Source organism: Allosphingosinicella deserti (assembly GCF_003012735.1).
In the GTDB taxonomy this organism is placed as follows: Bacteria; Pseudomonadota; Alphaproteobacteria; order Sphingomonadales; family Sphingomonadaceae; genus Allosphingosinicella; species Allosphingosinicella deserti.
Genome location: NZ_PXYI01000002.1, coordinates 163921 through 279263 on the forward strand (window position 1 = coordinate 163921; position 115343 = coordinate 279263).

Annotated in this window: 104 protein-coding genes, 1 tRNA gene and 1 pseudogene (2 of these 106 only partly in view); 46 read left to right on the forward strand and 60 right to left on the reverse strand. The window is 64.1% G+C overall.

All coding sequences use genetic code 11. The features are described 5' to 3' along the window. The 5 genes in view from cysT to C7I55_RS05120 are tightly spaced (at most 27 nt apart) and all read left to right on the forward strand, a layout consistent with a single transcriptional unit that may run on beyond the window. On the forward strand, window positions 1-94 hold the end of the coding sequence (cysT, locus tag C7I55_RS05100) for a sulfate ABC transporter permease subunit CysT (protein ID WP_106511840.1). 755 nt of this gene lie to the left of the window's left edge; the window shows 94 of its 849 coding nt (coding positions 756-849); the start codon falls outside the window, past its left edge; the stop codon is at window positions 92-94. Then, on the forward strand, window positions 91-933 hold the full coding sequence (gene cysW, locus C7I55_RS05105; protein WP_106511841.1) for a sulfate ABC transporter permease subunit CysW: 843 nt from the start codon (window positions 91-93) through the stop codon (window positions 931-933). The genes cysT and cysW overlap by 4 nt, the downstream gene beginning before the upstream one ends. Before the next feature lies 1 nt (window position 934). After that, entirely contained in the window at window positions 935-1651 is a 717-nt protein-coding gene (locus C7I55_RS05110) for a sulfate/molybdate ABC transporter ATP-binding protein (protein WP_106511842.1), read from the forward strand. 23 nt (window positions 1652-1674) lie between these two features. Then, entirely contained in the window at window positions 1675-2721 is a 1047-nt protein-coding gene (locus tag C7I55_RS05115; RefSeq protein WP_106511843.1) for a sulfate ABC transporter substrate-binding protein, read from the forward strand. A 27-nt stretch (window positions 2722-2748) separates the two neighbouring features. Next, window positions 2749-3300 carry a sugar O-acetyltransferase gene (locus tag C7I55_RS05120; RefSeq protein WP_106511844.1) on the forward strand — a complete coding sequence of 184 codons (552 nt, stop codon included), beginning with the start codon at window positions 2749-2751 and terminating at the stop codon, window positions 3298-3300. A 10-nt stretch (window positions 3301-3310) separates the two neighbouring features. On the opposite strand, the gene C7I55_RS05125 is transcribed toward C7I55_RS05120, so the two are convergent. Then, window positions 3311-4312, reverse strand: coding sequence for a class I SAM-dependent methyltransferase (locus C7I55_RS05125; RefSeq protein ID WP_233222059.1), 1002 nt, complete (start codon window positions 4310-4312; stop codon window positions 3311-3313). Here C7I55_RS05125 and C7I55_RS05130 point away from each other — a divergent pair. Further along, window positions 4218-4667 carry an Rrf2 family transcriptional regulator gene (locus tag C7I55_RS05130; protein ID WP_106511845.1) on the forward strand — a complete coding sequence of 150 codons (450 nt, stop codon included), beginning with the start codon at window positions 4218-4220 and terminating at the stop codon, window positions 4665-4667. The genes C7I55_RS05125 and C7I55_RS05130 overlap by 95 nt on opposite strands. A 22-nt stretch (window positions 4668-4689) precedes the next feature. Here the strand turns inward: C7I55_RS05130 and C7I55_RS05135 are convergent, their stop codons facing one another. The 7 genes from C7I55_RS05135 to C7I55_RS05160 form a co-directional block, all read right to left on the reverse strand. Then, on the reverse strand, window positions 4690-4938 hold the full coding sequence (locus tag C7I55_RS05135; protein WP_146150927.1) for a DUF6894 family protein: 249 nt from the start codon (window positions 4936-4938) through the stop codon (window positions 4690-4692). A gap of 122 nt (window positions 4939-5060) precedes the next feature. Next, window positions 5061-5801, reverse strand: coding sequence for an acylneuraminate cytidylyltransferase family protein (locus C7I55_RS05140; RefSeq protein WP_106511847.1), 741 nt, complete (start codon window positions 5799-5801; stop codon window positions 5061-5063). Further along, window positions 5798-6829, reverse strand: coding sequence for a methyltransferase domain-containing protein (locus C7I55_RS05145; protein ID WP_158266290.1), 1032 nt, complete (start codon window positions 6827-6829; stop codon window positions 5798-5800). The genes C7I55_RS05140 and C7I55_RS05145 overlap by 4 nt, the downstream gene beginning before the upstream one ends. Beyond that, on the reverse strand, window positions 6798-8324 hold the full coding sequence (locus C7I55_RS05150; protein WP_106511849.1) for an N-acetylneuraminate synthase family protein: 1527 nt from the start codon (window positions 8322-8324) through the stop codon (window positions 6798-6800). The genes C7I55_RS05145 and C7I55_RS05150 overlap by 32 nt, the downstream gene beginning before the upstream one ends. After that, window positions 8251-8967, reverse strand: coding sequence for an inositol monophosphatase family protein (locus C7I55_RS05155; protein ID WP_158266291.1), 717 nt, complete (start codon window positions 8965-8967; stop codon window positions 8251-8253). The genes C7I55_RS05150 and C7I55_RS05155 overlap by 74 nt, the downstream gene beginning before the upstream one ends. Next, on the reverse strand, window positions 8964-10148 hold the full coding sequence (locus C7I55_RS28025) for a hypothetical protein (RefSeq protein ID WP_158266292.1): 1185 nt from the start codon (window positions 10146-10148) through the stop codon (window positions 8964-8966). Before C7I55_RS28025 ends, C7I55_RS05155 begins: the two co-directional genes overlap by 4 nt. Window positions 10149-10262: 114 nt before the next feature. Further along, on the reverse strand, window positions 10263-11453 hold the full coding sequence (locus tag C7I55_RS05160; protein ID WP_146150928.1) for a hypothetical protein: 1191 nt from the start codon (window positions 11451-11453) through the stop codon (window positions 10263-10265). 88 nt (window positions 11454-11541) lie between these two features. On the opposite strand from C7I55_RS05160, the gene C7I55_RS28030 reads away from it, so the two are divergent. After that, window positions 11542-11724 carry a hypothetical protein gene (locus tag C7I55_RS28030; RefSeq protein WP_106511852.1) on the forward strand — a complete coding sequence of 61 codons (183 nt, stop codon included), beginning with the start codon at window positions 11542-11544 and terminating at the stop codon, window positions 11722-11724. A 36-nt stretch (window positions 11725-11760) separates the two neighbouring features. Next, window positions 11761-12009, forward strand: coding sequence for a lysozyme inhibitor LprI family protein (locus C7I55_RS05170; RefSeq protein WP_106511853.1), 249 nt, complete (start codon window positions 11761-11763; stop codon window positions 12007-12009). A gap of 19 nt (window positions 12010-12028) precedes the next feature. On the opposite strand, the gene C7I55_RS05175 is transcribed toward C7I55_RS05170, so the two are convergent. Both C7I55_RS05175 and C7I55_RS05180 read right to left on the reverse strand, forming a co-directional pair. Beyond that, window positions 12029-12820, reverse strand: a complete 792-nt coding sequence (locus C7I55_RS05175; RefSeq protein ID WP_199192731.1) for a tetratricopeptide repeat protein — start codon at window positions 12818-12820, stop codon at window positions 12029-12031. Continuing rightward, complete coding sequence (locus C7I55_RS05180; protein WP_106511854.1) at window positions 12817-13554, reverse strand: alpha/beta fold hydrolase; 738 nt, start codon at window positions 13552-13554, stop codon at window positions 12817-12819. Before C7I55_RS05180 ends, C7I55_RS05175 begins: the two co-directional genes overlap by 4 nt. A 106-nt stretch (window positions 13555-13660) precedes the next feature. Here C7I55_RS05180 and thrS point away from each other — a divergent pair, with 106 nt between their 5' ends. The 3 genes from thrS (at window position 13661) to C7I55_RS05195 (ending at window position 19520) form a co-directional block, all read left to right on the forward strand. Next, complete coding sequence (gene thrS, locus C7I55_RS05185) at window positions 13661-15667, forward strand: threonine--tRNA ligase (protein ID WP_106511855.1); 2007 nt, start codon at window positions 13661-13663, stop codon at window positions 15665-15667. Between the two features lie 163 nt (window positions 15668-15830). Continuing rightward, window positions 15831-16361 (forward strand): translation initiation factor IF-3, encoded by a 531-nt coding sequence (gene infC / locus C7I55_RS05190; protein ID WP_106511856.1) that lies wholly within the window; start codon window positions 15831-15833, stop codon window positions 16359-16361. A 333-nt stretch (window positions 16362-16694) separates the two neighbouring features. Then, the gene (locus tag C7I55_RS05195) at window positions 16695-19520 is read left to right on the forward strand and encodes a TonB-dependent receptor (RefSeq protein WP_106511857.1); all 2826 of its coding nucleotides are present in this window, start codon (window positions 16695-16697) and stop codon (window positions 19518-19520) included. Window positions 19521-19612: 92 nt separating this feature from the next. Here C7I55_RS05195 and C7I55_RS05200 read toward each other — a convergent pair whose 3' ends face one another. Together C7I55_RS05200 and mutS are read right to left on the reverse strand one after the other, a co-directional pair. After that, window positions 19613-22372 (reverse strand): [protein-PII] uridylyltransferase, encoded by a 2760-nt coding sequence (locus C7I55_RS05200; RefSeq protein ID WP_106511858.1) that lies wholly within the window; start codon window positions 22370-22372, stop codon window positions 19613-19615. Then, on the reverse strand, window positions 22372-24942 hold the full coding sequence (gene mutS, locus C7I55_RS05205; protein ID WP_106512423.1) for a DNA mismatch repair protein MutS: 2571 nt from the start codon (window positions 24940-24942) through the stop codon (window positions 22372-22374). The genes C7I55_RS05200 and mutS overlap by 1 nt, the downstream gene beginning before the upstream one ends. A 276-nt stretch (window positions 24943-25218) precedes the next feature. Between mutS and C7I55_RS05210 the strand changes: the two genes are divergently transcribed. Next, entirely contained in the window at window positions 25219-27477 is a 2259-nt protein-coding gene (locus C7I55_RS05210; RefSeq protein ID WP_106511859.1) for an NADP-dependent malic enzyme, read from the forward strand. Between the two features lie 79 nt (window positions 27478-27556). Here C7I55_RS05210 and C7I55_RS05215 read toward each other — a convergent pair whose 3' ends face one another. Next, window positions 27557-28048: an outer membrane protein assembly factor BamE gene (locus C7I55_RS05215; protein WP_106511860.1), complete on the reverse strand. Its 492-nt coding sequence runs from the start codon at window positions 28046-28048 to the stop codon at window positions 27557-27559. Between the two features lie 135 nt (window positions 28049-28183). On the opposite strand from C7I55_RS05215, the gene C7I55_RS05220 reads away from it, so the two are divergent. Both C7I55_RS05220 and C7I55_RS05225 read left to right on the forward strand, forming a co-directional pair. Then, window positions 28184-28708 carry a ubiquinol-cytochrome C chaperone family protein gene (locus C7I55_RS05220; RefSeq protein ID WP_233222060.1) on the forward strand — a complete coding sequence of 175 codons (525 nt, stop codon included), beginning with the start codon at window positions 28184-28186 and terminating at the stop codon, window positions 28706-28708. After that, entirely contained in the window at window positions 28705-29241 is a 537-nt protein-coding gene (locus C7I55_RS05225; protein ID WP_106511861.1) for a YceD family protein, read from the forward strand. Before C7I55_RS05220 ends, C7I55_RS05225 begins: the two co-directional genes overlap by 4 nt. 7 nt (window positions 29242-29248) lie before the next feature. Here the strand turns inward: C7I55_RS05225 and C7I55_RS05230 are convergent, their stop codons facing one another. The 6 genes from C7I55_RS05230 to C7I55_RS05255 all read right to left on the reverse strand — a co-directional run bounded on the left by C7I55_RS05230 (window position 29249) and on the right by C7I55_RS05255 (window position 34361). Then, window positions 29249-30478 carry a threonine synthase gene (locus tag C7I55_RS05230; RefSeq protein ID WP_199192732.1) on the reverse strand — a complete coding sequence of 410 codons (1230 nt, stop codon included), beginning with the start codon at window positions 30476-30478 and terminating at the stop codon, window positions 29249-29251. An 85-nt stretch (window positions 30479-30563) separates the two neighbouring features. Beyond that, on the reverse strand, window positions 30564-31112 hold the full coding sequence (gene ssb / locus C7I55_RS05235; RefSeq protein WP_106511862.1) for a single-stranded DNA-binding protein: 549 nt from the start codon (window positions 31110-31112) through the stop codon (window positions 30564-30566). A gap of 15 nt (window positions 31113-31127) precedes the next feature. Then, complete coding sequence (gene feoB / locus C7I55_RS05240) at window positions 31128-32978, reverse strand: ferrous iron transporter B (RefSeq protein WP_106511863.1); 1851 nt, start codon at window positions 32976-32978, stop codon at window positions 31128-31130. Continuing rightward, the gene (locus tag C7I55_RS05245) at window positions 32975-33223 is read right to left on the reverse strand and encodes a FeoA family protein (protein WP_106511864.1); all 249 of its coding nucleotides are present in this window, start codon (window positions 33221-33223) and stop codon (window positions 32975-32977) included. The genes feoB and C7I55_RS05245 overlap by 4 nt, the downstream gene beginning before the upstream one ends. A 57-nt stretch (window positions 33224-33280) precedes the next feature. Further along, window positions 33281-33694 (reverse strand): DOPA 4,5-dioxygenase family protein, encoded by a 414-nt coding sequence (locus C7I55_RS05250; protein ID WP_106511865.1) that lies wholly within the window; start codon window positions 33692-33694, stop codon window positions 33281-33283. Window position 33695: 1 nt separating this feature from the next. Then, on the reverse strand, window positions 33696-34361 hold the full coding sequence (locus C7I55_RS05255; RefSeq protein WP_233222061.1) for a COQ9 family protein: 666 nt from the start codon (window positions 34359-34361) through the stop codon (window positions 33696-33698). A gap of 101 nt (window positions 34362-34462) precedes the next feature. Between C7I55_RS05255 and C7I55_RS05260 the strand changes: the two genes are divergently transcribed. Next, window positions 34463-35413, forward strand: coding sequence for a peptidylprolyl isomerase (locus tag C7I55_RS05260; protein WP_106511866.1), 951 nt, complete (start codon window positions 34463-34465; stop codon window positions 35411-35413). Window positions 35414-35444: 31 nt separating this feature from the next. On the opposite strand, the gene C7I55_RS05265 is transcribed toward C7I55_RS05260, so the two are convergent. The 4 genes from C7I55_RS05265 to mgtE all read right to left on the reverse strand — a co-directional run bounded on the left by C7I55_RS05265 (window position 35445) and on the right by mgtE (window position 38119). Then, complete coding sequence (locus C7I55_RS05265; RefSeq protein WP_199192733.1) at window positions 35445-35711, reverse strand: hypothetical protein; 267 nt, start codon at window positions 35709-35711, stop codon at window positions 35445-35447. Between the two features lie 235 nt (window positions 35712-35946). Next, window positions 35947-36078: a hypothetical protein gene (locus C7I55_RS29175; RefSeq protein ID WP_269845196.1), complete on the reverse strand. Its 132-nt coding sequence runs from the start codon at window positions 36076-36078 to the stop codon at window positions 35947-35949. 70 nt (window positions 36079-36148) lie between these two features. Beyond that, window positions 36149-36592 carry a DUF1489 family protein gene (locus tag C7I55_RS05270; RefSeq protein ID WP_106511867.1) on the reverse strand — a complete coding sequence of 148 codons (444 nt, stop codon included), beginning with the start codon at window positions 36590-36592 and terminating at the stop codon, window positions 36149-36151. A 111-nt stretch (window positions 36593-36703) separates the two neighbouring features. Further along, the gene (gene mgtE, locus C7I55_RS05275; protein ID WP_106511868.1) at window positions 36704-38119 is read right to left on the reverse strand and encodes a magnesium transporter; all 1416 of its coding nucleotides are present in this window, start codon (window positions 38117-38119) and stop codon (window positions 36704-36706) included. 197 nt (window positions 38120-38316) lie between these two features. On the opposite strand from mgtE, the gene C7I55_RS05280 reads away from it, so the two are divergent. Together C7I55_RS05280 and C7I55_RS28710 are read left to right on the forward strand one after the other, a co-directional pair. Then, window positions 38317-38778, forward strand: coding sequence for a peptidylprolyl isomerase (locus C7I55_RS05280; RefSeq protein WP_106511869.1), 462 nt, complete (start codon window positions 38317-38319; stop codon window positions 38776-38778). Further along, window positions 38705-39537 (forward strand): annotated as a pseudogene (locus C7I55_RS28710) (SDR family NAD(P)-dependent oxidoreductase). The gene C7I55_RS05280 and the pseudogene C7I55_RS28710 overlap by 74 nt, the downstream one beginning before the upstream one ends. Here C7I55_RS28710 and C7I55_RS05290 read toward each other — a convergent pair. Then, window positions 39534-40418, reverse strand: a complete 885-nt coding sequence (locus tag C7I55_RS05290; RefSeq protein ID WP_199192735.1) for a LysR substrate-binding domain-containing protein — start codon at window positions 40416-40418, stop codon at window positions 39534-39536. The pseudogene C7I55_RS28710 and the gene C7I55_RS05290 sit on opposite strands and share 4 nt — an antisense overlap. A 373-nt stretch (window positions 40419-40791) precedes the next feature. On the opposite strand from C7I55_RS05290, the gene C7I55_RS05295 reads away from it, so the two are divergent. Beyond that, the gene (locus tag C7I55_RS05295; protein ID WP_106511870.1) at window positions 40792-43089 is read left to right on the forward strand and encodes a CDC48 family AAA ATPase; all 2298 of its coding nucleotides are present in this window, start codon (window positions 40792-40794) and stop codon (window positions 43087-43089) included. Here C7I55_RS05295 and C7I55_RS05300 read toward each other — a convergent pair. Then, window positions 43064-44332: an MFS transporter gene (locus C7I55_RS05300; protein ID WP_106512428.1), complete on the reverse strand. Its 1269-nt coding sequence runs from the start codon at window positions 44330-44332 to the stop codon at window positions 43064-43066. The two genes, C7I55_RS05295 and C7I55_RS05300, sit on opposite strands and share 26 nt — an antisense overlap. 133 nt (window positions 44333-44465) lie before the next feature. Here C7I55_RS05300 and C7I55_RS05305 point away from each other — a divergent pair, with 133 nt between their 5' ends. Beyond that, the gene (locus C7I55_RS05305; RefSeq protein ID WP_106511871.1) at window positions 44466-45089 is read left to right on the forward strand and encodes a class I SAM-dependent methyltransferase; all 624 of its coding nucleotides are present in this window, start codon (window positions 44466-44468) and stop codon (window positions 45087-45089) included. Window positions 45090-45101: 12 nt separating this feature from the next. On the opposite strand, the gene C7I55_RS05310 is transcribed toward C7I55_RS05305, so the two are convergent. Continuing rightward, on the reverse strand, window positions 45102-46259 hold the full coding sequence (locus C7I55_RS05310) for a phospholipase D-like domain-containing protein (RefSeq protein WP_233222062.1): 1158 nt from the start codon (window positions 46257-46259) through the stop codon (window positions 45102-45104). 120 nt (window positions 46260-46379) lie between these two features. Between C7I55_RS05310 and rpoZ the strand changes: the two genes are divergently transcribed. Next, complete coding sequence (rpoZ, locus tag C7I55_RS05315) at window positions 46380-46721, forward strand: DNA-directed RNA polymerase subunit omega (protein WP_106511872.1); 342 nt, start codon at window positions 46380-46382, stop codon at window positions 46719-46721. 138 nt (window positions 46722-46859) lie between these two features. Here the strand turns inward: rpoZ and C7I55_RS05320 are convergent, their stop codons facing one another. Beyond that, entirely contained in the window at window positions 46860-47342 is a 483-nt protein-coding gene (locus C7I55_RS05320) for a winged helix-turn-helix transcriptional regulator (RefSeq protein ID WP_106511873.1), read from the reverse strand. Window positions 47343-47495: 153 nt separating this feature from the next. Between C7I55_RS05320 and C7I55_RS05325 the strand changes: the two genes are divergently transcribed. From C7I55_RS05325 to C7I55_RS05335, 3 genes are read left to right on the forward strand one after another with little or no spacing between them, the layout of a single operon-like run. Then, window positions 47496-49583, forward strand: coding sequence for a RelA/SpoT family protein (locus C7I55_RS05325; RefSeq protein WP_106512430.1), 2088 nt, complete (start codon window positions 47496-47498; stop codon window positions 49581-49583). An 11-nt stretch (window positions 49584-49594) separates the two neighbouring features. Beyond that, on the forward strand, window positions 49595-50068 hold the full coding sequence (locus tag C7I55_RS05330) for a DUF411 domain-containing protein (RefSeq protein ID WP_233222063.1): 474 nt from the start codon (window positions 49595-49597) through the stop codon (window positions 50066-50068). Window positions 50069-50072: 4 nt separating this feature from the next. Next, window positions 50073-50873, forward strand: a complete 801-nt coding sequence (locus C7I55_RS05335; RefSeq protein ID WP_199192736.1) for a tryptophan 2,3-dioxygenase — start codon at window positions 50073-50075, stop codon at window positions 50871-50873. Window positions 50874-50939: 66 nt separating this feature from the next. On the opposite strand, the gene C7I55_RS05340 is transcribed toward C7I55_RS05335, so the two are convergent. Both C7I55_RS05340 and C7I55_RS05345 read right to left on the reverse strand, forming a co-directional pair. Then, window positions 50940-51878, reverse strand: a complete 939-nt coding sequence (locus C7I55_RS05340) for a M48 family metallopeptidase (RefSeq protein WP_158266293.1) — start codon at window positions 51876-51878, stop codon at window positions 50940-50942. A gap of 197 nt (window positions 51879-52075) precedes the next feature. Further along, window positions 52076-52306: a hypothetical protein gene (locus C7I55_RS05345; RefSeq protein WP_129384703.1), complete on the reverse strand. Its 231-nt coding sequence runs from the start codon at window positions 52304-52306 to the stop codon at window positions 52076-52078. A 311-nt stretch (window positions 52307-52617) separates the two neighbouring features. Here C7I55_RS05345 and C7I55_RS05350 point away from each other — a divergent pair, with 311 nt between their 5' ends. Both C7I55_RS05350 and C7I55_RS05355 read left to right on the forward strand, forming a co-directional pair. Beyond that, the gene (locus C7I55_RS05350) at window positions 52618-53196 is read left to right on the forward strand and encodes a hypothetical protein (protein ID WP_106511876.1); all 579 of its coding nucleotides are present in this window, start codon (window positions 52618-52620) and stop codon (window positions 53194-53196) included. 86 nt (window positions 53197-53282) lie between these two features. Then, window positions 53283-54557, forward strand: coding sequence for a nucleotide sugar dehydrogenase (locus tag C7I55_RS05355; RefSeq protein ID WP_106511877.1), 1275 nt, complete (start codon window positions 53283-53285; stop codon window positions 54555-54557). 53 nt (window positions 54558-54610) lie between these two features. Here the strand turns inward: C7I55_RS05355 and C7I55_RS05360 are convergent, their stop codons facing one another. Continuing rightward, complete coding sequence (locus tag C7I55_RS05360) at window positions 54611-55606, reverse strand: GDP-mannose 4,6-dehydratase (protein WP_106511878.1); 996 nt, start codon at window positions 55604-55606, stop codon at window positions 54611-54613. A 225-nt stretch (window positions 55607-55831) separates the two neighbouring features. Between C7I55_RS05360 and C7I55_RS05365 the strand changes: the two genes are divergently transcribed. Beyond that, window positions 55832-57109 carry a sugar transferase gene (locus tag C7I55_RS05365; RefSeq protein ID WP_199192737.1) on the forward strand — a complete coding sequence of 426 codons (1278 nt, stop codon included), beginning with the start codon at window positions 55832-55834 and terminating at the stop codon, window positions 57107-57109. A 60-nt stretch (window positions 57110-57169) separates the two neighbouring features. Here the strand turns inward: C7I55_RS05365 and C7I55_RS05370 are convergent, their stop codons facing one another. Then, complete coding sequence (locus C7I55_RS05370) at window positions 57170-58255, reverse strand: mannose-1-phosphate guanylyltransferase/mannose-6-phosphate isomerase (protein WP_199192738.1); 1086 nt, start codon at window positions 58253-58255, stop codon at window positions 57170-57172. A gap of 274 nt (window positions 58256-58529) precedes the next feature. Here C7I55_RS05370 and C7I55_RS05375 point away from each other — a divergent pair, with 274 nt between their 5' ends. The 5 genes from C7I55_RS05375 to C7I55_RS05395 are packed head-to-tail and all read left to right on the forward strand — an operon-like array spanning window position 58530 to window position 63659. Continuing rightward, window positions 58530-59645, forward strand: coding sequence for a glycosyltransferase (locus C7I55_RS05375; RefSeq protein WP_106511879.1), 1116 nt, complete (start codon window positions 58530-58532; stop codon window positions 59643-59645). Between the two features lie 20 nt (window positions 59646-59665). Continuing rightward, the gene (locus C7I55_RS05380) at window positions 59666-60448 is read left to right on the forward strand and encodes an FkbM family methyltransferase (protein WP_158266294.1); all 783 of its coding nucleotides are present in this window, start codon (window positions 59666-59668) and stop codon (window positions 60446-60448) included. Then, complete coding sequence (locus tag C7I55_RS05385) at window positions 60445-61545, forward strand: glycosyltransferase (protein WP_106511881.1); 1101 nt, start codon at window positions 60445-60447, stop codon at window positions 61543-61545. Before C7I55_RS05380 ends, C7I55_RS05385 begins: the two co-directional genes overlap by 4 nt. Window positions 61546-61549: 4 nt before the next feature. After that, window positions 61550-62662: a glycosyltransferase family 4 protein gene (locus C7I55_RS05390; RefSeq protein WP_158266295.1), complete on the forward strand. Its 1113-nt coding sequence runs from the start codon at window positions 61550-61552 to the stop codon at window positions 62660-62662. Window positions 62663-62714: 52 nt separating this feature from the next. Beyond that, window positions 62715-63659: a glycosyltransferase family 2 protein gene (locus C7I55_RS05395; protein WP_158266296.1), complete on the forward strand. Its 945-nt coding sequence runs from the start codon at window positions 62715-62717 to the stop codon at window positions 63657-63659. A 207-nt stretch (window positions 63660-63866) separates the two neighbouring features. Here C7I55_RS05395 and C7I55_RS05400 read toward each other — a convergent pair whose 3' ends face one another. The 6 genes from C7I55_RS05400 to rfbH form a co-directional block, all read right to left on the reverse strand. Then, window positions 63867-65870, reverse strand: a complete 2004-nt coding sequence (locus tag C7I55_RS05400; RefSeq protein WP_106511884.1) for an acyltransferase family protein — start codon at window positions 65868-65870, stop codon at window positions 63867-63869. Between the two features lie 251 nt (window positions 65871-66121). Then, a complete protein-coding gene (locus C7I55_RS05405) occupies window positions 66122-66985 on the reverse strand; it encodes a glycosyltransferase family 32 protein (RefSeq protein WP_106511885.1) in 864 nt (287 codons plus the stop codon). A gap of 35 nt (window positions 66986-67020) precedes the next feature. Next, window positions 67021-68829: an ABC transporter ATP-binding protein gene (locus C7I55_RS05410; protein ID WP_158266297.1), complete on the reverse strand. Its 1809-nt coding sequence runs from the start codon at window positions 68827-68829 to the stop codon at window positions 67021-67023. A 98-nt stretch (window positions 68830-68927) separates the two neighbouring features. Next, window positions 68928-70121, reverse strand: coding sequence for a glycosyltransferase family 4 protein (locus C7I55_RS05415; protein WP_106511887.1), 1194 nt, complete (start codon window positions 70119-70121; stop codon window positions 68928-68930). 69 nt (window positions 70122-70190) lie between these two features. Continuing rightward, window positions 70191-71846 (reverse strand): hypothetical protein, encoded by a 1656-nt coding sequence (locus tag C7I55_RS05420; RefSeq protein ID WP_106511888.1) that lies wholly within the window; start codon window positions 71844-71846, stop codon window positions 70191-70193. Further along, the gene (rfbH, locus tag C7I55_RS05425) at window positions 71846-73162 is read right to left on the reverse strand and encodes a lipopolysaccharide biosynthesis protein RfbH (protein ID WP_106511889.1); all 1317 of its coding nucleotides are present in this window, start codon (window positions 73160-73162) and stop codon (window positions 71846-71848) included. The genes C7I55_RS05420 and rfbH overlap by 1 nt, the downstream gene beginning before the upstream one ends. A 182-nt stretch (window positions 73163-73344) precedes the next feature. Here rfbH and C7I55_RS05430 point away from each other — a divergent pair, with 182 nt between their 5' ends. The 3 genes from C7I55_RS05430 to C7I55_RS05440 all read left to right on the forward strand — a co-directional run bounded on the left by C7I55_RS05430 (window position 73345) and on the right by C7I55_RS05440 (window position 76218). Continuing rightward, window positions 73345-74280 carry a glycosyltransferase family 2 protein gene (locus C7I55_RS05430; RefSeq protein ID WP_199192739.1) on the forward strand — a complete coding sequence of 312 codons (936 nt, stop codon included), beginning with the start codon at window positions 73345-73347 and terminating at the stop codon, window positions 74278-74280. Between the two features lie 163 nt (window positions 74281-74443). Continuing rightward, window positions 74444-75232, forward strand: a complete 789-nt coding sequence (locus tag C7I55_RS05435; RefSeq protein ID WP_106511891.1) for an aldolase/citrate lyase family protein — start codon at window positions 74444-74446, stop codon at window positions 75230-75232. A 212-nt stretch (window positions 75233-75444) separates the two neighbouring features. Further along, on the forward strand, window positions 75445-76218 hold the full coding sequence (locus C7I55_RS05440; protein ID WP_199192740.1) for a TylF/MycF/NovP-related O-methyltransferase: 774 nt from the start codon (window positions 75445-75447) through the stop codon (window positions 76216-76218). Between the two features lie 6 nt (window positions 76219-76224). Here C7I55_RS05440 and C7I55_RS05445 read toward each other — a convergent pair whose 3' ends face one another. Then, window positions 76225-76656 carry a GtrA family protein gene (locus C7I55_RS05445; protein WP_158266298.1) on the reverse strand — a complete coding sequence of 144 codons (432 nt, stop codon included), beginning with the start codon at window positions 76654-76656 and terminating at the stop codon, window positions 76225-76227. A 234-nt stretch (window positions 76657-76890) separates the two neighbouring features. On the opposite strand from C7I55_RS05445, the gene rfbG reads away from it, so the two are divergent. The 4 genes from rfbG (at window position 76891) to C7I55_RS05465 (ending at window position 81583) form a co-directional block, all read left to right on the forward strand. After that, window positions 76891-78003: a CDP-glucose 4,6-dehydratase gene (gene rfbG, locus C7I55_RS05450; protein WP_106511893.1), complete on the forward strand. Its 1113-nt coding sequence runs from the start codon at window positions 76891-76893 to the stop codon at window positions 78001-78003. Between the two features lie 162 nt (window positions 78004-78165). Further along, window positions 78166-78870 (forward strand): hypothetical protein, encoded by a 705-nt coding sequence (locus tag C7I55_RS05455; RefSeq protein WP_106511894.1) that lies wholly within the window; start codon window positions 78166-78168, stop codon window positions 78868-78870. After that, window positions 78870-80603: a thiamine pyrophosphate-binding protein gene (locus C7I55_RS05460; RefSeq protein WP_106511895.1), complete on the forward strand. Its 1734-nt coding sequence runs from the start codon at window positions 78870-78872 to the stop codon at window positions 80601-80603. The genes C7I55_RS05455 and C7I55_RS05460 overlap by 1 nt, the downstream gene beginning before the upstream one ends. An 11-nt stretch (window positions 80604-80614) precedes the next feature. Continuing rightward, window positions 80615-81583: an NAD-dependent epimerase/dehydratase family protein gene (locus C7I55_RS05465; RefSeq protein WP_106511896.1), complete on the forward strand. Its 969-nt coding sequence runs from the start codon at window positions 80615-80617 to the stop codon at window positions 81581-81583. Window positions 81584-81614: 31 nt separating this feature from the next. Here C7I55_RS05465 and rfbF read toward each other — a convergent pair whose 3' ends face one another. Continuing rightward, the gene (rfbF, locus tag C7I55_RS05470; RefSeq protein ID WP_106511897.1) at window positions 81615-82385 is read right to left on the reverse strand and encodes a glucose-1-phosphate cytidylyltransferase; all 771 of its coding nucleotides are present in this window, start codon (window positions 82383-82385) and stop codon (window positions 81615-81617) included. A gap of 211 nt (window positions 82386-82596) precedes the next feature. On the opposite strand from rfbF, the gene asnB reads away from it, so the two are divergent. After that, a complete protein-coding gene (asnB, locus tag C7I55_RS05475) occupies window positions 82597-84615 on the forward strand; it encodes an asparagine synthase (glutamine-hydrolyzing) (RefSeq protein ID WP_106511898.1) in 2019 nt (672 codons plus the stop codon). A 169-nt stretch (window positions 84616-84784) separates the two neighbouring features. Here asnB and C7I55_RS05480 read toward each other — a convergent pair whose 3' ends face one another. Continuing rightward, the gene (locus C7I55_RS05480) at window positions 84785-85861 is read right to left on the reverse strand and encodes an EpsG family protein (RefSeq protein ID WP_106511899.1); all 1077 of its coding nucleotides are present in this window, start codon (window positions 85859-85861) and stop codon (window positions 84785-84787) included. A gap of 142 nt (window positions 85862-86003) precedes the next feature. Here C7I55_RS05480 and C7I55_RS05485 point away from each other — a divergent pair, with 142 nt between their 5' ends. After that, window positions 86004-87143: a glycosyltransferase family 4 protein gene (locus C7I55_RS05485; protein WP_106511900.1), complete on the forward strand. Its 1140-nt coding sequence runs from the start codon at window positions 86004-86006 to the stop codon at window positions 87141-87143. A 197-nt stretch (window positions 87144-87340) separates the two neighbouring features. Here C7I55_RS05485 and C7I55_RS05490 read toward each other — a convergent pair whose 3' ends face one another. From C7I55_RS05490 to C7I55_RS05515, 6 genes are all read right to left on the reverse strand, one after another. Continuing rightward, a complete protein-coding gene (locus tag C7I55_RS05490) occupies window positions 87341-88717 on the reverse strand; it encodes an O-antigen ligase family protein (RefSeq protein WP_106511901.1) in 1377 nt (458 codons plus the stop codon). Further along, entirely contained in the window at window positions 88714-89916 is a 1203-nt protein-coding gene (locus tag C7I55_RS05495; protein WP_146150932.1) for a hypothetical protein, read from the reverse strand. Before C7I55_RS05495 ends, C7I55_RS05490 begins: the two co-directional genes overlap by 4 nt. Before the next feature lie 16 nt (window positions 89917-89932). Then, entirely contained in the window at window positions 89933-92158 is a 2226-nt protein-coding gene (locus C7I55_RS05500) for a GumC family protein (RefSeq protein ID WP_106511903.1), read from the reverse strand. A gap of 63 nt (window positions 92159-92221) precedes the next feature. Further along, a complete protein-coding gene (locus C7I55_RS05505; RefSeq protein WP_146150933.1) occupies window positions 92222-92986 on the reverse strand; it encodes a polysaccharide biosynthesis/export family protein in 765 nt (254 codons plus the stop codon). 151 nt (window positions 92987-93137) lie between these two features. After that, the gene (locus tag C7I55_RS05510; protein WP_106511905.1) at window positions 93138-93950 is read right to left on the reverse strand and encodes a metallophosphoesterase family protein; all 813 of its coding nucleotides are present in this window, start codon (window positions 93948-93950) and stop codon (window positions 93138-93140) included. Window positions 93951-94162: 212 nt separating this feature from the next. Continuing rightward, window positions 94163-95599, reverse strand: coding sequence for an FAD-binding oxidoreductase (locus C7I55_RS05515; RefSeq protein ID WP_106511906.1), 1437 nt, complete (start codon window positions 95597-95599; stop codon window positions 94163-94165). A gap of 104 nt (window positions 95600-95703) precedes the next feature. On the opposite strand from C7I55_RS05515, the gene C7I55_RS05520 reads away from it, so the two are divergent. From C7I55_RS05520 to C7I55_RS05535, 4 genes are all read left to right on the forward strand, one after another. After that, window positions 95704-96105, forward strand: coding sequence for a hypothetical protein (locus C7I55_RS05520; RefSeq protein ID WP_146150934.1), 402 nt, complete (start codon window positions 95704-95706; stop codon window positions 96103-96105). Window positions 96106-96303: 198 nt separating this feature from the next. Continuing rightward, window positions 96304-98463 carry an autotransporter assembly complex protein TamA gene (locus C7I55_RS05525; RefSeq protein ID WP_233222065.1) on the forward strand — a complete coding sequence of 720 codons (2160 nt, stop codon included), beginning with the start codon at window positions 96304-96306 and terminating at the stop codon, window positions 98461-98463. Continuing rightward, window positions 98463-102710: a translocation/assembly module TamB domain-containing protein gene (locus C7I55_RS05530; protein WP_106511909.1), complete on the forward strand. Its 4248-nt coding sequence runs from the start codon at window positions 98463-98465 to the stop codon at window positions 102708-102710. The genes C7I55_RS05525 and C7I55_RS05530 overlap by 1 nt, the downstream gene beginning before the upstream one ends. Before the next feature lie 6 nt (window positions 102711-102716). Next, window positions 102717-103118 carry a hypothetical protein gene (locus C7I55_RS05535; protein ID WP_106511910.1) on the forward strand — a complete coding sequence of 134 codons (402 nt, stop codon included), beginning with the start codon at window positions 102717-102719 and terminating at the stop codon, window positions 103116-103118. Here the strand turns inward: C7I55_RS05535 and C7I55_RS05540 are convergent. The 14 genes from C7I55_RS05540 to C7I55_RS05605 form a co-directional block, all read right to left on the reverse strand. Continuing rightward, window positions 103047-104126, reverse strand: coding sequence for an NAD(P)/FAD-dependent oxidoreductase (locus C7I55_RS05540; RefSeq protein WP_106511911.1), 1080 nt, complete (start codon window positions 104124-104126; stop codon window positions 103047-103049). The two genes, C7I55_RS05535 and C7I55_RS05540, sit on opposite strands and share 72 nt — an antisense overlap. Next, the gene (locus C7I55_RS05545; protein ID WP_106511912.1) at window positions 104105-104791 is read right to left on the reverse strand and encodes a methyltransferase domain-containing protein; all 687 of its coding nucleotides are present in this window, start codon (window positions 104789-104791) and stop codon (window positions 104105-104107) included. Before C7I55_RS05545 ends, C7I55_RS05540 begins: the two co-directional genes overlap by 22 nt. Then, a complete protein-coding gene (locus C7I55_RS05550; RefSeq protein ID WP_106512436.1) occupies window positions 104788-105831 on the reverse strand; it encodes a type III polyketide synthase in 1044 nt (347 codons plus the stop codon). The genes C7I55_RS05545 and C7I55_RS05550 overlap by 4 nt, the downstream gene beginning before the upstream one ends. A 278-nt stretch (window positions 105832-106109) precedes the next feature. Continuing rightward, window positions 106110-106185, reverse strand: a tRNA-Phe gene (locus C7I55_RS05555). 39 nt (window positions 106186-106224) lie between these two features. Further along, window positions 106225-106419 (reverse strand): DNA gyrase inhibitor YacG, encoded by a 195-nt coding sequence (gene yacG, locus C7I55_RS05560; RefSeq protein WP_106511913.1) that lies wholly within the window; start codon window positions 106417-106419, stop codon window positions 106225-106227. Next, entirely contained in the window at window positions 106397-107374 is a 978-nt protein-coding gene (locus C7I55_RS05565) for a ribonuclease (protein WP_106511914.1), read from the reverse strand. Before C7I55_RS05565 ends, yacG begins: the two co-directional genes overlap by 23 nt. Next, the gene (locus C7I55_RS05570; protein ID WP_106511915.1) at window positions 107367-107933 is read right to left on the reverse strand and encodes a Maf family protein; all 567 of its coding nucleotides are present in this window, start codon (window positions 107931-107933) and stop codon (window positions 107367-107369) included. Before C7I55_RS05570 ends, C7I55_RS05565 begins: the two co-directional genes overlap by 8 nt. Window positions 107934-107943: 10 nt before the next feature. After that, window positions 107944-108162: a translation initiation factor IF-1 gene (infA, locus tag C7I55_RS05575; protein ID WP_106511916.1), complete on the reverse strand. Its 219-nt coding sequence runs from the start codon at window positions 108160-108162 to the stop codon at window positions 107944-107946. Window positions 108163-108391: 229 nt separating this feature from the next. Next, window positions 108392-110569: a sodium-translocating pyrophosphatase gene (locus C7I55_RS05580; protein ID WP_106511917.1), complete on the reverse strand. Its 2178-nt coding sequence runs from the start codon at window positions 110567-110569 to the stop codon at window positions 108392-108394. A 145-nt stretch (window positions 110570-110714) separates the two neighbouring features. After that, a complete protein-coding gene (gene thiL / locus C7I55_RS05585) occupies window positions 110715-111665 on the reverse strand; it encodes a thiamine-phosphate kinase (RefSeq protein WP_106511918.1) in 951 nt (316 codons plus the stop codon). 145 nt (window positions 111666-111810) lie between these two features. Next, window positions 111811-112266: a transcription antitermination factor NusB gene (nusB, locus tag C7I55_RS05590; RefSeq protein WP_106511919.1), complete on the reverse strand. Its 456-nt coding sequence runs from the start codon at window positions 112264-112266 to the stop codon at window positions 111811-111813. 76 nt (window positions 112267-112342) lie between these two features. Then, window positions 112343-113245, reverse strand: coding sequence for an alpha/beta fold hydrolase (locus tag C7I55_RS05595; protein ID WP_106511920.1), 903 nt, complete (start codon window positions 113243-113245; stop codon window positions 112343-112345). After that, window positions 113245-114141 carry a pirin family protein gene (locus C7I55_RS05600; protein ID WP_233222066.1) on the reverse strand — a complete coding sequence of 299 codons (897 nt, stop codon included), beginning with the start codon at window positions 114139-114141 and terminating at the stop codon, window positions 113245-113247. The genes C7I55_RS05595 and C7I55_RS05600 overlap by 1 nt, the downstream gene beginning before the upstream one ends. A 25-nt stretch (window positions 114142-114166) precedes the next feature. Continuing rightward, a complete protein-coding gene (locus tag C7I55_RS05605) occupies window positions 114167-114451 on the reverse strand; it encodes a BolA family protein (protein ID WP_106511922.1) in 285 nt (94 codons plus the stop codon). A 38-nt stretch (window positions 114452-114489) separates the two neighbouring features. Between C7I55_RS05605 and C7I55_RS05610 the strand changes: the two genes are divergently transcribed. Both C7I55_RS05610 and cobS read left to right on the forward strand, forming a co-directional pair. Next, window positions 114490-115083 (forward strand): J domain-containing protein, encoded by a 594-nt coding sequence (locus tag C7I55_RS05610; protein WP_106511923.1) that lies wholly within the window; start codon window positions 114490-114492, stop codon window positions 115081-115083. Between the two features lie 18 nt (window positions 115084-115101). Beyond that, window positions 115102-115343 carry the 5' portion of a cobaltochelatase subunit CobS gene (gene cobS, locus C7I55_RS05615; RefSeq protein ID WP_106511924.1) on the forward strand. The gene runs 763 nt beyond the window's last position, so only the first 242 of its 1005 coding nucleotides appear in the window; the start codon lies at window positions 115102-115104; its stop codon lies off the right edge, out of view.

Genomic DNA, 115343 nt, shown 5'->3' on the forward strand with positions numbered 1-115343 from the left:
GGCAGCGATCGCGGTCGTCATGCTGATGATCTCGTTCACGATGCTGCTGGTGCTGAACGCGCTTCAGGTCTGGCAGAGGCGGCGATCGGCATGAGCCGCCGTTCGCCCCTTCAGGAGAGCAAGGCGGTCAAATGGCTGCTGATCGGCGTCGCCTTTCTCTATATCGCGCTGATACTGCTGCTGCCGCTCGGCACCGTGTTCTACGAAGCGCTCCGCGGCGGCGTTGCCACCTGGATGGAGGCGGTGACCGAATCCAACGCGCGCTCGGCTATCACCCTCACTCTGCTGGTCGCCGCGATCGCGGTGCCGCTCAACGTCGCGTTCGGGTTGGCGGCGGCCTGGGCGATCACCAAGCATGATTTCCGGTTCAAGCCGCTCCTGCTGACCCTCATCGACCTGCCATTCTCGGTGTCACCGGTCGTGTCGGGGTTGATCTACGTGCTGCTGTTCGGGGCGCAGGGCTGGTTCGGGTCCACCCTCCAGGATCGCGGCATCGAGATCATCTTCGCGGTGCCCGGGATCGTCCTGGCAACCATCTTCGTCACCTTCCCGTTCGTCGCCCGCGAGCTCATTCCTCTGATGACGGAGCAGGGCAAATCCGACGAGGAGGCCGCTTTGTCGCTCGGCGCGAGCGGCTGGCAGACCTTCTGGCACGTTACACTCCCCAATATCCGCTGGGGCCTGCTCTACGGCGTGCTTCTCGCCAACGCTCGCGCGATGGGCGAGTTCGGCGCCGTCTCCGTCGTTTCCGGTCACATCAGGGGCGAAACCAACACCATGCCCCTGCACATCGAGGTGCTCTACAATGAGTACAATTTCGCCGCCGCGTTCGCCGTCGCCTCTCTCCTCGCCGTCCTCGCCCTCGTCACTCTTGTTCTCAAATCCATCCTCGAATGGCGCCACCGTGGCGCCATCGCGGCGCGAGGCCATTGAGATGTCGATCCGCGTCGAAGAGGTCAGCAAGCGCTTCTCCACCTATCCTGCGCTCGCCGGTGTCTCGCTTGAAATCGTCGACGGCGAGTTCGTTGCCCTGCTCGGCCCCTCGGGCTCGGGCAAGACGACCCTGCTCCGCATCATCGCCGGGCTCGACTTTCCCGATTCGGGCGTGATCCGGTTCGGCGATCGCGACGTCACCGATGATCCTGCCGCCAAGCGCGGGATCGGTTTCGTGTTCCAGCATTATGCCTTGTTCGGCCACATGAGCGTGGCGCGGAACATAGCGTTCGGCCTCGACATCCTGCCGCGCCGCGCGCGTCCGGCCCGGGCCGAGATCGAGGCACGGGTGGACGAGCTTCTGAAGCTGGTTCAGCTCGAAGGCTATGGCGAACGCTACCCGGCGCAGCTTTCCGGCGGTCAGCGCCAGCGTGTCGCCCTTGCCCGCGCGCTTGCCCGCAATCCCCGCTTCCTGCTGCTCGACGAGCCGTTCGGCGCACTCGATACCAAGGTCCGGCGGGAGCTGCGCGACGCGCTGCGGATCATCCATGACGAGATCGGCCTGACCTCGATCTTCGTCACCCATGACCATGAAGAAGCGTTCGCGCTCGCCGATCGGGTGGCCATTCTCAACGCCGGCCGGATCGAGCAGTTCGCCGCCCCGGCCGAGATACTCGAGCGGCCGGCGAGTCCGTTCGTCACCAGCTTCGTCGCCTGACCGCCCCGCATTCCGGAGGGAATATGAACCGTCGCGTCCTGCTCCTCGCTCTGTCCGGCCTCGTTCTTGCGCCGCTCGCTTCCTGCTCCGGCGGTGATTCCGGCAAGAGCGGCGGCTCGGCGCAATTGCTCAACGTTTCCTACGATCCGACCCGGGAGCTCTACCGCGACGTCAACGACGCCTTTGCCCGCAAGTGGCAGGCCGAGAAGGGACAGAAGGTCAGCTTCCGGATGAGCCATGGCGGTTCGGGCAAGCAGTCGCGCGCCGTGATCGACGGGCTGGAGGCGGACGTCGTCACCTTAGGGCTCGGCTACGACATCGACGTCATCGCCGAGAAAACCAAGCGTCTCCCCGCAAATTGGCAGGCCCGTCTGCCCAGCAACAGCGCGCCGTATACGTCGACGATCGTCTTCCTCGTCCGCAAGGGCAATCCCAAGAACATCCGCGACTGGGCCGATCTCGTCCGTCCGGGCGTCCAGGTGATCACCCCCAATCCCAAGACCAGCGGCGGCGCCCGCTGGAACTTCCTTGCGGCGTGGGGCTATGGGCGCAAGGCGGGCGGTTCCGATGCGGCGGCACAGCGCTACGTCACCCAATTGTTCGCCAATGTGCCGGTGCTCGACAGCGGCGCGCGCGGCGCGACGACGACCTTTGCCGAGCGCGGCATCGGTGACGTCCTGCTTGCGTGGGAGAACGAAGCCTTCCTCGCCCAGAACGAGCTCGGCGCCGGCAAGTTCGAGATCGTCGCGCCGTCTTTGTCCATCCTCGCCGAGCCGCCGGTCGCGGTGGTCGATGAGAATGCAAAGAAGCACGGCACCAGCGAGGTCGCCGAGGCTTATCTGCGCTTCCTCTACACGCCTGAGGGACAGGAGATCATCGCCAAGCATTTCTATCGCCCGCGCGATGCGCAGGTGGCGGCGAAGCATGCCGGCCGCTTCCCGCAGATCGAGCTCCTCACCATCGACAAGGATTTCGGCGGCTGGGGCGCGGCCCAGACCCGCTTCTTCTCCGACGGCGGCGTGTTCGATTCGATCTCCGGCGGCAAGAGCCGCTCCGGCGGCGCTCGGTAATCGGCAGGCGGCTGACACGGAGCGACCATGGACGCGCGTACCGAGAAGCAGAAGATGCTCGCCGGCGAACCCTACCATGCCGGCGATCCTGAGATCGTTGCCGATCAGGCCCGGGCCGCGGACTGGATGGCACGGTTCAATCCTTCGCGAATCCTGTCGCGGCCGGAGCGGCGAGCGTTGCTCCAGGAGGGCCTGGGCGAGGTCGGTGAAGGATCGGTGATCCGGCCGCCATTCCATTGCGATTACGGCACCAACATCCGCCTGGGCCGCAACGTTTTCCTCAACTACAATTGCGTGATCCTCGATGTCGTCGCGGTGACCGTTGGTGACGACACCCAGATCGGACCCGGCGTCCAGATCCTCACCGCCGACCACCCCCGCGACCCCGCCGAGCGCGCGACCGGGATCGAATGGGGCCACCCGGTCACGATCGGACGCAACGTCTGGATCGGCGGCGGCGCGATCATCCTGCCGGGAGTCACGATCGGCGACGATGCGATCATCGGCGCCGGCAGCGTGGTCACCCGGGATGTCGCGCCGGGTGCGACAGTAGTCGGCAATCCGGCGAGACCTCGCTGAGCGACGCCAGTCACGTGCACCTACGGCGGGCAATGGCGATCAAGGCGGTGGACGGAATCGGCAAGACATCGACGGTTCCGGCCTCGTCGGCGCGACGTCGTATTTCCGCGGCGGCCGTCATCTTCTGCTCGGCGCTCAACATGGTCCAGTGCGGCATCAGACCGAGGATCCGGTCGGCATCGTCGAGTATGTCGAGGCGCAGCATGAAGTCGTGCGTCACCTCTGCGATGGCCGGCGCTTCGAAGCCCGCCGCCACCATTTCGTCGCGCAGCCGCGCTGGATCGCGCAAGGTCGTCATTCCCTCCGGCATGGTGGGCAGCGCGAGCTCGGGGAAGCGCGTGCAGAGGATCTCGGTGAGCAGCAGGTTGGTCGCCGCGCCGGCTTCGTTCTTCCAGGTTCCAAGCACGGCAATCCCACCCGGCCTGGTGACTCGCGCCATTTCCCGGAGGCCCTTGCGCCAGTCGGGAAACAGCATGATCCCGAACATCGAGATGGTGACGTCGAAGCGCCCGTCCTCGATTGCCAGCGCCTGCCCGTCCATCACCTCGGCCCGCAAATTGGCAGGTCCGATTGCGGCAACGCGCGCGACCATCCCGGGCGAGAAATCGGTTGCGAGCACCCGTGCGCCGCGGCGGGCGGCCACCAGGGCTGCGGCGCCGATGCCCGTCGCAATGTCCAGCACCTCGGTCTCCGGACCGATGGGCACGCTCGCCAGTGCCGCGCTGGAGAACAGCTCCGTAAACGGGTGCGCTTGCTCCTCGTAGTTCGCGATCATCCTGTCCCAGCGCTCGGGATCGTTCATGTCGGCATGGCTCATCGGGATCTTCCTTTCAGCCACGCCCTTATCATGTAACTTATCAAGTGTCGAATCTTTCGAGGCCTTGCTCCGTCTTAAGTTTCGGATGATTGCACGACAGATGAGACCTGACAGCCGCCTCTCCCGGATGTTGCACGTGCTGCTGCACATGGTGCGCCGGCCCGAACCGATGACATCCGACGCGATCGCCGCCATGCTGCGGACCAATCCGGTGGTTGTGCGCCGGACGATGGCGGGGCTGCGAGAGGCGGGCTACGTGCGCTCGGAGCGCGGCCACGGCGGCGGCTGGACCCTGGCCAGCGATCCCGCGGCGATCACCTTGCTGGATGTGCATCGCGCCGTCGGAGGCCCGACCCTGTTCGCAATCGGCAACGAGAGCGACAACCCGCAGTGCCTGGTCGAACAGACCGTCAACGGCGCCCTTGCCGAAACGCTTAGGGAAGCCGAGGCACTATTGCTCGGCAGGCTGGGCGCGGTCACTCTCGCCGCCCTGGCCCACGATTTCGACGCGCGATGGTCAGCCTGTTTTCCAGCTGATGGAAGCGATTAGCGCCCGGCGCGTTCGGCCCGGCTCACCGTTCCGAGATCGTCGGCCGCACCGGAACAATGAAGATCGGCTGCGCCTCTTCATCCTCGACGTCGACACGGGCACAAACCGGATAAGCAAGGCGGGCAGTCTCGTCCCGCCGAAGATCCTCGACCACCTGGAGCGCAAAGCTGCGCGCCTCCTCAACGTCGCGGCACTCGGTGCCGATCTCGTCCTTGAGCGACAAACCTCCGCCGCGAAGGTGGAAGAAGAAGCGCGACACTCGCCACCTCATCGTTACGCCATGCCAAGGCCGGTCAGAACGTGCTGATACAGGTTAAGTTTCAATACTTGGCGCGGATCTGCACCACATTTGGAACATCGCCCGATGAAAGCGACTTCGGGCCAGCGAAGCAATCAGTCGCACGACGGGTCGAAGGCCCCCCCGAAGGTCGGAGCTTCGATTCCATTTGCAGTGATCCAGACTGCTGTCGTCTCGAGGTCTGCGGGATCGTGGACATCCTTGCACCCTTCCGTCTCGAACGGGAGGATGCGAGACCCCATGCAAGGCCACGGCGCTTGCCCTTCAGGATCGAATATCGCCTGCCGTCCCCGGAGCACCCAGAAGGAATGATCGAAGAAAAAGGCGGTGGGCAGGTCCTGGCGATTGGCCGAGACGTCGCCCGGCACGAACGGTTCGAGCGACCCGTCGCTCCGCAGGCGCTTCGCACGCATCGGATGATATTCCGGCTGCTGATGCGCCGGCACAACGGCAGTCGCCTCTGGATGGGCGAGCAACAGAGCAATGCAGGCGTCGATCTGCTGCTCCGTGATCGTACCGACATTGGCATGCTGGACGACCAGGATGTCGACCGGACCATCACGTTCCATGATCGGAAAGGCGTGGCGCACCGCGTCGGTGCTCTGGGCCGTCGCGGTGGCAAGCTCCGGCGGCCTGGAGATCGGCACGTAGCCCGCAGCAGCCGCCGTCTCGAGGATTCGATCGCAGTCGCTGCTGACATAGAAACGAGTGATGTGGCGACTGCGGCGGGCGGCGCCTGCGGCCCAGTGAAGCAACGGCACGCCGAGAACCGGAAGGATGTTCTTGTCCTTGAGCGAACTCCCACCCCGGCCGATCATCAAGGCTGCGATGTTCATTCCCCAGCTCCTGCAGCGCCGCCGAGCCGCACGATCAGAAGCAGGGCATCGCTGGTACGAGCCGCCTCGCGCACGGTGCGCCAGTTCGCCTCCAGCCACCAGCGATCCCGCTCGAACATGTCAGGGCTCGCGCCTTGCGGCGCGTTGGCATGGATCCAGTGCATATAGTTGAAGATGCCGTAGCGCTGATAGCCGACGACCTCGGTCGAGGCGGCGGTAAAGGCTCGGCGGGCGAGCCGCTCCAGAACTGCCGGCGAGAAATAGGAGACGTGCTCGCGCATGAAGTTTCGCCGCCGGTAGGCCGGCGAGAGGGTGCTGAGCTCGTCGTCCAAATTCGGCACTTCGATCCACAAAGTGCCGCCGTTCGGGTTCAGCAACGCTCCGGCGCGCTCCAGCAGACCCGCCGGATCTTCGACATGTTCGAGCACGTGCCAGAGAGTCACTGCGTCGAAGCTGGCGCGATGTTGTTCGACGAACGCATCATCAAGCAAGCCGACTTCGAACGTCGGGGGCGAGAACGCCGGATCCGAGCGCTGTTCAAAATGGGATCGGCCCATCTCCGCGCGCTTGGCGCTTGGTTCCAGAACCAGCGTATCGACGTCCGGGCGGACCGCGGCCATAGCCGCTCCGAAGAATCCATATCCGCCACCGACATCAAGCAGGCGCGCCCGCTCGCCGCCGCGGCCCTGCAATGCTTCGCCATGCTCAGCAAAGCGCGCAACCCGTCGCCGCGCCTCGATCGCGCTGTGCTCGAACAGCTTTTCGATCGGCGTCCCATAATGGCCGACGACGAACGCGACCTGTCCGTCCTCGTCATAGAGATCGAGACAGTAAGCAGGTGGCGATAATTGCACATGCGAGCACGCCAGGCATTGCACCGCGCGCAGTCCGCCGGCCGAATCGCCGGTGACTTCTGCCTGAACCAAGTGCGGGGTCTCCGCGGTCCCGCAGAGCAGGCAGCGGAACGGATCATGAGGAACGGCGGCGTTCATCGTCTTAGGCCGCTCGAAGATATTTGTGATGCTCACTGGCATTAACCTGCTTGATTCCGGATCCGACCATTTCCTCGGCCTCCCGCAGCTTGACGACATAATCACGAAAATCCGGCGTCGTCAGATCGACCGCCACTGCATCGAAATGCGCCCATTCGGTGTTGCCGAGCTTCACGTGCTTTTCGACCATTCTGGCACCGGCGGCAATCGCCAGCGCGGAGGCAAGCCAACCGAAATCATGGCTGGAATAACCGGGGATGATGCGCGGATCGGCCTGAGCGAGCGAATGGTAATGGCGCACGACGGCAACGTTGCAGTCGGCTGTTGGCGTCGGATAGGCCGAATTGCACTGCAGCAGGTACAGGTTTTTGCAGCTCACGAAATTCGCGAGCAGCCAATTTTCGTAATCCGGGCCAGTCATGCCTGTCGAGAGGATCACGGAGCCCCGATAATTGCGCGCGACATAGCCGAGATAGTCCCGATGCTCCGAGATCGTGCTGGGCAGCTTGACCACCGCAGGGTCGAACTGGAGCATGAATTCGAAAGAGGGTTTGTCCAGAACCGAAGCGAACCAGCCGATGTCGAGCTCACGGCAGAGGTCATCGATGAATGCGAAATCGTCGCGATCCAGCTCGAGCTGATGACGATAATCGGCGAAGGTGTTGCCGAACGGAGAGACGTACGGGGAGGCAAGTTGCTCCGCTGTGTAGAAGGTGTCGACGTCGCGTTTCTGAACCTTGATGTAGTCCGCGCCGGCGGCACGAGCGGCGCGTATCATCCGTTCCAGCCGGTGACGGTCGCCGAAATGGTTGGTGGTGAGTTCGGCGGTAACCTCGACCGACGAAGCCAAGGTACGCTTGCGGCGCGTCGGCGACACGTCGAACAGCTGATTGAGGCCCCCCGGGGTGAGCTGGGAAAAGTTCCGGTCGCCGACATGGACGACGTCGATCTCGGATTCCTTGAGTACGTACAGGGAATTGAGAAAGAAGAATTCCTGCATGCTGATGCGGAAGAACCGGTCGGCGCTGTTCCCCGGCGCATAATCGTGACCGATGGCTTCCGACGCGCCCGACGCCGGAAGGAAATCGAAGCCGACCATGTAGACCGTCTGCCGGCGCCCACGCGCTTTTGCGACCTGACGGGCAAGGTTGAGGGCCGAAAGGAAAAGCACTTCCTCGATGACGAAGCGGCCCGACAGGAAGCGCTGCATCAGCAGGTCGCTCTCGTCGTTTTTGAGCGGAACGAAATCCGCCTGAAGCACCTCCCGGCCGGCCGGCGCGAAGTCCGTCGATGTGACATACAGACGTGACCGGAGTCCATTGGCGATCAGCGCTTCTTTCACCCAATCCGAATGGAACAGGGTGATGTCGGCGGGAGCGATGCGCTCCGCATCGTTGACCGCGATGACCAGCGAGCCGGCGAATGCGTCCGGAGAGATGGCGTCGACCGACGGTCCCTTACCCAGGATGAAAATCGTATCTGTGCCGTATGTCGATGCGATATCGCCTATCCGGCTCGAGAAATGATCCATCGAATTCGTTCCCGTCGATCAGAATGTCGCAGCCATTCTCGCGGGCCAGCATCAGGCCTGCGAGCAGGTCCCACGCACGGGCTCCCTTCGGATTGACGAACCTCGAGAGCGCCCCGCGTGTGACGTTAAACATATTATAGACGGCGCAACCGAAGATGCGGGCTTCCCCGGCATCGGCGATGCCGGAAATAATTGCCGGGTGGATCGATGAGGAGAAGCCGGTGATGCGGGAGCGCACCCGCCGGATCGGGCGTCCGGTGATCATATGGTCGCCGAGCTCCGGGAGCATCAGCAGGCTTCCAGCATGATCGGCACCGTTCCAGATGCTCAGCGATACGCCCCATTCTTTAAGACCCGAGCAAAAATTCTCGGTTCCGTCGATCGGATCAAGCACGGCGACCCAACCTTGGCGCGGTCCACAGGATGCGCTCTCGACGAAGGTCTCCTCCCCGATCAGGGTAAGCTGGGGTAGCCGTTCAGAAAGCCACTCCGTGATCCGCCGCTCGAGGAACACATCCGCTTCGGTTACCGGGCTGCCGTCGGCTTTCCAGCGGATATCGAACCGCCGCTGCTCGACCGCCGGCATGCAGCCCTCGACGACGGACCTGACGCCATCCAGAAGGGAGGAAATATCCGGGATCATGCGGCGCCCGCCAATTCGAGTTCGCGATCGTAGGCAGCGAGCCGTTCGAGCCCGCCTCTGAGACGGTCGACCGAGAAGCGCCTCTGGAGACGGTCGAGAAGCTCCGCAGCCGAAATCTCCAGCGGGTCGAAAACCTCGTGAAGGAGATGGAAGCCGAACCATTCAGCCGCGCAATCGGGTGCCGCTCGTGCAACTCCGCTGTCGAGTTCGGCAAGAAAGGGTGCGATATCCTCATAAACCCCCAACGACGCGGCCGTATGCCGATGGGACAGGCGCAGAACCGGCTTACCGAAGAACGCTCCTGCGTAGATCGACTTGGTGTTTTGAACCACCAGGCCGTCGCAATGCTTCACCAGCAAGTCTGTCGCGGCCCCCGTCATCTCGGGATTCCGGATGATGACCGCGCGATCTCCCATTGCCGCAATGGCTTCGTAAAGCTCGGCATTGTCCACATATTTGTAGTTGAGCGGGTGGTCGGTGATGGCGAGCACGAACTTCTCGTCGATCTGTTCGGTAAGGTATCGGAGCAAATCGATGTTGCGGGTGAACCGGTTGTGATGCGCTGTGAACGCCTCTTCGTGTTCGTACTCGAGCGGTACCGCGAGAACCTTCCGGTCTGCGGGCAGGCCCATCTGCTCCAGCGCTTTGGCGCGCGGCATGCGGAAGGATGGTTGCCGTTGGAAGCCATAGCGTGCGCGCCGCCAAGTGTCCGCGAAAGCCTTGCGGATCGCGTGCCGGTCTGCCTCCCCGAGCGGCGGCATGGCGCCGTGATGCCAAAAATCCGATTGCAAGATGATCGAATCGACCGGGGTTGAGAAGGGCGGCGCACCGGCTTCCATCAGGTGGTAAACGGCTCCAGGAAAACGGGCCGGCGTTACCGTATCCGCACTACGGCAGAGAACGACATCCGGCCCAATCGACCGCACGAACTCAACCAGACCGTCGGGATCCTCGGGAACGGTCCGCAGCGAGTGGTGGCTCTCGCCGTCCACGAGGTGCCAGTGCACATTTTGGAGATGGGCACACCGGCGCAGCTGGTCTGCGCCCACGCCGGTGTTCCGCCAAAGTGGCGGCACCAGCACGTGAACTTCGGCCGCCGTCGAGAGCTTGCCGATGAGGTTGACGACGATGTTGTCGAACCACCAAGGCGTCACAACCGGCAGGTAAAATAGAATTTTCATCGAATATCCCGGATTGCGCAGCGAGCATCTATGTTCATTGTAGGAAGGCAGACGGACGCAGCGCACCGGAGTGGGCAATTTTTGCCGGGCGGCCGAGGACTCACTATGCCGAGCCTACGCTGCGCCCCAGCGCCGCAGCCCCGCCTCCCACCGATTTGCGTCCACCGGACGTTCAACGCGGTCGATGAGTTCGGCAAACGTGAACGACGGATCCTGCACCGCGAAGACCTGGTTGGCATAGTGGAACCCGAACCACGTCAGCGCATCGTCCCGGTTCGGGGTGCGCGCGGTGCCGGTAGCCAGCGCGTCGAGAAAGCCTGACGGCTCCCGGTAGACGTTCATCCAATCGGCACTGGCGAATTTCGAAAGGCGCAGGATTGGCTTGCCGAAGAACAGAGCATAGCCGAGCGACTTCGAGTCGCACATGATCATCCCGTCGCAATGCTGAACGAGAGCGCTTGTCGCACCGCCCGGTCCTGACCCGCCCACCCGCACGATCCGAGCCCGATCTCCGACCACCGACAACGCTGGCTCGATTGGTATCTCGGGTCGGTCCATCGCACGCGAGCTGCTCACGTTCAGCGGGTGTTGGGTCAACGCCAACACGGCGTCATCATCAATCATTTCTGCGAGATCGAGAATGAGTTGAGCATTATGCGGCGTGAGCCTGTGCACCTCGTTCAGGAAGTTCGATTGTCCTTCGTAATCGAGCGGGACGGCAATGATGCGTCGGTCTTCTGGCAGCCCGGTTGCGGCAAGATACTCGGCGCGGCTTAAAGCGTCGCGTGAATGCCGCCTCTCCAGCCCCTGCCAAATGGGTCGAATCATTTCCCGCAGGCGAAGATGATCGCCAGCGCGGAGAGCCGGAAGTGCGCCTCGATCGAAGATCCCGGGGCCATCGAGCGTGATCCGCCCACCTGCCGTGTAGGGGCCAGCCTCGAACGGTGGGATTGCAGCCTCCATTAAAAATTTCACTTTGCCCGGGAATGACATCGGCGTGGTGACGTCTGCAGATCGGCAAAAGCAGTAATCCGGTGCGATGGACTTCGCGAAGTCAATCAGCGATTCCGGCGAGCTCGGTTTCGTTCGGAGCGACGGGTGGTCGTCACCGTCAAGGACATGCCAATGGACATTCGGCAGATCGATGCACTGGGCGAGCTGATGTTCGCTGAGGCCGGTACCTTTCCAGGGAAGAGGTATGGCGACGTGAACCTCTGCCTCCGGCGAGACGAGGCGCAGCAGGTGTTTGACGACGTCATCGAAGAACCAATCGGTCATCAAGGGCAGATAAAACAGCACTCTCACGCGGTGTCTCCATCAGTCCGACCAGTTCGTCGCCTTTCCTTATAGGATCATTCCAAGACACTGAACGTGACGCCACTGAGTATGCCGGATGACGGGGCTTGGGCGTGGTCCGGGCGCGGCTCAATGCGGCCTCCTGGAACGCGATGCCGGCGATGTGGAAGTAATAGCGGGCAGCACGATGCTGATGACCGTCTACGCCAACGCGACCGCCGACAGTCTGGTGGCATGGACGACCGAGAAGCGGATCGCGCTGCTCGAGACAGCTCGATAACGAATCGCCGTGTGATTAGATGCGAGGCTTGTCGCTTTGCTGCTGCGCGGCGGTGGGGGCCGGGCCCCCGTTTGCCGCCAGCGCCGCCGCGGCGGCCTTCCCTGCCTCCGAGTTCGGTCCGGCGCGGTCACCCGCACCGGCATTCGTGACGCCCAGCGCGCATGGCTGCGCTATCGCGACGCCTTCCTCGCGTTCGCCAAAGTGAAGTTCCCGGCCGTGGCGTCCGACAGCCTTGCGGCATGGCTGACCGACAAGCGCACGGAGATGCTCGAAACGCCGGAGTAAGCGATTTCCGTCCGGCAGCTCAGGCGCGAGGTTTGTCGGTGGCTTCCGGTGCCGGCGTACCGGGAGAGCTTTCGCTATTGGCGGCGATCGCCGCCGCCGCGGCCTTGCCGGCGTCGGACTCGGGTGCCGCGCGCATCGCCCGCGCGAACAGTCCCTGCGCCGCCTCCGGCTCGCCCGAGACGCCCGCTATATTGCCGGCTTCAAGCAGGATCGGCGCTTCGCCCGGGGCGAGCTCGACCGCCTTGGCGATATCCTTCTGCGCGCGCGGCAGATCGTTCTGGCGCCGGGCCAGAGCGGCGGAGAGATACCAGGCGAACGGATCGGCGGGGACCAGTTGCAGGCTCTTGTCGATGTCGACGCGGGCGCCGGCAGGATCACCGGCTTGCACGGCGGCACGGGCACGATCGAGATGGACCTCGCCGCGCAGCTCGGAGGTGAGGGTCGGGCTGGCGAGCGCCGCGTCCAGCGCCTTGCGGGCATTGGCGCCTTGGCCGGCCGCGAGCCAGGCATTGCCGGCCTGTGACCAGAAGTCGGCGCTGCGCAGATCCTTGGTCGATTCGGCTTCCCGTGCGGCGGCTTCCAGCGTCGTGGCGGCCGCCTCCCAGCGGCCGGCGTTCGAGTAAGCGAGGCCAAGGCACGCGCGCGCATCGAGGCCGCCGCCGCGGATCCGCCACTGATCGGCGGCGGCGATCGCCTGTTCCGGCGATTGCTTGACAAGCGCGGTGCATTCTTCGGCCGTCTTGGGCGCGGCGGGGGCTGCCGGCCCCGTCGGAGCAGCGGCCGCAGCGAGAGCGAGGAGGATCGGAGTCACAGTCTCTCCAGGAGCGTTTTCACCGTCGCGATCAGCAGGGCGATGTCGTCCGGCCGCGACAGGCGATGATCGCCGCCCTTGACGACATGCGCCTGCACGTCGGCTGAACGGAGCCGCTCCATCAGCTGGAGCGACAGGCGCCACGGCACGTCCGCATCCGCAGTGCCGTGGAGGAGCCGCACCGGGCAATCGACCGGCACTTCGGACCCGAGCAGCTTCAGCGCCTCGCCGCTTTCCCAGAAGATCCGCGTGGTCAGGTACGGAGCCTCGGAATAGGAGGACACTTCCTCGATCCGCCCCTGTGTGCGGAGCTCCTCCTTTTGCGCATCGGTAAAGCCCCAGTCGGTGAAATCCGGTGCCGCGGCGATGCCGACCAGCGCCTTCACCTGCTCGGGCCGTGCGAGTGCGGCGAGCAGCATCAGCCAGCCGCCCATCGACGAGCCGACCAGCACCACCGGACCGCTTGCGACCTCGTCGATCATCGCCAGCACGTCGTCGCGCCAGTCGGCGAGGGCCTGATCCTCGAACGCGCCGCGGCTCATCCCGCAGCCTGCATAATCGAAGCGCAGCATTGCGCGCCCGTCCGTCTCCGCCCAGGCGTCGAGCGCGGTCGCCTTGCTCCCCTCCATGTCGGACATGTAGCCGGGCAGGAAGACGAGCGTCGGGCCGCGTCCGGGGCGATGGCGGAAAGCGAGACGGCGGCCGCGCGCGTCGAGATGGCGAAGTTCGGTCATGCCGGCCGCTCTAGCGCAGCCGCCGCCTCCGCCGGAAGCGCGCGTGTCCGGAAATCGCACCCCGGGGCTGGAGGAAGCGAAGCGGGAACGCTACATGCACGCCGTTATGACCAAGCCTTTCCAGATCCGCCTGCCCGATGGTTCCGTTCGCGAGGTCGAGCCGGGAACTACGCCGGCCGATATCGCCGCTGCGATCGGCCCGGGCCTCGCCAAGGCCGCGCTCGCGGCGCGGGTGAACGGCGAGCTGCGCGACTTGACCCGTCCGATCGAGGGTGACGCCGAGCTCGCGCTCGTCACGGCGCGCGACGAGAAGGACGCGCTCGAGCTCGTCCGTCACGATTATGCGCACGTCCTCGCGGAGGCCGTGCAAAATCTGTTCCCGGGCACCCAGATCACCTTCGGTCCCGCAACCGAAGACGGCTTCTATTACGATTTCGCGCCGTCTCCGGAGCGCGGGCCGTTCACCGACGAGGATCTGCCGGCGATCGAGGCGGAGATGCGCCGGGTCATCTCCCAGGACGCGCCGCTGGTGCGCGAAGTGTGGACTCGCGACGAGGTCCGCGCCTTCTTCGAGAAGACGGGCGAGCGCTTCAAGGCCGAATGGGTCATGGAGCTTCCGGAGCACGAGACGATCACCATGTATCGCTCGGGCGAGTGGGTCGATCTTTGCCGCGGTCCGCACCTTGCATCGACCGGCAAGCTCGATCCCAATGCATTCAAGCTGACGCGGGTGTCCGGCGCCTATTGGCGCGGCGACCAGAAAAACGCGATGCTGTCGCGTATCTACGGCACCGGCTGGCTCAACAAGAAGCAGCTCGATTCGCATCTCGTCCGGCTGGAGGAAGCGGCCAAGCGCGACCATCGCCGCATCGGCGCGGAAATGGACCTGTTCCATCTCCAGTCCGAAGCGCAAGGCTCCGTCTTTTGGCACCCGAACGGCTATATCGTCTGGCGGGCGCTGGAAGCCTATATGCGCCGCCGCCTGGACGCGACCGGCTATCGCGAGGTCCGGACTCCGCAGCTGATGGATGCGCGCCAGTGGGAGCAATCCGGTCACTGGGGCAAGTATCGCGAGAACATGTTCGTCGTGCCGGACGAGATTCCCAGCACCGACGACGAGGCGCCGATCCTCTCCGGCGATGCCGATCTGATGGCGCTGAAGCCGATGAACTGCCCGGCGCACGTGCTCATCTTCCGGCAGGGGATCAAATCCTATCGCGATCTGCCGATCCGCATGGCCGAGTTCGGCTGCTGTCATCGCAACGAGCCGCATGGCGCCCTGCACGGCATCATGCGCGTCCGCCAGTTCACCCAGGACGATGCGCACATCTTCTGCCGCGAAGACCAGCTGATCGACGAGATCCGCGAGTTCTGCGACCTGCTCGACAGCGTGTATCGCGATCTCGGCTTCGACAATTATGCGATCAAGCTGGCGCTTCGGCCCGATCAGCGCTTCGGCTCCGATGCGGACTGGGACAAGGCCGAGCAGATCCTGCGCGAAGCGGTCCACGCCGCCGGGCGGGACACCGAGGATTATGGCTGGGAAGAGCTTCCGGGCGAGGGCGCCTTCTACGCGCCGAAGCTGGAATTCCACCTGCGCGATGCGATCGGTCGTACCTGGCAGGTCGGCACCATCCAGGCGGATACGGTGCTGCCGGAGCGGCTCGACGCCTCCTACGTGGGCGAGGACGGCCAGCGCCATCGCCCGGTGATGCTTCACCGCGCGATCCTCGGCACGTTCGAACGGTTCATCGGCATCCTCATCGAGCATCATGCCGGCCGTTTCCCGGCCTGGCTCGCGCCGGTGCAGGCGGTGGTCGCGACGATCGTTTCCGACGCGGACGATTATGCCGAAGAGGTCGTGCGCACCCTGCGAGCGGCCGGAATCCGCGCCGAGGCCGATCTGCGCAACGAGAAGATCAACTACAAGGTCCGCGAACACAGCCTCAAGAAGGTCCCGAACCTGCTCGTCATCGGCAAGCGCGAGGCGGAAGAACGGACGGTCGCCTTGCGTCCGCTTGGCGTCGATGCGCGGCAGGAGGTGGTTTCGCTGGACGCCGTGGTCGCCCGGCTGGTCGCCGAAGCGACGCCGCCCGATCTTCGCCCGAACTGAACGTTCGCAGGCGCCGTTCGCGCGCGGCGGGGCAATGTTGCCCTGCCGCGACGGTGCGAAAAAATGACGCGGCCGGTCGCCGCCCCACCTTTCAATCGGGGGCGGGATTGACTACCTGTGCCCCTGAATAGGTCTAGATGGAGATATTGCTATACGTCCGCCAATGATGAGGCGCCCTGTCGCCCCGCCGATGAACGGCCCTCGCTTCAACGAATTCATCTCCGTGCCGCGCGTGCGCGTGATCGATGAGAATGGCGAGAATCTCGGCGTAATGCTCACCGCCGAAGCGATGGAGCAGGCTGCGGAAGTCGGCCTCGACCTGGTCGAGGTCTCGCCGGGCGCCGATCCGCCCGTGTGCAAATTCCTGGACGTGGGCAAGTTCAAGTACGAAGCCCAGAAAAAGGCGAATCTCGCCCGCAAGTCGCAGAAGACGCAGGAGATCAAGGAGATCAAGATGCGTCCGAACATCGACGATCACGATTACGACACCAAGATGAAGAAGGTCGTCGACTTCATCAAGGAAGGCGACAAGGTGAAGATCACCCTGCGCTTCCGCGGTCGCGAGCTCGCCCATGGCCAGCTCGGCATGCAGCTTCTCCACCGGGTGCAGGAAGGCGTGGCGGAGATCGCCAAGGTCGAGCAGCATCCGCGCATGGAAGGCCGGCAGATGCTGATGGTGCTCTCGCCGCGCTGATTCGCTGCCGTTCGATCAGGGTGGCCCGTGAATGGCGTGCCTCCTGTGTCGCGATGAGGCAGTTGAAGCCTTAATCCGGCGCAATTCGGGACAGAACGCCGCTCCTTGGGATTTGCCCGCGCAAATCGTCAAGGGGCGGCGTTTCGCATCTGCTGAGGATGCCGTAGCGGAAGCGTTTCTGCAGCGTTTCGTTCCGCAACCATTATTGTTGCGCAAACGCCATGAATTCATCGAAATCGGCAGAAAAGCGCGGTTTCCCGCTTCTCCACGAGCCCATCTTTCACTAGCCTCCAAAAAAAACAGACAAAAAGTCGTTTTGAGGGAGGATGCACTATGTCGAAGTCCTTTTGGCTGATGTCGGCCGGGATTGCCGCAATGACGGCCGCGCCCGCTTACGCGCAGGACAACACACCCGAGGGTCAGGGTCCGGATGCCGCAACTGCGGCCAGTGGCGCGGTCCAGCAGGGAAGTCCAAATCAAGGTGCCGCGGACGATGACGGCGGACAGTCCGGCAACGAAATCATCATCACCGCGAACCGGCGGGCCAGTCCGCTGTCCGACGTACCGATCGCAGTAAGCGCGGTGACGGCGGAAAGCCTCCAGAATTCGGGCGCGACCGACATCCGCTCGCTCAATCAGCTGGCGCCGTCGCTGCTCGTGTCCTCCACCGGCACTGAGGCCAACGGCTCTGCCCGTATCCGCGGCATCGGCACGGTCGGCGACAATCCGGGCCTTGAAAGCTCGGTCGCGGTGTTCATCGACGGCGTCTATCGCAGCCGCACGGGTGTCGGCCTGAACGAGCTCGGCGAGATCGAGCGGGTCGAGGTGCTGCGCGGACCGCAGGGCACCTTGTTCGGCCGCAACGCCTCCGCGGGCCTTATCAACATCGTCTCGAAGAAGCCGGCCTTTGAATTCGGCGGCGGCGGCGAGGTCACCTACGGCAATTACGATCTGTGGCGGTTCGCCGGCGGCATCACCGGACCGATCACCGACACCCTGGCCTTTCGCCTCGACGGCGTCGCGGTTCAGCGCGACGGATTCTATCGCAACATCACGCAAGGGGGCGACAGCGAGAGCCGGGTCAACGACCGCGATCGCTATTTCGTTCGCGGACAATTGCTCTTCCAGCCGAGCGAGGATCTCAGCTTCCGTTTGATCGGCGATTATACCCACCGCAAGGAAAGCTGCTGCGCCGCGGTGTACGTCGCCACCAAGGAGTCGGTCGATCCGACCCTCGCCACCAATGCGGGCGGCTTCAACACCGACGGCGCTTTCGTGCTCAGCCCGACCAACCGGATCGTCGATGTGCTGCGCAGCCTCGGCGGAGTGGTCAGCTATCCGCCCGCCGATCCTTACGAGCGCGAATTCACGCTTTCGCCGAACCGGACGTTCCGCAACACCACCAAGGATTGGGGTGTCTCGGGCGAGCTCAATTACGATTTCGGCGGTGCCACGCTGACCTCGATCAGCGCCTACCGCTATTACAAGTCCGGCGGCGCCGGAGACGTCGATTATTCGAACGTCGATCTCACCTACCGCGACGACGATGGCCTCGCCTATCGCCGCTTCAAGACCTTCACCCAGGAGCTGCGCCTGCAGGGCGCGGCGTTCAACGACAAGCTCGACTGGCTGATTGGCGGCTATTACGCGAACGAGAAATTGCAGGTCTCCGACAACCTGAAGTTCGGATCTCAATATGGCGCATTCGCCTCCTGCCGCATCGTCGCGACGATCAATCCCAACCCGGTGCTCCGCGATCCGACCCGGTCCGGCTGCCTCAGCCCGACCGGTCGTGCCGTGCTCGCAGGTCCCGGAGCCCTGGGCCCGATCGGCGCCCCGATCATCTTCTCGGGCTTGGAACGGCTTTCGACGCTCAACAACCTCGGCGATCAGCGCGCCATCTACAATCAGGCGAGCGAGAATTGGGCGCTGTTCACCCACAACATCTTCAACATCACGGACACGCTCAGTCTCACCCTCGGTGCTCGGTACACCCACGAGCGCAAGGAGTTCGACGCGAACTTCAACAACAACAATAATGTCTGCCCCGCACAGCAAGCCGCGCTCTCGCCGTTGTTGGCAAATCCGGCGCTGGCGGGGTTGCGTGATCTGATCGGCGGCATCATCACCCTCACCTGCACGGGCAATTCGAGTTCGAGCCTCAACAGCCTCGCACTCGAGGACGAGTTCAGCGAGAGCGAATGGACCGGCACCGCAGTGCTGTCGTGGAAGCCGACGCCGCGGCTGATGACCTATGCCAGCTACTCGAAGGGCTACAAGGCCGGCGGCTACAATCTCGATCGATCGGATCTCGGCGGAATCAACGGCGTCTTCGGACCCCGCAGCAACGCCGATGCGCCGGGCCTTCGCTTCGAGCCGGAGAAGGTCGACGCTTTCGAACTCGGCGCCAAGTTCAATCTCCGCAAGTTCAACCTGAACGTCGCCGCCTTCCGGCAGGAGTTCAAGACGTTCCAGCTCAACACGTTCAACGGCTCGATCTTCATCGTCCAGAACATTGCGTCCTGCTCGGATGATCTGAACGGTGCGGACTTCGACAACAGCCCGACGACCGGCGCCTGCGCCGGCAAGACCAAGGCGGGCGTCATCTCGCAGGGCGTCGAGCTCGAGGCATCCCTGTTCCCGGCGCCCGATCTCGCGATCACCGCCGGCTATACCTATGCCGATACGCATTATAAGCGGAACCTGGTCGGCAGCTCGAGCGGCGAGGCGCTCAGCAACGCGCTCTTCCTGCTACCGGGAAGCCAGCTCTCGAACGCACCGAAGAATGTGGTGACCGCCTCGCTGGCCTACACGCCCGACATCGGCACGAGCGGTCTGTCCGGCCTCTTCTATGTCGACACGCGCATGACGTCGGACTTCAACACCGGCTCCGATCTGTTCCCCGAAAAGGCGCAGGACGGTTTCACCGTGGTCAATGCTCGCATCGGCATTCGCGGGCCGGGACAGCGCTGGGCGCTGGAATTCTGGGGCCAGAACATCTTCAACATCGATTACCAGCAGGTCGCCTTCAACACGCCGTTCCAGGGCGCTGGCAGCATTGCCCAGACCCAGGCGTTCGGCTCGGTCGGCAACCAGCTCTTCTCGTCCTTCCTGGCCGAACCGCGCACCTACGGCGTGACCGGCCGCTTCAAGTTCTGATCGGTGGTCTCGGCCGGGCGCGAGGCCGGCCGATCCGCTCACCAGGGGAAGGGCTCTCGGCATCCGCCGGGAGCCCTTTTCCTATTGGTTGCTCACGCCGCCTTCTGCCCCGCCGTGGGCTCGGACGCGGCCTTGAGCAGGCGCTCCTGGAGCGCCTTGAGCTTGGGCGGCGACGTAATCTTCTCGCGTGAAGCGTCGGTCAGGTAGAAGACGTCGACCGCGCGCTCGCCATAGGTGGCAATGTGGGCGGAATGGACGACGATCTTCATGTCGTAAAGCGCGCGGGCAAGGCCGCTCAGCAGCGCCGCGCGGTCGCGCGCATTGATCTCGACCACGGTGTAGCGGCTCGACGCATTGTTATCGATGAACACTTCGGGATGGACGGTGAACGCCTCCGCGCGGGGCAGCGGCAGCGCCCTGGATTCGAGCCGCTCCATCGGGATTTCGGCGCCTTCGACGGCGCGGAGCACTTTCTCCTCGAGCCGCTTGAGCTGGTGACGGTCGGCATAAGGGCCGCCGCCCGCATCCTGGACCAGGAAATTGTCGATCGCCATGCCGTCATTGGTGGTGTGGATGCGCGCGTCGATGATGTTGCCGGCGGCCATGCTGATCGCGCCGGTGAGCCGGAAGAACAGGCCGCGGCGGTCGGGGGCGTAGACTGAAACGAGGGTTGCCCCGCGCTCGGTTTGAACCGAGGTCGCGATCGGCCGCTCGGCACCGGGCGCGCGATCGCAGGCGTCCATCAGCCGCGCATTGCGCTCGATCACGTCGATCGGCTCGGCCAGCCAGTAACTTCCGGGCAGCCGCCAGACGAGCCGTTCGAACCGGCTCTCGTCCCATTTCAGGCGCGCGGCAAGGTCGCTCTGGATCGTCTCGATCCGCTCCTTGCGGCCGGTCTCCTTGTGGCCGAGACGGAGCACTTCCTCTGCCGAATTGAACAATTCCTGCAGCAGCTGCCGCTTCCAGCTGTTCCACACGCCCGGGCCGACCGCGCGGATATCGACGATGGTGAGGATCAGCAGCAATCGCAGTCGCTCCAAGCTTTTCACATGGGCTGCGAAATCCTGGATCGTCTTGGGATCTGACAGGTCGCGCTTGAACGCGGTCGCCGACATCTGGAGGTGCCAGCGTACCAGCCAAGCGACGGCGTCGGTTTCGGCGTCGGTTAGTCCGAAGCGCGGACACAGGGTCTCTGCGATCTCGGCGCCGAGGATCGAATGGTCCCCGCCACGGCCCTTGGCGATGTCGTGGAGCAGCACCGCAACGTAGAGCACCCGCCGCGACGTGATCGATCTGAATATCGATGTCGCCAGCGGATGATCCGTCTTGAGCTCGCCCCGCTCGATCCGCGCCAGCAGTCCGATCGCGCGGATGGTATGCTCGTCGACCGTATAATGATGGTACATGTCGAACTGCATCTGCGCGACGACGCGGCCGAATTCGGGAACGAAGCGGCCGAACACGCCGGCCTCGTTCATCCATCGAAGCACCGTCTCGGGATCGCGCGGCGAGCTCAGCACGTCGAGGAACAGCGCATTGGCGCGTGGATCGGCGCGTACGTCGCGGTCGATCAGCTTGGCATCGCGCGCGGCAGCGCGCATGGCCAGCGGGTGGATCTCCAGCCCGTCGCGATCGGCGAGCGCGAAGATCTGCAGCAGGCGGACCGGATCCTGGTGGAAGAAATCGTCGTTGGGCAGCGCCAGGCGGCCGCGCTCGAGCACGAAGCCTTCCAGCTTGCGTCGTCGCCGGGTGAGCGCCGGAAATCCGAAGCGCATGCCGCGGCGGGCGAATTTCTCGTCGAGATGGGCGAGGAACACCCCGGTAAGGTCGCCGACCATTTTTGCATGCAGGAAATAGTGGCGCATGAACCGCTCGACCGGAAACGTCCCCGGTCGCTGCGCATAGTTCATGCGGGTCGCAATCTCGCGCTGATAGTCGAAGGTCAGCCGCTCCTCGGCGCGGTTGGTGACGAGGTGGAGGTGGCATCGCACCGCCCACAGGAAGCGCTCGGCACGCTGGAACTGGCGCAATTCGTCGGGCGTGAGCAGTCCGACCTCGACCAGTTCGGCTACGCTGCCGACCTTGTAGGCATATTTGCCGATCCAGAAGAGCGTGTGGAGATCGCGGAGGCCACCTTTGCCTTCCTTGACGTTGGGTTCGACGACATAGCGGCTGTCGCCCATCCGCTCGTGGCGCGCATTGCGCTCCTGCAGCTTCTCGGTGACGAACTGGCGGACGGTACCGGCGACCACCTCCTTGTGGAAGCGCTGCTCGCATTCGGCGTAGAGCCGCTCGTCGCCCCACAGATAGCGCGCCTCAAGCAGCGCGGTGCGGACCGTATGGTCGGCGATCGCGACGGCGATCATCTCGCTGACCGACCGGCTGGAATGGCCGACCTTGAGGCCGAGATCCCAGAGCAGATAAAGCATCGATTCGATGACCTGCTCGGTCCAGGGCGTCGGCTTCCACGGAGTCACGAATGCGATGTCGACGTCCGAATGCAGCGCCATCTCGCCGCGCCCATAGCCGCCGACCGCCATCAGCAGCAGCCGCTCGGATTCGGTCGGGTTGTGCAGCGGGTAAAGGCTCGTGACGATGAAGTCATAGGCCAGACGCAGCAGCTGATCGGTGAGAAAGGCGTAAGCGGCGGCGGTCTCGGTGCCCTGCCACGGCCGTTCCGCAAAGCGCCGGGCGATCTCGGCGCGACCGGCATGCATCGCCTCCTTGAGCAACCGCGTGGCGGCTAGGCGCCGCGCCGCGTCGTCGCCCTCGATCGTAGCCAGCCGATCGGCGAGGTCGCGCCGGTCGATGATCGCCTTCTTGGCGGGAACGAGGGCGAAGCGCGTCCCCATCAGCCGGCTTCGGCGGCGATCCGCTTCAAGCGGTAGATGAGGTCGAGGGCTTCGCGCGGGCTCAGCGCGTCCACGTCGATGTCGTCCAGCGCGGCATGGACCGGATCGACGCTCTCTTCCTCCGCCTGCGCCGCCGCCGCGAACAGCGGCAGATCGTCGAGCCCGGCAGCGATGCCGCCGGTCGCCGCCCGCCCTGCTTCGAGCTTCGCGAGCACCGATTTGGCGCGCGCGAGCACCGGGCCGGGCAGCCCGGCGAGCTTGGCGACGGCGAGGCCATAACTCCGATCGGCCGGACCGCGGCCGAGCTCGTGCAACAGTACGAGATCGCCCTTCCATTCGCGGGCGCGGACATGGTGGAGCGAAAGCGCGTCGAGCCGCTCGGCGAGCCGGGTGAGCTCGTGATAATGGGTGGCGAACAGGCACCGGCAGCGATTGCGGTCGTGGATCGCCTCGACCACGGCCCAGGCGATCGCAAGACCGTCATAGGTGGATGTGCCGCGGCCGACTTCGTCGAGGATGACGAAGCTGCGTTCGGTCGCTTGCGAGAGGATCGCTGCGGTCTCGACCATCTCGACCATGAAGGTGGAGCGGCCTCGCGCGAGATTGTCGGACGCGCCGACGCGGCTGAACAGGCGATCGACGAGACCGAGCGTCGCGCGCGTTGCGGGGACGTAGGCGCCGGCCTGGGCGAGCACCGCGATCAGCGCATTCTGGCGCAGGAAGGTCGATTTGCCGCCCATGTTCGGGCCGGTGACGAGCCACAGCCGCTCCTGTTCCGAAAGGCCGCAATCGTTGGCGACGAAGCGCCCGCCGGACGCGCGCACCGCATCCTCGACCACGGGGTGGCGGCCGCCTTCGATCTCGAAGCAATTGTGGCCGACGAAATGCGGCCGCGACCAGCCGCCCTCGACGGCGCGCTCGGCAAGCCCCGCCGAGACGTCGAGCCGGGCGAGTGCATCGGCGGCGGCGGCGATCGCCTCCGAGCGGTGCAGCGCCTCGCCGATCAGAGTCTCGAGATGCGCCGCCTCGGCGGCAAGCGCGTGGGCGCCGGCCTGACCTACTCGCATCGCATGCTCGTGCAGGTCGGGCGCGTTGAAGCGCACCGCCCCCGCCATGGTCTGCCGGTGGGTGAAGCCGGAATCGGCCGCCATCAAAGCGTCGGCATGTTTGGCCGGCACTTCGATATGATAGCCGAGCACGCCATTGTGTCGGATCTTGAGTGCCGCCACCCCGGTCCGCTGGCGGTAATCGGCCTCCAGCAAGGCGATCGCCCGCCGGCCTTCGCCGCCCGTGGCGCGAAGCGTGTCGAGCGCGGCGTCATAGCCTTCGGCGATATAGCCGCCCTGCGCCGCATCGATCGGCGGCGACGGCACGAGGGCGCGGGAGAGCAGATCGACGAGTTCGCCATGGCCGGTCAGCGTCGGCAGCAAGGCCGAGAGAAGATCCGGCTGATCGGGTATGGCGGCAAGCCTGGCGTGGAGCCGGCGCGCTTCGCCGAGGCCGTCGCGAAGTTGGCCAAGGTCGCGCGGACAGCCGCGGCCCGCGACCAGCCGTCCGAGAGCACGGCCGATGTCCGGCAGCGCCTTGAGCTGGCGGCGGACGAGATCGCGGGTGCCGGCATCGCGTTCGAACAGGGTGACGAGATCGAGGCGCGCTTCGATCAGCGTTCGATCGAGCAAGGGTGCACCGATATCGGACGCGAGCAGCCGGGCGCCGGCGCCGGTCACCGTGCGATCGACGGCGTGGAGCAGGCTGCCCGGGCGACCGCCGGATGTGGCGACGGTCAGCTCGAGGCTCTCGCGCGTTGCCGCGTCGATCATCATGTGATCGCCCGAGGCGCGCACCACCGGCGGCCGCAGGAACGCCACGGAGTCGCGTGCGACCTCATCGAGATAGGTCAGCAGCCCTCCGGCGGCGCAAAGCGCCGGCCGGTCGAAGCTGCCGAAGCCGTCGAGGGTCAGGACGTCAAAGCGATCTTTGAGCCGCTTCTCCGCGGCCATGCTGTCGAAGCCGGCGCGCCGCTCCTGCGTTTCGACGCCGGAAATCGGCTCTGGTGCGATGATTTCGGCCGCCGCAAGCCGGGCAAGCTCGGCATCGAGCGATGCGGCAGGGATCGAGCCGAGCTCGAACCGCCCGGTGGAGATGTCCGCCGCGGCGATGCCGTAGCGCTCGCCCGCCTTGGCGACGGCGACGAGCCAATTGGCGGCGCGCGAATCGAGCAGGGCTTCCTCGGTCAGCGTGCCGGCGGTGACGACGCGCACGATGGCGCGGTTGACCACCGACTTGGATCCACGCTTCTTCGCCTCGGCCGGGCTCTCGGTCTGCTCGGCGATCGCGACCCGGTGTCCGCCTTTGATCAGCCGCGCGAGATAGGTTTCCGCGGCATGGATCGGCACGCCGCACATCGGGATCGGCTCGCCGAGATGCTCGCCGCGCGACGTCAACGCGATGTCGAGGCACTGAGCCGCCGCCTTGGCATCGTCGAAGAACAATTCGAAGAAGTCGCCCATCCGGTAGAAGAGCAGACAGTCCGTCGCGTCCGCCTTCAGCGCCAGATATTGCGCCATCATCGGAGTCGGGGCGGCGGCGCTGCGCTCGCTTGCCGGAGTTTCCGTCTTCACCTTGGTTGCCATCGGCGCAGGGATAAAGGCTCGGGAGCCAAAGCGGAACGTCTTCCTGTCATTCGTCCCCAGCTTTTCGCGTTCGGCCGGCGTCCTGCCGCTCCGCCGTGACAGTGCATCCCTGTTCAGCCCCGACGTAGCGTCCACCATCGCGGCAATGGACGGGTTGCCCCATTCCGCTCCAAGGCCTTAGAGGGACCTCAAGGGAATAGAAAAGGCGCGATCATGAACGAAGGCAGCAACGTCAAATTCTCGGAGCAGGAAGCGCTCAACTTCCATTCCCAGGGGCGGCCGGGAAAGATCGAGATCGTGGCGTCCAAGCCGATGGCGACTCAGCGCGATCTCAGCCTCGCTTATTCCCCCGGTGTCGCCGTGCCGGTTCGCGCAATCGCGGCGGATCCCGCCACGGCTTACGATTATACCGCCAAGGGCAATCTCGTCGCCGTGATCTCGAACGGCACCGCGATCCTCGGCCTCGGCAATCTCGGCGCGCTCGCTTCCAAGCCGGTGATGGAGGGCAAGGCGGTGCTGTTCAAGCGCTTCGCCGACGTCGATTCGATCGATCTCGAGGTCGATACCGAGGACGCGGAGGCGTTCATCAACGCCGTCGCCTTGCTCGAGCCGAGCTTCGGCGGGATCAATCTTGAAGACATCGCCGCGCCCGATTGCTTCATCATCGAGCAGGCGCTGAAGGAGCGGATGAATATCCCGGTCTTTCACGACGATCAGCACGGCACCGCGATCATCACCGCCGCCGGACTGATCAATGCCTGCTATCTCACCGGGCGCGAGCTCAAGGACGTCAAGGTCGTGGTGAACGGCGCCGGCGCGGCGGCGATCGCCTGCACCGAGCTCATCAAGGCGATGGGCGTCCGCCACGGCAATGTCCTAATGTGCGACCGCACCGGAGTCATCTATCCGGAGCGTACCGACCTCGATCAGTGGAAGTCCGCCCATGCGGTGCCGACCGATCGCCGCACCCTCGCCGAGGCGCTGGTCGGCGCCGACATCTTCCTCGGCCTGTCCGCGGCCGGTGCGCTGAAGCCGGAGATGGTCAAGGACATGGCACCGAGCCCGATCATCTTCGCGATGGCCAATCCGGATCCGGAGATCATGCCGCCCGACGCGAAGGCGGCGCGCCCCGATGCGATTGTCGCCACCGGGCGCTCGGACTTCCCGAACCAGGTCAACAACGTTCTCGGCTTCCCCTTCCTGTTCCGCGGTGCGCTCGACGTGCGCGCGACGACGATCAACGACGAGATGAAGATCGCCGCCGCGCAGGCGCTTGCCGCGCTCGCGCGCCAGCAGGTCCCCGAAGAGGTCGCAGCCGCTTACGGCCGCGCGCACAGCTTCGGTCCCGATTACATCATCCCGGCGCCGTTCGATCCGCGGCTGATGGAGATCGTGCCGGCCGCGGTCGCCAAAGCCGCCATGGACACCGGCGTGGCGCGGTTCCCGATCAAGGACATGGCGGCCTATCGCACGGCGCTTCGCTCCCGCCTCAACCCGACCACGTCGGTGCTCGGCGCCGCTTATGAATCGGCGCGTGCCAATCCCAAGCGGGTGATCTTCGCCGAGGGAGAAGAGGATGTCGTGCTCCGCGCCGCCATCGCCTTCCGTGACGGTGGCTATGGTGTGCCGGTACTGGTCGGACGCGAAGATGTTTACGATCGGCTGCGCGCGCTCGGCGTCGACGACCCGAAGAGCTTCGAGCTGATCAACAGTCGTACCTACGATCGTGTCCCCGAAATGGTCGATTACCTTTATGAGCGACTGCAGCGCCGCGGACGCCTCCATCGCGAGATCGAGCGGATGGTGAACCAGGATCGCAACACCTTCGCAGCACTGCTCATGGCGCTCGGCGAAGGCGATGTGCTGATCAGCGGCGTCACCCGGCCTTATGCCCAGACTCTGCGTCAGTTCCTGCGGGTGCTCGATCCCAAGCCCGCCTGCACGCCGTTCGGCATCCACATCCTGGTCGGTAAGACCCACACCATCTTCATGGCCGACACCACAGTGACCGAGCGGCCGGATGCCGATCAGCTCGCCGACATTGCCACCCAGACGGCAGCGGTGGCCAGGCGCATGGGACATGAGCCCCGGGTCGCGTTCCTCTCTTACTCGAATTTCGGCAATCCCGAGGGTGTGTTCCTCGACAATATCCGCGGTGCCGTGCGTATCCTCGACAACCGCAGTGTCGACTTCGAATATGAAGGGGAGATGGCGCCCGACGTCGCGCTCAATCCTGCCCTGCAGCGCGTCTACCCGTTCAGCCGTCTTACCGGCCCCGCCAACGTGCTGATCATGCCTGGACTGCAGTCCGCGAACATCTCGGCCAAGCTGCTCGCCGAACTCGGCGGCGATTCGGTGATCGGCCCGATGCTGATCGGTATGGCGCAGCCGGTACAGGTCGCACCGATGACGGCGACCTCCTCCGATCTCGTCACCCTCGCGGTGCTCGGCGCCGGCGGCATCGTCGGCTGAGCCGGGTGATTTCGAGCCCACCGAAAAGGCCGCCGCGCTCTTCCGAGCACGGCGGCCTTTTCGTTGTTCCGTCTGACGTTTAGCGTGGGTTGTCCGGCGATCCGGTGTTCTGGCCGCCAGGCGCAGTGCCCGATCCGACGGCGCCGATATTCCCGAACAGCTCGTCGAAGAAGCTGCGATTGCGTCCGAGGGTCGGCGTTTTGTCCTTGCTGGGATCGATCGAAACGACCTGCTCGAGACCCTTGCGATCGACCGACGCGACGTTGCCGGCCGCATCGAATCGAACCCGCAGCACCGTTTGCTCGTTCGGCTGGGGTTTGTTGAACGCCAGGTTCTTGGTGGTGCGGGACACGTAATACCAGTCGGTGTCGCTGAACTGGCCGGTGAAGGTCGGACGGCCAAGCGTCGCCTGCACGGAGTCGCGATTGTCGACGCCCGGCTGGACGGCGGTGATCAGCGCTTCGTCGGCCAGATAGCCCTGGTGATCGGTCACCCGGGTGCAGGCGGTCGAAAGCAGGGCGCCCGCGAGCGTGAGTCCAAGAGCGAAGCCGCGTGCATGCCGAACCATCATTTTGAAAATTCTCCCGAATCGACCGGCTTATTCCGCACGGGGCCGGCGCCTGCCTTGTCGGCAGGGATAGAAGGCCCCAATATCGCAAGCAAGCTGAACGGCGCAAGTACGCCCCTTTCCGATCCGGAGCCGCCTTTGTCCTTCCTGACTCGAATCTTCGGCAATCCCGCCAAGGAGCGCGCCCGTTTGCGCCCGCTCTACGACGCCATCGTGATGGAGGCGCGGCAGCCGATCTGGTATCGCGACGGCAAGGTTCCCGACACGTTGGAAGGCCGGTTCGACATGGTCTCGACGGTCCTGTCGCTGGTTCTGCTGCGGCTCGAACATGAGGGGGAGGCGCTGACGCCGCAGACCATCCTGCTCACCGAATTGTTCATCGACGACATGGACGGCACGCTGCGCCAGCTTGGCATCGGCGACATCATCGTCGGCAAGCATGTCGGCAAGATCATGGGTGCGCTCGGCGGCCGGCTCGGTGCATTCCGCGATGGATTCGCCGGCAAGGCCGATCTCGGCGAGGCCGTCCGTCGCAACATCTTCAGGGACGATCCGTCATCGAACGCGGCGGTTGATTTCGTCAGCGGCCGCCTCGCGGCTCTTCACGCGGGTCTTGCTGCGATCCCGACCAGCGATGTCCTCGGCGGAAAGATCGCCAGATGAGTCCGGAATTCAGCCGCACCTACCGGGTCGACACGCTCGGGGCCGGTGCACGTCAGGTCGAGATCGCTGCCGACGACGCGGAGCGGGTCGCCCTCGCCAGGCGGTTCAACCTTGTGGCGATCCACCGCATTGCGGCCGAAGCCGCGCTCAGTCGCAATGGCGAGATCGTCACTGCCAGAGGCAAGGTCTCCGCTGCGGTGACGCAGAGCTGCGTCGGCACCGGCGACCCGGTCGAGGCGGACGTGGACGAGGCATTCGTGATCGAATTCCGCCCGCATCCGGAGGGGCTTGGTCCGGACGAGGAGATCGAACTTGGGGAGGGCGAGATGGACGTCGTCTTCTACGACGGTGCCGCCGTCGACCTCGGCGAGGCCGTCGCGGAGACCATGTCGCTCGCCCTCAATCCCTTCCCCCGCTCTCCGGCCGCCGAGGAAGCGCTGCGCGCCGCCGGCGTGAAGAGCGAGGAGGAGGCCAAGGCAGAGTCGAACCCGTTCGCTGCCCTTGGCGCCCTCAAGGACAAATTGGGGAAGTAGGCGCCGGTTACAGGGCGTCCCAGTCGATCAAGGCGTGCCTGTCGAGCGCCTGCGGTGCCTCGGGCATCGGATATTTGAGGCCCGTCGCGCAGTTGAACAGGATGGTGCTGTCCTCCGCCGCGACGAGGCCGTCGGCGAGCGCCTGGCGGTAGGCGGCCAAGGTCGCGCCACCCTCCGGACAGAGCAGCAGGCCGTCCTGCCGCGCCGCGTCGTCCACCGCGTCGAGGATCGCCGCATCGCTGACCGCCAGCGCGCGGCCGCCGCTTTCGCGCACGGCCCGCAGGATGAGGAAATCGCCTACGGCCCGCGGCACCCGGATCCCGGCGGCGACGGTGTGGGCGTCCTCCCAGCGGTCGGCATGTTCGACGCCGTCCTCGAACGCCTTCACGATTGGGGCGCAGCCGGCCGCCTGGACCGCGAACATCTTCGGCCGCTCGGATCCGATCCAGCCAAGTGCCTCCAGCTCGGCGAAAGCCTTCCACATGCCAATCAGGCCGGTGCCGCCGCCGGTCGGGTAGAAGATTGCCTTGGGGAGGGTCCAGCCAAGCTGGGCGGCGAGCTCCAGGCCCATCGTCTTCTTTCCCTCGATCCGGTAGGGCTCCTTCAGGGTCGAGAAATCGAACCAGCGGCCCTGCCGCGCGCCCTCACCGACGATCGCGCCGCAATCGTCGATCAGGCCGTTGACCCGCCACACCCGCGCGCCCTGCATCGCGATCTCGCGGACATTGATCTCAGGCGTATCGGCCGGGCAGAAGACGATCGTCTCGATCCCGCAGCGGCTGGCATAAGCGGCGAGCGCAGCGCCGGCATTGCCGTTCGTCGGCATCGCGATCCGGGTGATTCCGAGGGCCTTGGCCATCGCAACCGCCATGACCAGGCCGCGCGCCTTGAACGATCCGGTGGGCAGGCGGCCTTCGTCCTTGACGAGGACGTTCGCGCCGCCCGCTTTCAGGAGCGGCACGAGCGGCGTTTCGATCTCGCCGAGGCTGACGATGTCCGTGGTCGCGCGCACCGGCAGCAATTCGCGCCACCGCCACAAGTCGGTAGGCCGGGCCGCGATCTCGTCGCGCGTGACCTGCGTCCTCATCGCATCGAGATCGTAGCGGACGAGCAGGGGTCGGCCGGCGCTGGACTGGCCATGGACCTGATCGGCCTCGTAAACTTCGCCGGTCAGCGAGCATTCGAGATTGGTGACGAAGGTCGGGCGGTGTTCGACCAGATTGGAATTGAGTGTCATTCCAGCCCTCTAGAGGGGCAGGCGGTCGTGCGTCGAGAACTATCGGCGGCCTCCCGGCCTATCGGCCGGGGGGACGCAGGACGGATCAGAACGGAACGTCGTCGTCGAGGTCGCTGTCGAACGCAGGCGCCGGGCGCGATTGCGGGCGCGAGCCGCCGCCGCCGCTTCCCCCACCGAATCCGCCGCCGCCGCCACCACCAGAGCCGCCGCCGCCGAAGCCACCCTCATAGCCGCCGCCGAAATCGTCGCCGTAGCCGCCGCCACCGGAGCCGCCACCGCCGCCCCCGCCACGAGAATCGAGCAGCACGAGCTCGCCGCGGAAACGCTGCAGCACGATCTCGGTCGAATATTTGTCCTGGCCGCTATTGTCGGTCCATTTGCGGGTCTGCAGCTGGCCCTCGATGTAAACCTTGGAGCCCTTCTTCAGATAGGATTTGGCGACCTTGCCGAGATTCTCGTTGAAGATGACCACCCGGTGCCATTCGGTGCGCTCCTGGCGCTGACCGTCGCGGTCCTTCCAGGTTTCCGAGGTGGCGATGCGCAGGTTGACCACCTCGCCGCCATTGTTGAGCGACCGGCTTTCCGGGTCGTCGCCCAGATTGCCGACCAGAATCACCTTGTTGACGCCCGCCATTCGATCAGTCCTTCCTTAGAGGCCGAGGGCGGTCGCGGTCCAAAATGTCGCGCCAGCCGCCAGCCATGCGAGAGTGAACAGATAGCCTAGCATGAAGGCCGGCCATTTCCACCCGTTGGTCTCCCGCCGCGTCACCGCAATTGTGGATAAGCATTGCGGGGCGAACACGAACCAGACGAGGAAGGCGAGCGCGGTCGGCAGTGACCAGCGACCGCGGAGCTGTTCCTTGAGCGGCTGCTCGGCAGCTGCCTCGTCCTCGGCATCGATCGAATAGGCGGTTGCCAAGGCCGACACGGCGACTTCGCGAGCGGCCATGGCCGGTATGAGCGCCAGCGCGATCTCGTGGTTGAACCCGATCGGACGAACCAAAACTTCCAGGCCTGACGCGATCTTTCCCGCAATCGAGCTCTCAAGCGCGGTTTCTCCCGCCTTCGGCTGGGGGTAGGAGAGCAGCGCCCAGAGCACGACCGTCGAAACGAGGATGATCGTTCCCGCCCGCTTCAGGAAGATAAGCGCGCGTTGCCAGAGGCCCAGCACGATATCGCGCAGCTGGGGGAGCTGATATTTCGGCATCTCGAGCAGAAAGCCACGCGGGGTGCCGCGAGTCACCGTCATGCGCAGGAACAGCGCTGCGATCAGAGCGCCGAACACGCCGGCGACGTAGAGGCCGAAGAGGACGAGGCCCTGAAGGCCGAACGCCCCCGCCACGGCGCGATCTGGGAAGAAGGCCCCGATGATCATCGTGTAAACCGGAAGGCGCGCCGAACATGTCATCAGCGGGGCGATCAGTATCGTGGTCAGCCGGTGCTTTGGATCCTCGATGCTGCGTGTCGCCATGATCCCCGGCACCGCGCAGGCGAAGGAGGAGAGAAGGGGAATGAAGGCGTGGCCGGACAGGCCGACCCGCGCCATCAGCCGGTCCATCAAAAAGGCTGCACGGACCATGTAGCCGGTCGCCTCGAGCAGCAGGATGAAGAAGAACAGGATGAGGATCTGCGGCAGGAAAACGATGACAGCACCGACGCCCGCGAGAATGCCGTCCACCAGCAGCGATCGGATGGGGCCCTCGTTCAGTGTCCCGGTGGCCATGGTCTGAAGCGATACGACGCCTGCATCGATCCATTCGGCGGGGGCGACAGCCCAAGCGAACACCGCCTGGAACATGAGGAACATGATGGTGAGAAAGATGATCGGACCGGCCACTGGGTGAAGGGCGATCGAATCAAGCAATTGCGTCGTACGCCGGACGGCCGTTTCGCTGATGGTCGCCTTGCGTGCGATTGCCCTCGCCCGTCTTTGGACGATCGTGAAGTCCTCGACCGCCACGGGCCGCGGCCGGACCACGCGGGCGGCCGTGACCGCCTCGCTGATCGCTTCGCGAAGTTCGTCGGTGCCGCGGCGCCGCACCGCCACTGTGGCGATGACGGGGACCCCCAGTTCGCGCTCAAGGATCTGCGGATCGATCTCCAGTCCGTCGCGGCGGGCGAGATCGACCATGTTGAGCGCGACCACGGTCGGCAGCCCGAGATCGATAAGCTGCAACGCGAAACGCAGGTGATTGTCGAGATTGGTCGCGTCGAGGACGAGCAGCAGCGCGTCGGGCAGTCGCTCGCCGTCCTGCTTGCCCAGCACGACGTCGCGGGTGACTTCCTCGTCCGGGCTCGACGGCTCCAGGCTGTAGGCGCCGGGCAGGTCGACCAACTCGATCGGTCGTCCGTCGGGCAGGAACAGCCGGCCGGCTTTGCGTTCGACGGTGACGCCCGGATAATTGCCGACTTTCTGGCGCGCGCCGGTCAGCATGTTGAACAGGGCGCTCTTGCCGGCATTGGGATTGCCGACCACCGCCACCAGCGGGATCGTGGTCATGCGGCTTTCTGTTCCACCATGATTACCTGCGCCTGGGCGCGGCGCATCGCCACCGTCATACGGCCGATCCGGATCGCGAGCGGATCCTTGCCGAACGGCGCGCCGTGCAACGCCTCGATCGCCACCCCCTCGTCAAAGCCGAGATTCCGGAGACGCCGCGCATCGGTGTCCGAAAGACGCGACCAGTCGATCGCCGTCACGACGGCGGGAGTCCGGAAAGGCAGTTTGTCGAGCGATAGGGACATGTACTTGCGAGTGATTATCAATATCGCGCGAGGAAAGCCAGATGATTCCCAGATGAGTCAAGGCTGGGTATGTGGGGTCGTGTTGGGCTCGCCTGCAAGGTCGGCCACTTGATCGTCGGGCAGTACCTCGCCCGCCAGCGGCAGCGCCGGGCCGATCCAGAGTGCGTCATGGAGATGGTCTCGTCGAGGATTGGCGGTGTTGGGATGGACGAGGATCGATAGGCCCATATTGTTCAGCATCAGCCACGGAACGAGGCTGGAGAATAACGGCGGCGCGAACGCGACCTGGTACATGGCCCGGCTGTGCGGACCGACCGGGCGATCCCAGGCCCGTCCGAGCCGAACCGCGAAACGGTCCGCAATGGCGCCCTGAAGCGCCAGCGCAGCCGCCCGTCCGAAATCCGGATCGAAATAGATGTGGGCGTGGTAGCTGGCGATCTCGCCGATTTTGCGGAGCGGCGCCGCAGACACGTCAGGCGACCGGGTAGCGGAGCCGGCCAAGGAAGCGGCTGATCGACGGAACGCGCTCGCGGCTGCCGCGCCAGTTCGCCTTCAGTTTCTCGATCTTCATGACGTCGCCGATCCGGCGGTCGAGGAAGGCGCGGGTGTTGGCGATATTGTCGCTGTCGTCGTCCAGATAGACGAGCGTGGTCGATCCGTAGACGCCGCTCAGCATCGTCCGCTTGGTATAATGATTGAAGTCGGTGGAGCGGTCGCCAGCGATTCGCCAGATCCGATCCGCCGCCCGCCAGGCGAGCCGGGCACCCAGCACGAGATTCTGCGGCTGGCCGAGGATGGCGAGCGCACGACGGAGCGCCTCCTTATGCGGATTGATCGTCTCCAGCCGGTAAATGACCAGATCGTGGATGCGCTGGCGGATCTTCATCCCCTCGATTTTCTCGAGCGGGAAGGCGCGCGCAGTCGCCCGGTCGATCGAATCGAACCAGGCATCGATCATGTCCGGGGCGCCACCGGGAAAGGCGAGGCGTGCCCGCGGCGCCGGTACGCCGAGATCCGACGCCGCCATCGCGAGCGCCTCGTCGGTCCAGCCGTCGAACACCGCATTGGCGGGGATCAGCGGCGCCAGTGCGACGCGAAGCTCGTCGAGCGTCATCTCGGACGGGGAGATCTGTTCCATGACGGTCAAATGATCCCCCGCAGCGAAGGATGCAAGCGGCCCGGTTGCCCGGCAGGATTCGACGCGCGATAAGCGCGCGATCGTTTCGAAAAGGGGATGCCATGCATATCGCCGCCGCCGCGCTTCTGGCCGCATCCTTGTTGCTCGCGGCATGCGCGAACGATCCCCCCGACCAGGCCGGCTCCGCGCCAAACGCTACCGCCGCCTGGCGGCCCAGGCCCGTCACCGGCGCGCCGGAGCCGAACGACGTCATCGCCAAGGCGCCGGCGGACGCCTGGCGGGTGGTCGATCCCGACGCTCTGCTGATCATGGAATTTAAGGATGGCGGCCGGGTCGCCATCGAACTCGCGCCCGCCTTCGCCCCAGTCCACGTCGCCAATGTAAAGGCTTTCGCACGGTCGGGATGGTGGAACGGCTCGGCGATCTACCGCGTGCAGGACAATTACGTTGCTCAATGGGGCAATGGCGATGCCAAGACGGCGCTTCCGTCAGGCGTCGTCCGTCAGCCGGCCGCGGAATATGATCGGCCGCTTTCCGATCTTCGAGTGCGTGCGCTCGGCTATCCGGACAGCTATGCACCGATGGTCGGCCATGCCGAAAGCTGGCCGATCGGCTATGATCCGGCGGCCGGACGTGCCTGGCTCACCCATTGCTACGGAATGGTGGGCGTCGGCCGCGATCTTGCGCCCGACACCGGCACGGGTGGAGAACTCTACGCAATTATCGGCCATGCGCCGCGCCACCTCGATCTCAATATCGCGGTGATCGGGCGCGTTGTCGAAGGTATCGAGCTTTTGTCGGCACGCCCGCGTGGCACGGAAAAGCTTGGTTTCTACAAGGATGCTGCCCAGCACGTTCCAATCGCGCGGGTCCGACTTGCAAGCGACATGCCGGCCGCAGAGCGGCCCGCGTACGAGGTGCTCCGGTCGGATCATGACACGTTCGGGCAGTTCGTCACCGGACGCGCCAATCGCGGCGGAGGTTTCTTTCAGCGTCCCGCAGGCGGCGTCGATCTGTGCAATGTCCCGGTGCCGGTTCGAAAACGCGCCTGATACGCACCCTCGATATCCGTCGTCGCTCGGGCTAGGCTGCGTAAGCGGGCTCGGTGCCGAATACTGGACGGCGGATGCTGCGGACGATCTGACCGCCTGCGATCATCGGAGCATTTTCCAGCGGCAAAGCCGTCGTGCAGAAAGCACATTCCGCCATCGACCGTCCGATATACCAATGAGTTCGGCCGCACCCGGGGCAGTAATTGGTTTCGTGCTCACGATAGACGATATGATAACCGCGCGTCTCTGCCTTGGGGACAATGCAGCCGCCGCGGGCCTCAAGGATACTCGTCGCCATACTCGGCTCCTTTCTACTCACTTGCCGGCCCAACGAGCGATGACTCTGAAGAGTTTCATGGCTTTAGGATGAACAAGGCGGCCGTAACGCAGGGGCGTCCCTCGCGTTAACGCTAAAAAGCCGCAGAAATCTGCGGCGATGAACCGTTGCCCTGGATCGACGAATCGATCGGAACAGGGGCGAAATTTTTTTCAGACGTGGCCGATCGTGCCGCTGCGGGACGACCGGGAAAGGGTCAGAGGCGGATCTTGTCGGTCCTGCGCTTGCCCATGCGGCCATGGTGGCCGCGCTCCCTGCGCTGATAGACGATCACGGCGAGGATCGGGAAGATAAGGGCGGCGCCGACGCCTACCGCGAGATGAACCATGTCTACTCCATCACGTCTCGAGAGACCGGGCCCCGCGGGGTCTCTCCACGCGGCCTCTCTTCCCAAGCTTTCAGACAAGTGCAAGCGCGATGAGACGAGTCATCAATTCCGGTGGAAGCGTATCGGCCTCATCGCTGCCGCCACCCAGGTCCGGCGGAGCGTCCGCGGCGCTGAGGTACCGCCATCCCTGGTGGGCGCGTTTGGGGAAAGGGCGCACCGGCACCAGATCGGGGTCCAGCCGGACGATCGTTCTGTTGTCCTCTTCCCGCGCAGCGAAGCCGCGGATCAGCTGCCGCGCGACGAGCTGGTGTTTGACGATCCAGAAGATCGACCCGCCGAGCAGTTCCGTGGCGCGCTTCGGCATGTAGCGGGTGACGAGCGGGATTTCGCCGCCGCTCGCGCGAAGCTGCTGGCGTTTGCGAAGCGCCTCGATGCTGGCGCAGCCGACTGCGACCTTGCTGATATGAAGCGCCGCGGGCGAGGCTGCGTCAAAGTCGTGATCGTAAGCGGTCACCGAAGGTCCGTTCGTGGGGAGAAGGCCGCGCAAATAGCCGATCAGGTGCCTTCGTGGAATCGGAAAAGCGCAAATTCAGCGATACTTAGCTGATGTTTGCAGGGCTGAGGCTCAGCCGACGAGCCCCGAGGCAGTGGCAAGGCCGAGGAAGACGAGGACTCCCATCGAATCGGTGACCATGGTCACGAAGATGGAGGAGGCGACGGCGGGATCCGCGCCGGCGCGTTCCAGTGCCAACGGCATCATCACGCCCGCGCAGCCGGCAATCAGGATGTTGGTCAGCATCGCGGCCGCAATGACGGCGCCGAGGATCGGATTGAGGAAGAAGAGTCCGACGCCGACTCCGAGCAGTATCGCGATGGTTACGCCATTGAGCACTGCCACCCGCATCTCGCGCAGAATGGCGCGCCAGGTGTTCGACTGGGTCAGCTGGTTGGTCGCGAGGGCTCGAACCGTCACCGCAAGCGTCTGGGTGCCGGCGTTGCCGCCAACGCCCATGACGATCGGCATCAGAGCTGCGAGGGCGACCATTTTGGTGATGGTCCCTTCGAAATAGCCGATGATCGAGGCAGCGATCAGGGCCGTGCCGAGGTTGGCGATCAGCCAGCGAACCCGTGCCTTGTAGCTCTCGCGGATCGGCTCGTTGATGTCGCCTTCACCGGCGCCGGACAGCAGAAGGGCGTCTTCGGACGCTTCTTCCTGGATGATGTGGACGATGTCGTCGACGGTGATCATGCCGACGAGGCGCCCGGAGCCGTCGACCACCGCCGCCGAAATCAACGCATATTTCTGGAAGCGGAGAGCAACCTCTTCCTGGTCCATGTCGACAGGGATGAGGGTCTGTTCGCGTTTCATCACATCGGCGACGGCGACGTGGCGCGGGGTGCGCAGGATCCAGCTCAGCATGCACGTGCCGACCGGATGGTGCCGGCCGTCGACGACGAAGACTTCCCAGAAATCGGTGGTGAGATCGTCGCCGGCGCGCAGATAATCGATCACCTGCCCGATCGTCCAATGCTGCGGCACTGCGATCAGATCGCGCTGCATCAGCCGGCCGGCCGATTCCTCCGGAAAGGTCAGCGCCTCCTCGATCGCAGCGCGATCGTCGGGGTCCAGGGCACGAAGGACGGCGCGCTGCTCGTCCTCCTCCATGTCCTCGATCATCGCGACGGCGTCGTCGGTCTCCATCTCGCCCGCGACTTCGGCGACCTCGTGCGGCTCGAACTGGTCGATCAGTTCGTCGCGCACGTGATCGTTCATCTCCGCGAGAACGTCGCCGCCGAGCAGTTCCTCGATCGCGATGGCAAGCGCGCGCCGTTCGTCGGAATCGACGAGCTCGAAGAGGTCGGCGATGTCGGCCGGGTGGAGCGGCTCTACGAGCGCGCGCGCGGCGTCGGTCTCGCCCGCCTCGACATGGTCCATCACCCGCCGGACGAATTCCGGCCGGAGCCGATCATCCTCGTCCAAGCGGGATTCGCTGTCCGTGGACGCGGTGCCGCGGGGCAGTTCGATATCGCTTTCGCTCATCCCGCCCCCTTGTTCCGGCCATTCAGGAATGGCCGCTACCTAAGGCCACGGCTCAAGTCTGTCGACACGTTGGCTGCGCCCGACCGCTTGCCCAGGGATGAGCGGGCGCTTTTCGGGAGATCGCTCCGGCAGGGGTGGCGGAGGAACGCTGTCGACCCTAAGTGCGGGGGCACATTTTTCCAGCGAAAGGCGCCCTCATGGCCGACGAACTCAACACCCTGGTCCTCAACCTCGACAGCGGCGGCGATGTCGTCATCAAGCTGCGGCCCGATCTCGCGCCCGGCCATGTCGGCCGCATCAAGGAGTTGGTCGGCGAAGGCTTTTACGACGGCGTCGTCTTCCACCGGGTCATTCCCGGCTTCATGGCCCAGGGCGGCGATCCCACCGGCACCGGCACCGGCGGCTCCGACAAGCCGGATCTGCAGGCCGAATTCTCGCAGGCGCCGCACGTCCGCGGCGCGGTCTCGATGGCGCGGACCAACTATCCGCACAGCGCCAACAGCCAGTTCTTCATCGTCTTCGACGATGCCCGCTTCCTCGACGGCCAATATACGGTGTGGGGCGAAGTGACCGAAGGCATGGAGCATGTCGACGCGCTGCCGAAGGGTGAGCCGCCGCGTAATCCGGGCAAGATCGTCAAGGCGAGCCTGCGCGCCTGATCTCGTGGCGCGGCCGGTCACTCTCGTTACCGGCGCGTCCGCAGGTCTGGGCGCCGAGTTCGCGCGTCAATGCGCCGCCCGCGGCGACGAAGTGGTGATCGTCGCCTGGCGGCGCGACCGGCTCGAAGCGCTGGCGGCGGAGAACGGCCGCACCCACGTTATCGCTGCCGATCTCGGTGCACCCGGCGCGGCAGGTCGACTGTTCGCGGAGGTCGAGGGGCTTGGCCTCTCGATCTCGCGCCTGATCAACAATGCCGGCTTCGGACTGGTCGGCCGCTTCGCCGACCTTCCGCTCGATCGCCAGCGAGCGATGATCGACGTCAATGTCGCGTCGCTGGTCGAGCTCAGTCACCTGGTTCTGCCCGGAATGCGCGCGCGCGCTGAGGGTGGAATCTTGAATGTCGCCTCGACGGCGCCTTCCAGTCGGGCCCAGGAATGGCCGTCTATTTCGCGTCCAAGGCGTTCGTGCTGTCGTTCACCGAAGCGCTTCACGAGGAACTGCGGAGCACCGGCGTTGCGATGACGGCGCTTTGTCCGGGGCCGACCGCTACGGAATTCGGCGAGACTGCCGGCGCAAAGGGGACGAACTTCAGCCGCTTTTCAGCCGACGCGAGTGCCGTCGTGTCGGCCGGACTGGCGGGCCTCGAGCGCAATTATGCGATTGTCATTCCAGGCGTCATGAACAAGACCACGGCTTTGACCACCCGCTTCCTTCCGCGCTCCGCGCTCCGCAGGATTGTCGCCGGCCTCAAAATTTAGAGCGGCGGCAAGCTTTCAAACAGCCAATCGTGGAAGATCCGCACCGGGCGCCGCGTCAGCGACGAGCGGCGGCACGCGAACCAGTAACTGTACGGGCTTTCCACCGCATGGTCGAACAGGCGCACGAGCCGCGGATCGCTCGACGCGGAAAGATGGCTTTCGAGCATGAAGGCAACCCCCAGTCCCTGCGCGGCGGCGTCGAGAATGAGCTGTCCCGCATCGAAATGGTCGATCGCCGCCGGTTCGAGGTTCGGCAATCCGACCGCCTCCTTCCAATAGGAAAAGGTCTCCGGCATGTCGCGGTGAAGGAAAATGGTCGTGCTCGCGAGCTGAGCCGGATCGGTGATCGCGTTCGGCCCTTCCTGGATCGCCTTGGAGCCGATCGCGATCACCCGGTTGCTGTCGATGCGGCGCGAGTAGAGGGAGGGATCGACCTCGGCGGTGATCGCAATCGCAGCATCGAGGCCGTCGTCGAGCCTGGCAATCCGATTGGCGCCGGTGTCGAGATCGATGTGGAGGTCGGGATGCGCCCCGCGCAGGCTCGGCAAATGAGGCATCAGCCGCTGCATCGCGAACAGCGACGGCACGGCGAGACGCAGCCGCATCATCTCCCGATTACCGATCGCGCGCTCCATCGCTACCGACAGCGAATCGATCGATGGCCCAATTTCAGCCAGAAGCCGCTCGCCGTCGGAGTTGAGGTGCACGCTCTGGTGGCGCCGCTCGAACAACTGGTGGCCGATATAGCGTTCCAATGCCTGTATGCGTCGCGTGAGAGCCGGCGAGGAGAGGGACAGGATCGCGGCGGCCTCCTTGACAGAGCCGAGACGTGCGACCTGCACGAAGGCTTCGATGGCGGTCAGCGGCGGCAACCTGCGCATGGACGTTCGATCTCCCTATCCGTGCACCCTGCTTGTGCACTGCAGCGCCACCGTTCGCCGCTACGGTAACCGGTAGCAGTCTCGAACAGCACGAGTGCAATGCATGCACTTGTAGCAGCCTTCTTCGCACTTGCACAATAACGCAGTTTCACGGAAAAGGACCTCGCCTTTCAGGCATCCTCTCCTAACAAACTTCAGGGCCGCTCCTCCCGGAGCGGCCCTTTTTTTGTCCTTCGGAGACCTGCAACGGGCGCGCACGTCCTCGGGGGCGATGTGCCGCCCACCCTTTTTTCGGCCCGGCGGAGCCTCTGACTGGCGCCGCCGTTCAGGCTTCCTATCTGTCGTGCCGTAACGATCAAGGAGACCCAAGCCGATGGCCGATGAGGAAAAGCAGCCGACGCGGCTTCAGGTCGCAACGATGCGGCCGGAAGACAGTGGCCGCGGCCTTGCCCGGCTGCCGAGGCGGCTGATGACGGCACTTGGCCTCGCGGAGGGAGACGTCATCGAAGTGACCGGCAAGCGCGCGACACCTGCGCGCGCGGTTGGTCCCTACCCGGAAGATGAGGGTCTCGACATCATTCGCCTCGACGGTCTGCAGCGCGCCAATGCCGAGATCGGCTCCGGCGATTTCGTGCAGTTGCGAAAGACCGAATCGAAGCCCGCGCAGCGCGTCGTCTTCGCGCCCGCGCAGAAGAATCTGCGGCTGCACGGCTCGGCCCAAGCGCTGAAGCGCAGCTTCGGCTTGAAGCCTCTCACCGCCGGCGATGTTGTTGCCACCACCGGCCAACAGCAGGTCCAGCGCGGCGACATCCCGCCCGAGCTTCGCCAGATGCTCTACGCCCCGGCCTATGCGCTTCAGGAGATCCGGCTGACGGTGGTCTCGACGGTGCCGAAAGGCATTGTCCATATCGACGCGAACACCGAGGTCGAGCTCCTTCCGGAATTCACCGAGGCCAGCGACAATCGGCGTGCCGACGTCACCTATGACGATCTCGGCGGCATGGGCGGTACCGTCGATCAGATCCGCGAGATGGTCGAACTGCCGCTTCGCTATCCCGAGATATTCGAGCGGCTCGGTGTCGATCCGCCGAAGGGCGTCCTGCTCTACGGGCCGCCCGGCACCGGCAAGACCCGCCTCGCCCGGGCCGTGGCCAACGAGAGCGATGCGACCTTCTTTCATATCGCCGGCCCGGAAATCATGGGCTCCGCTTATGGGGAGAGCGAGCGCCGGCTGCGCGAGGTGTTCGAGGAAGCGGCCAAGGCCTCGCCGGCGATCATCTTCATCGACGAGATCGATTCGATCGCGCCCAAGCGAGGTCAGGTGCAGGGCGAGACCGAGAAGCGGCTCGTCGCACAGCTTCTCACCCTCCTGGACGGCCTCGAACCCCGGCAGAATCTGGTGGTGATCGCCGCGACCAACCGGCCAGAGGCGATCGACGAAGCGCTACGGAGGCCAGGCCGTTTCGACCGCGAGATCGTCATCGGCGTGCCGGACGAGCGCGGGCGGCGCGAAATCCTCGCCATCCACACCCGTGGCATGCCGCTCGACGGCGGGGTCAACCTGCCCGAGCTGGCGCGCCGTACCTATGGCTTCGTCGGCGCCGATCTCGCCGCGCTGACGCGCGAAGCGGCGATTGAAGCCGTCCGCCGCATCATGCCGAAAATCAATCTGGAGGAAGGCACCATTCCGCACGAGGTGCTCGACACGTTGTCCGTGCAGGGGGCCGATTTCGAGGAAGCGCTGAAACGGGTCCAGCCGTCCGCAATGCGCGAGGTGATGGTGCAGGCGCCGACCATCGGCTGGGACGATATCGGCGGTGTCGATGACGCCCGCGAGCGCCTGCGCGAAGGAGTCGAGCTGCCGCTCAAGAATCCCGAGGCGTTCAAGCGCATGGGCATCCGTCCGGCCAAGGGCTTTCTCCTTTACGGCCCGCCCGGCACCGGCAAGACCCTGCTCGCCAAGGCGACGGCACGCGAGGCGGAAGCGAACTTCATCGCGACCAAATCCTCCGACCTGCTGTCGAAATGGTATGGCGAGAGCGAGCAGCAGATCGCGCGGCTATTCGCCCGCGCTCGCCAGGTCGCACCGACGGTGATCTTCATCGACGAACTCGACAGCCTCGTCCCCGCGCGCGGCGGCGGACTCGGCGAACCGCAGGTCACGGAGCGGGTGGTGAATACCATCCTGGCCGAGATGGACGGGCTGGAGGAACTCGGGTCGGTGGTCGTCATCGGCGCCACCAACCGGCCAAATCTGATCGATCCGGCACTGCTGCGTCCGGGACGGTTCGACGAGCTCGTCTATGTCGCGGTGCCGGATCAGGCCGGCCGCCGGCATATCCTGTCGATCCACACGGCCAAGATGCCGCTGGCGGAGGATGTCGACCTGGACGATCTGTCGCAGCGTACGGAGCGGTTCACCGGCGCCGATCTGGAGGATCTCGTCCGCCGTGCGGGCCTGTTCGCGCTGCGCACGGCGATCGATGCGAGCCAGGTGACGCGAGATGACTTCGAACGTGCGCTCAAGGAAACTCGCGCTTCGGTTACGCCCGAGATGGAAAAGGATTACGAGAAGATCCAGGAGAGCCTGAAGCAGGACGCGATGAGCTCCGGTGCGGGCATCGGCTTCATTGCGCCGGGGATGCTTACGCCGCGGGGTCCGAAGGGCTGAAGGCAATCCAGATTGCGAGTCCGATCATGACCAGGCTGACGACGGCGAACGGCAGCGGGAGCCATGCTCCGTAAAGCGCGACGCCTGCTGCCGGGGCGGCGATGTATGCAAGCCCGTTCACGGATGTGACCATCCCGGCGACGGCATTCTGTTCGGACCTGCGGACGGCAAGCGAGGCTCCGCTGGTGAAGCCCGGCCGAAACAGGCCGAAGCCGAGCGACGCGACGGCGAAACCGAGGCTGATGCCGTAAAGCGTATCGGCCAATCCGGTGGCGAGGGCACCGGTGGCGGCCACGAGCGCACCCCAGGATACCAGATGGCGCGGGCCAAGGCGCAGGCGGGGGATCAGCCCCCATTGGCCAAGCAAAGTCGCCGCAGCGCCGCCCATCAGCACGATTGCAATTGCGTGTTGCGCCTCTTCGATTGTCAGGCGCAGCCGATCGATCACGAGAAAGCCGATCACGCCGAGCAAGGCGGCATGGCCGTGGCCCCCGATGACGCCGATCACGAGCCATCGCCAGAGTCTCGGATCGCGCCATCGCAGCCGTGCGTCCGCTCCGTCATCGTCGATATGGTCCGGCCCTGAGGCGCCCTGCGCAGGGTAGTCGGCGATGCCGCCTCGCCCGGCGTGAAGCGGCGTGTCGTCTGGCAGGCGCGCGATCAATGCTGCAAGCACGACGACACCGATCGCCGCAAAGACGAAGAGAGGACCGGAGAGGCCGAGCGGTCGGAAGATGAACAAGGGTGCGAGCGCGGGGCCGATGATCGTGCCGAGACCGAAGGAGGAGGCGATCGCGGCAAGGTTCCGGGTCCGGGACTCGCCATCGCTGCGGGCGGCGATATAGGCCTGGATTGCAGGCGGCGCGGCCGAGCCGAACATTCCGTAAATGGCCCGGCCGAACAGAAAGATGATGAAGACCAGGCTCGGCCCGATGAGGCCGCCGAGACCAGCTGCGAGCACGGCGCCGCACACCAGCATCGACGCGATGAACCCCGAGAGACCCAGCCGCATCAAGGCGCGCCGTCCGCGCCGATCGGCGCGGCGGGCCCAGACGGGCGCCGTGGCGACCCAGATGACCGCTGATAGGCTGAACGCCACGGCGATCCAGATATCGGCTATCCCGAGATGGCGTCCGATGGCCGGCATGAGCGACTGGAGCGCCGTATTTCCGGCCGCGGCGACCAGCATCACGGCGAAAAGCAGCCCGAATCGCTCTCTGGTAATGCCGCTTGCAATCGTCATCGGGGGGAAGGTCCCGGAAAAGATGCACTTTGTCCCGAAAACGTCAGAAATGTTCGTGGAACGCGCCTCGCCCTTGCCATCGGCGCGTTGATTTGCCAACGCATCGATCATCCAGGATTTCACAGGACGCGGCATGACTCTTTCCGGCGAACAGGTACAGAGGTCGCGCGCATTTGCGCGGCGTGGGACCGGCAACCCGTTCTGGCACTTCCTCCGCGGCTTCATCAAGCATCCGGTGATGGTCGGGTCGATCATCCCCTCGTCGAAGACGCTGATCGATCGCATGCTCGATCCGGTCGATTGGGCGAATTGCAAATTGTTCGTCGAATATGGGCCCGGTGTCGGCACCTTCACCCAGCATGTCCTCGACCGCATGACGCCGGACGCGACCCTGCTGACGATCGACACCAATCCTGATTTTACGGCCTATCTGGACGGCAAGTTCCGAGATTCGCGGCTGCAGGCGGTCACGGGTTCGGCGGCGGACGTCCGTCAGATCATGGCGGAACTCGGTTTCGACCATGCTGATTACATCCTCTCGGGCCTGCCTTTCTCGACGCTGCCGCCTGGCGTCGGCCCGGCCATTGCCGCGGCGACGGCGGATGCGCTCCGTCCCGGCGGCGCTTTCCTCGTCTATCAATTCTCGCCGAAGGTGCTGGATTTCCTCAAGCCGAACTTCGAGAGGATCGATCGTGGCTTCGAATGGGTGAACATCCCGCCGGCGCAGCTCTTCTGGTGCTGGAAAGACGGCGAATAGGCTGAAGCCGGGTCAGCGGCGGAAGTTCAATCGCCGCGCGATCCGGTAATCGGCGATCGCCACCAGGAAATAGGCCGCGGCCCACTTGAGCCGGGTGAACAAGGTTCGCGCGCGCCGGTGGCTTTCGAGCGTGATCTCGCGGCTGTCAGCCACTTCGCCATCCACGAAGCGCCGCATCTCTGCGGCAAATCCGGCATCCTCCACCCGCAGCATCATCTCAAGATTGAGGAACAAGCTGCGCATGTCGAAGTTCGCGGAGCCGATGTGGACGACGTCGTCAACCACGAACAATTTGGTGTGAAGCTTGGTCGGCTGGTACTCGAAGATCTCGACGCCCCGCTTCAGCAGCCACCAATAGGTGTTCCGGGCCGCGCTGATCGTCGCATTGTTGTCGGATTTCGAGGCAGTGACCAGCCGTGTCCGGCCGCGCCGCGCGACACGCGACATTCGGCGGAGCATCCCGACGCTCGGCGCGAAATAGGCGGCCACGACGTCGAGCCGGGTAGCGCTACGCATGTCGCGGCGAACCGCACGCGCCCAGGGAGATAGCCGCCGTGTCGGCCCGCCGAACAGCCAGTCGAGCCTGCCGTTGTCCACGCTATGCTGCTGCAGCATGCGCCGAAGCTCGCGGATTCGTCCGTGCGGCTGCGTCGCCCAGCCGAACAGATCATCGAAATAGCGGATCAGGCACGTTACGCCGTCGCCTTCCACCTGAAGCCCCAGGTCGCGCCAGGCACCGGCCTCAATCGTGCCGAAATAATCATCGGAAATGTTGAAGCCACCGATGATGACCTTTCGGCCATCGGCAAGGGCAAGCTTCTGATGATTGCGAAGCAGATAGCGCCGGCCCCATTTCGGAATGAAGGTGCAGAAGGATGCCGGACTGTCGACCAGCGGCTCGAAAAACTCGCGGTTGGGGGTCGATCCGAAGCCGTCGACGAGGAGCCACACCTTCACCCCTCGGTTGGCGGCGGCGATCAGCGCGTCCCGAACGCGGGTTCCGGATTCGTCGTCGAGAAACATGTAATACAGGAAACGAAGACTCTCTTGCGCATCCTCGATCAACGCGATGAGCGCCGCCAGCCGGGCCGGCCCATCCGCGATCAGGGTCAGGCGATTGCCCTCGACGTCGGTCGCGACGACCTCTCTTCCGGGCATCATTTCGGTCATCGACGGCACATGCTAGCCGCTCGGTCAGAGCGCAAGCCCTTCCGGCAACGTTGACAATCGTCCCCCTCGTGATTAGCTGCTCCTTTCACCCACAGCCTCAGTTTTGAGCGGAGCTGCTTCATGGCGCGCGTTACCGTCGAAGATTGCGTCGACAAGATCCCGAACCGGTTCGATCTCGTTCTGCTGGCGGCGCAACGCGCCCGGCAGATCTCCGGGGGTGCTGATCTCACCCTCGATCGCGATCGCGACAAGAATCCCGTCGTTGCCCTGCGTGAGATCGCGGAAGAGACGGTGCGTCCCAAGCAGCTGACCGAAGCGCTGGTCGGCAATCTGCAGCGCGTCCAGATCGACGACGACGAGGCTCCGGATGAAGTCGGCTCCCTGAGCGCGTCTGCCGAGGCGCTGCGTCTGACCGCCGCGGCTCCGCCCCGCAACAACAATGCGGGCGGAGACTACGAGTAAGCGAAAGGCTCCGGATCCCGCGATCCGGAGCTGTTTTGTCTGACAGCGGGGAACATCGGAATCGTCGAATTGCGGCTCGCATTTTCGTCGATGTCCCGCAAGGTCCCGGGTTTCCCGACGCGCATGCGTTGAAACGGCTCAGGCGGCGTCCTGTGTCCGCACCGCATCCCGTTCCACCCATTCCATATCATCGGCGGTGAGCACACGCCCGTCGACGGCGCGGACGAGCATCGGTGCGATCGGCCGGCGCGTGTCGCGATCGACGAGCACCAGGCTGCTCGGCCCCTCCGCCACCCAGCGTTCCCCCCATTGCCGCAGCGCGATCAGCACGGGCATCAATTCCTGGCCCTTGTCCGTCAATCGATATGCGACGCGGCGGCGATCGGTCGGATCCGGCTCGCGCCTCAGGATGCCATGCTCGACGAGCCGGCCAAGGCGGTTTGACAATATGTTGCGGGCGATTCCGAGCGTCGATTGAAATTCCTCGAAATGCTCGAGACCGTTGAACGCGGCCCTGAGAATCAGGAAGGACCAGCGTTCGCCGACCACCTCCAGCGCTGCGGCGATGCCGCAGCCCGTGAACAATTCCCTTAGTTGCTCCGCGCGGGTCATGGCGTTCATGGGCCTGGTTTTTTTCCTCTCGCCTTATGGTTCCCGCGATTAGTGGCATAATGCAAGCGGCAAGATTCATCGGCGGTAAATGTTTGCCGATTGCGGCCTCTGGAGCACATGATCGGGCTTGCAACCGAACAGCCCCGCACCCAATGTCGCCCTGTGCTGAGGCAATATGAACTCCTTGAGAAGGTAAGGGGCTACGATCCCGACGCCGACGAGGCGATGATAAACCGCGCCTACGTCTTTTCGATGAAAGCCCATGGCAGCCAGACGAGGGCATCGGGCGATCCCTATTTCAGCCATCCGATCGAGGTGGCCGGTATTCTCACCGATCTCCACCTCGACGACGAGACCATCGTCACCGCCATACTCCATGATACGATCGAGGACACGGTCGCGACGCACGAGGAGATCGAGCGGCTGTTCGGACCGAACATCGCGCGCCTGGTCGACGGCGTCACCAAATTGTCGAAGATCGAGGCGCAGAGCGAGAGCCAGCGTGCGGCCGAGAATCTCCGCAAGTTCCTCCTCGCGATGTCCGGCGATATCCGGGTCCTGCTCGTCAAGCTGGCCGATCGCCTGCACAATATGCGCACGCTCCACTTCATCTCGAACCCGGACAAGCGCAAGCGGATCGCGCGGGAGACGATGGACATCTATGCGCCGCTGGCTGAGCGGATCGGCATGTACGAGTTCATGACCGAAATGCAGACGCTCTCGTTCCGCGAGCTCGAGCCCGATGCCTATGCGTCGATCTCCCGGCGGCTGGAGCAATTGCACAAGGGCGAGGGCGATCTGATCGAGCGGATCGCCCGCGGCATCAAGGCGCATCTGGAGGCGAACGGAGTCGAGGCCGAGGTCCAGGGCCGCGAGAAGCATCCATATTCGATCTGGCGCAAGATGGCCGAGCGCCATGTCAGCTTCGAGCAATTGTCGGATGTGATGGCGTTTCGCGCCATCGTCTCTAGCAACGAGGAATGCTATCGCACGCTCGGTCTGGTTCACCGCCGATGGCCGATGGTGCCGGGGCGGTTCAAGGACTTCATATCCACTCCAAAGCGCAACGGCTATCAGTCGCTGCACACCACCGTCATCCATGACGAGCAGATGCGCATCGAGATCCAGATTCGGGACCGCGAGATGCATGCCCGCGCCGAGCACGGCCTTGCCGCCCATTGGGCCTACAAGGAGGGGAAGGCGGCCGCGTCGACTCAGCATCCGTGGATCAGCGACCTGATCGAGATCCTTGAACATGCGCAGAGCGCCGAGGAACTGCTCGAACATACCCGCATGGCTATGTACCAGGACCGGATCTTCGCCTTCACGCCGAAGGGCGAACTGATTCAGTTGCCCAAGGGCGCCACTCCGGTCGATTTCGCTTATGCGGTGCACACCGACCTCGGCGACCAGACCGTGGGCGCCAAGATCAATGGCCGGGTCATGCCCCTCCGCACGCCGCTCGAGAATGGCGATCAGGTCGAGATTCTCGTCTCGAAGGCGCAGCATCCCCAGCCCGGCTGGCTCAGCTTCGTGGTCACCGGCAAGGCGCGGGCCAAGATCCGCCGCTTCGTCAAATCGAAGGAGCGCGAGGAGACGGTCTCGCTTGGTCGCAAGATCTTCGACGAAATCGTCCAGAGGCTGCCGAATGCGCTCGGCTGGGAAGCCATGGCGGAAGCGCTGAAGCGCTTGAACATTCACGACGACGATGCGCTGATGGAGGCGATCGCGCTCAAGCGCATCTCCGATGTCTCGGTGATGGAAGCGCTGATCCCCGGCTCCACCAGCACCGCCGGCGTGAAGCCACCGCCGCAGCGGACCGCGATTTCGATCAAGGGCCTGACCCCGGGAGTCGCCTTCCAGCTCGCGCCGTGCTGCCACCCGATTCCGGGAGACCGGATCGTCGGACTTCGACGGGAGGGGGCGGAGATCGAGGTGCACATGATCGGCTGCGAGCGGCTCGCTGACGGCATCGATGCCGATTGGGTGGACCTTGCTTGGGGCGACGAGTCCGACGGCGGCGCCGCCCGGCTTTGCGTGGTGATCCGCAACGAGCCTGGCTCACTTGCGGTCGTTGCCGGCGTGCTCGGCAGCCATGGCGCCAACATCGTCAGCATGGAGCAGATCAGCCGCGACGGCAGCTTCCATACCTTCCACCTCGACATCGAGGTGCATGACGTTCAGCATCTCATGCGGATCATCGCCGCGCTGCGCGCGACCGACGTCGTTGCCAGCGCCGAGCGCCTTTGATGGAGATTGTGATGCAGATTATCGATCGCCGTATCATGCTCCGAGTGCTCGCCGGCGGCGCGATCGCCCCCGTCTTTGCCGGGCCGGTTTCGGCAGCAGAGGCGGGGCCGTTCGCGATGTGGCGCGATCCCGGCTGCGGCTGCTGTCTTGCATGGGCGGCGCGGATCGAAGCCGCTTTCGGCCGCAAATTGCGGATAACCGATTCGCCGGACATGGCGGCTGTGAAGCACAAATACGGGGTGCCGGACGATCTGCGCTCCTGCCACACGGGGCTGATCGGCTCGATCGTGGTTGAAGGCCATGTTCCGCCGGATGACATCAAGCGCCTGATCGCGGGGCGCATCCCGAACGTGAAGGGCCTCGCCGTGCCCGGCATGCCGGCCGGAAGTCCGGGCATGGATGTCGGTCACACGCAGAAGGATCCTTATGAGGTGATCGCGTTTTCGGCGGCAGGAAAGCGCTCCGTGTTCGCGCGGCACCGCTGACGCAATGGCCGACGACCCGAAACCGATGACCTATGGCGGCTATCTCGCGCTCGACGGGATATTGGGCGCCCAGCACCCTGTCTCCGAGCACCATGATGAAATGCTGTTCGTCATCATCCATCAGACCAAGGAGCTCTGGCTAAAGCAGATCCTTCGCGAGGTGGCGCTCTCGCGGGAGCTCATCCGGTCCGATTCCCTGATCCAGGTTCACAAGAGCCTGTCGCGCGTATCGCGCATTCAGGCGGTGATGACGCTCAGCTGGGACGTACTGGCGACGATGACGCCGTCTGATTATTCCAGTTTCAGGGCGGTGCTCGGCGGAAGCTCCGGTTTTCAATCCTATCAGTTCCGCGAGTTCGAATATCGGCTCGGGCTCAAGGACGGCGGGCATCTCCGCTTCCAGGAGGAGGGCTCGGCACCACACGACGCCTTGGTTGCAGCGCTCGAGGCGCCCAGCCTGTGGGATGAAGCGAACATGGCGCTGGGGCGCGCCGGGTTCGTGCTTCCGCCGGAGGCGCTCGCCCGTGACTGGCGGGGGGCTTATGTCGCCAGCGAAGGTGTCGAAGCGGCATGGGCGGAAGTCTATCGAGACACGGCGCGCTGGTGGCCGCTGTACCAGCTCGCCGAGAAGCTGGTCGACATCGATGATGCCCTCGCCACTTGGCGGCACAAGCATGTCGTTACGGTCGAGCGGATCATCGGCGCCAAGCGTGGTACCGGCGGGACGGCTGGAGTCGCCTATTTGCAGTCGACGATCGGCAAGCGCGCCTTCCCCGAACTTTGGTCGCTGCGCACCCGTATCTGATCGCCGGCGGTGCGGCGGGTTTGAGGACGTCTGGAGCCAAGCCGCCTGAGATCAGCGAGTCCGGAATCAGGGCGTCGGGGCAGCCTGGGCCAGCGCTGCAATTTCCTCACGCGTGATCCGCTCACGCACCGACAGGCTCGGATGGGTCCGGAAGATCTGCGGCAGCGCGTCGTACCGGCCGAGATAGCGGCGCCAGAACGGGATCGCAGCGTTGACGTCATAACCGGCCCGCCACACCAGACGGATTCCGAACCGGTCCGCTTCCTCTTCGGTCTTCCAGACTCGCGAGGCGTTCTTGCCGATCCCGCGGAATATGCCCTTTCGCGGCACGCCCTGATCATCGAGCAGGTCGGGATGCTTCAAGATGTTGTGAGACAGTTCGTGCCCGAGAACGACAGCGACCTCGTCGTCGCTCTTCAGGAAATCGAGCATCGCCGTGGTCATGATCACGGTCGATCCGCTGGCGAAGGCATTCACCTGGGTCGATCGAGCGAGACGAACCTTGCCGTAGCAGCCGGGCTCCGAATCAAGCGTGACCTCGATCGATTGGCCGGCGCGCAGAACCTTGAGGGGCACCGGGCCTTGGCGGAGTGCCGCCTCCAGCCGCGCTTCCTCGGCCTCTACGCGCTTGCGCCACACCGTCCGCTTGGCCTCGGCAGCAATCACCGCGCCGCTGGTGAGCGGTTGGCCACCGATCGTGAGGAGGACGTCGCCCGCCTTCAATCCGGCGCGAGCTGCCGGCGTGTCCGCCAGAACGGTGAGAATGCCGGGACCACGATTGAGTGCATAGCGCTCGATCATCAGCGCCCGGTCGGCAAGACCGTATTCGGCAAGGTGGTGGAACAGCATGCCGGTAAGTGGGTGCGTTTCCGGGCACAGGGCCTTGCCCATCCGCGCCAGACGATAGGCGATCGCGGCCACCCGGGCGTCGCTCTCCCGCAGCGTGGAGGCAACGAGAGGAGCGGGCAGCGGCTGGGCCTGAGCCTGCGGGACCGGCAACGACACCGCCGATGCTGCGACGAGCGCCAAGCAAGCGGCACGGGCCGGGAAGCGAGTCACGAGCGAGAACACAAGGGAAGCGGCATCCCGGAATAGGCGCGATAGAGTGAAGTCATAGCATTCGACCAACGCCGGCGGCGGGCACAAAAAAGGGCCGGATGAACACGTCACCCGGCCCCAATTCGTCTTTATTCGAGCACCCGTTACGGGGTGGTCGGCAGATCGTCGTCGTCATCGCTGGTCGCAGCGAGAACGCCGAGAACAACCGCAACGAGAGCGATGAGCGGGATGATGAAGCCGCCGCGAAGCGCGCTGCCCGAGTCGATCGACTCGCTCGCCGGAGCGATCTCAGCCGCGCTCTGCGCAGCCGCGACGGTCGGCGCCGTCATCAATGCAACCGCAGCGGTCGCTACAACTAGTCCCTTGAAACCCACGTCAGCTTCTCCCTTCGTACTCAAATCTGATCTTCTCGATTTCACCGCTTAACTATCCGAGGAGACTGAGGATGTCCACCCCGAAAAGCCGCGGCCCTTCATCGCGAGTCGGCTCCTAAACAGCCCATGATTTACGAAAGCTGAAAGGCCGGACGGCGTCCAGCAGAAAAGGTTCGCCGCCCTGGCAATGAAGCGGGGTGTGTTGCATGGAAGCGACACTCCATCCAACACCGGAACCCCCGCGCTTGCAGACAATCTGGTTTTCTTTCAGATGCTTGCTCAATCCCCTCTGCAGAGAGCATTGTGTGCGCATGAACAATCCGCTTCGATCGCTGTCGGTCTGGCTGGCAGGGCTGTCGCTACTCCTGATCGCTGCGCCGGCCGCCGCCGCCGTCCAGATCACCTTCTATTCCAAGGAATTGGGAGCGTCGTTCCCGCACGCGTTCGTGATTCTCGAAGGGACCCTTGATCGAACCGGTGAGCGAATCGCGGAGGATTACGGCTTCACCGCTAAGACCGTGTCGCCGGCGATTCTGATGGGCCGGGTGAAAGGCGAGGTGGTGAGCGATCACAAGCCCGATTACGTCCGCGCAAGCGACAAGCACTTCACCCTGACGATCAAGGACGAGGACTATGATCGCGTGATCGCGACAATCGAGCGCTGGCGGACCGCGAAGCAGCCGTCCTATTCGCTCGACAAGGCCAATTGCATTCACTTCGTTGGCGAGATCGCCACCAGCCTTGGCATGGACGGCTCGCCCCGAAAGGGGCTGATGCGGCGTCCGCGCTCTTTCCTTGAGGCGCTCACCGCGGAGAACCGCCCGTGGCTGGTCGCGCACAATGCCGTCTTCCATCGGGTGGGCAAAGCCGCCGCCGCGCCCGGCGCTTGACAGCAGTCACCGCTTTGCCGTTAGCGCGGCGGCGGGGACATTTTTTCTGAATTCCTGATCCTTTCCGTTACTCCAAGCGAGGTTGCATGAGCGCGCCCATTCACGAGCAAATCGTTGTCGTCGGTCTGGGCTATGTCGGCCTTCCGCTCGCCGTGGCGCTGGCGAAAAGCTTCGACGTGACCGGCTTCGATATCGATCGCCGGCGCATCGAGGAGCTCCGCAGCGGCCACGACCGCACCAACGAGATCGACTCCGATATTCTGAAGGCGTCGCGGCTCAAGCTGACCAGCGAGTCGAGCCAGGCGGCGGCTGCGGACGTCTATATCGTGACGGTGCCGACCCCGGTGGACGCCGCCAACCAGCCCGATCTCGGCCCGGTTATCGGGGCAACGCGCGCCGTGGCAAAGCTGATCGATCCGGCGCGGAAGCCGATCATCGTTTACGAGAGCACGGTCTATCCGGGGGTCACGGACGAGATTTGCGGCCCGTTGATCGAGGAGGTCTCCGGCCTGGTTCGCGGTCGGGACTTCTTTCTCGGCTATTCGCCCGAGCGGATCAACCCGGGCGACCGCGAGCACACGGTCGACCGCATCGTCAAGGTCATCGCCGGTGAGAATGACGATGTGACGGAGCGGCTTGCCGCGGTTTACGGCGCGGTGACCAGCGCCGGCGTGTTCCGTGCGAAATCGATCCGCGCCGCCGAGGCTGCGAAGGTGATCGAGAATGCGCAGCGCGACATCAACATCGCGTTCATGAACGAGATCACCCAAATCTTCTCGAAGCTCGATCTGTCGATCTGGGACGTGCTCGAGGCAGCCGGCACGAAATGGAATTTCCTGAAGTTCCAGCCGGGCCTGGTCGGTGGGCACTGCATCGGCGTCGACCCTTATTATCTGAGCTATCGGGCCCAGCAGCTGGGGCAGGAGCCCCATGTCATCCTTTCAGGCCGTTCGACCAACGACGGCATGGGGGCTTGGGTCGCCGACCAGCTTCATGCCCGGCTTGGCCGAGCCGGCAAGGCGCTGATCATGGGGCTTGCCTTCAAGGAGAACGTTCCAGACTTGCGCAACAGCCGCGTGATCGATGTCATTCGCCGTCTCGAAGCATTGGGCCACGAGATCGTGGTTCACGATCCGCTCGCCGACCCTGCCGAGGCCGAGCATGAATATGGCGTCTCGCTCGCCTCCGATGCGTTGGAAGGGCGCTACGATCTGGTGCTCGTCGCGGTGCCGCATGAGAGCTATTCTGCGCTTTCGGACGAGCAATTGGGAGGCCTGCTGAACGAGCGCGGTCTTCTTGCCGACCTCAAGAATCTGTATGCACGGCGCCCGCTCGCAGGCGTCGATCGCTGGAGCCTCTGACGAGAAAGGCGGCAGTCTCGTCGGCTGCCGCCTTTCCATTCTTCCTAGGCGGCTCAGAGGCCGTGATAGTTCCTGTACCAGTCGACGAAACGCGGCACGCCTTCGTCGATCGTCGTCGACGGCTCGTAGCCGAGATCGCGCTGGATCGCGCTGATGTCGGCATAGGTGTCGCGCACGTCCCCTGCCTGCATCGGCAGCAGCTGCTTCTTCGCCTCGCGGCCACAGGCTTGCTCGATCAGCGAGATCATCCGGGTGAGTTCCTCGGAGCGATGGTTGCCGATATTGTAGAGACGGTGCGGGCTACGGCTGCCGCCGGCCTTGACCTCGCCATCATCCGGCGCGGGATTGTCATGGCAGGCGACGATGCCGCTGACGATGTCGTCGATATAGGTGAAGTCCCGGCGCATATTGCCTTCGCCGAACACATTGATCGGCTCGCCGGCATAGATCGCCTTGGTGAATAGCCACATCGCCATGTCGGGACGACCCCACGGCCCATAGACCGTGAAGAAGCGAAGACCGGTCTGCGGCAGGCGGTAGAGATGCGAATAGGTCTCGCTGATCAGCTCGTCCGCCTTCTTGGTCGCGGCGTAGAGGGAGAGCGGTTGGTCGACACGGTCTTCGACCCGGAACGGCAGGGTGTCGTTGCCGCCATAGACCGAGGAGGAGGATGCGTAGACGAAGTTGGCCAGCTCCCGATGCCGTGCGACTTCGAGCATGTTGAGGTGCCCGACCAGGTTCGAGTGAACGTAGGCGTGCGGATTCTCGATCGAATAGCGCACGCCCGCCTGGGCGCCGAGATGGATGATCTTGTCGAAGCGCTTGTCGGCGATCGCTTCGGTCAATGCCGCATTGTCCGCGAAATCGACCTCGAGAAGCGAGAAGCCGTTGTGCCGACGCTGCAACTCCGCGATCCTGTCGCGCTTCAGCTTGGTGCTGTAATAGTCATTGACGTTGTCGAGACCGATAACCTCTTCGCCCCTGGCGAGGAGGCGATCGCTCACGTTGAAGCCAATGAAGCCGGCTGCGCCGGTCACGAGTGTGGTCATCGATTCTGCCCGATAGATGGTGAGGTGCGGCGGGCCTTAGACGAACCCATTGCTCAAACTCAACGATCTCGCTGTATGGGCCTCGCCGACAGGATCGCGCCGGACGCCTCCGCCGCGCGTGCCCGAGCGCAACGGCGGTGCGTCGCGCTAGACTTGGCCCGTGCTTTTCTCCTATCGACCGAGCCTGCATCATCAGCCGCTTCTCAGCAGCGAGACCCATAGTTCGTGTCCATTCCCCCCGCCAAGATCGCGAGCGTTCGTCGGACGCTCTGGCACCGTGTGCGTTTCCAGCTCGGCGCAGGATTGCTGCTCGCCGTGGCCATCCCCTATTTCCTGCGGTTGCAGCTGGAATATGGCCAGTCCGACGTCGACAGTCTCAACAACTCGCTTTTGGGAACCGTGGCGGCACTGCTTCTCGGTTACTACGCTTTTCGCCGGGTCTCGCATTATCCCGGCGTCCGCGCCTCCTACCACATCCTGCCGTCGTTCGCTGCTTCCTTCGGGCTTGCGCTTGCCGTCTTCTTCTTCGCCAGGCTGGATTACAGCCGACTTCACTTCCTCGCGAGCTTCCTGCTCTGCGTCGGATGGTATTATGTCGTCTATTTCAAGCTGCAGCGGCAGCAGAGGATGCGGATCGGCGTCGTTCCGGCGGGGGAAGTCGATCATCTCTTCGAGATCCCCGACGTCGGTTGGGTGCGTCTTGCCGACGGCTCACGAGACCAGCCTTGTGACGCGATCGTTGCCGATCTGCGTGCGGATATGCCCGACGACTGGGAACGCTTCCTCGCTGATCGCGCGCTCGCGGGCACCCTGGTCATGCATGTCAAGCAGATGGAGGAATCGCTCACAGGGCGCGTCGCCATCGAGCACCTTTCCGAAAACACCTTGGGATCGCTGATCCCCGGCATCGTCTATGCCAAGATCAAGCGGCTCTCCGATATCATCGTCTCGCTGGCGGCGCTGCCGTTCCTGATCCCGCTGTTCGCGGTTCTCGCGATCATGATTCGCTTGGACTCGCCGGGCCCGGTCTTCTTCCGGCAGGAACGAATGGGCTATCGCGGACATCCGTTCCGCATGTGGAAGTTCCGCACCATGCGCCACGGCCATGCCACCGCCGATGCGCGCGAGGCCGCGATGACTCGCGACGGCGACGACAGGGTTACGAAGATCGGGCGGCCGTTGCGGCGCTACCGGATCGACGAACTCCCGCAGGTGATCAACATCCTCAAGGGAGAGATGAGCTGGATCGGGCCGCGCCCCGAGGCAGTGCCCCTGTCTCTATGGTACGAAGCGGAGCTGCCATTCTACCGCTATCGTCATATCGTTCGCCCGGGCATCACGGGGTGGGCGCAGGTCCGGCAAGGCCACGTCGCCGAGGTCGAGGACGTGCTCTGGAAGCTGCACTACGACTTCTACTACATCAAGAACTTCTCGTTCTGGCTCGACGTTCTGATCGTAGCCGGAACGATGAAGACGGTGTTCAACGGCTTCGGCGCGCGCTGAACGACCGGGCCGGACCTCTGGGTCGGGCCTGCTGACCACATCTTCGGATCCGGACCATTCTTATAGCCGGCTGTCGCCGCGTGCCTTGAGGAGTTCCACGGCATCCCGTACCGCTTGGCTGTCACCGCGCGGCACGACCAGCACGGCATCGCCCGTCGCGATGATGGCAAGATCCTGAACTCCCACTGCGACAACCAGCGGTCCGTCGCTGTGGACCAGGGATCCTGACGAGCGTAGCAAAGCGGCGTCGCCAACCGCGACATTGTCGTCTCCATCCTTCTCGCTGATTTCATGCAGCGACTGCCAGCTCCCGACATCGGACCAGCGAACGTCCATCGGCACCACCGCGATGTTCGCAGCATGCTCCATGACCGCGTGGTCGACCGAGATGCTGCGGGCGGCGCCGAACGCATCCGGCGACGGCCGCAACCGTCCGGCGCTCGTCGATCCTTCCGCTACCGATTGTCGGCACGGATCCAGCACTTCGGGGGCATGCGCGGCAAGCGCGGCAAGGAAGGAATCGGCACGGAACAGGAAGATACCCGCATTCCACAGATAACCGCCATCGGCGACATAAGCGGCGGCGCGCTCCGCTTCCGGCTTCTCAACGAAGCTCTCGGCCCGGAACGCACCCGCTGAAAGCGTGTCGCCCAGCTTGATGTAGCCATATCCGGTCTCTGGTCGGTTCGGCCGAATTCCAAACGTGACCAGCCAACCCTGTTCAGCGAGTTCCGAACCCTTCTCGACCGCGAGGCGGAATGCGTCGGCATCGCCGATCAGGTGATCGCTCGGCATGATCAGCAGCAGGTCGTCCGGCGCGGCGGTGAGCGCGGCCAGGGCGATCGCAGGTGCCGTGTTCCGAGCCGCTGGCTCCAGGATCAGTGCCGCGTCGGGCGCGTGCGTATCGACGAGCTGCCGGGCGATAAGCTCGGCCTGGCTTTCGCTGGTAACGACCAACGGCACGGCGAAGCGCCGTCGGTCGGAGATGCGATCCAGGGTAAGCTGCAACATCGATCGTGCGCCGGTGAGCGAGAGAAGCTGTTTCGGGCGCGCATTGCGCGACAGCGGCCACAATCTGGTTCCGGATCCCCCGCACAAGATTACCGGAGTGATCGGTCGGTCGTCCCGGCCAACAACGCTGCTCAACGAGGCATTCCTTTTTCAGCTAGGCCCGGTGCTTTAGGGTCAGTCGCAGGAGCCAGCAAGGCGCCCACGCAACCTCCTGCTCCGGAGAATTTTGTGGAACCGCCGGTTCAAGCGAGATACGGAGCGCCATTCACCCGGGCGGCGGTCGTTCACCTACGGCAATGTGTTGCACCGATATCGCTGTGGGCGGTTGCTCATGGACGGGTTTGCGGAAGGCGAGAGTTGCGGGAAAAGCTTGTGCTGATCGGGCATTTGGAGCGCTGATCCGCCTACCATGTCGAAGCTCATGTACGTCACGACACGGATGGTCGATCCGCCGCAGGGTGGCCGCGCGATGCTTTCGCGGCTGCACTGGCGCGCCTTGAGCACCCTGTTCGGTGACCGAATGGTCGTTCATGAACTCGATCGTGCGGAGAACAGCGCCGGGATGGCGGCCGCCCTTGGCGGCTATCTCGACGGGCTGACGCCCGCAACCGAATTGGTGATCCTCGACCGACTGGCCGCGGAAGGCATCGACCGGCTTTATATCGACGGCTCCAACTTCGGGCGGCTTGCGCAAGCCGTGCGAAAACGCCTCCCCCGCGTGCAAATCTTCACCTTCTTCCACAACGTAGAGGCGCGTTTCTTCCTCGGAGCGGTACGACAGACGAAGAGCGTTCGGGCAATCGGTGTCCTGCTCGCAAACTATCTGGCCGAGCGGAAGGCCGTCCGTGCCAGTCATCGACTGATCACGCTGAGCCGACGAGATAGCCGTTTGCTGTCACGGATTTACCGTCGAGCCGGCACCGACGTGCTGCCGATGGCGATGGAGGACAAGCTTCCCGCCGCCCCTGTGTCCACGGAGCCGGGACAGGAGCAAGACGGCGGCGGTTACGCATTGTTCGTGGGCGGCGCCTTTTATGCGAACGTGGCAGGCATCCTCTGGTTCGCGCGGAAAGTCGCCCCACATGTTGCGCTTCCCACTCTGGTCGTCGGCCGCGGCCTCGAATCGTTCAAGGACGAGCTCGAGCGCTTCCCTAACGTTCGCGTCGTCGGGGCGGTCGACGATCTGGCCCGCCTCTATTTGGACGCGGCAGTGGTGATCGCGCCGATCTTCGACGGATCGGGCATGAAGACGAAGGTCGCCGAGGCGTTGATGTTCGGCAAACGGATCATCGGGACGCCGGAGGCCTTTTCCGGGTACGAGGACATAATCGACGAGGCCGGGTGGATGTGCCGGACCGAGGCCGAGTTCATCGCCGCGATACGTCACCTGGAAATCGATCAGCCGCCGAGGTTCGACGCGACGCTTCGCGCCCGCTACGAAAGTGACTATTCACGTGAGGCTGCGACGGCTCGGCTGTTTCGGATATTGGAACGGCGCGGCGACACCTGCGCCGGGGAGTGTTGATAATGGGCAGTATCAAGTCGGTGGCGCGCAATGCGCTCCCTCAGCGCTGGCAGGTGCCGATCAAATATTGGTACAGCAAGGCCCGGGGGGACCTTGAGCCCGAGATGGAACTGCTCGAATTCCTCATTTCGCAGGGCGATCATGTGGTTGATATCGGGGGTAACCGGGGAATCTACGCGTACCGCTTTCGCCGTCTCGGCGCCCGACTGGACGTGTTCGAGCCGAACCCCGACTGTGCCGGCGTGCTGCGCGGCTGGGCGGCAGGGGATTCGCAGGTGACCATCCACCAGGTCGCCCTCTCCGCGCGAGCGGGTACCGCTCAGCTTCACGTGCCGGTCGATGAACATGGAATCGAGCACGACGCCTCGGCGTCCATAGAAGCGTCTCATGCGGGCAACACGCGCGATCTCGATGTCGAGCTCAAGTCACTCGACAGCTTCGGCTTCACGCGGCCCGCCCTCATAAAGATCGATGTGGAAGGGCACGAATCCAGCGTGATCTCAGGCGCTTCGGAAACATTGCAGCGGGCGCATCCTGTGCTGATCGTGGAGATCGAACAGCGCCACAACGACAGGCCGATCGCGGACATTTTCGCCCAGATCGAAGCACTTGGATATGCCGGCCATTTCCTCGTCCAGGGCGAGCTCCGGTCGCTGGCGACTTTCGATCCGGCGAAGCACCAGCCGCTGGAGGCGTTCGGCGCCGCGCCTTCGGATTACCACAACAATTTCATCTTCCTTGGCCTTGAACATCTGCGTGAGGGTCGGCACCGGGCCCTCACCGAACGCTGGGCCGCCAGATGAAGATCTGTGTGATCACGCCCCGGTTCGCGATTTCAGGCGTGCCTCTGGCACAGCTTAGATTTGCGCGCGCGCTGGCGGCGAGCGGCCACGAGGTTGATTTGATCATCGGCAAGGTAGACTCTCACCTCACCGTTCCAGAGACGCCGGGGGTCAATGTGATTGCGTTGCAGCGGCCTAATGTGCGCAGCATGTTCTGGCCGGTGTGGCGCTACATGCGTGAGCGTCCGCGCGACGTGATCTTTTCGGCCGAGGACCATCTCAACGCCCTCATTTTGCTGATCGCGATCCTGACCCGGTCCAAAGCGAAGATCAGCGGATCGTGCCGTGTTCGACCGTTCGACACCTATTCCAATACGCCATTCACGAAGCGGTGGATCTTGAAGCACCTGATGCGTCTCGTTACGTGGCGGGCCGACGCGCTCACCTGTGTGTCGCGCGACATGGTGGATCAGTATCGCCAGGTCTTCCGGGAACCGCCGCACGTTTGCGTATACAACATCGTTCAGGACCGGGCCGCGCAGGCACGAATGAGCGAGCCTCTGGATGATCCTTGGCTCACGACTAAAACAAGGCCGGTGCTCGTGGCTGCCGGGACCCTCGCGCCGTGGAAAGGGTTCGGCGACCTGATCGACGCCGTCGCACTTCTCAAGCAACGGGGTCGCGACGTTCGCCTGTTGATCCTGGGGGAAGGGCCTCTCAGAGGCGAGCTCGAGGAGAAGATTGTCGATCTTGGTCTGAACGATCGGATCCGGCTGCCTGGCTTCACCAACAACACCCTCAAATATTTTAGTCGGGCCGACGCTTTCGTACTGTCTTCGCACGTCGAGGGGCTTCCGAACGTCCTCGTCGAGGCAATGATGTGCGGTTGCACCCCGGTGTCGACAGATTGCCCTACCGGTCCACGGGAAGTGCTCCGTGACGGCCGTTACGGTTATCTCGTTCCGGTTCAGGATCCAGAGAGTCTGGCGAGCGGGATCGAGCGGGCGCTCGACGGACCTATTCCGAAGGAGATCTTGCTGGAGGCCGTCGAGCCGTTCGAAGAAAGCAAGATCATTCGCCGGCATTTCGAAGTGCTCGGCCTTGTGGCCGCGGGCTGACGCCGTGCGAGTCGGTCTTAATGCAACCTGCTTCAATGAACGGCCTTCCGGGGCCAACCAGCGCTTTGCCGGGATTTACGGCGCTCTGATTGCTCGCTGTCCTGACATCGAATTCGTTATCTTCGAGCCTGCCGACTGCCGCGTTGCCCAATGGTTCGGCGATGCCCCGAACGTGACGGTCCGCCGAACACCGATGCCGAGCACCGGGCGGATTCGGCGTGCCCTTGGCGGTCTCGCTTATTGGCGGCGCGCGTTGGCCAAGGAGAAGCTCGATCTGTTCGAGACCTTCCATCTGCCGCTCCTGCGAGCTCCGCGCTGTCCGACGATTCTCACCGTTCACGACGCACGCCCGATCCTTCGCGATGTTCCTCTGGTGAAGCGCTTGCTCTACGGCCGGATTCTCAGCACGGGGCTTCGCCGCGCCGATCACGTCATCACCGTTTCGGAAACGATGCGGCAGGAGATCCTGGGCATCGAGTCGCGCGCCTCGGTCAGCGCGATCTACAATGGCATCGACCCCAAGCCGTTCGAACGGATCGATGTTGCGGAGGCGGAGGCGACCCGCGCCCGCCTTCACCTTCCGTCGCGTTTCGTGCTCGCCGTGGGCCATCTCGAAGGACGCAAGAATTATCCGCGGCTCGTAGAGGCGATCGCGCGCCTGCGCGCTGCCGGCGAGGACATCGCGCTGGTGATTGTCGGCAACGAGGGCGGAGACGGTGCGGCGATCGCGGACCAGATCCGCAACCTGCATCTTCAAGACCATGTGCGTCTGCTACAGGGCGTCAGCCATGCCGAACTGACCCACATCTATGCCCTCGCGGCTTTGGTTGCCTTCCCCTCGACATACGAGGGTTTCGGCATCCCGATCCTGGAAGCGATGGCGGCACGAAGGCCGCTTGTGGTGAGCGGCACGCCGGTGTTCCGCGAACTCACCGAAGGGCGCGGCATCTATTTCCCCCCCGACGACGTCGACGCGATGGCGGCGGCGATCAGCGGCGTGCTGTCGAGCGCGGAGCGCCAGCAGGCGCTCATCGACTATGGCGAACGGCGTATTCAGGATTTCCGCTTCCCCGCACTCGCCGAGCAGGTCGAGCAGGCCTATCGGGCGCTGGCGTGAGCGGCCAGCGAACGCAGCGCGTCAGGGGCAGCCAGACAGGGGCGGTTTGACGATGTTCTCCGTTGTCATCCCCTTGTACAACAAGCGGGAATTCATTTTGGCAACGGTCAGGAGCGTGATCGCGCAGACGTTTGCCGATTTCGAATTGATCGTTGTCGACGATGGATCCACCGATGGGGGCCTCGCTCTGCTGGAGGATCTGGATGACCCGCGTCTGCGCCTGATCAGCCAGCGCAACTGCGGTAAGGGCGTGGCCCGCAACCGCGGCATGCAGGAGAGCCGCCGCCCTTGGATCGCATTCCTTGATGCCGACGATCTTTGGTTTCCTGATCACCTGTCGGAGCTGGCCAGGATGGCCGCGTTGCACCCGGAGGCGGGGCTGCTGGCAACCGCCTATGGCGAAGGCACGGATCCGACCACGATCGTGCCTGGCGGGGAAAGCCGCGTCCGGCCGATCGCCTACTTTCGGGAAGCGGCGAGCAAGATCGGCGTCGTCTGGTCGTCGGCGACGGCGGTTCGGCGGGATGTTGCGCGGGAGGTCGGTGACTTCGGTCCTTGGCGAACGGGCGAGGATCTCGAATATTGGGCTCGGGTTGCGCTGATCGCGCCGGTGGTGAAGTCCGACCGAGTGACCGCTTACTACCTGCGTAACGAGAGCAGCGAGATGGCGCAGGTCTATCGCGAGCAGGCGCGAAACGCTCAACCGCAGACGCTGTCCGTCGCCTGGCCGTCCGTGGCCTATCTGCAAAGCGTGCGACTTAAGCTCGATCGGACCCAGCGCCGCGATGTCGACGCCTATATCCGAATGGCCGCCTATCTCAGTTCGCTGGGACGAATGGTTGCGGGCGACATCGACGGCGCGAGGAGCATGGCCCGTCAGATGCCGGGTCATCGTCTCGATCGCGCCGCCCTCGTCAGCCTTGCCCTACGCATTCCGGAGCCCGCGATCAGGCTCGCGTTGACCGCAAGGCAAGCGCTCCGCCGCAGCCGTGGCTAGAACGATTTGCCCTCAAACGGCACGTTCGATCTTCAAAATCACGGCAATCAGGGATCTTGATCGGACGTTCCAATGCAGTCGGGACGTCTGCTGTGGTCCAGGACGAAGCGAGGTCTGCGAAACCGGCTGATCAAGCATGGCCCGATCAATGCCGCGGGACCCCAACGACCGCTACGCACCCGCAGAAGTACCGCGCCGCAGCCGCCGTCAGCGAGCGTCCTTCCAAACCCGTTCGCCCAATGCGAGCCGCGCGGCCAACAGCTCCGAGCCGATGTGCCCAAGATGGCTGCCGTCCCGATAGATGGGTTGGCCATCGATCTGGGTGGTGCAGACGTGACCGCGGCAGAGCGCCTGGTCCAGGCGGATGACCGGAGTTGCGGCTTTCTGCACGAAGGCATCCATCAGGCGATCGGTTGGCGGACCCAGCGGGTTGGTGGATCCGGGCGTGATGTCGCACAAGGCCCGCGCCCCGAACGTCGGCAGGCCACTGCGTCGACGCTCCCAGCACATGCCAACGTCGTAGTCCGCTTGCGGCGGCCCCGAGACGACCACGACGCGCTTGCCCAGACTGCGCAGCGCCTTCACCGTCTCCCGCTGTGCGGCGAGAGTGGCGTCAAAGCCCGCAGGCGCGGTGATGAAATGGCCGGTCCGCTGGCTGGCAAGCGTGAAGTGCGGGTCGAGATATCTCAGGTACCAGCCGGACAGGACGACAACCTGGATGCTCGGCGTTCGGGCGACATAGTCGATCACGCTGCGGTTGAAATCCAGGCAGCTGAGGGCGAAAGCGCGTTCTCCGCGGCTCTGCATCGCGGCAAGATTGGCGAACGGCCCGCAATGACCTTTGCTCGCCTGTGCGATCGTCCGATTGGTCGTCGCGGCGAGACCTGGAACGAGGTGCTGGGAGAAGGAATCCCCCCAGACGAGCATCGTTGGCGCGGGACCTTCCGCGCACTTCCCGTCGTACAATCCGCTGTCGTAGGAGCCACAGCGAGCAAAGCCGGTGACGCCGGTTAGATCGACCCCCGAATTTCCCCAATGCCGCTTGGCATGAAGCGCCCCCGCTCCAACCGCCAGAACGAGCGCTGAACCGGCGAGTGCAATTCCGAGAAGCCGCCACCCGTCGATGCGCGAGCGCCGGACCGGTTCTTCGATCCAGCGATACAGGATGTATCCGAGCGCAAGCGACAGCACCACCCCACCGACGGCCGTGATCAGCGGCAGTTGCTCGGTCAGGTACGCATTATGCGCGATCGCGAAGATCGGCCAGTGCACGAGATAAAGCGAGTAGGAGAAGTCACCGACCCGAGCAAGGCAGCGGGCCGGCAGCAGCCCGGGCAGCCTCTCGTGGCGCGCAAGGATGACCACCAAAGTGGCGAGACAGACTGCGACAAGCCCCGGATTGAAGCCGATGCTCGGCAATGGAACGAACGGCACGATGATCAGCACTGAAAGCGCCGGCCACAGGAGTAATCGGGCAAAGCGCCGAACCATCGGGCTGGCCACCACGAATGTTCCTAGCGAGCCGAGGCCGAGTTCCCAAGCGCGGGTTGGCAGGAGATAGAATGCTACACCCGGCGATTTTGCAGCGAGCCAGGCATAAGCGGCAAGGCTCGCCCCCGTTGCGATGAGGATCAGCGGCAATCTGAGGCGCCGAGGGGCGGCCCACAAGCACACGGGGAGAAGCAGATAATATTGCTCTTCGACCGCCAGGGACCACATGTGAAGCAGTGGCTCGTAGGTAGCGGCGGGATGGAAGTAGTTGATCTGCCGCCACAATACGACGTTTGCGGAGAAGAATACCGATCCAGCCAGCTGCTCCCAAAACCGTTCGAAAACCGAAAGGCCGACCAGCAATGTGCACGCGATCGTTGTCGCAACGAGCACGCAATAGCCGGCCGGGAGCAAGCGTCGCGCCCGCCTTGCGTAGAAATCGGCGAAGCTGAAGCTGCCTCGGTCGAGATTGTCGCACACGATCCTAGTGATCAGGAATCCCGAGACGACGAAGAAGATGTCCACTCCGAGATAGCCTGACTGCGCCACGCCGAGGCTCGAGTGGAAGAACAGGACAAACAGCACGGCGAGGCCGCGCAATGCCTGAATGTCGGTGCGGAAATGCGGTTTTTGAGTATCGATCTTGCCGGATGCTCCGCCGACATGGCCCGCAGGCACGCCGGTATGCGGCGCCGCTGCCCCTTCCACCCCATTCGTCATCGCCCCGGAATAGGACGTGGGGCGGAATTGTCAAAGGTGCGAGCCGGGCCCTGGGCAGGCTCTGCCGCTTCCTTTAGCAGCCGCTAGTAACAAAGCCCGAGCAATGGCGTGCCAGGTGCCGGGAAGCCGGCTCGCTCGCGAGGACGCGCCGTCGCTTGTGTTTGTAGCGCCGGCTCCTCGACACCGGCTCGCCTTTCAACTACGCTACAGAATCCGCCGAGCCATGCAGACTGCGTTTGAACTTCCCCTTCTCACCCCATGAATGCGCGGACCAACGATCCCATTTGAGCCTTCAACCGCCCGAGGTGCCGCCGCATTCTCTTGCCCGCGCTATATCCCGCAGCGAGGGGACGGCTGACGCCCGACATCCGAATGATCGAATCGGTCCTCTCGGCATAGTGGCCTCTGAAGAAGGTGCGATGCTGCTCGCCGGCGACGACGCTATATTCAAGGCCAAGCATGCGCTCATTGGGGAGCACCGTACACTCATAACGATTGAGCAGCGGCGTGATCGCGAGCGTGTAGGCGACCGGCCCGGTGAGCCTGAAAACGGCCTCCCTCCCAACTCCGTCACGCCAAGGCCGATAGCGCTCGATGTTTCCAAGAACATAGTCGATCACGGCGCGGAGCAGGGGATGGCCTGGTGAAGCGATGATGTGCCACTGCTGGAACTCGCCACCTCCCACATGCTCGAGGCCCCGTTGGAGACCCCAATTTTCGTGGCTCCCGCCTGTGCCATTGTCCCACTTGGCCAGAAGCAATTTGCGGCCGCTTGTGGTAATCTCGTCCAGAGGCGTCGTGGCCGTGCTCTTGATGTCCAGATACACGCCGCCGACCTGGTACATCAGCAAATAGCGAAATAGATCGGCCCGGGCTGCTCCGTATGCCGGATTAATCAGGTGGTAACGCCCGAGCATCTCGGAGCCATATTCGCGCGCAATGAAACGGTCGATGTCGGCATCATCGTACAGCCTGTAGTCCCAGTTCGGGTTGCGCCTCTGCAGCGATTCGGCGTTATCCTGGAGGGCGGGCGGCAGGCATTTGCGCGCATAGGTTTGATGTAGGATCCGCGGAATGCCGGAGCCCTGCGGCACGACCTTGAAGTCGAAGCTCATCTGCGATCTTTCGCCAACGGCCGGCTGCCCTTCATTCAAGCCGGAGCAGGCGCGCTGCCGAGCACGACCTTCTCGTAGCTGCCTGACTGAACGATCCGCCCGGATTCGAGCCTGTAGACCGTATCGCAGCCTGCGACGGTCGAGAGGCGGTGCGCAATGAGGATAATGGTCAGCTCGCGGTCGAGCTCGGAGACAGAGTCCATCACGGCCGCTTCGGTAGCAGCATCGAGCGCGCTGGTGGCTTCGTCGAGAACGAGTATCGAGGCGTCTTTATAAAGAGCACGGGCGATTCCGATCCGTTGCCTCTGCCCTCCTGACAGCCTCACGCCCCGCTCGCCGACGCGGGTCTCGAAGCCTTCTGGAAGAGTGTCGATAAACGCGGCGATGTCGGCCCGGGCCGCCGCCCTGCGGACCCTGGCCATGTCGATGTCGTCGCGATGGAAACCGAAGGCTATGTTCGCCGCGATCGTATCATCCGCTAGGAAAATGGCTTGGGGAACATGAGCAATTCGTGTTTGCCACTCGGCGATGTTGCTTTCGTCGAGAGTTGCCCCCCCGACTCGCAGCTGTCCCCGCGACGGCTGCAGCAGTCCCATCATCACGTCGACGAGCGTGCTTTTTCCGCTCCCCGTTTTGCCGACGAAAGCGACGCGCTCGCCCGCGCGTATACATAGACTTATCCCCTGCAAAACATCGTGATCGGGAGCGTAGCTGAACCACAGATCGCGTGCTTCGATGTCCAACTTGGCCGGCAGCGTCGCTGCCCCTCGGCTCGGCACGGCGGTGCTGACCGGAGCATTCATCAGATCAACGACGTCTTTGAGTGCATGGGCATTGATCGAGTAGCCGGCCCAGCCTCGATAGATCGCCTGCACCAGCGGCAGGAGGCGCTGCGCGCCGATTGCCAGCGCGCCGAGCACCGGGAGCGCAGCAAGCACCCCGCCCGGCTGCGAAGTGAAATAGATTGCAAGCAGGGCAAAGACGACGATTCCGAAGCTCTCGACCACGAAACGAGGAGCATCGATCACCACACCGGCATGCACCTGCAGGCGTCGCATTTCCTCCTCGATTTCTCCCAACTTCTGTCGGAAGATCGGCTGTGAGTGGTCGAGGATGATGTCGCGCATGCCGCCCCAGACCTCCTGAACGACCTTGAGGCGCTCGGTGCGCACTGCCGAGCTCCGATGGGAGTTCGCGATCAACGCCTTCTTGGTGAAGAGGCTGATCGAAACATAGAGGAGACCGACCGAGAGCAACGCGGCAGCGGCGCTCATGGGATCGATCAGAAACAGGAATGCAAGGATGAACAGCGCGATCACGGCGGAGGTGAATGCAAGCAGTCCAGGCGACAGAATTGCTGTCGCTACGAGGTGGATCTTCTCCACGGCCGCCAACGCAACGCTGCTGTTCTGACGCACGTAGATTTCGTATGGCCGATGCAGCAGGCGCTCGAAAACCCGCATGCTGACGTCGTGTGCGAGTCCGTAGACGAATCGATGGCTCGCCCAAGTGAGAGCTGATCGGATGACGGCCGCCACGACTGCCGCGGAAACGAGTAGGACGGCTGCGGCGATGATCGCCTCGCGGCCATTGGTCGCGCCCAGCATCTCCAGCAAGGACTGCACGGCCCGGTACTTGGCGAAGTAGCTAGGATCTGCGGCCAGTGCGAGGAGCGGCACGACCGCTCCGATCGTCAGCAGCTCGGCGATCGCACCAAGCAGCATCAACGCAGCAGTGCCGAGCAGCTGTAGCCGGCGCTGCCGTCCCATGATGCTGTAGAGGGCGGCTAATCCGCCCCGAGCCGGCGCCTCTCTTCTAGCGCTCGGTGAATCCTCACTGCTCATATTTTTCCTTGCGTGAACACGGACGCTGGGCATCCGCGCGAGTCCAGTCGTTCCATGGCAACTCGGCAGTGCGAAATCCATTCCAATGATGAAGCGGGTCAGCTGCAGGCGGGCTGCTGAATTGGAGACCTGCCGAGATCGAGCCGCTGGCGAACCACCCGCTCAAGCTTTGCAGCCCAGACCTGCCAGTCCAGACGGTTCGCGGCGTCTTCCAGCGCTGCGGCAGACATCCGCTCATAAGCGGCGGGATGGTTCAGCAGCGCTTCGATGTGACTCGCGAACGTGTCTCCCGAAGAACCGACCGGCAGCAGGATGCCGGTTTCTCCGTCGCTTACCACAGTCGTGACTCCGCCGGTCGCATAGCCGAGCGACGGAAGTCCGTGATGTGCTGCTTCGGCGAACACGATCCCCCATGCTTCGGCGGCAGTCGGCAGGATGAAGAAAGAGGCTTCTGAGTAGAGGCGGTCCAGAGTCGCTTGGTCCGCCGGTGAACTTTTATCGATGAAGCCGTGGAAGGTGACGTTCGGCGGCGGTGATGCACCTTGCAGCACCTCCTCGCTGCAGCCGACGATGTCGAGCGAGCTCTCGATCCCGCGTTCTGCAAGCGCGCGTACCGCACTGAGAGCTACTTGGCCGCCTTTTCGTTTCCAGTCGGTGCCGACGAACAACAAGCGTACGGGCCCGCCCCCCAGCTGGCGCGGAGGGCGTCGCTCTGGTGGCATGTTGGCCCCCCAGGCGATTTGCACAACCTGCTCGGCGGGTACGCCCTGCTTCTCGATGGCAGACCGGCAGGCCCAATGAGACGGTAAGTGCACCAGCAAAGATTCGTGGAAGGCGCGATGTTCGGCTACGCGAGCCTTGCGTTTAGCGGTCTTCGAAAGCTGGCGGAACATGTCGTAATATTCCACCAAATCGGGAATGACCGCATCGGTGATCGTGACGACCGGCAGGCGTTCGGTGAAAAGGTAGGCAGCATCGGTCAGCGCGACGGCGAACACGACATCGGGGCGAGCGGCTTCGAGCTTCCTGATGGTGTGGGCGGCCGCAAGACGCGAGTAGAAGCGCGACCAGCTATACTCGAAGCGTCCTCCCGTCAGCAGCTTGGCCGTTCGTCCCAGCGGACGGTACCAAGCCGCCCATACCTGCTCGATCACCAACGTGACGTCGAATTGCCGTTCAAGCGCCTCCAGCATGTGGTGGGGCGTGCCGGACCAGAGTTTGATGTCACGCGGATTGCCGTTTGCGATGAAGGCGGCACGAAGCTTCCTAGTCATCACCGACCGAACCTGCATGGCGGGGCGGCTCCTCCGGTATTGTCCGATCTGGTCACAGTGCCGTTCCGCCCATCATCTATTGTGGCCTCAGGCGCCGGGGCGCCGTATGTAGAGGTCCCACATCGTAGATCGATCCTGGATGTCGAATTGCTGTCTCAGCGAGGGGAGGAATCGGGGGTGGAGCTCGTTGGTTCGATCGTCACGAAGCACCAGCACCGTGTCGATGTCGGCTGGAATAGCATTGAGCGCTTTCATAATCGGTGATTCGTGACTTGCGCCAAGCGGGAAGCTGAGGATTGGTTGAGACTGCAGGACGAAAGGCCATGTGCTCGAGTAGAAGCTTAAGACCTTCCGCTGGCGGATATTCGGCAAGCGCGACAGAAGTGCGAGTCCATCCGCATGGGCATATTGCCACTCGTAATCCCCCATCCACCTCGCGCTTTGTTCGAGGTGCAGCCGATCGCCAATCTTCTTGATGGCGATCGAGGGCTGCGTAAATAGCGGCGTCTGAGACGTCTCCGGCCGTTCGACGATCAACCCCGCGAGCGGACCGCTCTTGAATAGGGAAAGTTCGCCGCCACGTACCTGACCTCGAAGCCCGACCAGCACGTTCATCAGGTAGGGTGTCGTGAAGGTAAGGGCGTATACGGCCAGAGCGATCGTGAACATGCGGGCCTCACCGTCTTCCCGCTGCAACCCTTCGTCCGCCGCCATGATCACGACGAACGCGATCATCGGGGTGGTCGCGGCGATGAAATAATCCAGGGAGCCGGTCGTCAGCGTAGCGAGCATAGCGAGCGGGAGAATCGCAGCGAGCACGCTCAACTTGATCGTCAGCCACCCTCCCGCTTTGCGCGTAAGCCAAAGATAAGCGATCGATCCGGCAGCGATTGCCAGCCCGAAGAAATTGTAGAGGCTGTTATAAAAGAGTTTGCGGAGCGCCCAGTCGATGATGAACCCGACCCCTGCGACCGCGGAAAGGTCGGCCGGCGCCTTCAAATAGGCTTCCGGCCCGTAACCTAGAACGGCCCAGCCCACGGCGATCAGTGCGATCCCGTACAACGCGCAGTGAAGCAGGCCTTTCAAGCCGTTGCGGTAAAGCAAGGGAGCAGCGGCAGGTACGAGCAGAATAGCGAATGTGAGCTTGGTGACAAGGATCAGGAACGCTGCCGCCGCGCATACGAACAGCTCCACTTGGCGGAGAGGCTGGTCTGACAGCAGCACCGTCGCATAGCATGTGATCGCCAGGGCCCAGCACAGCCTGTTGTAGTACATCGAGTACGAATGGCGGAATATCTCGGCTCCGCCGTCTTCGAAAGGGGACCAGGTCAAACTGGTTGCAGAGAGCAGGACCAGCAGGAGCGCGAACGTGGCGAGCCGAGCCCGACGCGCGGTGCCCAAATAGAACAGCGCCGCGCAGATGAAGAAGCCGATTACGATCGCCTGCTCGATCGCCTTGAACGTCGGGCCAAAGAGTCGCATCGCCCAATCGATCAGGTAGATTTCGTAACCGCCGAACTGCCACACGAAATCGACGTGCGGAACGTAGCCGTGGTGAACCAGGTAGCCGGCGTTCAGCAAGTAGAAGCAGTCGATGACGTATTTGTTGGTGTAGGTGTTCGGCAGGATCAGCGCCAGTGAGGCGAACGCTATCGCACTGAAAAGCAGAGCTCCGCTCAACCAGAGCGGCGGAGCCATCGTTGCTAGGCGCCGTCCACGCTTCGCCACCGTCAGATCGCTCATCAACCACGAATCTCCGCGGCTACGGAGGCGATCGTCTCCACCATATAGTCGAGGCGTGCCTCGTCTATCCCCGGCCAGACCCCGATCCAAAAACTGTCGTTCATGATCTTGTCGGTGTTGTCGAGCGTACCATGCACCCGATAGGCGACGTCGCGGAAGGCGGGCTGCTTGGTGAGATTGCCGGCGAAAAGAAGCCGGGTACCCACCTTGCGCTCCTCCAGCGTCTTGGTGAGCAGATTGCGATTGATGCCACTGCCGTCCCGTACCGTCAGAAGATAGCCGAACCAGCTTGGATCGGTGCCGGGGGTGGGAACCGGCAGATGGAAGAGCTCCTCCAGGCCGGCGTCCCGTAGCCTTCGCTCCAAGCCGGCGAAGTTCTCCCGCCGTCGCGCCACGAAATGATCGAGCTTCTTGAGCTGGCTCACTCCGACGGCGGCCTGCATATCGCTGACCTTCATGTTATAGCCGATGTGGCTGTATGTGTATTTGTGATCGTAGCCCTTGGGCAGGTCGCCCAGCCGCCAGCCGAAACGTTTGTTACAGGTGTTATCCACGCCCGGCTTGCAATAGCAATCGCGGCCCCAGTCACGGAACGACTCGGCTATCTTTGCGAGCAGCGGGCTGTTCATGAGAACGGCACCGCCTTCGCCCATGGTGATGTGATGGGCCGGATAGAAGCTCAGCGTCGCCACATCTCCGAACGTCCCGACGTGCTGACCGCCGACAAGCGCGCCGAACGCATCGCAGCAATCCTCGATCAAGTAGAGGTTATGCGCCTTGCAGATCGCTGCCACCCTCTGGACGTCGAACGGATTGCCGAGTGAATGGGCGATCATCACCGCCTTGGTCTTCGGAGTAATCGCAGCCTCGAGGAGATCCACGTCCACGTTGTGCGTCTCGACATCGACGTCGACGAATACGGGTAAACAGCCATATTGGACGATTGGGGCAACGGTGGTCGGAAAGCCTGCCGCCACCGTGATCACTTCATCGCCCGGCTTGATCCGCTTTTCGCCGAGCTTCCATGAGGTGAGGCATGCGAACGCGAGCAGGTTCGCCGCGGATCCGGACACGGTCAGCTTGGCGTGACGGCGACCGAAGATCGCGGCGACCTCGGTCTCGAACTGATCGGCGTAGCGCCCGGCCGTCAGCCACATGTCGAGCGAGGCATCGATGAGGTTCGCGCAATCGTCCGCGTCCATCACCTTTCCTGACGGCGGTATGTAGGTCTCTCCAGGCACGAACGGAGCCGGAGGGCGTGACTCGTGAAACTGTCGGGCAAGGCGGATGATTTCAGAACGCAAATCGTCAGTCATGTCGATCCTGTCGTGGGGAGGTGGCTGCACTGCCAAGTCGATTTCGAAACGCTCGTTAGCGGCTTCAAACCCGAACGTCGATGGGGCACGCTCCCGCTCAGGGGACGGGCGTGCCGAGGAGCACGCCCCGGAGGAGCGTTTTCGCTTGGCAGCGCGCCGGATTTGATGCGATGCGGCGCGTCATGGCAAGCAAGCTCATTTCGATCGTCACCCCGTGCTACAACGAAGAAGAAAACGTCCGGGAGCTTGTCGCCCGCATCCGGGAGGTGTTCGCGCAACTACCGAATTATGATTATGAGCACATCCTCATCGACAATGCTTCCACCGATGGAACCGCAAATGTGCTGCGTCAGCTCGCGGGCGAGGACAGCCGGACGAAGGTGATCCTCAACACCCGCAATTTCGGCCATATTCGGTCGCCATATCATGCCATCCTCCAGGCACGCGGCGACGCCGTGATCCACCTCGTCGCCGATCTTCAGGACCCCCCTGAGATGATCCCGGATTTTCTTGCAAAGTGGAGCGAGGGCTTCAAAGTGGTGCTGGGTGTCAAGACCCAATCGCAGGAGTCCCCTGCCATGTATGCGATCCGGAAGTTGTACTATGATCTTAGTGGCCGTTTGTCCGAGGTTCGCCTGATTAAGAACTACACGGGATTTGGGCTCTACGACCACGTCGTGGTGGAGCAGTTACGCCAAATTGATGATCCGTATCCCTATTTTCGCGGACTCATTGCCGACCTTGGGTACGAGGCGGCATTGATCCCCTTCAATCAGCCTGTTCGGAAGCGCGGAATAACAAGCAACAACTTTTACAAGTTGTACGATATCGCGATGCTAGGGATCACTAATCATTCGAAAATCCCGCTACGTATGGCCACAATGGCAGGCTTCTTCTTGTCTGCCGCCAGTCTGTTTATTGCACTGGGGTATTTGATCGCAAAGCTCCTGTTCTGGAGCCAGTTTGCGCTCGGAACGGCGCCCATTCTGATCGGGTTTTTCTTCTTCATGTCGGTTCAGCTCTTCTTCATCGGCATTATTGGCGAGTATGTCGGTGCGATCCACACCCAGGTCCAAAAGCGGCCGCATGTGATCGAGAAAGAGCGCTTGAACTTCTGATCGATCGGCGCGCCCTGCTCCTGCAGGGCCGCAGTCCGCCGTCACGGCGCCGAAGCCGGCGGTCTCAAGCCGATACGGGTTGACGTACGGGTGCGGCTCCGCCAAGCCAATCACATCTCAGGCTTAGAAAAGGGTGTGTGTCGTGACTCCGACCGAGCGGAACATGTTGGACCTCTTGAAGAAAGGGCGCGATCATTACGGGGTGGTGGCAGTGAAGGCCGAGTTCGAGGCCGAAGGCACGCGCCCCGACGAGTTTCACCGGTTGCTCGAGCTGGCGCAGCGGGCGGACCTCAAGGTGGCGTTGAAGATCGGCGGCTGCGAGGCTGTATCGGACCTGCTCGCCAGCAAGGTCTACGGTGTGGACTATATCATCGCGCCGATGGTCGAAACTCGTTACGCATTGTCTAAGTTCGTTGATGCCAAGAACAAGACCCATGGCCCGGACGAAGCCCGTACCGAGTTCCTGTTCAACCTGGAAACCGAGACAACGCTGCAGAATCTGGACGACATGCTGCCTCTCGCCAAGGAGGGCGTTGATGGCGTGGTCTTCGGCCGGGTCGATTTCACCCTGTCGCGGGGCATGCCGCGGGGGGCAATCAACGAACAGTCCATCACGGACGCGGTGCTGAAGGTGGCACAGGCTTGCCGTGCGGCGGATCTCGAGCTCGTGGTGGGGGGCTCCGTGTCGCCCGACGCGGTGGAAGCTTTGCGTGAGATCCAGGCGGTGCGCCTTGATCGCTTCGAAACACGCAAGGTCATCTTCGACGGAGCAGCGGTTACGACCAATGCGATCTTCGACGGCATCGCCAATGCGGTCGATTTCGAGTTGCTCTGGCTCAAGAACAAGCGGGAATATTATCAGCGCATCGCCGACGAGGATCTCGCTCGTATCGAAATGATGGAAGCGCGGGCTCGCAAGGTGGCGCCGCAGCAGATCGCTGCAGTCGGCTAAGGCGTCTTGAACGGTGCGCGGCGTCTACGGCCGGCGCTGGCGTGCAAGTCGGTTCTGGGTTCGCGGCCATGGCTGAGGGCCATGACGCCGCGTTGCCCGATCGGCACCGGCCATGCGACCGGAATGCAGTGCGGCGACCGCGGAACTCGTTCCAGCGGCCGGATCATCAGACGGCGAGAGCCTGAAACGCATTTAAGAAATTGGAGCTGATCATGCAGACGAGCCCGTTCAAGATGAACGCAAAGCGGGAAATCACTGGAAGGACGGAGGCCGAGGAGGGACTGGTGGACGAGCTGCAAAGCACGTACGCCGATCTTCTGCCGAAGTTCGGACAAAGCTGGAACGGGCACACTCTCGTTGCGCTCACCCGGCAGACGCTTAGCCGGGCCCTCTATTACGATCAGCTTTATCGAAAGATCGTGGGAGTGCCAGGCGTCATCTGCGAATTCGGCGTGCAATGGGGCGCGACGCTCGCACTCCTGACCAACCTACGGGGCATCTACGAACCCTATAATTACCGGCGCAGCATTGTTGGATTCGATACCTTCGCTGGTTTTCCGAGCGTCGACCCGGTCAACGATGGTGCCCACCTCAACGAGGGCGATTACCGCGTTGAAGAAGGCCATGAGCAGGTGCTCGAGCGGTTGCTGACGCTGCATGAGGCAAATGCGCCGATTTCTCACATCCGCAAATTCGAGCTGGTGAAGGGGGATGCCTCAGAGACGGTTCACAAGTGGCTCGACGACAACAAGCACGCGATCATCTCCATGGCGATCTTCGACATGGACATCTACAAGCCCACCAAGGATGTTCTCGAGGCCATCATGCCGCGGCTGACCAAGGGATCGGTTCTGGTGTTCGATGAGCTGAATGTCTTGCCGTTCCCGGGTGAGACGATCGCCGTCCAGGAGGTACTCGGCCTTAACAATCTGCGTCTCCAGCACTTTCCTCACCAGCCCAATTGTGCATGGGCCGTGTTCGAGTAAGCCCCGTCAGTCCACGTCGACGAAAACGAACCGTCGCATTGCGAAATAGGTGAAAATCGCAAGGGGCGGTACCATCAGCGCCCCGGCGAGCAAAGGCGGCACGCTAGACCTCTCGAGAGCGCTGATGGCGGCTATGTTCATCCCCATCTGCACCACGTAAACGGCTACGAAACGAGGCAGTAGCCGTCCCGTTCGGTTTCGAAAAACCACCAAGCCTGTCGATACGAAATTGAACAGGATGCCGAGGACCGTACCGATAATCACCGCCGCGGGAGTGGGAAGTCCGATGAGGATCAATGCGGCAAAGATGCCGTATCCAACCAGGGTGTTCAGGCCTCCGACCAACAGGAAGAGCAGGAAGCGGCGCGCCTCCGGGTCGCGGATCCATGCGATCGGTCCCCGCCGGAGAAGGGCTAGGCCATGTTCGATCCTGTTCAAGGTACTTGCCCCCTGTCCATCTTGCACGTGCGAGCACCTACAGCGTTGTGCGATTCCGGCAAGCCTCCGCAACCGGCTGGCGCCGGCCGCCCGAATTTCCTAACCGGTTCCCGGGCTCATAATGGAGGGTGTTGGTGAAACCGTGTCGATCTGTCGGGAGCGCCAGCGTATGTTTTGGCTCCCGCCCCCGTATCAAGGCCGTAGGCCTCCTCTCTCTCAGCTGAGTATCACCGGATGACCGATTGGAATGGACGCCGCGTTTTCATCACCGGCCATACAGGATTCAAGGGCAGCTGGCTTTCCATGCTGCTTCAGGAACTCGGAGCTGAGGTGACCGGATACGCGCTTGCGCCCCCGACCGATCCCAGCCTGTTCGAAGCCGCCGGGCTCAGCGGGACGATGACCAGCGTGATCGCGGACGTGCGCGATTACAAAACATTGGTTGCCGCGATGCGGGACGCTCGCCCCCATGTCGTCTTCCATTTGGCGGCGCAGCCGCTTGTTCGCTACTCGTACGATCATCCGGTCGAAACCTATGGAACCAACGTTATGGGCACCGTGCACGTTCTGGAAGCAGTGCGCGCGCTTGGTACCGTCAAGGCTGTAATCGCCGTCACCAGCGACAAATGTTACGAGAACCGCGAGTGGGTCTATCCTTATCGTGAAACCGATCCGATGGGTGGCCACGATCCCTACAGCAGCAGCAAAGGATGTTCCGAACTCGTCATTGCCGCCTACCGCTCCTCCTATTTTCCGGTGGCCCGGCTCTCAGAACACGGCACCGCCGTCGCGTCCGTGCGGGCGGGGAACGTTATCGGAGGCGGTGATTGGGCTCTCGACCGTCTCGTTCCGGACCTCGTTCGTGCGTTCGAAGCCGGCGCCGATCCGATTATCCGTTCGCCCGGCGCGGTTCGCCCGTGGCAGCATGTGCTTGAGGCGCTTGTAGGTTATGTTGGGATCGCCGAGCGGCTGCTCGGCGGCGACGGGCGCTTTGCGGAGGCGTGGAACTTTGGCCCCGCTGACGAAGACGCGCGCCCAGTGGCATGGATCGTCGACAGAATGGCGCACAGTTGGGGCGTGGAAAGCGGCTGGCGAGATTGGGACGGCGAAATTCCGCACGAGGCCGGCTTGCTGAAGCTGGATTGCTCCAAGGCTCGCACCGAGCTGGGTTGGCGGCCCACCTTCACCCTGGAAAAAGCGATCGACGCGATTGTGGCTTGGCACAAGGCTGTCGGGAGCGGGCAAGACGCGCACGATGTCAGCGTCGGACAGATCCGCGCATTTTTGACGCTTCGCGATCAACGAGCGTCGTCCACGTCACGTGTAGCGGGAGCAGGATCAACCTGAACGTCCAACTCGCGGCTTCCGAACAGCTGTCGATGGGCGAGTCGGCAAGGCTCGGCATATTACATCGAGGACTTTGTGAGAAACTGAGATGAATGACTTCGGGATCGCAACACCGACCTTCTCTGCGCGCGTAGCGGCGCGAATCAAGTGGAGCATGCGCTGATGGAGCTGCAATTCCTTCTCGACTTCGATGGCGTACTCTTCAACAGCAACTATGAAGCGTACACTGTTGCGCAGAAAGCGGCCGAGGGGCGTCCCGGCTTTCGTCAGGATGTCTCGTTCAATGAGTTCGAGACCTTCCGTTCTGTGGTGACAGACGCTTGGCACTACAATCGCTTGTACAACATTGCGCGCGGCACGATCCTCCCATCGATGCTGCGGGAGATCGAACCGGAAGAGGATGATTGGGCGTTTGCCAGCGCCTTCTTCGCCGCCCGAGAGGAGATCACGAAGGATCCCGACTGGCCCAAGGTGATGCCTCCTTACGACTTCTTCTTTCTGATACGGCCGTTGCTGATCGCTTATCCCCACCGGTTTGCAATCCTCTCCACCCGCAACGTGGCCTCGATCCGCCAAGCTCTGGCGTTCCACGATGCCGATGTCATCCGTGTCTTCGGCCAAGAAGATATCCGGCGCGCGGGTTCGAAGCTGGCGGTTGCGCAGGAGCAGAACTGGCTGGAGCGCGGACGCTGGCTGATTGTTTACGTTGATGACATGAACTCGCATCTCGAACCATTCGAGGGCATGGTTCATCTCCCTCTCCACGCGAATTGGGGCTACGATCATTCCGACCTGAGCAGTCTCAGCCACCACCAGATCTTCACGATCATCTCCTCGCTCCTGACCCTCACCGAGAAGCAAAACTGATGAAATACAGCGATCAGATCGGCGCCTGGCTCAAGGCGGCCGGCTACACCCACTATTTCTATGTCGGCGGCGGCAACATCATGCACCTCACTGAAAGCCTCGATCGCTACCTCAAGGGCATCCCTGTCGTGCACGAAGTCGCGGCCGGCATCGGAGCGGAATATTTCAACGAGATCGCTGCCCCCGCGAAGGCATTGGCGTTGGTCACGGCCGGGCCTGGCCTGACCAACATTGTCACGGCCATATCCGGGGCCTGGCTGGAGGGCCGGGAATTGCTAGTGATCGGTGGGCAGGTAAAGACCACTGACCTGGCCATGCAGCAGGTCCGCTCACGCGGCATTCAAGAGATCGACGGTGCTGCGCTTGTCGAGTCGACCACCAAGCTCTCGTACCGCTTCATGGAGCCGATTCCCGCCCAAGCATTCCTGGATAAAATTTCAGTCAGCTGGGCGCCGAGGAAAGGGCCCGTCTTTCTGGAAATGCCGCTCGACGTTCAGGCCGCCCAAGTCGCGGAGAGCGCCCTTCCACCAGTCGGACCGCCGAAGCTGCCGACTGCGACCGAATCCGAAATTGATTTCACCGCCGATCTGTACCGTCGGTCCGAGCGCCCAGTGGTGTTGCTTGGCGGCGGCGTCGATTATTCGACGGTGCAGCACCTGCGAGACCGTTTCGCGGCGCTCGGGATCCCGACAATGACGACTTGGAACGGATTCGATCGCTTTGATGGCGATGATCCATTCTATCTGGGACGGCCCGACACGTGGGGGCAGCGCAGTTCAAACATCATCATCCAGAAAGCAGATTTGATACTGGCGGTGGGCACTCGATTGGGCCTTCAGCGCACGGGCTTCAACTGGCAGGAATTCGGTCGAGACGCCACTGTCGTCCAAGTCGAGATCGATGCTGCGGAACTGAACAAGGGTCACCCCCGAACGGATCATAGATACCACGCCGATCCCAATCATTTCCTCGCCGCGTTGCTCGCTACCGAGCTGCCCGCCAAGGTCGATTGGCTGGCACATGCGCGCAGGATCAGGAACCTTATTCCCCGGGTGGAACCGGTGAACCAATCGAGGCCGGAATATATCTCCCCCTACGATTTCATGGTTCGCCTTGACGATGTCACCACCCCGGAAGACTTGTTCATCCCCTGCAGCAGCGGCAGTGCCTCGACGACTGCATTGCAGATCTACAAGCAAAAGCTCGGCCAACGTATCGTCCACAATGGATCGCTCGCCTCGATGGGCTACGGCCTGAGTGGAGCGATCGGCGCGGCGGTTGCGGGTGGCGGCAGGCGAACCATCTTGATTGAAGGTGATGGCGGCTTTGCTCAGAACCTCCAGGAGCTCGGCACGGTCGCAGTAAACAAGCTCAATCTGAAGATTTTCATCTTCCATGATCAGGGCTATGCTTCGATCCGGATGACGCAGCGCAACTACTTCGACGGTAAATACCTTGGATGCGACGAAAGCTCTGGCTTGGGGCTTCCAAATTGGGCGAAGCTGTTCCCGGCCTGGGACATTCCGGTGCTTAGTCTGCCTTTGCAATTTGAGGATGATCCCGCCTTTCGGCAGTTGATGGCATTGCAAGGGCCAGCGGCATTCATCGTCCCGATCGATCCCGAGCAGACATATTTCCCGAAGATCAGCAGCCGAATCACCGCGACGGGGTCGATGGAATCCAATCCGATCGATCGGATGACCCCCGAAATCGACTACCTCGCAGATCTCTGAGCGAACCAGCAATGTCAGGGCGCTCACTTCTCCTGATCGGGGGGACGGGATTCTTCGGCAAGTCGTTCCTTGACGCCTACCGTCGAGGCTTGCTGAAAACTTGGTCCGTCGATCGGATCGATGTCGTCGCGCGGAGCGCCTCGGCGCTTCGCAGGACGCATCCCGACCTCGTCGCACCAGGGGTCGCGCTTCATGATCTCGATGTCGGGGTTGCCGAGACCTTGCCGGCGGCGGACCTGGTCATCCACGCTGCGACGACCACGGATGCTCGCCTTTACGCCCAGGATGCGAAGGGCGAGCGCGAGCGCATCTTATCAGCGATCGGGAACTATGTCCGGATCGCCGCGCGCGAGCACCGCCAAAGCAGGATCGTACTGGCGAGCTCGGGCGCCGTTTATGGCCAGCAGTCAGAGCATGTTGCTGCGCTTCGCGAGGATCATGTGCCCACGGCAACGGCAGAGATGGTTGCCACCAAGCGTGATTATGCGGAGGCCAAGCGCGCGTCGGAAGCGCTTCTTGCCACCCTCGGCGCGGCTTCCGTCCGGACCGCAGTCGCACGCTGCTTTGCCTTTGTAGGCTACCATCTTCCACGCGATCAGCATTTCGCGATCGGCAACTTCCTTGCGGACGGCCTCGCCGGCCGACCGGTGCGAGTGAATGCCCGCAAGGCGGTCGTCCGCAGCTACATGCACGCCGACGATCTTGTGGCATGGTTGATGACGATCGCTCAGGCCGCAGACTCAACCTGCCCCATCTACAATGTTGGATCCGACGAAGCGGTGACGATCGCAGACGTAGCGCGGGTCGTGGCTGAACGCTTCGGCGTCCCGGCTGAGATTCCGCCAATTACAGATGCGGCGGTCGATCGCTACGTGCCCTCTATTGCACGCGCCCGAGGCGAGCTGGGGCTTGAGCTCTCCTATGATCTCGCATCAGCCGTCGACGATATTGCCGGTCGGCTCCGCGCCGGAGCGCGCTGATCTGGTCAGCCGGCGGTTCGCCCCTGGTCGCCTACCAAACCCGCCAGGGCGCCTGCCGCTTATGCCAGAGTTCCTCGAGGAAATGCCGATCCCTTAGCGTATCCATCGGCTGCCAGAAGCCGTCGTGGAAATAGGCACGCATCTGATCCCCGGCTGCGAGTTGTTCGAGGGGCATGCGCTCCCAGACGGTCGTATCGCCCTCGATATATCTTTCCACAGAACGGGAAAGAACAAAGAACCCGCCGTTAATCCAGCCGCCTTCCTCTACCGGCTTTTCAGCGAAGGCATGGACTCGATCCCCATCGAGATCGAGTTGTCCGAAGCGGCTAAGCGGGCGCACGGCGGCTACCGTGGCTTCCTTGCCATGGCTGCGGTGGAACTCGATTTCCTTGGCGATGTCGATGTCCGCCACTCCGTCGCCGTAGGTAAGGCAGAAGGTATCGTCGTCGCCGAGATAGGGCATAGCCCGTTTCAGACGTCCCCCGGTCATCGTCTCGTCGCCCGTGTCGACGAGAGAGATCCGCCAGTCCTCTGCGGTGTTACGGTGCACCTCGGTCGTGCCCTTGCGCATGTCGATCGTAACATCCGACATGTGGAGTGCGTAATTCGCGAAATATTCCTTAATCAGGTAACCTTTATAACCCAAGCATACAATAAAGTCGTTCACGCCGAAATGCGAGTATATTTTCATGATATGCCAGATGATCGGTCGCCCGCCGATTTCCACCATCGGCTTTGGCCGTACGGCGGTTTCCTCGGCCAGGCGGGTGCCGAGACCCCCGGCAAGAATGATTGCTTTCATGATCGTCCTCTGCGCGGGCGCAGGCCCCTTTGCCCAGCGCCGATTAGGGACTGTGCGGGGGTTTATCAATCCCCGGGCCGGCGTTCCCGATCCCTTGTTGGAGCTCAACCACCTCCTTCCCATATGTGGTCGGCCCGTTTAAGGGGTGCTTTCGTCATCAATCCGGCTCCGCTCTGGATAGCAGGCGCGGACGTGCACCAGGTGGAAGAACATGTGCGGTTTGGCAGGCATCTTGGGCACCGGCGGCCGCTCTCCCCAGCTTCTCGAGGGGATGGGGGGCGCAATCGCGCATCGCGGCCCAGACGATCAGGGCCTTTGGCAGGACGAAGAGGCGGGGATCGGCCTTGCCCATCGTCGCCTCTCGATCGTCGATCTGTCACCCATGGGTCATCAGCCGATGGCGTCTGCCGACGGTCAATGGGTGATCGCCTACAATGGCGAGATCTACAATCATATGCGCCTGAGGGCGGAGCTCGACCAAGTTCGACCGATTGCCTGGCGCGGACACAGCGACACCGAGACACTCATCGAGGCGATTGCCACCTGGGGGCTGCACGACACCCTCGTCCGTGCCGTCGGCATGTTCGCCATCGCGCTCTGGGATCGGCGGACCCGGACGCTTCAGCTTGCCCGCGACCGGTTCGGGGAGAAGCCGCTCTATTACGGATGGGTCGGCAGCGACTTCGTCTTTGGCTCCGAACTCAAGGCGATCAGGAAGCATCCCGGCTTCAACAATCCGATCGACCGGAACGCTCTTCGCCTGCTGGGGGCCAGGGCCTATATTCCTGCGCCATTCTCAATCTACGAGCATCTCTACAAGCTTGAGCCGGGATGCATCCTCACCGTCGCCAACGGCGCAGCCGCTCATAGGCCCAGCGCCCCGCCCGTCGAGGGCGAGAGCGGCGGGATCAGCCTGACACGATATTGGTCCTATCGCCGAAAGGTGCTCGATGGGCTCGCCGATCCGATCGAGAGCTCCGAAGAAGCCCTTGAGCGGCTGGAGGCCACGCTGGCGGATGCCGTGGCCGGCCAGGCCGTGGCCGACGTGCCGGTCGGTGCGTTCCTGTCCGGGGGGATCGATTCTTCGACGATCGTTGCGCTTTACCAGAAGCACGCACCAGGCCGGGTGAAGACGTTCTCCATCGGCTTCGAAGACGCGGGCTTCGATGAAGCGGTTTATGCGAAGAGCGTCGCCCGACATTTCGGCACCGAGCATCATGAGCGCTACGTCAGTGCGCATGAGGCTCAGGAAGTTATCCCGTTGCTGCCGCGGATGTATGACGAGCCGTTTGCCGATTCATCGCAAATCCCAACCCATCTCGTCAGCCGGCTCGCTCGCGAGCATGTTACCGTCTCCCTTTCCGGGGACGGCGGCGACGAATTGTTCGGCGGCTACAATCGCTACATCGCGACATCGCGGCTTTGGTCGAAGTTGAAGCGCCTGCCGCGGCCCGTGCGCGGCGCGATCGGAGCTGCCCTCGCTACCGTGCCGCCATCGGGCTGGAACGGGCTTGCGGCGTTGCTTCCCTCGGGGCGGCGCCCCGCCTTCTTCGGCACGAAGGTTCACAAGCTGTTCGGGACGATGCGCGACTGCGCGAGTCTTGAGGACCTTGTCGACACGTTCCTCGACGAATGGGCAGGTAAGGCCTCCCCGGTTCTTCCGCACGGGCCACTGCCGGCGCTCGGTCGTTATGACATGACCCTGGCGGCCGACTCTCCCGATGTGACGCGTATGATGTATGCCGATGCAGTTTCCTACCTGCCCGACGACATCCTCTGCAAAGTCGACCGCGCCGGCATGGCGGTGAGCCTCGAATCGCGCATACCGTTCTTGGACCATCGGGTTGCGGAACTGGCGGCGCGGATACCCTTGTCAATGAAGATTGAGGGCGGATCGGGGAAGCAGATCCTCAAACGTTTGCTATACAAGCATGCGCCGCAGGAAATGTTCGACCGCCCAAAGGCCGGCTTCGCTGTGCCCGTCGGCGAGTGGCTCAAGGGGCCGATGCGGCCTTGGGCCGAGTCTCTGCTGGATCCGCGCGTGCTCCGGGACGGCGGCCATTTCGATCCAGCCATGGTCCAGCAACGCTGGCGTTCGCACCTCGCTGGGGAGAAGGATTCGACCCAGGCCCTCTGGACCGTCCTGATGTTCCAGAGCTGGTTGACCGACGCACAGTCCGCGGACGAGGCAGAGACGCCTTTGGTGAGCGTAGCGGCGGGCCGCCACTGAGCACGGGCGACCTTCGGGCGCTTTCATCGTTTGAACGCATAACGGCTCGGTTGACGCACAGCCGGTTGCCGAGGGTGCTCGGTCAATCGTCTGTTTCCAGCCCGCTGCGGGCCAATTGCGCCGTGGATCTCGTTAAGCCCTCCTGCGCACGTTCCTGGTGCGGTGTGCGTCAGCCCATGTCCTCGAGCGGCGCCCCTCCGATTGGATAAACCTGATAGGGGACCCAATAATAGGCATTGGCTGCGAAATTCAGCCACACGAACTGGACCGCTGCGGAATAGGCTATGATGCCCAGGACGAGGGCACCGTTTCGTTTCTCGCGACCAAAGGCGTGCGGCATGCGCGCCAGAATGGCCACTTGCAGTGGGATGAGATAGAGCGCGATACGATCGACCGCGGTGGAGGCGGAGGTCAGGACCAGCATCGCGAGCATGGCAAGTGCCGCCAAGGAGATATTGCGCCAGACCTTGGACTGCATCGCGCTGAATTCGAAGCGCTTCGAGAAGAGCAGATACACGATGGCCGGCGGAAGGTTCATGGCCACCCGGATGGCTGCGCCCTGGGATTCCATGCCTTCTTCGACATAGGCGCTCATCAACGTGTCGATCGATGCGCTGACGAATACATAGTAGAAGATGATGGCGGTGAACAGAACGAGTCCGCCGATCAACAGCCTGTTGCGTGCCGTTGCCAGGGCGATCAACGGAAGCACGACGATAGCGGATTTGTGAAACGTCGCGGCCACCAGGACCCAGAAGACGAATCGAAGGATCGAATGCTTTTCGAGACCCGCCAGGCCGAGCATGATCATCCCGATCGCGACGCCTTGGCGGGTGTAGCCCATCGCCACCACGATCACCAAATAAGGTACCGCCACGACGAAGGCGAGCCAGGGATTGTACTGGGCTCTGGCGAATTGCACGAAACCCCAGGTGAACAGGGCCGCGCATATGATGTTTACGAACCAGATCCCGATGTCGAGCTGATAGGCGATCCAGTTCAATGCCATGTAGCTTGGATCGCCAGAGCGAAGAGCGTCCCAGAACCTCAGGTAGGAAACGTCTTCGTAGATCGCGAGATAGTTGCCCCAGTCGCCGCCGACCTTGTAGCGGAAGCCGACCATGAGCGCGATGATGATCGCCGCGAAACCCAGAAGGACGCCTGCCCGCTCAGTGGCTCGCTTCTCGTTGGAATATTGAATCGCGCCCAGCGCGCAGAAGCCGAACAGCAGCCAGTATGGGAACAATGTTCGTCAACCTCCGGAAGCACGGCCTTGCAGAATCTGGCACGCGACAGATAAGGGCGCAGGCTATAGAGTGTGGCTCCGGCATCCGTCCAGAGAGCCCGCCGGCTCACTGCCGCCCATTGCGATGCGAACCTTCCGACACATGAATCAGAAAACGATCCTCATCTCGATCAACGCCGCGTGGAACATCGTGAACTTCCGATCCGGCCTCATCCGTGCCCTGCAGGCGGATGGCCATCGGATCCTTGCGCTTGCGCCGCCGGACGACTGGAGCGGGCAGCTTGCTGCTTTCGGCGTGGAATTTCACCCCCTGGAAATGGACAAGAAGGGCGTCTCTCCTGCGCGCGACGCGATGCTCCTGCTCCGATACATCGCGGCGTTGAGACGCCTGCGACCGGATGTGTTCCTGGGCTACACCGCCAAGCCGAACATCTATGGCTCGCTCGCTGCCCACGTCCTCGGCATTCCGGTGGTCAATAATGTATCTGGCCTCGGTACCGCCTTCATTCGCGGCGGCTGGCTTATGCGCCTCGTCTCGGCGCTCTACCGCCTGGCATTTCGACGATCGAAAGTGGTGTTCTTCCAGAATGAGGAGGATCAAGCTCTGTTCGTCGGCCGGAAAATCGTGTCCTCTGAGCGATCCCGCCTCTTGCCCGGATCCGGTATCGACCTCTCCAAATTTCGGCCGCAACGGCAGACCTCGGCCGGGAAGGGCTTCTCCTTTCTTCTCATCGCCCGGCTCCTGTGGGACAAGGGAGTCGGCGAATTTGTCGAAGCGGCACGAATCGTGCGGGCCAGCATCCCGGACGCTCGCTTTCAACTCCTCGGCTTTCTGGATGCCGAAAACCGCACCGCAGTCCCGCGCGCTAACGTGGATGCATGGCAAGCTGAAGGCCTCATCGACTATCTTGGTCACGCCAGCGACGTGCGGCCCTTCATCGCCCAAGCGGGCTGCGTGGTCCTCCCATCCTATCGCGAGGGCTTGCCGCGCAGTTTGCTGGAGGCCGCAGCAATGGCGCAACCGCTCATCGCCACCAACGTACCGGGGTGCCGGCAAGTCGTTGAGCATGGTGTGAACGGTTTTCTCTGCGCTCCGCGCGATCCGCAGGCACTCGCGGAGGCGATGCTGGCGATGATCCGCCTCTCCGAGGCGGACCGTGCAGCCTTCGGCGACGCCGGACGCCGCAAGGCCGAGGAACAGTTTGACGAGGCGAAGGTGGTTGACCTGTATCGCGTGGCCGTGAGGAACGCGCTCCCGTCGCCGGAAGGCGTGGCGCGCTGACCCTGACGGCGGGTCGGCCTGAAGCCCGGTCATCCGGCGATTTGCATGCGCCGAAAAGGCCGCGCCCGATGCCCGGAGCACTTCCGGCTGAAGCAGCCCGCCACGTGAATTCGGCTTCAGCATCTGACGGTGCTTGATACACTTCATGGGTGGAAGCGCGGAGCGCTTCCACCTCAGACGATCACGTGAAGGCTTCGTCAGTCGGCGGTGAGGTGCCGGGCGCGCGGCCGGTCCTCACGCGTCTCGCGCTTGTTTCTGACGCGGGGCCGCGCCTCGGCGATCAAGGCGCAGCAGATCGCGAACAATGCGCTGATCGCCGCGGTCCTAAGAGGGAATTCGACGAAACTGTGGGCGAGTATGACTCCTGCAGCGATGGTCGCGGCTCGTGCGTATTGGTCCGGTTCATCTGCACGCCAGACACGAACCACGCGCCAGGCGAACCATAGGAAAAATACCGCGATCAACAATATCCCGGCGAGACCGGTCTCGAGCGCAAGCTCCAGATAATCGTTGTGAGCATGGTTCATGTACCAGCGATCCACATTCTGCGGATCCTCGTACATCGGGTAAATCTGCGGGAACGTGCCAATCCCGCTTCCGACCGGGAAGTAGTCCTCCGCTGCCTCGATCGTCGTCGAAAATGCCGTGTATCGGGAGCTCTGTGCGCCGCGAGCGTCGTCGGACGTCAGATTGTTGCCGAGCGGGAGGCTGAGAACCAGCGTCACCGATAGCGCCAGGAGGCCGAGCACGGCTCCGCCCGCCCAGACGGGCAGCCGCCGACCCCGGAACAGCACCATCAGCCCGGTCGCTGCAACGGTCGGCACCGCAAGACCAATTCCGGCGAGAGACCGATTCACAGCGATCCCGACCACCAGCACCGCGAGAGCGCCAAGCAGCACGATCAGCAGGCTGGACCGCTTCTGGACCGAGCTGCCCTTTCGCATCGCGGAGAGATACAAGGCCGCAAGGAACGGGATGGTCGCCACCATCAGCTCGGCCATATTGTTGGTGTTGGCAAAAAATCCGGTCGCCGCATTCTTGTTGGCGATCCGGTAAAAATAGAGCTTCGAGGTCTCGCCACCGGTCAGCTGGAGTGCGCCAAGGCCGACACCGACAGCAGTGACCGCAATCAGCGACCACGCGAGCCACTTCGGTGTGAAAGCCCCCAACCGCAGCATACCGAACAGGATCGCGACTGCGGGCAAGGCCCACAATGCGGATGCGATGGTCCGAGTGGGAGCAAGCGAGATCGGCAGCCAAGGCATCGCCTGGCCGAGCATTTCGAAGCCGCGCACGATCGCGTCCCGGCCGGGCAGCGATCCCCAGATGCTGGGTGGCAGTGGGATCAGCTGCAGCAGGATCAGCAGCGTCGCTGCGGCCAACAGACCGAGCAGTTGCTTTCCCGCGGAAGCCATTGCCGTGTTGCGGTGAACCACGATGGCCCAGACGATGATCGGCACGGCGAGCAGTTGGAGCAGCATGTTCGCCCAGAAGCCACCGCCACTCGCACCGCCGAGTACGAGGCACAACACGAAATAGGCGGGAACGAGGCCGAGCCGGAGCCAGTGTTTCATGCCCCCGCCCTCGTCACCTGTACGTCACGGATGACGACATTCTGCTCCGAGGGGAACTCGGCGGAGGAGCCGGCGAGCCCAAGCCATTGCGAGACACAGCCGGAGGGCACGTCGAAATTGCCGGAGATCACACGTGGTGTGGCGTTGATTTTCGGGATTTGCAGCTCCAGCAGGATGGCTTTGGTGTCGTTGCAGCGGACCGACCAGATGAGCTTGCTGGCATCGCCGCTGACATCCCCCTCCGCCTTGAAGCGAAGTTGATACTTGCCGGGCTGAAGCAGCAGCAACTGGCTGGCCAGGTCCGTGTTCATGCGGCCATAATAAGTGACTTCAAGGCCGCCGGCGGGGGATCGTTCGGCAACTCCGGCCGCGCTGGAGGTGAGGGTCCAGTTGAACGGGGGGTAGCCGCGACGGCCTTGGAAAGCGCCGTCATAGACCGCATTGCTTGCGGATGGCGCGGCGCCCCCAAAGGCTTGCCACAACCGGTAAGCACGCATGACGTCGCCGCGCTTCACACGTTCCGCGATCAGCACATTCTGCCAGTCGCCTTGCGCCACCGTCCCGGCTCGCCCGCCTTCGCCCGCGAGGCTGAGGATGACATCCGGATCGGCCCCATTTGCTGCCAGACGGGCGAGCACGAGGCCAAGCAGCTTCGGATCGCGCATCAGGACGGTCTTCACCGTCTGTTGCTGCTGCGGATCCGCCGCCATGCGTGCGAGTTCCGGCACAAGGACCTCCCCAGCGCGGGGAACCAGGCTGTTGAGAGCGCTGATCTCGAGCGTCGCATCCGCGGTTCGCCCCGACCGCATGAAACGATCGAGGAGGAGAAGGCGCGTGAGCCGTGAGCGCGGATTACGCCGCCGCGCTTCGATGAGAAGGCGCTCGCCGCGTGCCCCCTGACCGTTGGCGATCGCATCCACGGCCGCCAGGAGGAATGGTTCTTCGGCAATCGGATAGTCGGCCAGCGCAGCCAGCGCAGCATTGCGATTGGCCGGGCTGACGCGGCCACCGCGCACCCTGAACTCAAGCAGCGAATTCGCGATCTTCACTTCCGGCTCGTCGCCCGTCAAGCGCGCGGCGGCGAGCGGGTTCGTCCGCGTGAGTTCGGCGACAGCGGCGGTCTTGCCGATTTGCCAGCACAGAAATCCGCCGACGGGCACGAGGAGCAGGAGAGCGGCAAAGCGCCCTCCCAACCTCACTCCGCCGCCTACGCGCTTACTCGGCACGTTGCGGGATCAGCTTGATCTCGCGCTCCCGGCTGCCGACGCCGCCATAGCGGTACGGCTCATAGCCATAGCCGTACCCATAGCCGTGGGCCTGGTGCCGGAACTTCGTCAGGACGGCGCCGACGATGTTTCCGCCCGAGGCCTTGAGCCGGTTCACGGCATCGATGGCAGCCTTGGTGCGCGTTTTGCCGCTCTCGATGACCAGCAAGGTGGCGCGGCAATTGGCGGACAGCAAGGGTGCGTCGGCGAGTCCGAGGACCGGGGGCCCATCGACGATCACCATGTCGTAGTTCGCGCTTGCTTCCGCGAGGATCGCCTTGAGCCGAGGCGAGGACAGCAATTCGGCCGGGTTCGGCGGAAGCGGTCCGCAGGGGAGCAGGGTAAGGCCTTCGAACTGAGTCTTCATGACGTGCTGGTTGAGCGTGTCGGTGTTGGTGAGAAGCTTCGACAGACCCTCGTTCGGCTCGACGCCGGTGACGAACGCCGGCTTTCGAAGATCGCTGTCGATCAGCAACACCGACTTGCCGAGGCGAGCAAAACCCTGAGCAAGGGCGAGCGTCGTGCTCGACTTGCCCTCGGCAGCGCGGGTGCTGGTGATCAGCAGAGTCTTGGGTGCGCCGGTGTCGGTGGTGAATTGGAGGGAGGTCCGAAGCGACGAATAGGCTTCCGCAACCGGCGAAGTCTGATCCTTGAGTTCCTCCGCAAGCGGATCGTTGCCCTTCTTTTTCGGCACGACGCCGAGTGAGGGCAGCCGAAGCTTGTCGCGGACGTCATCCGGAGTCTTGATCGTGTCGTTCAGGAATTCGAGTGCGAGCGCGGCACCGATCCCGGCGATCGCGCCGAGCGCCAGACCGACCGCCAGGTTCAGGAGGAGGTTGGGGCTATAGGGGCCGCCAGGCGGTTCGGCCCGGTCGACTACCGAAACTGAATTGGTCCCAATGCCCGCGGCAACGCCGATTTCCTTGTAGCGTTGGAGGAGAGCGTCATAAAGTGAGCGATTGGTGTCCGCTTCGCGCTGCAGGATGTTGTACTGAACCCGATCGCCACGATCAGTCATGACCGACTGCCTGAGTTGATTGACTCGCGCCTGCAGGCTTCGTTCTTCCGCGGCAGCGGCGCGGTATTCCGCGAGCAGGGTGCTGGTCTTGCCGCCGGAAACCGTGCCGCCTTCGCGTGCGATCTCCTGCCCTAGGGCTTCGATTCGCGTCCGCAGCCTCACCATGTCGGGATAATCTGGTTTGAACGACGCAAGCTTCTCCTGATACTCGGCCTGAAGCGCGGCACGGCTGGCCCGCAGTGCCGACGTGCTCTGCGTGATTTCAGACGCGTTCAGACTGTTCGCTTGCCGATAGCGTTGCTCTGCGGAGATTCGCTTTGACTGGGCGTCTGTAAGCGCTTGATTCAAAGCGACCAGCGAAGCCCCCTGAAGGGAGTTGGTGTCACTGCCACTCGACCCCTTGTCGCCGCTGCCGCCGGTGGTAATCAGCCCCTGCGCCTGGGCGTAGGCAACGAGCTTGCGCTCGCTGATTTCGAGTTCAGCTTTCTGCTTGGCAATCTGCCGCTCCAGGAACTGACGCGCATAGGACGATGCCTCGTAGCGCCGCTCGAGACTGGAGTTGATGAAAGAGTCAGCGAAGCTGTTCGTGATTTGCGCCGACAATCCCGGATTTGGAGACGTGTACGAGATTCGTACAAGCCGGCTTTGGGGGACCGGATAGACTTCGAAATGGCCCTGCAGCACTCCCGTGGCGACCTTGATTCTGGTCGTGCGATCGAGGCCTGGGGGAACGATTTGCGGATTGCTTGCGAGATTGAGATCCTGCGCCACACGCTGCGCAAGGTTGCGGCTTGCCAGCAATCCATATTGCGTGGTGAGGTAGTCCCGATCGTTCGACTGGCGTGTGCCTGTCTTGCGTTCGTCGAGAATCTCCACCGTCGGCGGATTGATCTCCAGAGTAGCCGCCGCACGGTACATCGGAGTCGTTAAGAAGGTGAGCATCACAGCCGCAGCCAGGCCGACGGCGATCGCGCCGAGGATCAGCCAGCGCCACTCGGCGAGAATTCGCCACAGCGTCCCCAGATTGATGTCGGTCGCACTCGGGGCCTTATAGCTCTGCTGCGCCCAGGGATCGGGCAGCGCGAGCTTGCCGCCGGCCTGCGGCCCCAGTGGCCAGATCGGCTGTGCGCCTGCGGGCTCGATGTCATTCTTGCTCATAAGACGAGGAGCGGCCTTTCGGATGAAGGTGTTTCGGCGAGCGCTCGTCGAAGCGCCTCTTGATTAGAATGCAAAGGAGTTGAAGAAGCCAACCACGGGCAAGGCGGTAAGGAGTTCACGTTGCGCTGCCCGCACGCTCGAACCATCGACCACTACGATGTCCCCACTGTAAACACGGGGATCTTCGACCTTGCCGCGCCTGATGTCAGTCAAATCGAAGGCAGCGGCCATCCGCTCTCCCCCGATCTGGCGGAAGATGGCGACCCGTCGCGGGTTCGCATCATCTGCAGTGCCCTTTGCACGGGCTATGACCTGGACCAGAGTGATGCGTCCGTTCACCGGATAGACCCCAGGATCTTGCACCGCTCCGTCGACAGTCACCACACGTGTGCTTGAGGAGAGGACACTCACGCTTACATCGGGTGACTGCAGATACTTTTCGCTCAGAACCTGTGTGAGCTTCGCGTCGAGCTGGTCCGTGGTGAGATCAACCGCGCGGACATTCCCGACCAGTGGCATTGCGATGTTACCGGTCAGGTCGACCTCGTATTCCGCGGAAAGATCGGCAACCTGGAAGACGTTCACCTTGAGCTTGTCGAGCGGCGAAATTCGATAATTCGCCTCAAGCGCCGCCAGCGCGGGCGAATCAGGCTCGCCGAATTCTTCCGCGCTCGGATGATAGGGCAGGTTACCACCTCGCGTGCCGGCGCAACCCGCCAGGCACGCCGTAAACAGGGCAAGGATCGCCAGCCGCCGCAGCGACGAACGGGCAATAGCATGGGCAGCGGGTGATGAGCCCGCCGTAAAGGAGTCGTCAAAGGTCGACACGGACGGTCCTGAATTTTGCAAAATTTCGATCCCCAAAATTAACGATCACTGCCCCGTGGTCAACCCGCTTTACCCGATCCTGACCACCACCGCACGGAGAATCCGTTCTCCGGCAATCAGATAGGCCGATAATGGGCGCGCTTCGGCGGGGTCAGGCGATTGCGCTTGGTCGTGCGGACGAATCGCTTCCCTCAGCCTCGTCCCGGCTGGTGGCAAGATACCAGCGCTCGTTCTCTTCGACGGCCAGCGCAGTAAGCACGCCGCTATGATAAGCGCCGGTGTCGATGGCGATCCGGTTCGGACGTTCCTCGACGCGGCTGACGATGGTATGGCCGTGCACCACCGTGAAGCCGTGTTCCTTGATGTCGCTGAGGAAGGGTTCACGGATCCAGCGCAGATCGTGGCGATCCTGCTCTTCCAGTCCCAGCCCCGGGCGGATGCCGGCATGGACGAACAGATAGTCGCCGAAGCTGAACGTGTCGGCCAGTTCCTCGAGGAAGCGGCGATGTGCCTTGGGAACCTTCGCGACCAGAAGGTCGATGGCAGCGGTCGGATGGAGCTTCCGCAGGGACTCGGCGTCAAGGCCGTAGCTCTCGGCGCACTCGGCGCCGCCGAATTTCAGCCAGCTCTGAAGCACGTCCTCGTCGCCGCGCAGCACGCGCAGCATCACTTCCTCGTGATTGCCGCCGAGGAAGATCGGACGGGCGTGATCGGGCTGCCACGCCCGAAGCCTTTCGATCACGCCGGCCGAGTCCGGACCGCGATCGACATAATCGCCAAGAAAAATGATGAAGTTCCGCGCCCGCGGCCTTGCGGCGATATCGGCTTCAATCTTTGCAAGCAGAAGCTCAAGCAGGTCGAGCCGACCATGGATGTCGCCGATGGCGTAGGCGCGCGCGCCGTCCTTGCCGCGTGGACCGGAGCGGGCGCCGAGGTTCGATTTCAGTCGTTGAAAGAATCCCATGACGGCTACTTTACTCCACAGCCCCTACCGATGAACAGCCGCGCGCCCCCACGCGCCTGTCTCCGCCTGCCCAACGCGCGGAAGCGCCGCAGGGCTCGGTGCCGCGGCGGGAAAAACCACGGCAAAGCGAGCGCTTGCCGCCGTGAACACTCCGCGGCCGGATGTCAAATCTTGGAAGTGAGACGCGCGTCGAATCGTCGCGTATCCGCGGTTCAGTTCCCGTGCACGAGCAACTTGCCCGGGTTCATGATGTTCCGAGGATCGAGCGCCGCCTTGATCGCATGCTGCACGTTCAGCCGCGTTACCGGGGCGGTGCGACGATACTCGTCGGCTTTCATTTGGCCGATGCCGTGCTCGGCCGAGATCGATCCTCCTGCCGCCGTCACCATGTCGTAGATGAAGCTTGAAACGCCAGGGCCTTCACTGGTGAGCCATGCAGCTGCATCGGTCTCGCGCGGCGCCTGCACGTTGAAGTGGACATTGCCATCGCCGAGATGACCAAAGGCAATCACGCGGGCACCGTCATGGCGCTCCGTCACCGCATGCCGCGCCGCTTCGATGAACTGCGGCATTGCAGAAACGGGGACGGAGATATCGTGCTTCAGCGCCGGCCCGTCCGCCCGCTCCGCCTCGGAGATGCTTTCGCGAAGCCGCCACAGCGCTTCGGCCTGGCTCTCGGATGCTGCCACCACCGCGTCGGTGGCAAGGCCCTGTTCGAGAGAATTGCCGAGCGCCCCGCCGAGAGACTCGGCCGCGTCGCTGGCGCCTTCCGGCGCGACCGTTTCGATGAGGACGTTCCAGGGGTGCAGCGCGACGAGCGGTGCCCGCGCTCCGGGAATATGGCGCAGCACGAGTGCAAGAGCATTTGCCGGCACCAGTTCGAAGCTCTCGATCGCCTCGCCAATCTGCCGTTCGAGATCGCGCAGCAGATCGAGCGCCACCTGGGGCGTGGGCAATCCTGCCCAGGCGACTGCGCGCGAGCCCGGCGCCGAGACCAGGCGCAGGCTGGCCGCAGTGACCACGCCGAGCGTCCCCTCGGCGCCGATCAGCAATTCGCGCAGATCGTAACCGCGATTATCCTTTCGCAATGCCGAGAGGCCCTCGTACAATGATCCGTCCGGGAGCACCGCCTCGATTCCGAGAACCAGGGATCGCATCGGGCCGAAACGCAGGACCTGCGTGCCCCCGGCATTGGTCGATACCAGCCCGCCGACCGTCGCTGAACCCTTCGCTGCCAACGAGAGCGGGAAGCGCCGCCTTGCCTGGACGGCCGCATCGTGAACGTGCGCGAGGATCACGCCCGCCTCCGCGGTCAAAACGTTGTCGCTGCTGGAGATGCTCCTGATCCGATTCATCCTTCGCAGCGACAGGATCAGCGCTCCGCCGTGGGCAGGAGGGGTCGCGCCGCCGACCATCGACGTGTTGCCGCCCTGTGGGACGATCGCGACACCCGCGGCGCCGCAGCGCGACACGATCGCCTGTACGTCGCGCGCGTTTGCGGGCGAAAGCAAGGCCGGTGACTGCCCTCGATACCGTCCGCGCCAGTCGGTGAGCCAGGGCTCGATGTCGCGCGGATCGCGGGTGAAGCCGCGCGGGCCGAGCAGAGAGTCCAGATCCTCGAGGAGGCTCTCGGAAGGCTTGCTGTTCATCTCTCGCCCCTGACGCAAAGATGGCCTGCAGGCAATGCGTCGTGCTTGCGTAACACCCCCCCCGCTGGAACAAGGGGGGCCTTGAGACTGGAAAGGAACAGACGATGAGACGGTGGGCGGCAACCGTGTTCAGAGGATTGATGCTCGCGCCGGTGCTTGCGCTTGCCGGATGCGATCAGCCGCCGGAGCAGCCCGCAGCCCCTCTCCTCGGTGCGCTGCCGGCCGAGTTGTGCGGCAAGGTGAAGGCTTCGGTGGCGCGGCTGGTCAAGACGGCGGTGATGGAGTCCGACGGGGCCGGCGGCGCCACGATCGAGGAAGCGGCGTGGATCGCGATGGGCAGGGCTGGACAGGATCGGATCGCGCAAGCTTTGGCCCTCGAGGCCGCGTGCAACGCCAACACGGCTCCGGCTACCCAGGAGGTCACGATCCGCAATGAAGGCGGCAGGACCCTGCTCAACAGAATCGTCGAGATCGCCCCCGACCAAGGTGAGATCTTCGAGGAATAAGGCGGAACGGCCACTCGTCTGACTGAACTCAGGTGGTTCTTCGAGAGTTAACCGGCTTAAAAGGCTGACGAGCCGCTTTGTTCCAGTTTCGGCATGGATTTTTTTCGTTTGCGATCCATTGCCAAGGCCTTCCAATTGCAGCACTTTTCCGCCAAACGACAATCGTTTCGGGAGCGATGTTTTTTGAAGAAGGCGGAAGTGTTTTTGTCGACGGTGGCAGGCGGCGCAATCGCGTTCGCCTCGGCTGCCGGCGCGCAGGCGCAAGAAGCGTCGACGTCAGCAGGCACGACCGCTACGGCTCCGAACGGGCCCGTTTCCCTCGGCACCGCCGCACCGATCGTTCCGGACAGCCAGTTCGAGGAAGCGCTGCCGCCGCTCGATCCGGCGCTCGGCGCCCCGCTCGAGCCGATCGAGACCTTCGACGTCACGGATCCGCCGGTGACGGCACCTGGGGGGGCTTTGGTTCCCGACCCGGCAGTCGCCGATCCGGCGCTCACCGAACCCCTGGCGCCGATATCGACATTCGATGTGCAGACGCCGCCTGCAGGAGCCGAGGCGCCCGAGGATGCGCCCGGGCCGGTCGAGCCGGTGCGGTACACGCTTGAAATTGCCGGGCTCGACGAGATCGAGCTCGTGGACGAATTCCGGGGTCTCTCCGCACTCGAGGACTCGGATGGCGAGGCGACCAATGGGTCGCAGGTCCAGCAGCGCGCTGACGAAGATGAGCTGCTGGCCGTACGCTTGCTGCGCTCGCAGGGTTATTATGATGCAACCGCAACGGCGACGGTCGAGCAACTCGCCGAACCGGGGCGATTGCGCGTGGTGCTCACTGCGGTGCCGGGACAACGCTACAATTTCGGCCAAATCCGGATTGACGGTCCGGAGACCCAGCCGCCGGGCATCGCCCGCGAGGCGCTGCCGCTGAAGAGTGGCGCGCCGATCGTCGCGATCGATGTGGAGGCGGCGGAAGCCAACGTGCGGCTGCGCCTGCCGCAGCAAGGCTATCCATTTCCGGAGATAGGCCTTCGCGACATCCTGCTCGATCCCGATACCCGGCTCGGTGGGTATGTGCTGCCAGTCCAGCCCGGGCCGCGGTCGAGCTTCGCGGGCTTCACCACCGAAGGCGATCTGGCCTTCGACGCGAAGCATGTCGGCGTGCTTGCCCGTTTCGAGAGGGGCGAGCTCTACGATCAGCGCAAGGTCGACGATCTGCGCGAGGCGATGATCGCCACCGGCCTGTTCACCACCGTTTCCGCCGAGCCGGTGCGAACCAACGAACCGGCCCCCGACGGCACCGAATACGTCAACATCCTCGTCCGCCAGGATGCCGGCCCGGCGCGCTCGATCTCTGGCAGCGCCGGCTATAGCACCGGCGAAGGCTTCCGCACCGAGGCGACCTGGGAGCATCGCAATTTCTTCCCGCCCGAAGGGGCGATCCGCGCCACCGCCATTGCGGGGACGCAGGAGCAGACGCTGCGTTTCCAATTTCGCCGTGCCAATGCCGGACAGCGCGATCGCACGGTGCTCCTTCAGCTCGAGGCAGGGCGCCGCGATTATGAAGCGTTCCGCGGCTACACGGCCCGCCTGTACGGGCTGATCTCGCGTGAATCGACGCCGATCTGGCAGAAGAAGTGGACCTACGCTTACGGCGCCGAACTGATCGCCACCAACGAAAGCCGGATCGGCGAACCGGACCTGTCGATCGGCGACGCCTTCCTGCTTGCCGGTGTCACCGGGCAGATCGGCTACGACGCGTCGAACAGCCTGCTTGATCCGACCCGGGGCTTCCGCCTCCTTGGGCGGATCAATCCGGAGACGTCGCTGCGCGACCCTTCCCAGCCATATGTCCGCAACTTCATCGAAGGCAGCGTTTATTATCCTGCGAGCGACAACCTGACGATCGCTGCGCGCACGCGCATCGGATCGATCTACGGCGCCGAGCTCGAGGAACTCGCGCCGTCCCGCCGCATCTATGCCGGCGGCGGCGGATCGGTCCGGGGCTTCGGATTCCAGGAACTAGGACCCAAAGACGTCCTTGCGAATCCCGACTTCGATCCTGAAGACCCCGACAAGGAGCCGGCCACGATCCTTGTGCCGAGGGGAGGCCGTTCGGTCGTCGAGTTCGCGCTCGAAGCGCGCTACCGGTTTGGTAATTTCGGCATCGTTCCGTTCATCGACGCCGGGCAGGTCTATAACAGTCAGTTCCCCAGCATGTCCGACTTACGCTTCGGTGTCGGCGTCGGCGGCCGCTTCTATACCAATTTCGGACCGATCAGGGCCGATATCGCGATGCCGATCGGCCGCCGCGAGGGCGAGTCCAAGGTCGCCGTCTACGTCTCTATCGGGCAGGCCTTCTGATGGCGGACGAGGGTCCAATCGACACCGTCCCTGATCCCGTGCCCGCGGCGGCACCGCCGCCGCGCGCGCGGCATCGCGGACGCACCGCTGCGAAATGGACAGGAATGGGCCTGCTGGGGCTGCTCGTTCTGTTGGGCGGCTTCTTCGTCTGGCTGAATTCCTCGCTTGGTCACCGCTACGTCGTTCGCCAGATCAACAATCTGGAAATGGCGTCGGGCCTCGACATCGATGTCGGCCGGATCGAGGGATCGCTGCTCGGGACGCTCACGGTTCACGACATCCAGCTCAAGGATCCGAAGGGGCTGTTCTTCACGGCGCCCGAGGCGGAGCTGGACTGGCGTCCTCTCGCCTATTTCCGCAATCACATCGACATTCGCGCCCTCAATATCCCGCAAGCCCGCCTGTATCGGCTTCCCGAGCTGAGGCCGGGGAGCGATCCCAACGCGCCGCTGCTGCCCGACATCGACATCGACGTCGGCCGCTTCCAGGTCGGACGGATCATGGTCGATCCGGCGGTCACCGGCTACCGGCACCTTCTCGGCCTCAGCGGCCGCGCGAAGATCGCCGACGGCCGTGCCCAGGTCGCGCTCGACGCCGGTGCTCTCGCCGCCCCGAAACTTCCGGGCGGCGACAAGCTCGTCTTGCGCCTCGATGCGGTGCCGGCGGCGAACCGCCTCGGCATCGGCCTTCGGGTCGAAGCCCCCGGCAACGGCTTCGTCGCCAATCTCACCGGTTTCAAGCAGCCGATCGCCGCGCTCGTCACCGGGTCCGGGACATGGGCGAACTGGCAGGGCCGGGCTCGCGCCGCCGTCGCTGGCAAGCCGTTCGCCAACATCGCCATCGGCGGCCGCGACGGCACCTTCTCGTTCAACGGGCCCGTCCAGCCCGGCACGTTGCTGCCGGAAGGTCCGGCTCGAAGGCTGTTCTCTTCGGTCCAGCTTGGTCTCGTCACCACCTTCGCGGAACGCCGCGCCGATCTTCGACTGCGGCTCAATTCGTCGGCAGCGGCGCTTGCCGCAGAAGGTCGCGTCGACCTGGCCCAGAACCGCTTCCAGGATCTCAAGCTCGCCGGCCGCTTGCTCCAGCCCGGCGCGATCGCCCCCAATCTCGCGGCCCGCAACCTGCAGGCCTCGGCGGTGCTCAACGGTGCGTTCGCGACACCGGTCGTCGCCTATGATGTGAAGGCCGATGCGGTCGGGTTCAACGGCACCATTCTCGAAGGCTTCACGGCGCGCGGCCGCGCCCAGGTCGACAGCGACCGGATCCGCGTTCCTGTCTCGGCACGCGCCAGACGGGTGACGGGCCTTGATCCCTCGGTCGGCGGTCTCCTCACCAACGTTGCCGCCGATGGGACGGTCTTCGTCAGCGGGACGCGGATCGTGTCCGACGATCTTCGAGTCCGCTCCGATCGCCTCAACGCCACCATCGTGCTCGCCGGCGATATCGCGCGCGGCCAGTATCGTGCCGGCGTCCAGGGCACGCTCGACAACTACCAGCTCGACGGCGTCGGCCTGCTGGACATCACGACCAACATGAACGTCACCAGCGGTCCCGGCGGTTTCGGGCTCGCCGGCCGGGTCGCGATCAAGACGGAGCGTATCGATAATTCCTCTGCCCGCGATTTCCTCGGCGGTAACGCCACTGCATCGGCGCGCGTTGCGATGAACCCGTCCGGCGCGATCGTCCTCAACGACATTCGGGTGAACTCACCGGGCCTGCGCGTGACCTCGGGCAACGGCACCTGGCGGCCGGACGGGCGAATAGACTTCCGCGTTGCCGGCGTCTCACGCGACTACGGGCCGCTTGCCGTGGTCGTCAGCGGCAGCGTTGATCGCCCGCAGGTGCAGCTGCGGGCCGCAAGCCCTGGTTTCGGGGTCGGTCTGCGCAACGTCAGCGCAACCATCCGTGCGACCGGCGGCGGCTACCGGATCAACGCCACCGGTGAGTCGCAATATGGTCCCTTCTCGGCCGATGTGACGGTGCTCGCGGGACGGACGCTCAGCGTCGATGTCCACCGCGTGCTTTTCGCCGGCATGACCTTCACCGGCCGCGTCACCCAGACCGCGGCAGGGCCCTTCGCGGGCATGCTGACGATGACCGGCCAAGGTATGAACGGCACGATCCGCCTTGCCGCCGAAGGCGGGTATCAACGTGCCGATGTCGACGCGCTTGCGAACAACGCCCAGATCCCCGGGGAGACGCCCATTCTGATCGAGCGGGGGATCGTTCGGGCGACCGCGATCCTGTATCCGGACGCGCCGCACATCGTCGGCGACGCTCAATTCGCGGGCGTGCGCAGCGACAATTTCAATCTGGTCCGCGGTCGTGCCCGGGCCGATTATCGCGGTGGCCGCGGCACCGCCCAGCTCTTCGCGGAAGGCTCGAGCGGCGTGCCGTTTCGGATTGCCGCCAATGCTGCCTTGTCGCCCGATCTCTATCGTGTCGCGCTGCAAGGTCAGGCCAACAATATCCCGTTTCGACTCGCCCGACCGGCCGAAGTCCGGCCGGTCGCCGGCGGCGGATGGCAGCTCGCCCCGGCGCAGCTCGTCCTTCCGCAGGGGAATGTGCTGCTCGCGGGGCGGTTCGGCGGCGCCGGTGGCACCTCGGTCCAGTCCCGGCTCAACGATTTCGATCTCTCGATCCTGAACGCCTTCTCGCCGGGTCTCGGCATCGGCGGTCGGGTGAGCGGCAGCCTCGACTTCGCACAGCCGAACTCCAATAGCTTCCCGCGTGCCGACGCCCGGCTCAACATCGCCGGCTTCACGCGCACCGGACTCGCGACACGCTCACCCCCGGTCGATCTTGCCCTCGCAGGCGCTTTGCGACCGGAAGGCGGAAGCGTGGCCGCCGTGATCCGCCGTGGCGGCAATGTCGTCGGCCGGGCTCAGGTCCGCTTGCAGCCGGTCTCGTCCGCCGCCGGCGGCTGGATGGAGCGGCTGCTCGCCGCGCCACTTGCCGGGGGCATCCGCTACAACGGCCCGGCCGACGTCTTATGGTCGTTCACCGGCATGACCAGCCAGCAGCTGTCCGGCCCGATCGGCATCGCCGCCGATTTCAGCGGTCGGGTTCAGGCGCCGCAGCTCACCGGCGTGATCCGGGCCAACAATCTCATCTTCACCGACGAGACCTACGGCACCCGCATCACCAATCTCGCCGTCCAGGGACGCTTCACCAGCTCCACCCTCGAGATCGATCGCCTGTCCGGCCGCGCCGGCGATGGCACGATCGAAGGCCAGGGCCGGATCGGCTTCGCCGCCAATGCCGGGTTCCCGATGGATATCAGGGCGACGCTCAATAATGCGCGGCTCGCGCGCAGCGACAATATCGGTGCGACGGTGAGCGGCACGGTTACGGTCACCAACAGCCGTGCCAATGGTGCGCTCATCTCCGGCGATCTCAACATCCCCAATTTGCGCTACCAGTTCGTCCGCCAGGGCGCAGCGCAGGTTGTCGAGCTCCAGGGCGTCCGCCGCAAGGGCGACCCGCTGCCGACCCCCGGCGAGCAGGTCGAAGCCGCAAGCGGTACGCCGAGCATCTGGAAGCTCGATCTGCGCGTCCGTGCCGACAACCAGTTGTTCATCTCCGGCATGGGCCTCGAATCGGAATGGGAGGCGGACCTCAGGATCCAGGGCACGTCGGCGACTCCGACGATCGTCGGAGAGGCCGAGGTCCTGCGCGGCACGTTCAGCTTCTCGGGCCGCCGTTTCGATCTGACCCAGGGGCGGATCGACTTCACCGGCACCCGTCCGCCCAATCCGCGGCTCAACATCGTCGCCTCGGCGGACGTCGACGACGTGACGGTGAACATCAACGTCACCGGAAGCGCCACCAATCCTCAGATCGCCTTCACGTCCCAGCCGGCTCTGCCGCAGGACGAGTTGCTGTCGCGGATCCTGTTCGGCGGCTCGATCAGCGAGATCTCTGCGCTGCAGGCGGTGCAACTCGCCTCTTCGCTCAACGCGCTCCGCGGCGGCGGCGGCGGGCTCAATCCGCTCGGCAAGTTGCGCTCGGGCAGCGGCCTCGATCGCCTGCGGGTGCTCGGCGCCGACGAGACGACGGGCCGCGGAACGTCGGTTGCCGCCGGCTTCTACATCTCGAACGACATCTATCTCGAGCTGATCACCGATGCGCGGGGCTTCACCGCCACGCAGATCGAGGTCGCGCTGTCGCGTGCACTTTCGGTCTTGTTCCAGGCGGGTTCAGCGGGCACGTCCAGTCTCAACGCCCGCTATCGAAAGCAATATTGACCCGATATGGATTGGCACGCCCTGAAGCTGTGGCTCGAGACCACGAGCGGTCTCGACATGGATGCGCTCCATGTCCACGCCGGCATATTGTGCCAGGTCGTCGTCGCCCTCGTGCTGCGGCGACGGCTGTCGAGCCCTTGGCCGCTGCTGGTCACCGCTGCCGTGATCCTCGGCAACGAATATTATGATTACCATTACGAGATCTGGCCGCAGCGCGAGGTCCAGTGGGCGGAAGGCGTGAAGGACACCTGGAACACCCTGTTGGTGCCGACCTTCCTGTTTCTGCTCGCCAATTTCGTGCCGCGCCTGTTCCGCGCGCCGCAAGTCGCCGCCGAGTCAGCTGCCGATGCGGGTGAGGCGGGCACCGATGCGGGCGAGCCCCGGCAGTTGGCGCAACAGCTCCATTAAGGCCTTGCGCCGGCGCGGTTGCTCCGCCGCGTGCCGCAGCATCTCAGCCACGGCGACCGGTCGGCGGCTCCGCCGGTGGAAGCTATGCTGCCAATGTTCGGCAGACTGTCCTGCCAGCAGTGCGTCCGCACCGCCGATCCCGCTGGCCAGCGCGATCGCGATCCCGTCCCCGGCCAGCGACGCGATCACCGCCGCCTGATCGCCGATCCGGTAGATGTGGGGTACCGTGTCGGCGGCGCGCCACCCATAGGGAACGCCGGCGACCGCGCTCCAGTCTCCGAGGTCCGCACCGGCCAGGCGATCCGCCAGAACCGGGCTTTCGGCCTTGATCCGGTTGAGGAGCGGCTGCGGGCCGCCGGCCTGCTTCAGCCGTGCCCGCGAGGCGGAGAGGCAGAAATTGCAACGTCCGTCTTCCTGCAGCAGCAGCCCGGCATAGCCGCCATCGAATAGATGCAGTTCGATATGATCGTCGATCTTGCTTGCCGCGGCGCGGGCGAGGCCGATCGAGCAGCGAAGCCCGATCGATGCGGTGGCCATCGATGCATCCCGTTCATGACCGCGCAGCTCGTGCTTCCCGGTCGCGAGCAACAGCGCATCGGCTTCGATCTCCTCCTCGTCGTCAAGGCGGATTCGAGTCCCGGCCGCCGCACGCACGGCACGGCCGCGGAGGACCTCTGCACCGTCCTGTTCCGCCGCATTGAGCATTGCTGTGTCGAGGGTGCGGCGGGACAGGCCGGCTGCAGCGTAGGGAAGCGGCACCTCGACCACGCTGGCGCCCGCGATCAGGCGCAATCGGTTAATCGGCCGCGCGCCGAGTGCGTCAGGGTCGATGCCGAGCTTGCGCAGGCTGGCGAGCGCATCCCAGCCCATGAAGCCGCCGCAGACGATGTCCCGCGGCCCCGCATTGCGCTCGACGAGCACGGGCGCCAGGCCGCCTCGCGCCAGCCGGATCGCCGCGGCGGCGCCGGCCGGACCGCCGCCGACGATCAGCGCAGCCGTTCGACGCACAGCCGGAAGGGGAAACGCCGGACGACATTCGCGTCCGCCAGCCCCAGCTCATTGAGGATCGTCCGCCACTCTGCCGGGCGGTAGGCTCTGGCAATGGAGAGCTGGCCATCCTCGCGAACGATGCGGTGAACGCCGAGCAGGTGCGCCAGGAGCGGGTAGCCGGTGTAGGAGAGACGGTGCCGATGGAGGTCGTTGACCAGCCAGCCGCGCCGCGCATGAAGCTCCATCCACAACAGGAATGCACGCAGATCGCCATCGCTCATGTGGTGCGCGACCAGGCTCGAAATCACGAAGTCGAACGCACCCTGATCACGATAGTCGCCCGTGCGCCAGTCGATGGCGAAGCCTGGCGACGTCGCCGCCGCAGCGACGGCGGCGCTCTTCGGATTGAGATCGACGCCCACCAGGACGGCGTGCTTCCCGGTGCGCTCCGCCCAATGTGCGACCCGGCGCAGCATGCCTCCGTCACCAAAGCCGACGTCGAGGAGGCTGAACCGCTCGCGCCCGGCCGTCGCTCTCTTGAGAAAGGCCATCGTTGGGCGGCTGGCGAGGGTCCAGCGATTGATCCGGCCGAGATCCGAAAGCACCGCGTCATAGACGGCGGCGGGCAGCGCCGGATCGTCCATCTGCTCCTCGGCGATGGCACGCCGCGCCAGGCTCCTCATGGCAGCCGGCGAAAGTGGAAGCCCTCGGCGGCGAGCCCAGGTCCGAAGGCGAGCGCAACACCGTGCCGCCGCTCCGGTGCGCTGAGCAGGCCGCTCAGCACGAAGGGCAAAGTCGCAGACGACATGTTGCCGAATTCCGACAGAATCGCACGCGAGGGATCGAGCGCATTCGGCGGCAGCGCCAGCCCGTGCTCCACCGCGTCCAGCACCGACCGGCCGCCGGCATGGACCGCCCAGGAATCGATGTCCTCCACGGCGGAGCCGGCGAGCAAAGCGTCACGAACCGACGGATCGCGGAGCGCTTCCGTGATCCGGCCCGGCACTTCACCGGAAAGATGCATTGCAAAGCCGGTATCGCCGACGTTCCAGCGGATCAGTGTCGCAGAGTCGGCCAATGTCGCTGCGAACGGCCGCTCGATCGCGAAGCCCGGCCCTCCGCCGCTGACGATCATCGCCGCCGCGCCGTCGCCGAACTGTAGCATGGCCAGCAGAGGCTCCAGCCGCCCCTCATATTGGAGGTGGAGGCTGGAAAGCTCCACGGTCACGACCAGTATCCGGGCGTCCGGCTCGGATCGTGCGATATGATAGGCGACGCGTAATGCTGCGACGGCGGCGTAGCAGCCCATGAAGCCAACCAGGGTCCGCTCGATATTCCCGGAAAGGCCGAGTTCGGCGGCGATGATCTGATCGATCCCCGGTGCGACGAAGCCGGTGCAGCTTGCAACAACCAGGTGCGTGACGGATCCGAGGGGCCCAAGCGCGCCGATCGCGCGCAAGGCGAGCCTGGGCGCTTCGTCGGCATAGATACGCATCCGCGCCGCCGTCCCGGGCGATGCGCCCTCGTAGAAGCCGCCGGGATCGACCGGCGAGCCGCCGCTTTCCGCCTGGGGGAGCACCGACCAGCGATGGCCAATACCGCAACGCTTCGCCATGCGGCGGAACAGCGCCCGCTCGCGTGGATCGGTAAGCTGCTGCTCGGCCCATCCGATGAAGGCATGGTGCACATCATGCTCTGGAACAGCTGTCGCGATGGCATTGATACAGGCGGTAGGCGTAACCCTGCTCCCCGAAGCGTCCCTTGGACACTGATCGTCGGGCCGCTCGCCCGAAAGGTCAATCAGGTCTGAACTGAAGGTCCCGACGCGTCCGGTGCGGGTGACGCTCCGGGAGAATCGGGGTTTTCGGACCGGCAAGGTCCGGAAGGGAGATGAACGAAGCCCGCCGAAGTTCCCGCTATGGCCTAAGTGCGGTGGTGCCGGCCAGGTTCACGCCAGTCGTCGGCTCAGGCCGGTGTCCATTCAGGGATGCGCTTGGAAAATGGTGCCCAGGGACGGGATCGAACCGCCGACACCGTGATTTTCAGTCACGTGCTCTACCAACTGAGCTACCTGGGCATGGGCTGCGTGTGCAGCCGAGCGCGCCTATAGAAGGGCTTAGCGCTCGCTGTCCAGCCCATCCGAGGAGAATTCGTCGGCGGGCGGCCCCGGCACGCGATAGGAATCGCCGAGCCAGTTCAAAAGGTCGCGGTCGCGGCAGCCTTGGCTGCAGAAGGGCGTGTGATCGGGCGTCGCCGGCTTGCCGCAGAGCGGGCAGCCGGAGCGCTTCCTAGACGTGGAGGCTGTGGACATGCCCCGCCGATATGGCGAGCCCGTGTTCTGCCTGCAAGACGACGGCGGAGCCGATCCGCCGGGCCAGCCTGTCCCGCCATTCCGGATTGGCTTCGATCCGGGCGATCACCGATGGCGCCGCACGCAGGATGCGCTCGCCGACACCCGGCGCATGCTCCGCGCGGCGCAGCAGCGCACGCGCCGCGGCGCCGACCGGGTCGCCCTGGAGCAGCTCGGGAAGCGAGGCGCGCGGACGGCGGCGGACGATCTGGAGAAAACCGAAGCCGTTGACCCCAGTGCGCTCGAAGGGCTGCGGCAACACCGCGTCGAAGGCAGCGGCCGGCGCCTGTCGTTCGGCCTTGCCCGGGATGGTGGGAAGATCGACGCCGATTGATCCTCCGATGCCGAATCTGCGGATCGCGCGCGCCGCCGCTTCTGCACCGGCGACGGCGAGTTCTGCGGGCGCAAGCGCTCCGTCGACGTCGAACAGGGTCATTGCGGGTGTGACGCTCATCCGGAGCAACCCGCCGACAAAGGCGATCTCGCCGGTCATCGCGTCCTCGAGAAGTTCGGACCAGCCCGTTGCCTCGAATCGGTCGTCGCCGCCGAAGCCCTGCGGCGCCGGCGTACCGATCCGCTCCAGTAGGGCTGGTCCTTGCCGTGGTGCCTCCTCCGTGAAGCGGGCACGCGCCGGCTTCGGCTTTCCGGCTTCCGGGATCGGCTCGCGGACGATTTCGATCCGGATTGCCTGGCCCTGATTGATGTGCCGCGGCAGCGGCTCGACAATTGCCTCGCCGCCGTCGAACACGGCAAGCCCCCGCCGTCCGGCGACGTGGATCTGAGTCAGACGCGCCTCGACGATCGCGCCGAAGCGGATGCTCGCCGGCAGTTCGATCGCCGCTTCAACGATATCATCGCCCTCGACGAGGATGGCGCGGTTCTCGCCGATGCCTTCCTCGTAGAGCCACTCAGGCAAGGGGATATCCGGCGGCGCGAAGCAGCGCCCGGGTCTCGTAGAGCGGCAGGCCCATGATTCCGGAATAGCTGCCGGACATGGCGCGTATCAGAGCCTCGGCGCGGCCCTGTATGCCGTAGGCGCCCGCCTTGCCGCGCCACTCGCCGGTGGCGAGATAGGATTCGCGTTCGTCGTCGCTAAGCCGTTTGAAGGTGACGATGCTGGTCGACAGGCGGTGACGTGCTCTGCCGTCGGCATCGACCAGGGTAACCGCCGACAGCACGGTGTGACGCCGGCCGGACAGCAATTTCAGCGTCGCGCGCGCTTCCTCTTCGTCGTCGGTCTTGGGAAGAATACGGCGTCCTGCCGCGACCACCGTGTCGGCGGAAAGGACGAGGCTGCCGGGCGCCGGCACGGCGCCGGCCTTTTCGGCCGCGACGCGAACGGCATAAGGGGCCGGAAGCTCGCCGCGACGCGGCGTCTCGTCGATGTCGGCCGGCGTGACCGCGTCGGGGGTGACGCCGATGCGCGCGAGGAGCTCCAGCCGGCGCGGGCTGGAGGAAGCCAGGACGAGCCGCATGGGGCGCGCCTTACTTGAAGCGATAGGTGATCCGACCCTTGGTCAAATCATAAGGGGTCAGCTCGACGAGCACTTCGTCGCCGACGAGGACTCGGATGCGATTCTTGCGCATCTTGCCCGCAGTATGGCCGAGGATCTCGTGATTGTTCTCGAGCCGGACGCGGAACATGGCGTTGGGCAGCAGCTCAACGACCTGCCCGCGCATTTCGAGAAGTTCTTCCTTGGCCATTTATCCTCTGGATCCAACAAAAATTCGCGCCGCCATAGCGGCTGGAGCCGCGAAATGGAAGGCGCAGAGCAGTTCAATATGCAAGCAATCAAGATGCTTGCTGCATCTTCGTGCCGAACGGTCCTCAGCCACCGTTTTCCCGCCGCCAGTGCCCTGCCGCTGCCGCTCTGACAGGAAAGGCTCCGTCCACGGGGGACGGAGCCTTGCTTGTTCCGTAAGCTCGGAAAAATTAGCCTCCTGAGCCGCCGGCGGCGAGCGCCGCCAGGAGAAGGAGAGCAACGATGTTGGTGATCTTGATCATCGGGTTGACCGCCGGGCCGGCGGTGTCCTTGTACGGATCGCCGACCGTGTCACCGGTCACCGCGGCCTTGTGGGCCTCGGAGCCTTTGCCGCCGTAATTGCCGTCCTCGATATACTTCTTGGCATTGTCCCAGGCGCCGCCGCCCGACGTCATCGAGATGGCGACGAACAGGCCGGAGACGATCACGCCGAGCAGCAGGGCGCCGAGCGCCGCGAAGCCCTGCTCGCGTCCGGCGATCAGCGAGATGCCGAAGAAGACGGCGATCGGCGCCAGCACCGGCAGCAGCGACGGGACGATCATCTCTCGGATCGCGGCTTTGGTGACGAGATCGACGGTGCGGGCATAATTGGGCCGGCTGGTGCCTTCCATGATCCCGCTGTTGCTCCGAAACTGCTCTCGCACATCGATCACGACCTCGCCGGCCGCTCGGCCCACGGCGGTCATGCCCATCGCCCCGAACAGATAGGGCAGCAGCGCGCCGAGCAGCAGTCCGACCACGACATAGGGGTTGGAGAGTTCGAAATCGACGCCCGCCGGTCCGATGCCGAGCTCGGCGGCGAACCGATCGAGATCGGTCGTGTAGGCACCGAACAGCACCAGGGCGGCGAGACCGGCCGAGCCGATCGCATAGCCCTTGGTCACCGCCTTGGTGGTGTTGCCGACCGCATCGAGCGCATCCGTGCGGTGGCGTACCTCATCCTCCAGGCCGGCCATTTCGGCGATACCGCCGGCATTGTCGGTGACCGGGCCGTAGGCGTCGAGGGCGACGACCATGCCCGCGAGTGCAAGCATCGCGGTCGCCGCGAACGCGATGCCGATCAGACCCGCCAACTGGTAGGAGATGATGATGCCCGCACAGATGACCAGGGTCGGCAATGCGGTGGATTCCAGGCTGATCGCCAGGCCTTGGATCACGTTGGTGCCGTGACCGGTGGTGGAGGCCTTGGCGATCGATCGCACCGGCCGGTAATTTGTGCCGGTATAATATTCGGTGATCCACACCAGCAGCGCGGTGACGCCGAGGCCGACCATCATGCACCAGAACAGGTCCATGCCGGTAAAGCCGCCGGTCAGCGCATCCGCGGCGGTGGCCGGGTCGAGCTCGGGCCCGGTGGCGTCGCGTGCGCCGCCGAGCGGGCTGTTCATGTTGCCCTCCAGCGTGCGCCAGGTGACGTACCAGAGCGCCGGGATCGACAGCAGAGCGGTGGTCCAGAAACCCTTGTAGAGCGCGCCCATGATCGATTGCTTGGCACCGAGGCGAACCATGTAGGTGCCGACGATCGACGTCAGGATGCAGACTCCGCCAATGATCAACGGCAGGCTCATCAGGGCGGTCAGTTGCTCGGGGCTGCCCGAGACGAGCAGGGCGATCAGCACCATGGTGGCGCCGACGGTGACGACATAGGTTTCGAACAGATCGGCGGCCATGCCCGCGCAGTCACCGACATTATCGCCGACATTGTCGGCGATGACGGCCGGGTTGCGGGGGTCGTCCTCCGGAATGCCGGCCTCGACCTTGCCGACGAGATCGGCGCCGACGTCGGCGGCCTTGGTGAAGATACCGCCGCCGAGACGAGCGAAGATCGAGATCAGCGATGCGCCGAAGGCAAGGGAGGTCAGCGAACGGATCACCACCTCGCCGTTCGGGCTTGCACCCAGCGTGTCGACGAGGATGTAGAACAGACCGGCAATGGCGAGCAAAGCGAGTCCCGCGACCAGCATTCCGGTAACGGCACCGGCCCGGAAGGCGGTGGTGAGACCGCGCTGCAGCGACAGGCGCGCGGCCTCGGCGGTGCGGACATTGGCGCGGACCGAGATGTTCATGCCGATATAGCCGGCCGCGCCGGACAGCAGCGCTCCGACGACGAAGCTGGCCGCCTCGATCGGCCCGAGGAACAGGCCGACGAGAATGGCGACGACCACTCCGACAATGGCGATGGTGGTATATTGGCGGCCGAGATAGGCCTTGGCGCCTTCCTGGATGGCGCCGGCGATCTGGACCATCCGTTCGTTGCCCGCGGGTTGCGCGAGCACTTGCCGGCTGGTGACGATGCCGTAGACCACTGCGGCGAGCCCGCAAATGATGGCAATCAACACGACTGTCATTGGCTTCCTTCCCCTTTATGCGCCGGGTCGGGCCGCTTTTTCCGAAGACGTTTCTCGCCCGGTCGTTAGGGGTTCTAAAGGCGCAGCGCGCAGAAATGCAACCGATGACATGGGTCTTCGTCCATCCCGGACGAAGTGGCTGCGGTCAGCCGAGTGCCCGATGCTCCCAGCCGAGGCTTTCCGGCAAGGTCACCAAGTCGTTGCCGTCACGAAGCTGGAGCCCGGATCCTGGCGAGACTCGGCCGATCCTGGTGACGTTCAGCCGCAATTCTTCCGCAACTGCGAAGATATCTTGCGTTGCAGCATCATTCGCAGAGAAGAGCAGTTCGTAATCATCGCCGGCAGTCGCCGCCGCAAGTCGCGTGGCGCGGCTTTCGCCCTCTGCTGCGATCAACGGTCCCGAGAGAGGGACGTGTCCGATGTCGATTGTCATTGCCGTGCCACTCGCCTCGGCCATGCGCCGCGCATCGATCAGCAATCCGTCGGATACGTCCATCATCGCTCCCGCCAAACGGGCAAGCCGCGGTCCGGCTTCGAGCCGGGGCGTAGGACGGCGATAGCGCTCGATCATCGGTCCCCCCCTCCTGCCGCCCTGAAGTTCGCGCAGGCCGGCGCCGGCGTCACCGATCGTGCCGGTAACCCACAGACTTTCCCCAGCACTCGCACCCGACCGCGCCGGGACTGGCCCGGCCGCCTCGCCGATGGCGGTGAGGCCGAGGCTTTGTGGCGCACCGGCCGGCGCGGACACGGTGTCGCCGCCGAGCAGGGATACGCCGAAATGGGCAAGCGCCCGCCCCATGCCGGCCACGAACACGGCATCCCAATCGGGTTCGCGCAAAGTGTAGCCCATCAGCACCCCCAGGGGCCTGGCGCCCTTGGCGGCAAGATCCGACAGGTTCACGGCGAGCAGCTTCCAGGCGACATCGCCAGGCGGGTCGTCGCGAAGGAAGTGGACGCCCTCGACGATCATGTCGTGGGTGAGAACGAGCGTCGCGCCGCCGACCGCAAGCACCGCGGCATCGTCGCCGAAACCCCGCGCCGCGGGAGCGGTCGCAAGTGCCCTGAGCTCCGCAAGGAAGGCGCCCTCGCCCGTCATGAAGGACGTCCTCGATCGATGAGGACGGTGCAATCCGAGGATCGTGACATTCGCTTCATCCGCCGCATCCTACCGCGGAGTCGGCCGCAACCCCACCCTCCCGCCAACCTTGGCGGGCGAAGATGAGGCAGAGTGGGACGTGGCCCTACTTGCGTACGTCCTTTGCGACAGCGTCGAGCAGGCCGTTCACGAACGCCGCTTCCTTCTTGTCGTAAAAGGCTTTGGCAACGTCGACATATTCGGAGATGATCGTGCCGGTCGGCACGTCGATCCGGGCGACCAACTCGTAGGCGCCGGCGCGCAGGATCTGGCGCATCGGGCGGTCGAGACGATGGAGCGACCAGTCGCGTGCCAGCTTGGCGGCGACGAGTTCGTCGAGCTCTGCGGCGCGGGCCTGCACGCCGACGACAATGTCGTCGAAGAAGTCGACCTCCGCATCCTCATATTCCACGCCCTCGATGGTCGCGCCGAGGCGGTGCATGTGGAATTCGTGAAGCAGGGTCGGGACCGGAGTCTGCTCCATCTCGTGCTGATAGAGCGCCTGCACTGCGGCGAGCCGGGCGGCGGAGCGGGATCGGGAACGGGCGGTGGTCTTTGCCATGGGAGGGGGCCCATAGCGTCAGGGCGAGGATTCGGCCAACCCTAAAGCATCCGCGCACCGGGCGCCGTCGCTGCGCTCAGCCGCCGCTGTCGGCCAGGAAGTTTCGAATCGCCGCTGTTACCGTGCCCGGTTCCTCCCACGGGATGAAGTGGCCGGCGGTCGGAGAGGTGACGATGCGCAAATCCGCGACGACGTCCGTCAGGCGCTCGAGCTGGATCGGCAGCAGCGCGACGTCCTTGAGGCCCCAGATCACCAGGGTCGGCATGCGAAGCTTGGGGAAGGGCGCATGGGTCCACACAGGGAGCCTGGCCTCTTCGTCCGTCTCCGGCACTTCGAGGCTGGTGGCCCGATACCAGTTGAGCATGGCGGTGAGCGCGCCCGGCTCCTTCCATTCGTCGAGATAGGCCCGCCGCTCCTCGACTGGAAGCATGGCAGGATCGGCATTGCCGAGCAGAACTTTCTCCAGAAAGGCTTCCAGACCCATCGCCAGGATCCCGGCCTCCGCCTCCGGACTGCGGAAGAATCGGACATATTGCGAGGCTTCGCGCTGCGCTCTGTCTTCGATCAGCGACCTCTGGAAGATCAAAGGGTGCGGGGCGTTGAGGATCACCAGCCGCTTCACTCTGAACGGGTGGAGGAGGGCCGCGGCCCACGCAGCCGCGCCGCCCCAGTCGTGGCCGACGAGGGTGAAATGCTTGATCTCAAGCGCATCCATCAGCGCCAGGGCATCGGCGACGATGATGTTAGTCTTGTACTGCTCGACGCCTTCCGGCTTGTCCGATCGGGCGTAGCCGCGCTGATCGGGCGCGATCACGAAATGGTCGCGCGAAAGATCCTCGATCTGGTTGCGCCAGGTGCGATGCGATTCGGGGAAGCCGTGCAGAAACAGGATCGGCTCCCCGTCGCGCGGGCCGGCGAGGCAGACGTCGAGGCTGATGCCGGTCGACAGCGCAATCCGCGCGAGGGGGGACTCGGTCATCAGGGATAGCTCACCGTTTTCGGAACTTCGGGAAGCGGGATGAACTCGTCACGATCGTCCGGCGGCAACGGGAACCGCCCTGCCTTCCAGTCCTGCCGGGCCTCGCGAAGGCGTTCACGGCGCGAGGAAACGAAGTTCCACCAGACGTGGCGCGGCCCGTCGAGCGGGGCGCCTCCGCACAGCATGACATGGGCACCGCGGTTCGATCGCAGGGTCGCCGAAATGCCGGGCCGCAGCACGTAGAGACTCTGCGGCGCGAGCGTCAGCCCGTCGAGGCTCGCCTCCCCTTCGGCGACATAGAGGGCGCGCTCGTCCGCCTCGGGATCGATCGGCATGCTGCCGCCGGCGAGGAGGTGGATGTCGGCGTAGATCGTCTCGCTATGGCAGGTCACCGGCGAGGTCGCGCCCCACAGGCTCCCCATCACCACCCGCGCAGTGGCGCCGCTGCCCTCGACCACCGGCAGATCGGCCTTGGGCACGTGCTCGAAAGCGGGATCCATCTCCTCCTTCGCGCTCGGCAATGCGAGCCACGTCTGGATCCCGCTGAGCTCCGGTCCCGCAGGCCGCAGGGCGGTGGGCGAGCGTTCGGAATGAGAGATGCCGCGGCCGGCCGTCATCAGATTGACCGCGCCGGGCTCGATCGTCCGAAAGGTGCCGAGCGAATCGCGATGGTCGATCGCGCCCGCGAACAGATACGTGACGGTGGCGAGATTGATGTGCGGGTGCGACCGCACGTCGATTCCGCCGCCCTCCGGCAGGTGGGCGGGGCCCATCTGGTCGAAGAAGATGAACGGCCCTATCGTCGTTCGCTCCTTGTGTGGCAAGGTACGGTGGACCTTGAAGCCACCCAGATCGTGGCTGGTCGGCAGCAGCGTCTGCAGGATGAGATCGTCCAACGGATGTTTTCCTTGATTGAGCCGCTCACTCGCCTGGAGCGCGCGCCTTGATTGCAAGCGCATGAACCCGCTCGCGGAGCAGGTCGCCAAGCGCCGAATTGACCGCCCGCTGGCGGTCGAGGCGGCCGAGGCCGCGAAACCGCTCGGCGACGATCTCGACAGTGAAGTGACTTTCGCCGCGGCTGTCATGGCCGGCGTGTCCGCGGTGTTTCTCGCTGTCGTCAATGACTTGCAGGCTCTCGGGAGCGAGCGCCAACTGCAAGCGTTGGGCGATTTCCTGGGCGACGGGGCCGGTTAAATGCGCTGTCATGGCGCCTATATACGGCTTTTGATGATGAAAGGCATAGGGTGGCGACGGCGGGCAAGCGGCAGACCCGGTTTCACGGCCGAGTGGAAGGACAGGGGCTTTGTGCCCGGCCCGGGTGCGAGGCGCCCGGCGAATTTCGTGCACCGGCGGGGCGCGGCCCGTCCTCCGATGGGCCCGGCAGCTGGCGCTGGCTGTGTCTGGATCACATCCGCGAATTCAATTCCGGGTACAATTATTTCGAAGGCATGAGCAGCGAGGAGATCGAGCGCGCTCAGACTCCGTATGGCGGCTGGGATCGGGAGACCCGCGCTTTCGCCACCGGTGGCGGCGACCGGCCGCCGCCTTGGGCGGATTTCGCCGATCCGCTCGATGCCATCGGCGCCCGTTTCCGCCGAGCCGCCGCGCAAGAGGCGTCGCGCGCCGACGGCCGTGAACTGAGTGCCGCCGACCGCAAGTCCCTGCAGGTGCTGGGTCTTGCGGTCGACACGGACCGGCGGCAGCTGCGCCAGCGTTATGCCGATCTCGTCCGCCGTTATCATCCCGATCGCAATGGCGGGGACAGGAGCCATGAGAAAGCGTTGCAGGCCGTGATCGAGGCCTATACGCAGCTCAAATCCCGACCTGCCTTCGCCTGAACTCACGAAAGACTGACCATGGCCGATCTTGCCAATTCCAACCCTGCCAGCCGCGGCGAGACCGTGATGGATACGCCCGATCGTATGGTGAAGGTGCGCGACCTGTTCGGGGTCGATTCGGACATGGAAGTTCCGGCCTTCTCGGAAGCCGACGAGCGCGTGCCCGATCTCGATCCTGCTTATGTTTTCGATGCCGACACTACCCTCGCCATCTGCGCGGGATTTTCCAAAAATCGCCGGGTGATGGTGCAGGGCTATCA

Coding starts and splice junctions, on each gene's coding strand:
- C7I55_RS05120 (WP_106511844.1), top strand. CDS start 2,749: ATGGACGCGCGTACCGAGAAGCAGAAGATGCTCGCCGGCGAACCCTAC.
- C7I55_RS05280 (WP_106511869.1), top strand. CDS start 38,317: ATGGCCGACGAACTCAACACCCTGGTCCTCAACCTCGACAGCGGCGGC.
- C7I55_RS05430 (WP_199192739.1), top strand. CDS start 73,345: ATGGCAAGCAAGCTCATTTCGATCGTCACCCCGTGCTACAACGAAGAA.
- mgtE (WP_106511868.1), bottom strand. CDS start 38,119: ATGAGCGAAAGCGATATCGAACTGCCCCGCGGCACCGCGTCCACGGAC.
- C7I55_RS05225 (WP_106511861.1), top strand. CDS start 28,705: ATGAGTCCGGAATTCAGCCGCACCTACCGGGTCGACACGCTCGGGGCC.
- rfbG (WP_106511893.1), top strand. CDS start 76,891: ATGACCGATTGGAATGGACGCCGCGTTTTCATCACCGGCCATACAGGA.
- C7I55_RS05500 (WP_106511903.1), bottom strand. CDS start 92,158: ATGAGCAAGAATGACATCGAGCCCGCAGGCGCACAGCCGATCTGGCCA.
- C7I55_RS05570 (WP_106511915.1), bottom strand. CDS start 107,933: ATGCGGCTCGTCCTGGCTTCCTCCAGCCCGCGCCGGCTGGAGCTCCTC.
- C7I55_RS05410 (WP_158266297.1), bottom strand. CDS start 68,829: ATGAGCAGTGAGGATTCACCGAGCGCTAGAAGAGAGGCGCCGGCTCGG.
- rfbF (WP_106511897.1), bottom strand. CDS start 82,385: ATGAAAGCAATCATTCTTGCCGGGGGTCTCGGCACCCGCCTGGCCGAG.
- rpoZ (WP_106511872.1), top strand. CDS start 46,380: ATGGCGCGCGTTACCGTCGAAGATTGCGTCGACAAGATCCCGAACCGG.
- C7I55_RS05515 (WP_106511906.1), bottom strand. CDS start 95,599: ATGAACAGCAAGCCTTCCGAGAGCCTCCTCGAGGATCTGGACTCTCTG.
- C7I55_RS05545 (WP_106511912.1), bottom strand. CDS start 104,791: ATGAGGAGCCTGGCGCGGCGTGCCATCGCCGAGGAGCAGATGGACGAT.
- C7I55_RS05265 (WP_199192733.1), bottom strand. CDS start 35,711: ATGGCGACGAGTATCCTTGAGGCCCGCGGCGGCTGCATTGTCCCCAAG.
- C7I55_RS05355 (WP_106511877.1), top strand. CDS start 53,283: ATGAGCGCGCCCATTCACGAGCAAATCGTTGTCGTCGGTCTGGGCTAT.
- C7I55_RS05255 (WP_233222061.1), bottom strand. CDS start 34,361: ATGGAACAGATCTCCCCGTCCGAGATGACGCTCGACGAGCTTCGCGTC.
- C7I55_RS05215 (WP_106511860.1), bottom strand. CDS start 28,048: ATGATGGTTCGGCATGCACGCGGCTTCGCTCTTGGACTCACGCTCGCG.
- C7I55_RS05535 (WP_106511910.1), top strand. CDS start 102,717: ATGGATTGGCACGCCCTGAAGCTGTGGCTCGAGACCACGAGCGGTCTC.
- C7I55_RS05320 (WP_106511873.1), bottom strand. CDS start 47,342: ATGAACGCCATGACCCGCGCGGAGCAACTAAGGGAATTGTTCACGGGC.
- C7I55_RS05400 (WP_106511884.1), bottom strand. CDS start 65,870: ATGACGAATGGGGTGGAAGGGGCAGCGGCGCCGCATACCGGCGTGCCT.
- C7I55_RS29175 (WP_269845196.1), bottom strand. CDS start 36,078: ATGGTTCATCTCGCGGTAGGCGTCGGCGCCGCCCTTATCTTCCCGATC.
- C7I55_RS05375 (WP_106511879.1), top strand. CDS start 58,530: ATGTCGAAGCTCATGTACGTCACGACACGGATGGTCGATCCGCCGCAG.
- asnB (WP_106511898.1), top strand. CDS start 82,597: ATGTGCGGTTTGGCAGGCATCTTGGGCACCGGCGGCCGCTCTCCCCAG.
- infA (WP_106511916.1), bottom strand. CDS start 108,162: ATGGCCAAGGAAGAACTTCTCGAAATGCGCGGGCAGGTCGTTGAGCTG.
- C7I55_RS05290 (WP_199192735.1), bottom strand. CDS start 40,418: ATGCGCAGGTTGCCGCCGCTGACCGCCATCGAAGCCTTCGTGCAGGTC.
- C7I55_RS05200 (WP_106511858.1), bottom strand. CDS start 22,372: ATGGGGACGCGCTTCGCCCTCGTTCCCGCCAAGAAGGCGATCATCGAC.
- C7I55_RS05395 (WP_158266296.1), top strand. CDS start 62,715: ATGTTCTCCGTTGTCATCCCCTTGTACAACAAGCGGGAATTCATTTTG.
- ssb (WP_106511862.1), bottom strand. CDS start 31,112: ATGGCGGGCGTCAACAAGGTGATTCTGGTCGGCAATCTGGGCGACGAC.
- C7I55_RS05465 (WP_106511896.1), top strand. CDS start 80,615: ATGTCAGGGCGCTCACTTCTCCTGATCGGGGGGACGGGATTCTTCGGC.
- C7I55_RS05210 (WP_106511859.1), top strand. CDS start 25,219: ATGAACGAAGGCAGCAACGTCAAATTCTCGGAGCAGGAAGCGCTCAAC.
- C7I55_RS05605 (WP_106511922.1), bottom strand. CDS start 114,451: ATGACAGCGCATTTAACCGGCCCCGTCGCCCAGGAAATCGCCCAACGC.
- C7I55_RS05360 (WP_106511878.1), bottom strand. CDS start 55,606: ATGACCACACTCGTGACCGGCGCAGCCGGCTTCATTGGCTTCAACGTG.
- mutS (WP_106512423.1), bottom strand. CDS start 24,942: ATGATGGCGCAATATCTGGCGCTGAAGGCGGACGCGACGGACTGTCTG.
- C7I55_RS05125 (WP_233222059.1), bottom strand. CDS start 4,312: ATGGCGGCGATCGCGTCGGATGTCATCGGTTCGGGCCGGCGCACCATG.
- C7I55_RS05350 (WP_106511876.1), top strand. CDS start 52,618: ATGAACAATCCGCTTCGATCGCTGTCGGTCTGGCTGGCAGGGCTGTCG.
- C7I55_RS05135 (WP_146150927.1), bottom strand. CDS start 4,938: ATGAGGTGGCGAGTGTCGCGCTTCTTCTTCCACCTTCGCGGCGGAGGT.
- C7I55_RS05530 (WP_106511909.1), top strand. CDS start 98,463: ATGGCGGACGAGGGTCCAATCGACACCGTCCCTGATCCCGTGCCCGCG.
- C7I55_RS05415 (WP_106511887.1), bottom strand. CDS start 70,121: ATGCAGGTTCGGTCGGTGATGACTAGGAAGCTTCGTGCCGCCTTCATC.
- C7I55_RS05595 (WP_106511920.1), bottom strand. CDS start 113,245: ATGACCGAGTCCCCCCTCGCGCGGATTGCGCTGTCGACCGGCATCAGC.
- thrS (WP_106511855.1), top strand. CDS start 13,661: ATGACCAAGCCTTTCCAGATCCGCCTGCCCGATGGTTCCGTTCGCGAG.
- C7I55_RS05150 (WP_106511849.1), bottom strand. CDS start 8,324: ATGGATCATTTCTCGAGCCGGATAGGCGATATCGCATCGACATACGGC.
- thiL (WP_106511918.1), bottom strand. CDS start 111,665: ATGACGGGCGAGGGCGCCTTCCTTGCGGAGCTCAGGGCACTTGCGACC.
- C7I55_RS05300 (WP_106512428.1), bottom strand. CDS start 44,332: ATGACGATTGCAAGCGGCATTACCAGAGAGCGATTCGGGCTGCTTTTC.
- C7I55_RS05385 (WP_106511881.1), top strand. CDS start 60,445: ATGAAGATCTGTGTGATCACGCCCCGGTTCGCGATTTCAGGCGTGCCT.
- C7I55_RS28025 (WP_158266292.1), bottom strand. CDS start 10,148: ATGAAAATTCTATTTTACCTGCCGGTTGTGACGCCTTGGTGGTTCGAC.
- C7I55_RS05180 (WP_106511854.1), bottom strand. CDS start 13,554: ATGACCGAACTTCGCCATCTCGACGCGCGCGGCCGCCGTCTCGCTTTC.
- C7I55_RS05460 (WP_106511895.1), top strand. CDS start 78,870: ATGAAATACAGCGATCAGATCGGCGCCTGGCTCAAGGCGGCCGGCTAC.
- C7I55_RS05295 (WP_106511870.1), top strand. CDS start 40,792: ATGGCCGATGAGGAAAAGCAGCCGACGCGGCTTCAGGTCGCAACGATG.
- C7I55_RS05520 (WP_146150934.1), top strand. CDS start 95,704: ATGAGACGGTGGGCGGCAACCGTGTTCAGAGGATTGATGCTCGCGCCG.
- infC (WP_106511856.1), top strand. CDS start 15,831: ATGATGAGGCGCCCTGTCGCCCCGCCGATGAACGGCCCTCGCTTCAAC.
- C7I55_RS05310 (WP_233222062.1), bottom strand. CDS start 46,259: ATGACCGAAATGATGCCCGGAAGAGAGGTCGTCGCGACCGACGTCGAG.
- feoB (WP_106511863.1), bottom strand. CDS start 32,978: ATGACCACGATCCCGCTGGTGGCGGTGGTCGGCAATCCCAATGCCGGC.
- C7I55_RS05440 (WP_199192740.1), top strand. CDS start 75,445: ATGCAGACGAGCCCGTTCAAGATGAACGCAAAGCGGGAAATCACTGGA.
- C7I55_RS05485 (WP_106511900.1), top strand. CDS start 86,004: ATGAATCAGAAAACGATCCTCATCTCGATCAACGCCGCGTGGAACATC.
- C7I55_RS05130 (WP_106511845.1), top strand. CDS start 4,218: ATGAGACCTGACAGCCGCCTCTCCCGGATGTTGCACGTGCTGCTGCAC.
- C7I55_RS05405 (WP_106511885.1), bottom strand. CDS start 66,985: ATGAGCTTCGACTTCAAGGTCGTGCCGCAGGGCTCCGGCATTCCGCGG.
- C7I55_RS05260 (WP_106511866.1), top strand. CDS start 34,463: ATGCATATCGCCGCCGCCGCGCTTCTGGCCGCATCCTTGTTGCTCGCG.
- yacG (WP_106511913.1), bottom strand. CDS start 106,419: ATGTCCACAGCCTCCACGTCTAGGAAGCGCTCCGGCTGCCCGCTCTGC.
- nusB (WP_106511919.1), bottom strand. CDS start 112,266: ATGGCAAAGACCACCGCCCGTTCCCGATCCCGCTCCGCCGCCCGGCTC.
- C7I55_RS28030 (WP_106511852.1), top strand. CDS start 11,542: ATGACGGGGCTTGGGCGTGGTCCGGGCGCGGCTCAATGCGGCCTCCTG.
- C7I55_RS05245 (WP_106511864.1), bottom strand. CDS start 33,223: ATGTCCCTATCGCTCGACAAACTGCCTTTCCGGACTCCCGCCGTCGTG.
- C7I55_RS05335 (WP_199192736.1), top strand. CDS start 50,073: ATGGCCGACGACCCGAAACCGATGACCTATGGCGGCTATCTCGCGCTC.
- C7I55_RS05580 (WP_106511917.1), bottom strand. CDS start 110,569: ATGACAGTCGTGTTGATTGCCATCATTTGCGGGCTCGCCGCAGTGGTC.
- C7I55_RS05155 (WP_158266291.1), bottom strand. CDS start 8,967: ATGATCCCGGATATTTCCTCCCTTCTGGATGGCGTCAGGTCCGTCGTC.
- C7I55_RS05455 (WP_106511894.1), top strand. CDS start 78,166: ATGGAGCTGCAATTCCTTCTCGACTTCGATGGCGTACTCTTCAACAGC.
- C7I55_RS05115 (WP_106511843.1), top strand. CDS start 1,675: ATGAACCGTCGCGTCCTGCTCCTCGCTCTGTCCGGCCTCGTTCTTGCG.
- C7I55_RS05420 (WP_106511888.1), bottom strand. CDS start 71,846: ATGAGCGATCTGACGGTGGCGAAGCGTGGACGGCGCCTAGCAACGATG.
- C7I55_RS05195 (WP_106511857.1), top strand. CDS start 16,695: ATGTCGAAGTCCTTTTGGCTGATGTCGGCCGGGATTGCCGCAATGACG.
- cysW (WP_106511841.1), top strand. CDS start 91: ATGAGCCGCCGTTCGCCCCTTCAGGAGAGCAAGGCGGTCAAATGGCTG.
- C7I55_RS05330 (WP_233222063.1), top strand. CDS start 49,595: ATGCAGATTATCGATCGCCGTATCATGCTCCGAGTGCTCGCCGGCGGC.
- C7I55_RS05435 (WP_106511891.1), top strand. CDS start 74,444: ATGTTGGACCTCTTGAAGAAAGGGCGCGATCATTACGGGGTGGTGGCA.
- rfbH (WP_106511889.1), bottom strand. CDS start 73,162: ATGACTGACGATTTGCGTTCTGAAATCATCCGCCTTGCCCGACAGTTT.
- C7I55_RS05490 (WP_106511901.1), bottom strand. CDS start 88,717: ATGAAACACTGGCTCCGGCTCGGCCTCGTTCCCGCCTATTTCGTGTTG.
- C7I55_RS05305 (WP_106511871.1), top strand. CDS start 44,466: ATGACTCTTTCCGGCGAACAGGTACAGAGGTCGCGCGCATTTGCGCGG.
- C7I55_RS05110 (WP_106511842.1), top strand. CDS start 935: ATGTCGATCCGCGTCGAAGAGGTCAGCAAGCGCTTCTCCACCTATCCT.
- C7I55_RS05230 (WP_199192732.1), bottom strand. CDS start 30,478: ATGACACTCAATTCCAATCTGGTCGAACACCGCCCGACCTTCGTCACC.
- C7I55_RS05140 (WP_106511847.1), bottom strand. CDS start 5,801: ATGAACATCGCAGCCTTGATGATCGGCCGGGGTGGGAGTTCGCTCAAG.
- C7I55_RS05510 (WP_106511905.1), bottom strand. CDS start 93,950: ATGGGATTCTTTCAACGACTGAAATCGAACCTCGGCGCCCGCTCCGGT.